The organism is Rhodococcus sp. T2V, from assembly GCF_029269925.1.
Lineage (GTDB): Bacteria > Actinomycetota > Actinomycetes > Mycobacteriales > Mycobacteriaceae > Rhodococcus_F > Rhodococcus_F koreensis.
The window spans coordinates 1-81,129 of the sequence record NZ_JARJBD010000043.1 but is presented as its reverse complement, the minus strand read 5'-3'; the positions used below and the strand labels follow the sequence as shown (position 1 = coordinate 81,129).

At 68.3% G+C, this 81,129-nt stretch carries 82 protein-coding genes and 2 pseudogenes; 36 read left to right on the top strand and 48 right to left on the bottom strand.

The window, feature by feature from the left end; translation table 11 throughout:
* From P3H15_RS30480 to P3H15_RS30455, 6 genes and pseudogenes are all read right to left on the bottom strand, one after another.
* A pseudogene (locus P3H15_RS30480) lies at positions 1 to 187 on the bottom strand (sugar ABC transporter permease); the annotation flags it as partial.
* Positions 187 to 1,053 carry a phosphodiesterase gene (locus P3H15_RS30475; RefSeq protein ID WP_276140631.1) on the bottom strand — a complete coding sequence of 289 codons (867 nt, stop codon included), beginning with the start codon at positions 1,051 to 1,053 and terminating at the stop codon, positions 187 to 189. The gene P3H15_RS30475 and the pseudogene P3H15_RS30480, both read right to left, overlap by 1 nt.
* A 25-nt stretch (positions 1,054 to 1,078) precedes the next feature.
* Positions 1,079 to 1,828 (bottom strand): tyrosine-protein phosphatase, encoded by a 750-nt coding sequence (locus P3H15_RS30470; RefSeq protein ID WP_276140630.1) that lies wholly within the window; start codon positions 1,826 to 1,828, stop codon positions 1,079 to 1,081.
* A gap of 34 nt (positions 1,829 to 1,862) precedes the next feature.
* A complete protein-coding gene (locus P3H15_RS30465) occupies positions 1,863 to 3,224 on the bottom strand; it encodes an extracellular solute-binding protein (RefSeq protein ID WP_276140629.1) in 1,362 nt (453 codons plus the stop codon).
* Positions 3,224 to 4,393: an ABC transporter ATP-binding protein gene (locus P3H15_RS30460; RefSeq protein WP_276140628.1), complete on the bottom strand. Its 1,170-nt coding sequence runs from the start codon at positions 4,391 to 4,393 to the stop codon at positions 3,224 to 3,226. Before P3H15_RS30460 ends, P3H15_RS30465 begins: the two co-directional genes overlap by 1 nt.
* 140 nt (positions 4,394 to 4,533) lie before the next feature.
* Positions 4,534 to 5,403, bottom strand: coding sequence for a MurR/RpiR family transcriptional regulator (locus tag P3H15_RS30455; RefSeq protein WP_276140627.1), 870 nt, complete (start codon positions 5,401 to 5,403; stop codon positions 4,534 to 4,536).
* Positions 5,404 to 5,614: 211 nt separating this feature from the next.
* On the opposite strand from P3H15_RS30455, the gene P3H15_RS30450 reads away from it, so the two are divergent.
* Positions 5,615 to 5,818 (top strand): three-helix bundle dimerization domain-containing protein, encoded by a 204-nt coding sequence (locus tag P3H15_RS30450; RefSeq protein ID WP_276140626.1) that lies wholly within the window; start codon positions 5,615 to 5,617, stop codon positions 5,816 to 5,818.
* 67 nt (positions 5,819 to 5,885) lie between these two features.
* On the opposite strand, the gene P3H15_RS30445 is transcribed toward P3H15_RS30450, so the two are convergent.
* The 5 genes from P3H15_RS30445 to P3H15_RS30425 all read right to left on the bottom strand — a co-directional run bounded on the left by P3H15_RS30445 (position 5,886) and on the right by P3H15_RS30425 (position 10,071).
* Complete coding sequence (locus P3H15_RS30445) at positions 5,886 to 6,701, bottom strand: FAD:protein FMN transferase (protein ID WP_276140625.1); 816 nt, start codon at positions 6,699 to 6,701, stop codon at positions 5,886 to 5,888.
* Complete coding sequence (locus P3H15_RS30440) at positions 6,698 to 7,186, bottom strand: FMN-binding protein (protein ID WP_276140624.1); 489 nt, start codon at positions 7,184 to 7,186, stop codon at positions 6,698 to 6,700. Before P3H15_RS30440 ends, P3H15_RS30445 begins: the two co-directional genes overlap by 4 nt.
* 7 nt (positions 7,187 to 7,193) lie before the next feature.
* The gene (locus tag P3H15_RS30435; protein WP_276140623.1) at positions 7,194 to 8,639 is read right to left on the bottom strand and encodes a ferredoxin reductase family protein; all 1,446 of its coding nucleotides are present in this window, start codon (positions 8,637 to 8,639) and stop codon (positions 7,194 to 7,196) included.
* A 219-nt stretch (positions 8,640 to 8,858) separates the two neighbouring features.
* Positions 8,859 to 9,524: a zf-HC2 domain-containing protein gene (locus P3H15_RS30430; protein ID WP_276140622.1), complete on the bottom strand. Its 666-nt coding sequence runs from the start codon at positions 9,522 to 9,524 to the stop codon at positions 8,859 to 8,861.
* Positions 9,514 to 10,071 (bottom strand): sigma-70 family RNA polymerase sigma factor, encoded by a 558-nt coding sequence (locus tag P3H15_RS30425; protein WP_276140621.1) that lies wholly within the window; start codon positions 10,069 to 10,071, stop codon positions 9,514 to 9,516. The genes P3H15_RS30430 and P3H15_RS30425 overlap by 11 nt, the downstream gene beginning before the upstream one ends.
* Positions 10,072 to 10,281: 210 nt before the next feature.
* Here P3H15_RS30425 and P3H15_RS30420 point away from each other — a divergent pair, with 210 nt between their 5' ends.
* From P3H15_RS30420 to P3H15_RS30400, 5 genes are read left to right on the top strand one after another with little or no spacing between them, the layout of a single operon-like run.
* Positions 10,282 to 10,782, top strand: a complete 501-nt coding sequence (locus tag P3H15_RS30420) for a hypothetical protein (RefSeq protein ID WP_276140620.1) — start codon at positions 10,282 to 10,284, stop codon at positions 10,780 to 10,782.
* Positions 10,766 to 11,887, top strand: coding sequence for a catalase family peroxidase (locus P3H15_RS30415; protein ID WP_276140619.1), 1,122 nt, complete (start codon positions 10,766 to 10,768; stop codon positions 11,885 to 11,887). The genes P3H15_RS30420 and P3H15_RS30415 overlap by 17 nt, the downstream gene beginning before the upstream one ends.
* On the top strand, positions 11,877 to 12,473 hold the full coding sequence (locus P3H15_RS30410; protein WP_276140618.1) for a cytochrome b: 597 nt from the start codon (positions 11,877 to 11,879) through the stop codon (positions 12,471 to 12,473). The genes P3H15_RS30415 and P3H15_RS30410 overlap by 11 nt, the downstream gene beginning before the upstream one ends.
* A gap of 27 nt (positions 12,474 to 12,500) precedes the next feature.
* Positions 12,501 to 12,830: a helix-turn-helix transcriptional regulator gene (locus tag P3H15_RS30405; RefSeq protein ID WP_276140617.1), complete on the top strand. Its 330-nt coding sequence runs from the start codon at positions 12,501 to 12,503 to the stop codon at positions 12,828 to 12,830.
* Complete coding sequence (locus tag P3H15_RS30400; RefSeq protein WP_276140616.1) at positions 12,830 to 13,528, top strand: cation transporter; 699 nt, start codon at positions 12,830 to 12,832, stop codon at positions 13,526 to 13,528. Before P3H15_RS30405 ends, P3H15_RS30400 begins: the two co-directional genes overlap by 1 nt.
* A gap of 18 nt (positions 13,529 to 13,546) precedes the next feature.
* Here the strand turns inward: P3H15_RS30400 and P3H15_RS30395 are convergent, their stop codons facing one another.
* From P3H15_RS30395 to P3H15_RS30385, 3 genes are read right to left on the bottom strand one after another with little or no spacing between them, the layout of a single operon-like run.
* Complete coding sequence (locus tag P3H15_RS30395; RefSeq protein WP_276140615.1) at positions 13,547 to 14,758, bottom strand: CoA transferase; 1,212 nt, start codon at positions 14,756 to 14,758, stop codon at positions 13,547 to 13,549.
* 25 nt (positions 14,759 to 14,783) lie between these two features.
* Positions 14,784 to 15,791 carry a MaoC family dehydratase gene (locus tag P3H15_RS30390; RefSeq protein WP_276140614.1) on the bottom strand — a complete coding sequence of 336 codons (1,008 nt, stop codon included), beginning with the start codon at positions 15,789 to 15,791 and terminating at the stop codon, positions 14,784 to 14,786.
* On the bottom strand, positions 15,788 to 16,636 hold the full coding sequence (locus tag P3H15_RS30385) for a CoA ester lyase (RefSeq protein ID WP_276140613.1): 849 nt from the start codon (positions 16,634 to 16,636) through the stop codon (positions 15,788 to 15,790). The genes P3H15_RS30390 and P3H15_RS30385 overlap by 4 nt, the downstream gene beginning before the upstream one ends.
* A 181-nt stretch (positions 16,637 to 16,817) precedes the next feature.
* On the opposite strand from P3H15_RS30385, the gene P3H15_RS30380 reads away from it, so the two are divergent.
* Positions 16,818 to 17,969, top strand: coding sequence for an acyl-CoA dehydrogenase family protein (locus tag P3H15_RS30380; RefSeq protein WP_276140612.1), 1,152 nt, complete (start codon positions 16,818 to 16,820; stop codon positions 17,967 to 17,969).
* A 30-nt stretch (positions 17,970 to 17,999) separates the two neighbouring features.
* Positions 18,000 to 18,746, top strand: coding sequence for a GntR family transcriptional regulator (locus tag P3H15_RS30375; protein ID WP_276140611.1), 747 nt, complete (start codon positions 18,000 to 18,002; stop codon positions 18,744 to 18,746).
* A 53-nt stretch (positions 18,747 to 18,799) separates the two neighbouring features.
* Here the strand turns inward: P3H15_RS30375 and P3H15_RS30370 are convergent, their stop codons facing one another.
* Positions 18,800 to 19,942, bottom strand: a complete 1,143-nt coding sequence (locus P3H15_RS30370) for a beta-mannosidase (protein WP_276140610.1) — start codon at positions 19,940 to 19,942, stop codon at positions 18,800 to 18,802.
* Between the two features lie 169 nt (positions 19,943 to 20,111).
* On the opposite strand from P3H15_RS30370, the gene P3H15_RS30365 reads away from it, so the two are divergent.
* Positions 20,112 to 24,596, top strand: a complete 4,485-nt coding sequence (locus P3H15_RS30365) for an AAA domain-containing protein (protein ID WP_276140609.1) — start codon at positions 20,112 to 20,114, stop codon at positions 24,594 to 24,596.
* A 21-nt stretch (positions 24,597 to 24,617) separates the two neighbouring features.
* Here the strand turns inward: P3H15_RS30365 and paaI are convergent, their stop codons facing one another.
* The 3 genes from paaI to paaZ are packed head-to-tail and all read right to left on the bottom strand — an operon-like array spanning position 24,618 to position 27,401.
* Positions 24,618 to 25,040, bottom strand: coding sequence for a hydroxyphenylacetyl-CoA thioesterase PaaI (gene paaI / locus P3H15_RS30360; protein ID WP_276140608.1), 423 nt, complete (start codon positions 25,038 to 25,040; stop codon positions 24,618 to 24,620).
* A 7-nt stretch (positions 25,041 to 25,047) separates the two neighbouring features.
* Positions 25,048 to 25,365 carry an EthD family reductase gene (locus P3H15_RS30355; RefSeq protein ID WP_095862069.1) on the bottom strand — a complete coding sequence of 106 codons (318 nt, stop codon included), beginning with the start codon at positions 25,363 to 25,365 and terminating at the stop codon, positions 25,048 to 25,050.
* Positions 25,362 to 27,401 (bottom strand): phenylacetic acid degradation bifunctional protein PaaZ, encoded by a 2,040-nt coding sequence (paaZ, locus tag P3H15_RS30350; RefSeq protein WP_276140607.1) that lies wholly within the window; start codon positions 27,399 to 27,401, stop codon positions 25,362 to 25,364. The genes P3H15_RS30355 and paaZ overlap by 4 nt, the downstream gene beginning before the upstream one ends.
* A 159-nt stretch (positions 27,402 to 27,560) precedes the next feature.
* On the opposite strand from paaZ, the gene P3H15_RS30345 reads away from it, so the two are divergent.
* The 11 genes from P3H15_RS30345 to P3H15_RS30295 all read left to right on the top strand — a co-directional run bounded on the left by P3H15_RS30345 (position 27,561) and on the right by P3H15_RS30295 (position 37,411).
* On the top strand, positions 27,561 to 28,781 hold the full coding sequence (locus tag P3H15_RS30345; protein WP_276140606.1) for an acetyl-CoA C-acyltransferase: 1,221 nt from the start codon (positions 27,561 to 27,563) through the stop codon (positions 28,779 to 28,781).
* On the top strand, positions 28,778 to 29,506 hold the full coding sequence (locus P3H15_RS30340; RefSeq protein WP_276140605.1) for an enoyl-CoA hydratase/isomerase family protein: 729 nt from the start codon (positions 28,778 to 28,780) through the stop codon (positions 29,504 to 29,506). Before P3H15_RS30345 ends, P3H15_RS30340 begins: the two co-directional genes overlap by 4 nt.
* The gene (locus tag P3H15_RS30335; RefSeq protein WP_276140604.1) at positions 29,503 to 30,357 is read left to right on the top strand and encodes a 3-hydroxyacyl-CoA dehydrogenase family protein; all 855 of its coding nucleotides are present in this window, start codon (positions 29,503 to 29,505) and stop codon (positions 30,355 to 30,357) included. Before P3H15_RS30340 ends, P3H15_RS30335 begins: the two co-directional genes overlap by 4 nt.
* Positions 30,358 to 30,394: 37 nt before the next feature.
* Complete coding sequence (locus P3H15_RS30330; RefSeq protein WP_276140603.1) at positions 30,395 to 31,186, top strand: enoyl-CoA hydratase-related protein; 792 nt, start codon at positions 30,395 to 30,397, stop codon at positions 31,184 to 31,186.
* 86 nt (positions 31,187 to 31,272) lie between these two features.
* Positions 31,273 to 32,226 (top strand): 1,2-phenylacetyl-CoA epoxidase subunit PaaA, encoded by a 954-nt coding sequence (gene paaA, locus P3H15_RS30325; protein WP_072936988.1) that lies wholly within the window; start codon positions 31,273 to 31,275, stop codon positions 32,224 to 32,226.
* Positions 32,223 to 32,528, top strand: coding sequence for a 1,2-phenylacetyl-CoA epoxidase subunit PaaB (gene paaB, locus P3H15_RS30320; protein WP_072936989.1), 306 nt, complete (start codon positions 32,223 to 32,225; stop codon positions 32,526 to 32,528). Before paaA ends, paaB begins: the two co-directional genes overlap by 4 nt.
* A 49-nt stretch (positions 32,529 to 32,577) precedes the next feature.
* Positions 32,578 to 33,495, top strand: a complete 918-nt coding sequence (paaC, locus tag P3H15_RS30315) for a 1,2-phenylacetyl-CoA epoxidase subunit PaaC (protein ID WP_276140602.1) — start codon at positions 32,578 to 32,580, stop codon at positions 33,493 to 33,495.
* 1 nt (position 33,496) lies between these two features.
* Positions 33,497 to 34,006 (top strand): 1,2-phenylacetyl-CoA epoxidase subunit PaaD, encoded by a 510-nt coding sequence (gene paaD / locus P3H15_RS30310; protein ID WP_276140601.1) that lies wholly within the window; start codon positions 33,497 to 33,499, stop codon positions 34,004 to 34,006.
* A 2-nt stretch (positions 34,007 to 34,008) separates the two neighbouring features.
* Complete coding sequence (gene paaE, locus P3H15_RS30305) at positions 34,009 to 35,106, top strand: 1,2-phenylacetyl-CoA epoxidase subunit PaaE (protein ID WP_276140600.1); 1,098 nt, start codon at positions 34,009 to 34,011, stop codon at positions 35,104 to 35,106.
* A gap of 32 nt (positions 35,107 to 35,138) precedes the next feature.
* Positions 35,139 to 36,437 carry a phenylacetate--CoA ligase PaaK gene (gene paaK / locus P3H15_RS30300; protein WP_206008985.1) on the top strand — a complete coding sequence of 433 codons (1,299 nt, stop codon included), beginning with the start codon at positions 35,139 to 35,141 and terminating at the stop codon, positions 36,435 to 36,437.
* An 11-nt stretch (positions 36,438 to 36,448) separates the two neighbouring features.
* Positions 36,449 to 37,411, top strand: coding sequence for a helix-turn-helix domain-containing protein (locus tag P3H15_RS30295; RefSeq protein ID WP_276140599.1), 963 nt, complete (start codon positions 36,449 to 36,451; stop codon positions 37,409 to 37,411).
* Positions 37,412 to 37,504: 93 nt separating this feature from the next.
* Here the strand turns inward: P3H15_RS30295 and P3H15_RS30290 are convergent, their stop codons facing one another.
* From P3H15_RS30290 to P3H15_RS30275, 4 genes are read right to left on the bottom strand one after another with little or no spacing between them, the layout of a single operon-like run.
* The gene (locus P3H15_RS30290) at positions 37,505 to 38,776 is read right to left on the bottom strand and encodes an amidase (protein ID WP_276140598.1); all 1,272 of its coding nucleotides are present in this window, start codon (positions 38,774 to 38,776) and stop codon (positions 37,505 to 37,507) included.
* Positions 38,773 to 40,323, bottom strand: coding sequence for a cation acetate symporter (locus P3H15_RS30285; protein WP_276140597.1), 1,551 nt, complete (start codon positions 40,321 to 40,323; stop codon positions 38,773 to 38,775). Before P3H15_RS30285 ends, P3H15_RS30290 begins: the two co-directional genes overlap by 4 nt.
* Positions 40,324 to 40,329: 6 nt before the next feature.
* Entirely contained in the window at positions 40,330 to 40,623 is a 294-nt protein-coding gene (locus P3H15_RS30280; RefSeq protein WP_276140596.1) for a DUF485 domain-containing protein, read from the bottom strand.
* Positions 40,624 to 40,625: 2 nt separating this feature from the next.
* Positions 40,626 to 41,219, bottom strand: coding sequence for a flavin reductase (locus P3H15_RS30275; protein ID WP_276140595.1), 594 nt, complete (start codon positions 41,217 to 41,219; stop codon positions 40,626 to 40,628).
* Between the two features lie 225 nt (positions 41,220 to 41,444).
* Between P3H15_RS30275 and P3H15_RS30270 the strand changes: the two genes are divergently transcribed.
* A complete protein-coding gene (locus tag P3H15_RS30270) occupies positions 41,445 to 42,065 on the top strand; it encodes a response regulator transcription factor (RefSeq protein WP_072936999.1) in 621 nt (206 codons plus the stop codon).
* A 6-nt stretch (positions 42,066 to 42,071) separates the two neighbouring features.
* On the opposite strand, the gene P3H15_RS30265 is transcribed toward P3H15_RS30270, so the two are convergent.
* From P3H15_RS30265 to P3H15_RS30235, 7 genes are read right to left on the bottom strand one after another with little or no spacing between them, the layout of a single operon-like run.
* Positions 42,072 to 43,031, bottom strand: a complete 960-nt coding sequence (locus P3H15_RS30265; RefSeq protein WP_276140594.1) for a PDR/VanB family oxidoreductase — start codon at positions 43,029 to 43,031, stop codon at positions 42,072 to 42,074.
* Positions 43,032 to 43,076: 45 nt separating this feature from the next.
* Complete coding sequence (locus P3H15_RS30260; RefSeq protein ID WP_276140593.1) at positions 43,077 to 43,817, bottom strand: SDR family NAD(P)-dependent oxidoreductase; 741 nt, start codon at positions 43,815 to 43,817, stop codon at positions 43,077 to 43,079.
* Between the two features lie 28 nt (positions 43,818 to 43,845).
* Positions 43,846 to 44,349 carry an aromatic-ring-hydroxylating dioxygenase subunit beta gene (locus P3H15_RS30255; RefSeq protein WP_276140592.1) on the bottom strand — a complete coding sequence of 168 codons (504 nt, stop codon included), beginning with the start codon at positions 44,347 to 44,349 and terminating at the stop codon, positions 43,846 to 43,848.
* Positions 44,339 to 45,634, bottom strand: coding sequence for an aromatic ring-hydroxylating dioxygenase subunit alpha (locus P3H15_RS30250; protein WP_276140591.1), 1,296 nt, complete (start codon positions 45,632 to 45,634; stop codon positions 44,339 to 44,341). The genes P3H15_RS30255 and P3H15_RS30250 overlap by 11 nt, the downstream gene beginning before the upstream one ends.
* Entirely contained in the window at positions 45,634 to 46,134 is a 501-nt protein-coding gene (locus P3H15_RS30245) for a nuclear transport factor 2 family protein (RefSeq protein WP_276140633.1), read from the bottom strand. The genes P3H15_RS30250 and P3H15_RS30245 overlap by 1 nt, the downstream gene beginning before the upstream one ends.
* Before the next feature lie 5 nt (positions 46,135 to 46,139).
* A complete protein-coding gene (locus P3H15_RS30240; protein ID WP_087559840.1) occupies positions 46,140 to 46,505 on the bottom strand; it encodes a hypothetical protein in 366 nt (121 codons plus the stop codon).
* Between the two features lie 43 nt (positions 46,506 to 46,548).
* Positions 46,549 to 47,712 (bottom strand): acyl-CoA dehydrogenase family protein, encoded by a 1,164-nt coding sequence (locus P3H15_RS30235; RefSeq protein WP_276140590.1) that lies wholly within the window; start codon positions 47,710 to 47,712, stop codon positions 46,549 to 46,551.
* Between the two features lie 199 nt (positions 47,713 to 47,911).
* On the opposite strand from P3H15_RS30235, the gene P3H15_RS30230 reads away from it, so the two are divergent.
* Together P3H15_RS30230 and P3H15_RS30225 are read left to right on the top strand one after the other, a co-directional pair.
* Positions 47,912 to 49,417 carry a PAS domain-containing sensor histidine kinase gene (locus tag P3H15_RS30230; RefSeq protein ID WP_276140589.1) on the top strand — a complete coding sequence of 502 codons (1,506 nt, stop codon included), beginning with the start codon at positions 47,912 to 47,914 and terminating at the stop codon, positions 49,415 to 49,417.
* 97 nt (positions 49,418 to 49,514) lie between these two features.
* A complete protein-coding gene (locus P3H15_RS30225) occupies positions 49,515 to 49,784 on the top strand; it encodes a hypothetical protein (protein ID WP_276140588.1) in 270 nt (89 codons plus the stop codon).
* A gap of 73 nt (positions 49,785 to 49,857) precedes the next feature.
* Here P3H15_RS30225 and P3H15_RS30220 read toward each other — a convergent pair whose 3' ends face one another.
* Positions 49,858 to 50,028, bottom strand: a complete 171-nt coding sequence (locus tag P3H15_RS30220) for an amidohydrolase family protein (protein WP_276140587.1) — start codon at positions 50,026 to 50,028, stop codon at positions 49,858 to 49,860.
* 66 nt (positions 50,029 to 50,094) lie between these two features.
* Between P3H15_RS30220 and P3H15_RS30215 the strand changes: the two genes are divergently transcribed.
* A complete protein-coding gene (locus tag P3H15_RS30215) occupies positions 50,095 to 51,237 on the top strand; it encodes an RNA-guided endonuclease TnpB family protein (protein WP_276140586.1) in 1,143 nt (380 codons plus the stop codon).
* An 86-nt stretch (positions 51,238 to 51,323) separates the two neighbouring features.
* Here the strand turns inward: P3H15_RS30215 and P3H15_RS30210 are convergent, their stop codons facing one another.
* From P3H15_RS30210 to styD, 8 genes are all read right to left on the bottom strand, one after another.
* A complete protein-coding gene (locus P3H15_RS30210) occupies positions 51,324 to 51,653 on the bottom strand; it encodes an amidohydrolase family protein (RefSeq protein WP_276140632.1) in 330 nt (109 codons plus the stop codon).
* A 14-nt stretch (positions 51,654 to 51,667) separates the two neighbouring features.
* Entirely contained in the window at positions 51,668 to 52,189 is a 522-nt protein-coding gene (locus P3H15_RS30205) for a DUF5134 domain-containing protein (RefSeq protein ID WP_276140585.1), read from the bottom strand.
* 8 nt (positions 52,190 to 52,197) lie between these two features.
* Positions 52,198 to 53,637 (bottom strand): APC family permease, encoded by a 1,440-nt coding sequence (locus P3H15_RS30200; protein WP_276140584.1) that lies wholly within the window; start codon positions 53,635 to 53,637, stop codon positions 52,198 to 52,200.
* Positions 53,630 to 55,588 carry a primary-amine oxidase gene (locus tag P3H15_RS30195; protein WP_276140583.1) on the bottom strand — a complete coding sequence of 653 codons (1,959 nt, stop codon included), beginning with the start codon at positions 55,586 to 55,588 and terminating at the stop codon, positions 53,630 to 53,632. Before P3H15_RS30195 ends, P3H15_RS30200 begins: the two co-directional genes overlap by 8 nt.
* A 169-nt stretch (positions 55,589 to 55,757) precedes the next feature.
* On the bottom strand, positions 55,758 to 56,327 hold the full coding sequence (locus P3H15_RS30190; protein WP_087559832.1) for a TetR/AcrR family transcriptional regulator: 570 nt from the start codon (positions 56,325 to 56,327) through the stop codon (positions 55,758 to 55,760).
* A gap of 52 nt (positions 56,328 to 56,379) precedes the next feature.
* Positions 56,380 to 56,700, bottom strand: coding sequence for a multidrug efflux SMR transporter (locus tag P3H15_RS30185; RefSeq protein ID WP_276140582.1), 321 nt, complete (start codon positions 56,698 to 56,700; stop codon positions 56,380 to 56,382).
* 65 nt (positions 56,701 to 56,765) lie between these two features.
* Positions 56,766 to 57,881 carry an NDMA-dependent alcohol dehydrogenase gene (locus tag P3H15_RS30180; RefSeq protein ID WP_009475608.1) on the bottom strand — a complete coding sequence of 372 codons (1,116 nt, stop codon included), beginning with the start codon at positions 57,879 to 57,881 and terminating at the stop codon, positions 56,766 to 56,768.
* A 40-nt stretch (positions 57,882 to 57,921) separates the two neighbouring features.
* Entirely contained in the window at positions 57,922 to 59,409 is a 1,488-nt protein-coding gene (styD, locus tag P3H15_RS30175; RefSeq protein ID WP_276140581.1) for a phenylacetaldehyde dehydrogenase StyD, read from the bottom strand.
* Positions 59,410 to 59,580: 171 nt separating this feature from the next.
* Here styD and P3H15_RS30170 point away from each other — a divergent pair, with 171 nt between their 5' ends.
* Both P3H15_RS30170 and P3H15_RS30165 read left to right on the top strand, forming a co-directional pair.
* A complete protein-coding gene (locus tag P3H15_RS30170) occupies positions 59,581 to 60,246 on the top strand; it encodes an XRE family transcriptional regulator (protein ID WP_012689757.1) in 666 nt (221 codons plus the stop codon).
* Between the two features lie 82 nt (positions 60,247 to 60,328).
* Complete coding sequence (locus P3H15_RS30165) at positions 60,329 to 60,916, top strand: transcriptional regulator (RefSeq protein ID WP_276140580.1); 588 nt, start codon at positions 60,329 to 60,331, stop codon at positions 60,914 to 60,916.
* Positions 60,917 to 60,985: 69 nt separating this feature from the next.
* Here P3H15_RS30165 and P3H15_RS30160 read toward each other — a convergent pair whose 3' ends face one another.
* Entirely contained in the window at positions 60,986 to 62,341 is a 1,356-nt protein-coding gene (locus tag P3H15_RS30160; protein ID WP_276140579.1) for an ammonium transporter, read from the bottom strand.
* A gap of 181 nt (positions 62,342 to 62,522) precedes the next feature.
* Between P3H15_RS30160 and P3H15_RS30155 the strand changes: the two genes are divergently transcribed.
* Positions 62,523 to 63,071 carry a HutD family protein gene (locus P3H15_RS30155; RefSeq protein WP_276140578.1) on the top strand — a complete coding sequence of 183 codons (549 nt, stop codon included), beginning with the start codon at positions 62,523 to 62,525 and terminating at the stop codon, positions 63,069 to 63,071.
* 43 nt (positions 63,072 to 63,114) lie between these two features.
* On the opposite strand, the gene P3H15_RS30150 is transcribed toward P3H15_RS30155, so the two are convergent.
* Genes P3H15_RS30150 through P3H15_RS30130 form a run of 5 tightly spaced genes read right to left on the bottom strand, consistent with a single transcriptional unit; the run spans position 63,115 to position 66,567 of the window.
* Positions 63,115 to 63,690 carry a TetR/AcrR family transcriptional regulator gene (locus P3H15_RS30150; protein WP_276140577.1) on the bottom strand — a complete coding sequence of 192 codons (576 nt, stop codon included), beginning with the start codon at positions 63,688 to 63,690 and terminating at the stop codon, positions 63,115 to 63,117.
* Entirely contained in the window at positions 63,687 to 64,676 is a 990-nt protein-coding gene (locus tag P3H15_RS30145; protein ID WP_276140576.1) for a DUF3445 domain-containing protein, read from the bottom strand. Before P3H15_RS30145 ends, P3H15_RS30150 begins: the two co-directional genes overlap by 4 nt.
* Positions 64,673 to 65,650 (bottom strand): PDR/VanB family oxidoreductase, encoded by a 978-nt coding sequence (locus tag P3H15_RS30140; protein WP_276140575.1) that lies wholly within the window; start codon positions 65,648 to 65,650, stop codon positions 64,673 to 64,675. The genes P3H15_RS30145 and P3H15_RS30140 overlap by 4 nt, the downstream gene beginning before the upstream one ends.
* Entirely contained in the window at positions 65,647 to 66,177 is a 531-nt protein-coding gene (locus tag P3H15_RS30135) for a dimethylamine monooxygenase subunit DmmA family protein (RefSeq protein ID WP_276140574.1), read from the bottom strand. Before P3H15_RS30135 ends, P3H15_RS30140 begins: the two co-directional genes overlap by 4 nt.
* A gap of 6 nt (positions 66,178 to 66,183) precedes the next feature.
* Entirely contained in the window at positions 66,184 to 66,567 is a 384-nt protein-coding gene (locus P3H15_RS30130) for an ethanolamine utilization protein (RefSeq protein WP_276140573.1), read from the bottom strand.
* A 319-nt stretch (positions 66,568 to 66,886) separates the two neighbouring features.
* Here P3H15_RS30130 and P3H15_RS30125 point away from each other — a divergent pair, with 319 nt between their 5' ends.
* The 8 genes from P3H15_RS30125 (at position 66,887) to P3H15_RS30090 (ending at position 76,163) form a co-directional block, all read left to right on the top strand.
* A complete protein-coding gene (locus tag P3H15_RS30125) occupies positions 66,887 to 68,080 on the top strand; it encodes an FAD-binding oxidoreductase (protein ID WP_095862091.1) in 1,194 nt (397 codons plus the stop codon).
* Positions 68,081 to 68,125: 45 nt separating this feature from the next.
* On the top strand, positions 68,126 to 69,487 hold the full coding sequence (gene glnT / locus P3H15_RS30120) for a type III glutamate--ammonia ligase (protein ID WP_276140572.1): 1,362 nt from the start codon (positions 68,126 to 68,128) through the stop codon (positions 69,485 to 69,487).
* Between the two features lie 24 nt (positions 69,488 to 69,511).
* The gene (locus tag P3H15_RS30115; RefSeq protein WP_276140571.1) at positions 69,512 to 70,408 is read left to right on the top strand and encodes a glutamine amidotransferase family protein; all 897 of its coding nucleotides are present in this window, start codon (positions 69,512 to 69,514) and stop codon (positions 70,406 to 70,408) included.
* Positions 70,396 to 71,094 (top strand): protein glxC, encoded by a 699-nt coding sequence (locus P3H15_RS30110; protein WP_072937025.1) that lies wholly within the window; start codon positions 70,396 to 70,398, stop codon positions 71,092 to 71,094. Before P3H15_RS30115 ends, P3H15_RS30110 begins: the two co-directional genes overlap by 13 nt.
* Before the next feature lie 10 nt (positions 71,095 to 71,104).
* Complete coding sequence (locus P3H15_RS30105; RefSeq protein WP_005569862.1) at positions 71,105 to 72,421, top strand: FMN-binding glutamate synthase family protein; 1,317 nt, start codon at positions 71,105 to 71,107, stop codon at positions 72,419 to 72,421.
* A 96-nt stretch (positions 72,422 to 72,517) separates the two neighbouring features.
* Positions 72,518 to 73,747, top strand: a complete 1,230-nt coding sequence (locus tag P3H15_RS30100; RefSeq protein ID WP_276140570.1) for an allantoate amidohydrolase — start codon at positions 72,518 to 72,520, stop codon at positions 73,745 to 73,747.
* Positions 73,748 to 73,851: 104 nt separating this feature from the next.
* Positions 73,852 to 75,021, top strand: a complete 1,170-nt coding sequence (locus P3H15_RS30095) for an acyl-CoA dehydrogenase family protein (RefSeq protein ID WP_276140569.1) — start codon at positions 73,852 to 73,854, stop codon at positions 75,019 to 75,021.
* A 2-nt stretch (positions 75,022 to 75,023) separates the two neighbouring features.
* Entirely contained in the window at positions 75,024 to 76,163 is a 1,140-nt protein-coding gene (locus tag P3H15_RS30090) for an acyl-CoA dehydrogenase family protein (RefSeq protein ID WP_276140568.1), read from the top strand.
* A 63-nt stretch (positions 76,164 to 76,226) separates the two neighbouring features.
* Here the strand turns inward: P3H15_RS30090 and P3H15_RS30085 are convergent, their stop codons facing one another.
* Both P3H15_RS30085 and P3H15_RS30080 read right to left on the bottom strand, forming a co-directional pair.
* Positions 76,227 to 77,378, bottom strand: coding sequence for a CaiB/BaiF CoA-transferase family protein (locus tag P3H15_RS30085; protein ID WP_276140567.1), 1,152 nt, complete (start codon positions 77,376 to 77,378; stop codon positions 76,227 to 76,229).
* A 1-nt stretch (position 77,379) separates the two neighbouring features.
* Positions 77,380 to 78,693 (bottom strand): oxygenase MpaB family protein, encoded by a 1,314-nt coding sequence (locus tag P3H15_RS30080; RefSeq protein WP_276140566.1) that lies wholly within the window; start codon positions 78,691 to 78,693, stop codon positions 77,380 to 77,382.
* 217 nt (positions 78,694 to 78,910) lie between these two features.
* Here P3H15_RS30080 and P3H15_RS30075 point away from each other — a divergent pair, with 217 nt between their 5' ends.
* Positions 78,911 to 79,615, top strand: coding sequence for a nitroreductase (locus tag P3H15_RS30075; protein WP_276140565.1), 705 nt, complete (start codon positions 78,911 to 78,913; stop codon positions 79,613 to 79,615).
* Positions 79,616 to 79,620: 5 nt separating this feature from the next.
* On the opposite strand, the gene P3H15_RS30070 is transcribed toward P3H15_RS30075, so the two are convergent.
* Complete coding sequence (locus P3H15_RS30070) at positions 79,621 to 80,952, bottom strand: NlpC/P60 family protein (protein ID WP_276140564.1); 1,332 nt, start codon at positions 80,950 to 80,952, stop codon at positions 79,621 to 79,623.
* Positions 80,942 to 81,129: pseudogene (locus tag P3H15_RS30065) on the bottom strand (ABC transporter ATP-binding protein); the annotation flags it as partial. The pseudogene P3H15_RS30065 and the gene P3H15_RS30070, both read right to left, overlap by 11 nt.

The window sequence follows — 81,129 nt, the reverse complement described above, 5'->3', positions numbered from 1 at the left end:
AGAGCCCGACGGTTTCGGCGAGCGGCTTGTAGATCCAGACGATCAGCAGCACGACGGCGGGCAGCAGGTACAGGTACGGGGTGAGACGGCGGACCACGCGGCCGGTACGGGACGGGCGGACGGTGGCCGCGCCGTCCGTACCGGACGGGGTGACCGGCGTGGCCGGGGCGGGAACTTCGACGAACATCACTGCACCGCGGCGGTGGTGAGCTCCGCGATGGACTCCCGGATCTCGTCGGCACTCATCTCGTACACGGTGGGCGACACTTCCAGCGGAACCACGGTGTGCAGGACCCGGTCCCGGTAGACGTGCACCATGTTGAACCCCTGGGCACCGTCCAGGCCGCGGATACCGCCCTGCTCGACGAGCAGGTCCTGCGTGTAACAGGTCGCGGACGCCACCGAGACGGGGATACCGGCGAACGTGCACGTCGTCGAATAGTGCAGGTGGCCGGCGAGGATCCCGCGGACGTCGGTGCCCGCGAGCACCGTCTCGAGCCGATGCTGATCCTGCAGTTCCACCTGCTCCATGGCAGTCAGCAGGCTCGGAACCGGGGGGTGGTGCAGCGCGAGGAGGGTACCGTGCTGCGCGGGCTCCGCGAGCACCTCGGTGAGCCACGCGAGTTGCTCGTCGCTGATCAGACCGTGGTGGAACCCGGGAACCGTGCTGTCCAGCACGATGATCCGCAGTCCGCCGACGTCGACGACTGCGTCGACCGAGTCCTGCGTGGGTTCGGCGTCGAGCAGGCCGCTCCGGAAGGCGGGCCGGGCGTCGTGATTGCCCATCACCCAGATCACCTTCGCGCCGAGACGCTCCGCGGCGGGCTCGACGATCCGGCGCAACCGCACGTACGCCTCGGGCTCCCCCGCGTCGGCGAGGTCGCCGGTGAACACGATGGCTTCGGGGCGCTGCCCGGTCTTCTCGAGCCGCTCGAACAGCCGGGAGAGGTTGGCGTCGCTGTCGACGCAGTCGTGCAGCAGGTCACCGTCGGTGACGAAGTGGGTGTCGCTCAGATGCAGGATGTAGTGGTCGGGTTCGCTGTACTGGGACATGGCATTTCTCCTCGGGAAGTCGGGGTCAGACGACGAGCGCGGTGCGCAGGTCGTCGAGTTCGGCCGCGGTCATGCCGTGGGCCAGCAGGTACTCGCGGACGCCGCCGTGCGAGTCGGTGATCGACTCCAGCGTCGCGTGCATGAGTGCCGCAGGGCTGGCATTGATCACGTGGTGGTCGATACCGTCGGGCAGACCGCGGGTGCGCATCTTCTCGATCATCATGGCGGTCCAGTCCCCGGCCAACAGGATCTCCGTCGTCGCGTAGTCCGCGACGATGTCCCGTTGGTCGACGCCGACGGCTGCCAGCGTCAATGCGACGACGATCCCGGTGCGGTCCTTGCCCGCGGTGCAGTGCACGATCGTGGGGTCGTCACCCGAGGCAGCGATGGCGCGGACCGCCCTGGTCAGGCGGGCGCCGTACCGCCCGACCATCTCCCGGTACACGACGGCGAGATCGAAGTTCACGTTGTCGAGATCGAGGGTGCCCTCGTAGACGGGCAGGTGCAGAACGCGGTGGCCGACCCCGGTGAGCGCGCTGGGGGCCTCGTCGAGTTCCTGCTGTTCGCGCAGGTCGATGACGAGGGCCAGGTTCCGCTCACGGAGGGCGACGCGTGCCGCGTCGTCGAGCCGGTGCAGGGCATCCGAGCGGAACAGCTTGTTCCATCTGGTGATCGCGCCCTCCGCAGCGGCGAAGCCGCCGAGGTCACGAAAGTTGTAGGTGCCGTTCAGGCTCAGGCGCCGATGATGTCCGGGCGCCGGGAGAGTGCTGGTCATGTGTCGTGTCTCGTTCGATCGGAGGGAAAGGTGACTACCGGATGAGTTCCTGCACGCGCTGCTGCGCGGCCGCCATGGTGGGCGTGGGGTCCTTGCCGTAGAAGACGGAATCCTCGATCGCCTGGCCGAGGATGTCGTCGGCCTGCACGTAGCTGTTGCCGGGGTAGGACTTCCACGGCTCGAGCCGGTCAAGCTGGCTCAGGTTGGGGGCGAGAAGCGGATTGCCGTCGGCCCACGATTTCAAGGCTGTGGGGTCCTGGGTGAGGGACGGGCGCAGCGGCAGGTACCCGATCTTGCTGGAGATCTGGGTGTAGGCGTGGTCGCTCGTCATGAACTTGATGAACTCCCATGCCGCACGCTGCTTCGCAGGGTCCTGGGAGAACGTGAACAGTGCCGACCCGGAGTTGGTGGGCACCGCCTGCCGTCCCTCGAACGCCGGCATCGGGGCTGCGCGCAGCTCCCAGCCGCCCGTCGTCGCCGCTTTCATGAACATGCCTTGCACGGCCGACGTCTGCAACTGGATGGCGACGTCGCCCTTGGCGAAGCTCTCGGCTTGCGTCGCCGAGCTGATGTTGGCGAGCACGCCGTCGTCGTACAGCTGCCGAAGCATCGCCACCGCCGACACGGCCTCGGGTTCACCGAATTCGATGGTCGAGCGGTCCTGCGACAGCACGTCGCCACCCGCCGAACGGAACAGCGCCTGCATGCACCAGTTGCCGCCCTTCACCGAGCACGACACCGACAGTGCGGGCTTGCCCGTCGCCGCGGTGACGGCCTTGGCGGCGGCGGCCACCTTCGGCCAGGTGGACAGGTCGACGTCGGCGGGCAGGCCAGCCTTGCCCAGCGCGGTCGCGTTGTAGAACAGGGTGGGTGTGGAGAACACGTAGGGAATGCCGTAGGTTTCGCCGTTCCAGTCGGCGAGCGTCGCCGCCCGCGGATGGAACGGGTGCGCGCCGGCGAAGTTCGCCTGGACGGCATCCTTGCCTGCCAGCGCGTCGAGGGACTTCGCGCCGAGCTGGTTGACGGCGAAGTCGAGGGTGTCGAAGGTCAGCTGGGCGACGTCGGGCGGCGAGCCGGCCAGCATCTGGGTCTGGACGCTGCTCGCCGTGCCCGCACCCACGGTGCCGCCGCCCTGCGGCGGCTGTCCCTTCACGTGGATGTTCGGGTGCTCGGACTCGAAGTCGGCGATCAGCCCGTTGATGGTGTCGGACCACAGGCCTGCCTGTGCCAGGTTGTAGGACTCGAAGACGATGTCCACCTGCTGGTTCGGGTCGAGTTCGGGCACCGGCTGATCGCTGCCCCCTGGCCCGGCGGCAGCCCCGCCGGTGGCACAACCGACCAGGGTGGCCATGGCCACGGCCGCCACCAGGACGGCCGAGAATTTCGATCTACGCATCACACTGCTCCTGTTACGAAAGATTCGGTGGTGGGCCGGTTCACCGCGGGGCGAACCGGCGAGTGGGGGTTTGTGGTGTCCGGGAGGTCCACCCATTCCAGGCGGCGCCCGGTGGCCCGGTCGAAGAGATGCAGGTGCGCCGGGTCGGCGGTGAGGACGGCGGATCGGTGCGGGCGCAACGCGATCGGCCGCGGTGCCCGCACACAGATGGTGGACCCACCCACCTCGCAGTAGGCGACCTGCTCGCTGCCGAGGTTCTCGACGGAGGTCACGTCCACCGACAGTCGCACCGGCAGGTCGGCGCCGGGGTCTGCCATCCGGAGGTGTTCGGGGCGGATCCCCAGGACGATGTCGCGGCGCTCGGTCTGCCCCGGCCACAGCGACGCGTGGACGCCGTCCGTGTCGGCGACGACGGCGCCGCCGACGGTGCGGACCCGGGCGTCGATCAGGTTCATGGCCGGGCTGCCGAGGAAGCCGGCGACGAACACCGTCGCCGGCCTGTCATAGACGTCCTCCGGCGTGCCGAGTTGTTCGAGGGCGCCGTTGTTCAGCAGGGCGATCCGCGTCGCCATCGTCATCGCCTCCACCTGGTCGTGGGTGACGTACACGAAGGTCGCACCGAGACGCCGGTGGAGTTCGGTCAGTTCGCGGCGGGTCGCGGTCCGCAGTTTGGCGTCCAGGTTCGATAGCGGCTCGTCCATGAGAAATGCCTTGGGATTGCGGACGATGGCGCGGCCGACGGCCACGCGCTGCCGCTGTCCGCCGGACAGTTCCTTCGGCTTGCGGGCCAGGAGGTGAGCGATGTCGAGTTGCTGCGCGACGGTGTCGACGCGTTCGGCGGCGTCCGCCTTGCGGATCTTCTTCACCCGCAGCGGGAACGCGAGGTTCTTCGCGACGCTGAGATGGGGATACAGGGCGTAGTTCTGGAACACCATCGCCACGTCCCGCCTCCGCGCCGGCGCCATCGTGATGTCCTCGTCGTCGAGGAGGATCCGGCCGTTGGTGGGTTCGAGCAGGCCCGCGAGCATCCGCAGCAAGGTGGTCTTCCCGCAGCCGCTGGGCCCGAGTAGGACCAGGAAGTCGCCGTCCCGGATGTCGAGGTCGATGTTGTCGACGGCGGTGACGCCTCCGAATGTGCGACTCAGGTTCTCGATTCGAATCCTGCCCATGGCCTTCTCCCGATGAAATGCTGTTACCCGATCACGTCGAATCGGGAATTTTGGTTTCAGCGGAAGTTAGCCAGGCTAAAGTGAACGCGGGTCGAACGGGCCGCCAAGCATCGGTAATGCTTGGCGCAACGTCCGGCCGATCACGGATTGATCAGCGGCACAATCTGCTTGAACGTCGCGGCCGCCGCCTCCTCCGAACCGCCACGAGCCCGGCAGACCGCGATCTGCAGCCCGATCAGGAACGCCACCTGAACCACCGGCGACATCTCGCCCGGCCCGGTCCACGGCCCGCTGCCGCCCCCGACGACCAGTCCGATGTCGGACAGCTCCACGAGTGTCGACCGGGCGTAGCTGGTCACGCCGATCACCGTGGCCCCTGCCGCCCGTGCAGCCTCCGCCGGCCGCAGCGTGACCTGGTTCAGTCCGCTGCCGCTGATCGCGAGCAGCACGTCGCGCGAGGTGAGGTGCCCCGCTGTCAGCTGCTGGATTACCGCGTCGGCCGGCGCCTCTGCGGGCCGGCCGTTGGCGAGGAACCTGATCGCGACGGCCGCCGCGGACGGGCCCGAACCGCCGTTGCCCACGACGAGCACCCGGTCGGCGGACGCCAGCGCTTGGACCGCCTGCTCGAAGGACTCGTCTTCGAGAGGTGCGAGTGCACCGGTGAGGTCGTGGGCAAATTCGGTGAACACGGCTCGGAGCAGCCCGGCTCCGGCCTGTGCGCCCGGTTCCGCATCCGTCGTCGGCGTGTCCGCGGCACCGAGGTCACGCAACAGCAGCATCCGCAGGTGCTGGAACCCCTTGAATCCGAGGTTCTGGCACGCCCGGACCACGGTGGCGTTCGACGTCCCCGCGTGTTCCGCGACGTCGGCTGCCGACCACCACGCCACGTCCCGGGGACGCTCCACGCACACGTCCGCCACTCGGCGCTCGCTCGGCGCGAGCTTGGGCGCGACGGCGCGGATGGCGGCCAGGGTGGCCCCGACGGGCGGATCGATCAGTGACGTACTCATGCCCCTGAATAGCACACGGTGGTGAACGCCGGAAGCGACCGGACTGCGGTGCCGGCGCCGCCGAAACACGTGGGTGACGCGCACCTCGCGCCGGTGGGCGTCGCCTATCTCACACTCGCGCAAGTTCAACTTTCAACTTTAGGCGTGTGAAGATCAAGTGACACGGAGGTTGCTGGATGGAGTGGCCCGGAATTCCCAGGGGAGAGCGATCATGTCCGCAGACGAAGAACGACGCCAGGTCGAGTTGGTCGTCGACCGGCTCGCCGTGGAGCACGCCGGCGTGCCACGACACACGATCGAGCAGATCGTGCACGAGGTGCATGCGGCCTTCGACGCGGGCGTGGTCCGCGATTTCGTTCCACTGCTGGTCGAACGGTCCGCGAAGCGGAAGATCGCTGCTCTCACCAGTTTCTGACGCGCGATCTCCGCACCGCTACGGGTGCAGCGGCGCCTGCAGTATGGCGGTGTCGTCGCCGGGTGCTCTACCGGTCAACGGCAGTTGCTGCGCGGCTCGTGGCTCCGTCGGCCCATACCACCAGGTAGGAGCGACCGGGCCTGGTGGCGAGCCAGTCGGCGGCATGCTCGCCCATCGCATAGGCGGCGGTGGCGTCGATGTCTGCCCAGGTCAGTGTGTCGGCGATGACGGTGACCGAGGCGACGCAGGCGGGGGGCTCGCCGGTCCGGGCGTCGACGAGATGGTTGCCGCGGTGCGCGGTGCCGGAGGTGGCGACCGCGCCGGTGTGCACGGGCACGACGGCAATGAGAGTTCTTGTGTCGAAGGGGTTCTCGATTCCGATGCGCCACGGTGCCGCGTCGGGGTCGAGGGTGCGGCAGGTCATGTCGCCGCCCGCGGAGAGGCAGAAGTCGGTGGCGTCCAGTGCCAGGAGGTGGTCGGCGGCCCGCTCGACCGCCCAGCCTTTCACGACGCCGTCGGGGTCGAGGACGATCTCGCCGGTGGGTCCGGGTCGGCGGATCGCGAAGGCGCCACCGGATTCGCGTTCGGCGCGGTGGCCGAGGGCAAAGACCTCGGCCACCGCGGCGGGCAGTTGACCGGTTCCCTTCTCTCCTCGGATCATTGTGGAAAGGAAGGAGTCCGGTCGATACGTACTGAAGAGCCGATCCGTCGCACGCAATGAGGCGAGTGCGTCGGCCCAGGCCTGGCGGCCGTGGCGATCGGCGGCGTGACGTCCCCGCATCGCCAGACTGACCGGCATCCCCATCACGTGCTGGACGTAGCGCTGCGTGCGTTCGCGGCGCGCCGGGTCGGGTGTGGACCCGGGCAGGGTGTCGACGCTCACAGCCCCGCCTCGTCGAGAGCGGACTGCAGCGACTGCACATAGCCGGCGCTCGTGACGGTGGCACCGCTCACCATGTCGATGTCCGCACTTTGTTCGGCGAGGGTCTCGTCCACCAGCACGGGCAGGGCGCGGGCGTTGATTTGTTGGTCCTTGCCGTTGCCGTCCGGATACTGCGGAACGGTCACGTCGGTGATCGTGCCGCCCGACACCACGATCTGTACTTGCACGGGACCCCAACGGGTTTGGGCTGTGGAACCGGTGATCGTGGACGAGGACTCCGGTGCAGGGCCGCCGCCCGCGGCACTCGGTTCGGATGGTTCCGGGGGCTCGGAGGACCCTGCGGGTCCGAGATTTCCGGGTAGAGAGGTGGAGGCGACGACGGTGTCGGGGGCCGCGTCCATCGGGCCCTCGGTGGAGGTGTGGTACCCGAACAGCAGCACACCTGCGGTGATCGTGCTCAGCAGCCATGTGACGATGCGTTTCATCGAGAGGTCACCACCTGAAGGTTTCGGAGTGGACACGGCCGTCGGGGACACCGGCCGCGCGGGTCGTGCGGTGAACCGCGTCGGTCCACGGCTGCGGACCGCAGATGTAGACCTCGCGGGAGGCGACGTCGGGTATCCACTGGATCAGCGCGGTGAGATCGTCGATCTCGCCCATTCCGCTGCCGAGCCACGACGCGGGGGACCGCCGTGGGCCGGGCAGCCACACGATCTGCAGACCTCGTCGGTCGGCCAGGTCCTGGAGCTCCCGGACGAACAACGGTTTGGACGTGTAGCGCAGCAGGATGATCGCCTCGCCGGGCCGGTAGTCGAGTTCTTCGGCCAGTGCTCGTAATGGGGCCGCGCCGACTCCGGCCCCGATCAGTGCCACCCGGCGCGTACCGTAAGTGCGGTGTGAGGGTCGCCCGTAGGGGCCTTCGAACAGCACCGGTGTACCCGGCGCCAGGGTGTGGGCGCGCGAGCTGCCCTCGCCGAGTGCCTTGACCGAGATCCGCAGGCTGCGACCGTCCGGTGCGGCCGACAGCGAGTAGGGATTGGCCCGGGTCCACCCGGGGCCGCCCAGGAATCGCCAGTGGAAGAACTGGCCCGCGGCCGCGGGCAAACGGTCGAGGCGGCGTCCGGACAGGTGAACCGAGACGACACCGTCCCCTTCGGGAACGACGGCGGTGACACGCAGTCGGTGCCGCGCATTGCGCCACACGGGAAGACCGACGCGCCAGACGAGTACCGCCGCAACGGCCAGGGCCCACAGGGTCCACCAGTAGACCGTCGCCGCGGGTGAGGTGAGGAACTCCTGACCGGTCCAGAGTTGGTGCGGAACAGCGAGTCCCACGCCCAGATAGGCGTAGAGATGAAGCAGGTGCCAGCTCTCGTAACGCAGCCGGTCCCGCACCCACCGGATGCTGGTGACCACGACCATCAGCAACAGCGCGGTACCGACGACGGCCAACAACATCCCGGGATAGTCGACGGTCAAGTCCCACAGCATCGCCGGACTCCGGGTGAGGTCGCCGCCGGCGTATCCCCAGGTGATGATGCAGACGTGCCCGACCATGACCGCGACGGACGTCGATCCGACGATGCGGTGCAACCCGATGAGCCGGTCCTGACCGAAGGCGCGCTCGAGGATGGGAATACGCGCGACGAGGAAGACCTGCGCGAGGAGAAGGTCGGCGGACACCAGCCCGGCGAGGCGCCCCACGGACATCAGCGCGGTCTCGGGCACCACGAGATCCTCGATACCGCCGTCTGCCGTCCACCAGTAACAGACCACCAGGAGGCTGAGCCAGAGCAAGATGCCGGCACCATAGCGGACGCCGGCATCGAACTGCCGAGCGGTGAACCGGTCCGCGGTGTGACGATCCGGGCGACCCCGATCGCTGTGCCGCATGTACGGCGCTACGGGCGATTCGATGGGGATCGGTTCGGTTCGCATGGGCTGTCCCTCGGGCGTGCGGTCGTCGAGTGCGGGCACGTCGCCCGGATGCCCAGGATCAGCGACCGAACTGGGTATCCGGATCGAGGTGGCTGTGAGTTTCCTGCGAAGTCATCGGGGGACGCCGGTCATGCGCTCGTGACGAGCGGCCCGAACCGCTCACCGCATTGTTCGGCGACTGCCCTGGTTCGCTCGCCGCGGCGCCGAACGAGGGCACGGTCACGGGTGCAGCGGCGCCTGCAGTATGGCGGTGTCGTCGCCGGGTGCGCTGACGCCGAGCATGGTGGCGTCGGACATCGGCAGCGCCACGGCGAGGTTCATCGACATCTTCCGGTCGCCGCCGGCGATGAAACTTCCTGCGTTCATGCGACTTCCGTCGGGTCGTTGCAGCCAGACGTTGTAGGTGCTGCCCTGGGGGAGTCCGGTGACGTCGAGGCTGATTCCGGTTCCCCAGGCGCGGTTCTCCACCCGAGCGGACGCCTCCACACCCGGGGCGGGCGCGGTGAAGGCCACCGGCTGTCCGGGCGGGCTGTTCGGGACGAGGGTGCGGAGGAAGAATCCCCCGGTGAGCAGGCCGAGAGCGGTGACGGCGGCCGCGGCGACGACCGCGATCCGGCGGTGACGTTGCCGGCTGCGTTCGCGGTCGAGCGTCGCGAGGATCGTGCCGGGCAGTGCGGGGGACGGCGCCGGCGGCGGCTCGAGGAGCCGGTCGGGGTCCGCCTGCCCCAGGACCGAGGCCACCGGGGTCAGCTGGATCAACTCGGCCCGGCAATCCGGGCATCCGTCCAGGTGGGCGCGTACCGCCACGGCTTCGTGGTCGTCGAGGCGCCCGAGCGCGTACATGCCCAGCAAGGTGTGCATCTGTCGGCAGCGATCACTGGTCACCGTGCCACCCCATTTCTTCCAGTACGAGTTTGAGCGCCTTCAGCCCGTAGTACACCCGACTGCGCACGGTGCCCACGGGGATGCCGAGTTCCGCTGCGACCTCGCTGGTGGGCCGGTCGCGCAAATGAATCTCGACGAGTACGACGCGGTGCTGTTCGGACAGTCGCCGCAGTGCCTCCTCGACCTGCAGTCCCACCAGCAACTGTTCCAGCGGGCGCTCGGGCACGGGAACGTCGGGCGGCTCGGTGTCGGCGAGCTGGGGCCGGGAGGCCCGCGCCCGGCTCGCGTCGATCACCACGTTGCGGCAGATGGCATACAGCCAGGTCCGGACGGTGGAACGCTGCGGGTCGTACCGGTCCGCGCCGCGCCAGGCTCGGAGGAACGTCTCCTGCACCGCTTCCTCCGCGCGTCCCCGGTCCCCGAGTGAGCGGTAGGCGAGGGCGAACAGTTCGCCGGCGTGATCGTCGTAGACGGTCCGCAACACCGCGTTGTCGGCCAAATTCCCGACCGACTCCTCCGCCCGCTTGCGCGACATGCGTAGCCGCACGACCTCACCTCCTGCACCACCGGAAATGTCGTCGGCCCGTCCGACGTCCGCCAGGGTGTACGGACGTGAGTGCCGCGGCGTTCACCGTCGATTCTCACACCAGCGTCTTCGTGAAAGTTCGCGGCCGTCGTGAACGCGGCCGGCCGGCGGTCCGTACTCCCCGGCGTCGTCCGCGATCGGCGGGCGGTAACAGAGGAGAACGGAGATCTGATGATCGCGAAGCACACGATTGTCGCGGTGGCCTGCGCGGGCGCCGCGGTTGCCCTGATGTCGGGCTGCAGCCAGGCGACCGAGGCCCCGGCCGCCGGGGCGGATGCGCAGACGACCGCTGCCCCGGACGCAGCGCCGGCGACCGACGCATCGGATGCGGCGACGACGCTCGGCACGCGGGAGACCGCGCTCGGCACCGTGCTGACCGACGGTGACGGCTTCACGCTCTACCGCTTCGACGAGGACACCGCCGACCTGGTGCGGTGCGTGGGCCCATGTGCGGAGATCTGGCCGCCGACGCCCGGCACGCCGTTGCCGCACCCGGACGCCGTCCTGCCGGGCACGGTGGGCACCACGACGCGCCCGGACGGCGTCGAGCAGGCCACCTATGACGGTCATCCTCTCTACCGGTTCGCGAAGGATTCCGCCCCGGGGCTGACGAGCGGCGACGGGGTCAAGGGCACGTGGCACGTGGTGACGGTCGATGCCGCGCACGGGTGACGGCCACGAACCCTCCGTCGGTGGTCGTTCGGGCACTACCGTCACCCGGCGCAGCGCCCTGATCGGTCTGGCGGCGGTCGGTGCGATCGCCGCGGTGGACGTCGGGGGGTTCCTGTTCGCCGGCGGCCGGCTGACCCCGCACGCCGTCACCCCGTCGCGGTTCGTCGACCGATTCGAGCAGGTCTTCGGCCGGCACGAGGGGTTCCGGCGCAACCACGCGAAGGGGGTGAGTGCCACGGGGTGGTTCACGGCGACCGGTGCCGGGTCCGCGGTGTCCACGGCGAGCGTCTTCCGGACCGGCGACCGCTACCCGGTCACCGGACGGTTCTCGTTATCGGGTGGGCTGCCTGCCGCTGCCGACGCTGCCGACACCGTGCGCGGTCTGGGGTTGGTGTTCCGGTTGCCCGCGGGAGAGCAGTGGCGGACCGCGATGATCGACAGTCCGGTGTTCCCCGACCGCACGCCGGACGGTTTCCGCGATCGGCTGCTCGCCTCGAAGAAGGTCCCGGACACCGGCAAACCCGATCCGGCCGCGATGGCGTCGTTCCTGGCACGCCATCCCGAGACGGCGGCGGCGATGGACATCATCCGGCGACAGCCTCGCACTTCCGGTTTCGAGGACAGCACATTTCACGGGCTCAATGCGTTCCGGTGCACCGACCGATCCGGGGTCACGGTTCCGGTGCGCTGGAGGCTGGTGCCGGAGCAGCCCGTCCGGCATCCCGGCGCCGAGGAGGGGTCCGGCCGCGACTACCTGTTCGACGCCCTCGTCCGGGACGTCACGCGAGGACCCCTGCGCTGGCGGATGATCCTCACGCTCGGGGAGGCGGGGGACCCGACGGACGATGCCACCAGACCGTGGCCGGCCGACAGGAAGTCCCTCGACGTCGGCACGCTGACCGTCGACGCGATCGACACCGAAGCACCGGGCAACGCGCGGGACGTCAACTTCGATCCGCTGGTGCTGCCGAACGGCATTGCACCGTCGGATGATCCACTGCTCAGTGCGCGGTCCGCGGTCTACGCGGAATCGTTCGATCGGCGGTCCGGTGAGCCGAAATCGCCGAGTCGAGTCGACGTGTCGGAGGTGCCCGATGAGCGATAGTCCGACCGACCGGCCGACCCGGTATGCGTTCACGTCGCGGTTGCTGCACTGGACGATGGCGATCCTGGTGATCGCCCAACTCTTCCTCGGTGTCGCGATGGTGGCGTCGTTGGACGCCTACCACCTGTTGCGGACGGTGCATCAGCCGCTGGGATTCGCGATCCTCGTCCTCGCGGTCGTGCGCATCGGTAACCGGATCGTCCACCGGCCGCCGCCGTCCGCCGGGATGCGGCCCGCCGAGCGGATGGTCGCGATCGGGTCGGAATACCTGCTCTACGGACTCCTGGTGCTGCAACCGGTCACCGGGTGGGCGATGCTGTCGGCGGGCGGGTTCCCGATCGGGCTCACCGCGCAGTTGAGTCTGCCCGCGATCGCGCCCCGCGATCCGGATCTGTACTCGGTGTTGCGGCAGTCCCACACCCTGCTCGGATACCTGCTGTTCGCTGCGTTCACCGCGCACCTGTGCGCCGTCCTGTTCCACACGTTCGTCCTGCGTGACCGGATTCTCGGCCGGATGACGATGGGGCGCCGAGCCCGGCCCACCCCGCCGCAGCAACGACAAGATCAAGAGTTCAGGGTTTCCTGAATACAGGAATCTCTGTATCGTCGGGGCATGGAGATGCTGATCCATCGCGACGCGCTGGCCCGGTTCGGATATGCGCTGTCGGACACGACGCGCACGCAGATCCTGCTGAACCTGCGGTCGGGGCCCAGGTATCCGTCCGAGCTGGCCGAACAGATCGGGGTGTCGCGCCAGATCCTGTCGAATCACCTGGCCTGCCTGCGTGGTTGCGGTCTCGTCGTCGCGGCGCCGGAGGGGCGGCGCACGCGGTACGAACTGGCGGACCCGCGGATCGGGCGCGCGCTGGACGACCTGATCGGCCTGGTGCTGGCCGTCGATCCGTCCTGCTGCCCGGACGCCGAGACGGACGGATGCTGCTGATGGCGTCGGAACTCGGAATGCCCACCACGCGTCCGGCTCTCACGGCGGGGCGGCGGCAGGTGCTGGGGCGGCGGATCCGGTGGTTCGTGGCCGCGACGATCAGCTACAACGTGCTCGAGGCCATCATCGCGCTGAGCGAGGGCGCGCGGGTGTCGTCGACCGCGCTGATCGGGTTCGGTCTCGACTCGGTCATCGAGGTGTCCTCCGCGGCGGCCGTCGCCTGGCAATTCGCCGGCAAGGACCCGGAATCGCGGGAGCGGGTGACACTGCGGATCATCGCGTTTTCGTTCTTCGCGTTGGCCGTCTACGTCACGGTCGACGCGATCCGCTCCCTCTTCGGCATCGGCGAAGCGGAGCACTCGATCGTCGGGATCACGCTGGCAGCAGCCAGTCTCGCGATCATGCCGGTGCTGTCGTGGGCACAGCGGCGCGCGGGACGCGAACTCGGCTCCCTCTCGGCCGTCGCCGATTCCAAGCAGACCCTGCTGTGCACCTACCTGTCCGCCGTCCTGCTGGTCGGCCTGTTGCTCAACTCCCTGCTCGGGTGGTCCTGGGCCGACCCGATCGCCGCCCTGGTCATCGCCGCGATCGCGGTCAAGGAGGGAATCAACGCCTGGCAGGGCGACACCTGTTGCCCGGCGCCGGCCACCACCTCCGGTGCCGGCGCCGGTCCTGCCTGCGACTGCTGCGACGACTGAAAGGGCCCGGCGACCGCGTCACTTCCCCCCGACGATGCCGCTGTCGAGGAGTTTGGCGACATCGGAGTCGGAGCTGCCGAGGAGGTCGCGGAGGACGCTGCCGGTGTCGTCGCCGACGGCGGAGGCGGGTGCCACGGTGGCGTGGTGCCCGTCGAACGATGCCGGGTGGCCGGAGGCGAGGTAGGTGCCGATCCGCGGCTGCTCGAGGGGGGTGAACATCGGATTGTTCTCGAGTTCGCCGGATTTCACGATTTCCTCGAACGTGCGGTAGCGCTCGGCGAGGACGGACGTCTTCGAGAGTGCCTCGGCCACTTCGGCCGCGGTGTGTTCGCGGAACCAGCGGGTGAACAGTGCGGTGAGGACGTCGCGGTGGGTGAAGCGGTCGGCTTCGCGCGCGAAGTCGGCGTCGAGTGCGGTGGCGAGTGCCTCCACGGCGGCGGTGGTTCCGGTGACGGCAACGAGGTCGCGGAAGTGCCGTGGGGTGAGGGCCACGATCATGAACCGGGCGCCGTCGCTGGTGGTGAAATCCGTTCCGTACGTGCCGTAGACGGAGTTGCCGGTCCCTTGCCTGCCGGTGCCGTTGATCTGCACCTCGGTGAGGTATCCGAGGGTGCCGGCGGTGGCGAGCGCGACGTCCTCGAGCGGCAGGGAGATGCGGGTGCCCTCGCCGGTGGCGTCGCGGTGACGGGCCGCGGCGGCGACGGCCAGCGCGGCGTACAACCCGCACGCCACGTCCCAGGCGGGGAGGACGTGGTTGACGACCCCGGCATGATCGGCGGGACCGGTGATGGACGGGAAACCGAGCCCGGCGTTGACCGTGTAGTCGACGCCGGGGGAACCATCACGGCCACCGAGGATTTCGAGGGTGATGACGTCGGAGCGGAGCGCACTCAGTGTGTCGTGGGCGAGCCAGTCACGACCTCCCGCGTTGGTGACGAGAATGCCGCCGCCCGCGCCGGGAGCCGCGACCAGCTGCTGGACGAGCCGCTGCCCCTCGGGGTTGCGCATGTCGACGGCCACGGACCGCTTGCCGCGGTTGAGCCCGGTCCAGTAGATGCTCTCGCCGTCGCCCGTGATCGGCCAGCGGTTGTAGTCGGCGGCGCCGCCGATGGGGTCGATTCGGATGACCTCGGCCCCCAGCTGGGACAGGGTCAGTCCGCACAGGGGTGACGCGATGAAGCTGGAGACCTCGACGATCCGAAGTCCGGCAAGGGGAGTGTGGGCGGTCACGAGAGATGCTCCTTGTTGGTGGAGGTCAGGCCATGAGGGCGGTGAAGCGCCAGTCGAGGACGGGGACGTCGGACGCTGTGGCGTTGTGCGCGAACACCAGTGAACGCAGATGCAGTATTCCGCCGCCGCCGGGCAACTCCTCGGCGCTCTCGATTTCGAGTTCGCTGGTGAGGGTGTCGCCCTCGTGGACGGGACCGGTGTGGTCGCAGGACTTCCAGCCCAGGACCGTGACGAGGTTCGGCAGGGCGCGCGTGGCCTGCCCGAGCGCGATGCCGATGGTGTGCCCGCCGTAGACGAGTCGTCCGTCGGCGCCGACCCGTTCGTCGTGGTGGGTGGCCGCGATGTTGAGGGTGAGACGTGCCAGTTCGGGGGCGCTCGACACCACGTCGCCGCTGCTCCGCAGCACGGATCCGGCGAGGTCGGCCGAGAAGTGCTGTCCCGGAACCTTGTCGCGGTAGCGGGCGAGGTCCCAGCCCTCGGGGGCGGCGAACGATTGCTCCGCCTGCGGTCCGATCGCGGACAGGTCGTCGGACTTGCGGACGCGGTCCTCGTCGGGGTTCGCGCTCAACGGGAGCATCGCGCAGCGGTAGAAATCGAGGACGGTGCGGCCGTCCTGGTCGGTGGACGTCATCCGCAGAGCGGCCAGACCGGTGGGTTTGCGTCCCGGTTTCGCCGAGTTCTCCCGCAGTCCCACCACTTCGGTGCGCGTGTAGAGCGTGTCGCCGAGATGCGGGAAGTGATGGAAGCGGAGACCGCGGTAGAACAGGTTGGCCTTCACGTGGTGAGTGGCCAGCGTGGACTGTCCGATGGCGACGTCGGTGACGAGGCCGGGGTTCGCGACGGCGTCCGTGGACCCGGTGACGGCCCGGGACAGGTGCGCGTCGAGGGGCAGCCGCAGGCGGTCGCCGAGGATGGCTTGATGGGCGGCGGCGAGGCCGCTGGTGAGGGTGACGGCGGGGGCGGTGTCGAATACCTGCCCGACCTCGAGTTCGTCGAAGTACGGGCCACCGACGTACGTCTGCGTGATCGTCACTGTGCACCTACCTGGGCGAGAACGCGGCGTGCCGCGACTGCGACGGCCTCGTCGAGCATCTGCCCGTCGAGTTGGGCAGCCCCGGCGCCCGCGGCCTCGGCGGCGGCGAGCGCGTCGATCACGCGTCGCGCGTCCTCGACCGCGGTGTCGGTGGGGGTGAAGGCCGCGGCGGCGGACTCGACCTGGGCGGGATGGATGACCCATTTTCCGTCGAAACCGAGCGCGCTGGTCCACGCGGCCGAGTGGCGGAAGGCGTCGTCGTCGGCGATGCCGAGGAACGGGCCGTCGATCGCCTGGATGCCGGCGGCGCGGGCGGCGACGAGGATGCCGTCCTGGATCGCGAGCCAGTGCTCGGGGAGGGCGGAGCGGGACCGGCCGAGGGCCGCCCCGAGGTCGGCGTAGCCGATGATGACGGACTCGAGCCGGGCGACGGCGCGGGTGATGTCGGCGATGTTCTGCACGCCGACCGGGGTTTCGACGAGAGCCTGCAACCCGATGTCGGTACCGGCGAGAGCCTGATCGGCGCGGACCAGATCCTGCGCCGTCTCCACCTTGGGAACCACGATGCTCGTGAGCGCGGCGCCGAGGGAGGCACACAGGGCGAGGTCGTCCTCCGCCCACGGCGTGGTCAGCGCGTTGATGCGGACCGCGACGGCCCGGGAGCCGTCCGATTCGAGCACGAGGCGGCGCACGAGGTCGCGGGCCTCGGCCTTCTTGGCGGAGGCGACGGCGTCTTCGAGGTCGAGGACCACCTCGTCGGCGGTCGACCGGAGCGCCTTGAGGGCCTTGCGCTCGTCGGATCCGGGGGCCACCAGAACGGCGCGCCTGCGGGTGAGGTTCTGCACGATGCTTCATTCCTAGGGTCCGGGAGCCCGGGTCGGGCTGGATATGTACGGCCAGCCTGATGCGGCTGCGCTGCTGATGCTGGCAGCGACGCAGCCGTCATGTCAAGACCGATCGTTGACTTTAGGCAGACATTGTCGGATTATGGCCGTACAAATGTTGTGGAAAGTGTGAGGTGGATTCATGGCCAAGCTGAACGAAGAAGAGGCGTACCTGGTCGAGACGGTGCGCGCGTTCATCGATCGCGACGTGAAGCCGACGGTGCAGGCGGTGGAACACGCCAACGAGTACCCCGAGAAGTGGATCGAGCAGATGAAGCAGATCGGGATCTACGGTCTGGCGGTCCCGGAGGAGTACGGCGGATCACCGGTGTCGATGCCCTGCTACGCGCAGGTGACGCAGGAACTGGCCCGCGGATGGATGAGCCTGGCCGGTGCGATGGGCGGGCACACCGTCGTCGCGAAGCTGCTGTCGCTGTACGGCACGGAGGAGCAGAAGCAGCAGTACCTGCCGAAGATGGCGACCGGCGAGATCCGGGCCACGATGGCGTTGACCGAGCCCGGTGGTGGGTCGGATCTGCAGGCCATGTCCACCACCGCCAAGGCGGACGGCGACGACCTGGTGATCTCCGGTTCCAAGACCTGGATCTCCAACGCGCGTCGGTCGGGATTGATCGCCCTGCTGTGCAAGACCGACCCGCAGGCGACGCCCAAGCACCGGGGCATCTCCATCGTCCTGGTCGAGCACGGCCCCGGTCTGACGGTGTCGCGGGATCTGCCGAAGCTCGGCTACAAGGGCGTCGAGACGTGTGAGCTGTCGTTCGACGGGTACCGGGCCCCCGCGTCCGCGATCCTCGGCGGCACCCCGGGCAAGGGGTTCGGCCAGATGATGAAGGGTCTGGAGACGGGGCGCATCCAGGTGGCGTGCCGTGCGCTGGGTGTGGCCACGGCGGCGCTCGAGGATTCCCTCGCCTACGCGCAGCAGCGGGAGAGCTTCGGTCAGCCGATCTGGAAGCACCAGTCGATCGGCAACTACCTCGCCGACATGGCGACCAAGCTGACCGCGGCCCGGCAGCTGACCTGGCATGCGGCGGAGCAGTACGACAGCGGCGACCGGTGCGACATGGAGGCGGGCATGGCGAAGCTGTACGCGTCCGAGGTGGCGATGGACATCGCGCTGAACGCCGTCCGGATCCACGGTGGCTACGGCTATTCCACGGAGTACGACGTGGAGCGCTACTTCCGGGACGCCCCGCTGATGATCGTCGGCGAAGGCACCAACGAGATCCAGCGCAACGTCATCGTCTCGCAGTTGGTGTCGCGAGGCGGCATCTAGTCGGCAACCTGCACGTAGGATCGGTGCGCGATGAACGGTAGAGAACGAGACACGGAGCCGGCGTACCAGCTGGTGTCGAGGCAGCTCCGCGAGCATATTGCTGCGGGCAAGTACAGCGGCGGGATCAAGCTGCCCACCGAATTCGAGCTCGCGGACCAGCACGGCGTCAGCCGGCAGACCGTTCGTCGCGCATTCCAGGACCTGGTGGCCGAGGGCATCGTCTACCGGGTCCCGGGCCGGGGCACGTTCGCCGCCGAGTCCGACGGCCGATACCTGCGGCAGCTGGGGTCGATCGAGGATCTGATGAACCTGTCCACGGACACCACCATGGAGGTGGTCACCCCCCTGCGCCGCCGGGTCGACATCGAGGCGGCGAGCAGGCTCCGCCTCGACACCGACCTCGTCAACACGGTCGTGTTCCGGCGACGCCACGACGACACCCCGTTCGTGCTGACCACCGTCTACCTGCCCGACGAGATCGCCCGGTTCGTCGCCGACGCACCCGAGATGTCCGCGGGCGCCGTCAGCTCGCACACGATCATCGGCCTGCTCGAACCGCACCTGCGGAGCCCCATCACCGAGGCCGCGCAATCGATCACCGTCGCGCCGGCGCCGGCGGACGTGGCCCGCGAACTCGGCTGCTCCGAGGGCCACTCGATGCTGCGGGTCGACCGCCTCTACTCCGACTCGGACGGGCGGACCGTCGAATTGGCGGTCAGCTACTTCCTGCCCGAGCATTACACCTACCGCGTGACCCTCCGCCGCGGCGGACGCTGACCGTCGTCGCCGGGCGCTCGCGTCCGGACCGATTGCCGGGCCTGATGATCGGTCTACGTGTCGGCCGGGGCGGTGCCCGAGCCCCAGCTTCCGAACTGCTCCACCACGCCCCACAGTGGGTCGGTGGGACCGATGTCGTACGTGCACTCGGCGGGCCGGGGGTCCGGGACGAACGCCCACAGCAGCGCCCCGGCCGCTCCCGCGTCCCGCTGGCCCTGGATCTTGGCGCCGATGTGCGTCGCCCGGTCCGTCAGGGTGGCACACGATCCGGCGAGTTCCCCGATCTCGCCCACCAGGAGCGGTTTGCCGAGCGCCGCAGCCTGTTCGAGGCGCCGCGCGAGCCCGTTCCACTGATCGCCGGGCAGCGGAACCCCGTCGGCGCCGTAATCGTGATACTGCACGACGTCGACATACGGTGACGCCGAGACGAATTGGTACTCGTCGCCCTGGGTTCCGCACTGGCCGCCGCCGGTGAATCCCGCCGTGATCAGCGTGCGTGGATCACGGGCCCGCACCTCGGCGCCCGCGGCGTCGAAGAAGTCACGGAGCACCTGAGCCGCACCGGGCTCGCACGACCGCGTCCACCACGAGCAGTCGGCGTCGGTGCACGTGCTCGTCTCCGGCTCCCCGACGAGCTCCCACGCCGCCAGCGACGGCGAACCCTTGAACCTGTCGACGGCCGTCCGCGTCCAGTCGCGGAAGCTCATCAGCGTGCGGGGCGCACCCGGCGTCATCGTCGTCCAGCCGTCCACGTACCACTGCCTGCCCTTGAACACCCCGTCCTCGCATGCCCCGTCCTGGGGTGCGAGAACCGGGATCAGCATCTGGTCGTGCGCCTCGGCCGCCGCGAACACGGCGTCCATCGCCCCGAAATCCAGCTGTCCGGTGAAACGGTTGATCGCCAGCGCCTGGAAGAGGTTGAAACGGGTCAGCGAGTGAGGCGGGAGCGCGGAGAAGTAGGAGTCGAGGTCGACCATTGCGCCGCAACCCCAATTGACCGACCAGTTCGTGGCCAATTGGTAGGCGTTGAACCCGGTCGGCCACCACGGTTGCCCGTCGAGCGCGAACCCCTCGGGCGAGGCGGTGACCCTGGCCCCCGGCGCGGGAGCGGCAGCCGACACGAAGCCCCCTCCCAGCGCCGTCAGAGCGACGGTCGCGATCACCGCGGCCAGCTTCGTGATGCGCGTCACCGTCATGAATGAATAGTAGGGACCAGTCGGTACGAATGGAGGCTTGTTTCGCCCCTCGAGCGACCGTCCAGTCCCCCTGACAGGGGGCGACGCCTCGAACTTCTCCCGCTCGACCCGATAGTGTGCACGGCGGGGGCAAGCGCACGTCATTACCGAGAATTCGCAGAGGTTTACATTGTCGAGTCCCGAAAACGACGCCGAGCTCGCAGGCCGCGTCCAGCGCCTGCTGCAGTTCCTGCGGGAGATCGTCCGGGCTCGCACGAAGCCGGTTCTCCGCGTCGACCAGCACGAACAGGTCGAATGGCTGCATCAGGACGGCCGGACGATCCCACTCGATTCCGACGCCGCGCAGGGCGACATCGTCCTGCGAGTGCCCCTCATCGGCGTCGAGGATCCGCCGGACCTGCCGACCGTCCTGGCCGGCTGGGTGGACGCGTCGGCCCGGGCCGACAGCTCGCGGTCCGACCTCGAGCTGAACGCGTCCGACGCGTACTCCGAGGACTCCGACGAGGAATACGACGTGCGTCGCGCGTACGACGTCCGGAAGGCGTTCGACGCGTACGTGCCGCGCTGGCAGGCGTGGGCGAAGGCGGATCGGGAGCGTCGCCCGCACGCCGATCTGTACCAGTCGCTGCAGCGGATGCTGCAGGAGCTGAACGCCCGCCCCGAGTCGATCGAACTCGTGCTCGCGTCCGGACTGCTGACCCTGGCGGGTGCGGGACCGGACGGCGGTGTCCAGACCCACCTGGTCACCCAGTCGGCGAGCATCCACCGCGATCCGCGGACCGGCGACCTGCTGGTGCGGCTGATCGCGGGCTCCCAGCCCCGGCTCGAAGACTCCCAGATGTTCACCGGACTGGACGTCTACGACAGCGCGCACGCGATGCCGCTGCAGAAGCAACTGCAGGACACCGTCACGTCGCCGCTGAGCGACGGCGTCCGCACACTGCTCGCGGAGTGGGCTCCGAAGTCGCTGACGGCGTACGTCGCCGTTCGGGACGACATCCGGCAGCCCGCCGACCACGCAGACGGCACCGTCACGCTGTCGCCCGCCCTGGTGCTGCGCAAGCGCAGCGCGTTCGCCCTGGTCGAGTACTACGAGCAGATGATCTCCCACCTCGACGGCGACGGCGCGACCGTCCCGCTCGGGCTCGCCCAGCTGGTCGAGGCGATCGAACCGGCGGACCGGCTGTCGTGGCTCGAGCGCACCGGCGCCGCCACCTCCTCCACTCTCGCCGAGGACCCGCTCTTCCCGCTTCCGGCCAACGCCGAGCAGTCGCAGATCATCGAGCGGCTCGGCGGCGACAGCGGAGTGGTGGTCGAGGGCCCGCCCGGGACGGGCAAGACCCACACGATCGCCAACCTGGTGTCAGCGCTGCTCGCCCGCGGCCAGCGGGTGCTCGTCACGAGCGAGAAGGCGCAGGCGCTCCGCGTCCTGAGGGACAAGCTCCCGCCCGAGATGCAGGAACTGTGCGTCTCGATCACCGACCTGTCCCGCGGCGGCTCGGACGAGCTCACCCGCAGTGTGGCGACCATCGCCGAACGGAAGTCGTCGTTCAACCCGCACAGCGAGGGCCAGAAGATCGCCGACCTTCGCGCCCAGCGGGACGAGGCCGTGCAGAAGCGGGCCGTCGTGCTCGAGCAGGTGAAGGCACTGCGCGAGTCCGAGACGTACCAGCACGACGCCGTCGCCGACGGCTACGAGGGCACCGCCGCCACCATCGTCCGCAAGGTCATGGGCCTGCAGGACGCGTTCGAGTGGCTTCCCGGACCGCTGCTCAGCGAGCAGCCGCCCCTCACCGGCACCGAGGTCGAGACCCTGCGCCGGCTGTGCGTGACGGCGTCCCCCGAGCGCGCGCAGCGTGCACGCCAGACACTTCCCGCGCTGGACTCCCTGCTGCCGAACCGGGCCGAACTCGAACGGCTCTGCTCGCGCGCGTCGACCAGCATCCCCATCGACACCCCGCAGTCGGCGCACCTGCTCGAGGTCCTCGGCGGCGTCGATCCGGAGACCGCGTACTCCATTCGCAGGCACTGCAAGGAACTGCAGGCCCGCGCTCACGACGTCCTCGACCTGGACGGCCAGTTCCAGAGCCTCGCCGACACCGTCCTGTCCGGCCGGGCCACCCACCTGTGGGGGCGCCTGGACGCGCTGCCCGCGATCGTCGAGGCGGCCGCCGCCGCCGACCGGTACATCGGTGCGCAGGACGTCCAGTGCGCCGTCATGACTCGACCCGCCCTGCAGGCGGTGGGTGCGCTCGCCGTCGCCCTCGAATCCGGCACCGTCGAATGGAAGGCCCGGTTCCGTCGCAGCGAGGAGCAGAAGGCCGTCGAAGAGCTCGGCCTCGACGCCACCGTCGACGGCGTACCCGCCACGACCGCCGCCACGGTGCGGCTGGTGACCGAGCACCTGCGCGCCCACGACGCCGCGCAGACCGCCGCCACCCTGCTGGCCGATCTGCGGATTCCGGTGGACATGAACGGGTCTCGTGCCGTTCAGGTCGACAGCCTCAACATGATCGTCGGCCGGGTGGCCCGCGTGCGCGCACTCCTCGTCGCCCGCGACGCGCTGGCCCGTGAACTGTTCGCGCTGTCCCCGAACGCGCCGCGGATCCGTAACCTCGCGGACGCCACCGCGGTGGCCGGGGCCGCGGAGGCCATCACCACCCGCGCCGACGTGGACAGTGCGCGTGCGGAACTCGACACCATCGTCTCCGCCGTCTCCACCGAGGTCGACGCGGGACCCTCACCCGAAGGCGCCGCCCTGGTGGCGGCGCTCGACCAGGCCGACAACGCCGCCCTCTCCGAGGCGCTCACCCGGTACGCGATCGCCCGCGTCGAACAGCAGGATCAGCGGCTGTTCGACGAGCTGTCCGACCGGCTGTCACCCGTCGCGCCGGCACTGTACGACCTGGTGCGCAGGACGGCGGCGCTCACCGAGTGGGACGAGATGAGCTGGCAGATGTCGGAGGCCTGGGCGTGGCGCCGCGCCCGCCAATGGGTCACCGAGCAGCACCGGGCCGGTCGTGAGCAGGAACTCGAAGCCGAACTCAACGCCGTCGACGCGGATCTCGCGCACCTCACCGCGCGGCTCGCGGCCGCGACCGCCTGGCGCGACTGCCTCGAACACCTGACGGCCGACCAGGTGCGGGCACTGCAGACGTACCGCGAGCACATCTCGAGTATCGGCGCAGGTGCCGGAAAGTACGCCGAGAAGTACCGCAGCGCAGCACGATCCGCGATGGGGGAGGCGCAGGGCGCGGTGCCCGCGTGGGTGATGCCGCTGCAGCAGGTCCTCGCGTCCATCCCGCCCGTGCCGGGCAGCTTCGACGTCGTCATCGTCGACGAGGCGAGCCAGGCCGACATCACCAACCTGTTCCTCCTGTGGCTGGCGCCGCGGGTCATCGTCGTCGGCGACGACAAGCAGTGCGCCCCCGCCGACATCCCCACCAGCGGCACCCTCGACGACGTGTTCACCCGCCTGGACGCGTACCTGCCCGACCTCCCCGAGTACGTCCAGGCCACGCTCACCCCGCGGTCGAGTCTGTTCTCGATTCTGCGCACCAGCTTCGGGCAGGTGGTCCGGCTCCGTGAGCACTTCCGCTCCATGCCCGAGATCATCAACTGGTCGAGCACCCAGTTCTACGGCGAACTGCCGCTGGTCCCGGTGCGGCAGTTCGGCGCGGATCGGCTTCCGCCGCTGAAACATACGTACGTATCCGACGCCTCTGTGTCGGGCAAGGACTCGACGCTCACCAACCACGTCGAGGCCGCCGCCCTCGTCGATCAGCTCATCGAATGCCTCGTCGACCCCCGCTACGACGGCAAGACATTCGGAATCGTCGTGCTGCAGGGGCAGTCCCAGGTCGACGCCATCCGCACCGAACTCGTCAAGCGCATCGGTATCGAACAGTGGGAGCAGCGGCGGCTGCGTGTCGGGACGCCGCCGGACTTCCAGGGCGACGAACGGAGCGTCGTCTTCCTGTCGATGGTCGTGGGACCGGAACAGAACTTCGCACCGCTGACGGCGAACCAGTACAAGCGGCGGTTCAACGTCGCGGCGACACGGGCCCAGGATCAGCTGTGGCTGTTCCACTCCGTGACCGTCGACGAACTGAAGCGGGCCGACCTGCGCAACTCCCTACTGAGCTACATGATGTCGACGTCGCCGGCGCCGGCCGACCCGATGCCGCAGGACGTCGATCGCGACGTGCGGATCCCCCCGTTCGACAATCTCCTCGAACAGCGGGTGTTCAACGACATCGCCGAACGCGGCTACCACGTCAATTCCCAAGTCGAGGTGAACAATCGGCGCATCGACCTCGTCGTCACCGGCGGCACCAGGAGGCTCGCCGTCGAATGCGACGGCGACGCCTTCTCGACCACCCCGGAACAGCGGATCGCGGACCTCGAACGCGAGCAGGAACTCAAGCGGTGCGGCTGGACGTTCTGGCGCGTCCGCGAATCGGAGTACTACCTCGACCCGAAGGCCGCCCTGTCGAGCCTGTGGGACACGCTGGACAACCTGGGCATTGCCCCGCACGCGGTCGATCACGCGATGGCCATCGAGGCCGCCGCCACCGAACGCGCGGCGCGCGATGCGGCCGCCGCGACCGAGCGCGGGAAGCACGCGGCACCCATAGGCGCTTCGCACCCGTGAGTACTTGTTAACGTCCCGCGGTTAATAAGTACTCACGGGCCGGAGGCAACGACTGTCGCCGCGGAACTCGGCGATGACGTCGTCGCCGCGGCGGACGGTGACGTCGTAGAGGCCGTTGCGCCCGAAGCGGGCCCGCTCCACGGCCTCGGCGACGAGGGTGTCGCCGAGGCGGGTGGCCGTGAGGAACCGGATGTCGGCGCGGGCGGCGACCGCGGCAGTGTCGTACCCGTTGCACGCCATCGCGAATGCGGTGTCGGCGAGGGTGAACACGAAGCCGCCGTGGGTGATGCCGTGACCGTTGACCATGGTCTCACCCACGACCATCGACGCGACCGCGTGACCGGGGCTGAGCTCGAGGATCTGGATGCCGAGCGCGCGGGACGCGTTGTCTGCCTCGAACATCTCCCGCGCGATACGGCATTCCGCGGACGCGTCGACAGTCATGGTTCTCCTACTGGTTGTAGACGGATTCTTCTTCTTGGACGTACATGGTGACGCCGCCGGTGGCGAAGTTGCGGACGTCCTTGCCCGCCTGCTTCATCTCCTCGGACTGCAACCCCGACTTCATGGTCGCGGCGTCGGGGAAGACGAGGCTCGCGACGGCGTAGTACGGCGGTGTCCCGCCGTCGAGGGCGCTGCACTTGCCCCACGTGAAGTCGGACAGGCCGGGGACCTTGCGTGCCAGCGGCATGTGGGTGTCGCGGTAGTAGGCGTCGAACGCGTCGGGGTCATCGGGCTGGCCGTAACAGACGGCGACCTTGAAACTCATGCATCTTCTCCTTTGGCGACGAGGGTGAGAACGTCGTACGTTGCGACGGGGTCGCCGTCCTGGTTGACGACGACTGCATCCCAACGGACTTCACCGTAGTCCGCGCTGCTGCGCGGGGTGATGAGCTTCGCGGTCAGGGTGACGGTGAGGCTGTCGTCGGCCTTGACGGGGGTGAGGAACCGGAGGTTGTCGACGCCGAAGTTGGCGAGGACGGGGCCGGGGTTGGGTTCGACGAACAGGCCGGCGGCGAGGGAGACCACCAGGTACCCGTGGGCGACGATGCCACCGAACAGCGGGTTGGCGGCGGCGGCCTCGGGGTCGGTGTGCGCGTAGAACGTGTCGCCGGTGAACTCGGCGAAGTGGTCGATGTCGGCGAGGGTGACCTGGCGGGGTCCGCCGACGACGGTGTCGCCGATCCGCAACTGCGCGAGGTTCTTCCGGAACGGGTGGACGCCGTCGTCGTTGCGCTGGGAGCCGGTGACCCACTTGTTCCCGACCGCGGTGAGGATGTCGGGGGTGGCCTGGACCGCGGTGCGCTGCATGTGGTGCAGGATGCCGCGGATGCCGCCGAGTTCCTCGCCGCCGCCGGCGCGTCCGGGGCCGCCGTGCACGAGGACGGGCAGCGGTGAGCCGTGGCCGGTGGATTCCTTGGCGTCGTCGCGGTTGAGGACGAGGACGCGGCCGTGGAACGGGGCGAGGCCGAGCACGATGTCGCGGGCGAGTGCGGAGTCGCGGGTGACGAGGGAGGCGACGAGGCTGCCCTTGCCGCGGGCGGCGAGTGCGATGACCTCGTCGGTGCTGTCGTATCCGATGACGGTGCTGACGGGACCGAAGGCCTCGATGTCGTGGGGTTCGGTGGCGTCCTTGTCGTCGGAGCGCAGCAGGATCGGCGGCAGGAACGCGCCGGTCGCCTTGTCGGCGCCGACGACCTCGAAGTTGTCCGGGTCGCCGACGACGATCTGCGCCGACTTGGTGAGGCCGCGGAGCGACTTGAGCACCTCGTCGCGCTGTTCGATGCTGGCGAGCGCACCCATCGTGACGCCTTCGGCGTCGGGGGCGCCGACGACGACGCGGGACAGCCGGGCCTCGGCCGCGGCGATGACGTCGTCCATCAACGCGGACGGCACGAGGGCGCGCCGGATGGCGGTGCACTTCTGGCCGGCCTTCACCGTCATCTCGGTGACGAGCTGCTTGACGTAGAGGTCGAATTCCTCGCTGCCCGGTTCGACGTCGGAACCGAGGATCGAGGCGTTGAGCGAGTCGGCCTCGGCGTTGAAGTGGACGCCCTCACCGACGACGTTCGGGTGCGCCCGCAGGGTGGCCGCGGTGTCGGCGGAGCCGGTGAACGCGACGGAGTCCTGACCGCCGAGGTGGTCGAGCAGCCCGCGGGCGCTCCCCGACAGCAGCTGGACCGAGCCCTCGGGCAGGAGCCCGGACTCGATGATGCGACGGAACACGAGCTCGGTGAGGTAGGCCGACTGGCTCGCCGGCTTCACGATCGACGGGACGCCGGCGATGAACGCGGGGGCGAGCTTCTCGAGGAAGCCCCACACGGGGAAGTTGAACGCGTTGATCTGGACGGCCACGCCGCGGCGGGAGGTGTAGACGTGCTGGCCGAGGAACGTGCCCTTCTTGCCGAGCTGTTCGAACGCGCCGTCGAGGTAGACGGTGTCGTTGGGGAGTTCGCGGCGGGCCTTGCTCGCGTAGCTGAGGAGGGTGCCGAAGCCGCCGTCGATGTCGACGCCGGAGTCGCGCTTGGTGGCGCCGGTCGAGGTGGAGACGGCGTAGAACTCGTCCTTGCCTGCCATGAGCGTGAGGGCGAGCGCCTTGAGGGCGGCGGCGCGCTCGTGGAAGGTCAGCTTCGCCAGGGCCGGTCCGCCGACCTCGCGGGCGTAGGTCACCATCTCGCCGAGGTCGAGGCCGGTTGCGGAGATGCGCGCCACCTCGGAGCCGTCGACCGCGCTCAGCAGCGGGGTTCCCTCGTCCGGCGCGGTGTACCAGCGTCCGGCGGCGTAGCTTTCCAGTAACTTGCTCACGACAACTCCATTTCACCGTACGTTCGGTCGGTTAACAGAATCGTCGCTCTACCCGCTGGTTGTCAAGGGAGGATGTGAAGTTTCCCATCGCGACCTGCCCTTGCGTACCGACCGAAGATTCGGTTATTAATAGACGGCACCCCCGTGAAGGAGAAGACTGTGGCCGAAGTGTTTCTGGTGGACGGAGCCCGTACCCCGCAGGGTCGGTACGGCGGAGCGCTCGCAGGAGTGCGCCCCGACGACCTTGCGGGTCTCGTCGTGGCCGAGGCGGCCCGCCGGGCCGGTATCCCGGGCGAGGCCGTCGACGAGGTGATTCTCGGTGCCGCGAACCAGGCGGGCGAGGACAACCGCGACGTCGCACGGATGGCGGTGCTGCTCGCGGGCCTGCCGGACAGCGTTCCCGGCTACACGGTGAACCGGCTGTGCGCGAGTGGTCTGACCGCCGTCGCGTCGGCCGCGCACACCATCCGCGCCGGCGAGGCCGACATCGTGATCGCCGGCGGCGTCGAATCCATGACCCGGGCGCCGTGGGTGATGGCCAAGCCCGGCACCCCGTGGGCGCGTCCGGGGGAGGTGGCGGACACCTCGCTCGGCTGGCGGTTCACGAACCCGCGGTTCACCGCCGCCGACCGCGACGTGCCGGCCGGTGCCGGACCGGATGTCCGAAAGGTGACGTTGTCGATGGGCGAGACGGCCGAGGAGGTCGCCGCGCTCGAGGGCATCACCCGCGCCGAGAGCGACGCGTTCGCGCTGCGCAGCCAGGAGCGGGCGATCGCCGCCGTCGACGCCGGCCGGTTCGACCGCGAGATCGTCCCGGTGCCGCTGCGCGAGGGGGAACTGACCGCCGACGAAACCCCCAGGCGGGGCACCACCCTGGAGAAGCTGGGCACGCTGAAACCGGTGTTCCGCCCCGGCGGCATCGTCACCGCCGGTTCGTCGTCGTCGCTGTCGGACGGCGCCGCGGCCCTCGTCGTCGCGAGCGAGGCCGCCGTCGAGCGGTACGGCCTGACCGTCCGCGGCCGCATCGTCACCAGCGCCAGCGCGGGCATCGCCCCGAACGTCATGGGTCTGGGTCCGGTCCCGGCCACCCGCAAGGCGCTGGCCCGCGCCAACTGGTCGATTTCCGACCTCGGCGCCGCCGAACTCAACGAGGCCTTCGCCGCGCAGTCGCTCGGCGTGATCCGGCAGCTGAAATTGGACGAGTCGATCGTCAACGCCGACGGTGGCGCCATCGCCCTCGGCCACCCGCTGGGCTGCTCGGGTGCGCGGATCCTGCTGACGCTGCTCGGCCGGATGGAACGCGAAGGCGCCCGCCGCGGGCTGGCCACGCTGTGCGTGGGCGTCGGCCAGGGCGTCGCGATGCTGATCGAGGCGCCGTGAACACGCTGAAGGTCGAGGACCGCGACGACCGGATGGTCGTCACGCTGCACCGCCCGGCGCAGCGCAACGCGATCAACGCGGAGATGATCGCCGAACTGCACCAGGTGTGCGCGGCGGTGGAGGCGACACCGAAGCCGCTGCTGCTGACCGGCGAGGGCGAGCACTTCGCCGGCGGCGCCGACATCGCCGAGCTGCGCGAACGCGGCCGCGACGAGGCATTCGCCGGTATCAACCGCACGCTGTTCGACCGGATCGCGAAGCTGCCGCTGCCCACCGTGGCCGCGGTGAGCGGGTACGCGCTCGGCGGCGGCGCCGAACTGTCCTACGCCTGCGATATCCGCATCGCCACCGAGACCGCGGTCTTCGGGAACCCGGAGCCGGGACTGGGCATCATGGCCGCCGCTGGGGCCAGCTACCGGCTGCCCGAACTGGTCGGCACATCCGTCGCCAAGCAGGTGCTGCTCGGCGGAAGGAACCTCGACGCCGACGCGGCGCTGCGGCACGGACTCGTGATGGACGTCGTCCCCGCCGGCGAGCACATCGCCGCAGCGCACAAGGTCATCGACCGCATCACCCGTTCGGCGCCGCTGGCCCTGAAGCTGACGAAGATGATCGTCGACGCACCGGGCTCGCACCCGTTCGCCGACGACATCGCGCAGGCGGTGCTGTTCGAGAGCCGCGACAAACATGACCGTATGACTGCCTTTCTGGAGAAGAAACGATGACGAGCACAGCACCGAAGAATGTCGGAGTGGTCGGCGGCGGACGGATGGGCGCGGGCATCGCGCAGGTCTTCGCCACCCTCGGCGCCACCGTCACCATCGCCGAGAGCGGCGACCGGCAGGCGGCCCTGGGGCGGGTGTCCGACGGACTCGACCGGGCGCACGAGCGCGGCAAGCTCGGCGACGCCGACCCCGCGACGATCCTCGGACGGGTGTCGACGGTGGAGGCGCCCGACGCGCTCCCGCCCGCCCTGGATCTGGTGGTCGAGGCGGTGCCGGAGCTGGTCGACCTCAAACTGTCCGTGCTGGCGCTGGTCGAGAAGACCGTCTCGCCGGCCACCGTGATCGCGACCAACACCAGCTCGATCTCGATCGCCGAACTCGGCGGCGCGCTGAACGATCCGGCCCGCCTGATCGGCATGCACTTCTTCAACCCCGTCCCGGCGTCGACGCTCGTGGAGATCGTGCGGGCCCCCGCCACCGACACCGGCGTGGTCGAGACGGTGCGCGAGTGGGTGTCCCTGCTGGGCAAGACCGAGGTGCTCGTCAACGACTCCCCGGGATTCGCGACCAGCCGGCTCGGGGTGTGCCTCGGGCTCGAGGCCATCCGCATGCTCGAGGAGGGTGTCGCCGACGCCGAGTCCATCGACCGGGCCATGGAACTGGGATACCGGCATCCGATGGGGCCGCTGCGGTCCACCGACCTGGTCGGCCTCGACGTCCGGCTCGCGATCGCCGAGCACCTCGCGAAGACCCTCGGCGAGCGGTTCGCCCCGCCCGCCCTGCTCCGCGAGAAGGTCGCCCGCGGCGAACTCGGCCGCAAGACCGGCCAAGGCTTCTACACCTGGTCCTGAGAGGCCACCCACCACAACCAGCAGGAGGCGCATTGTCATGAGCAGTAACGACGTGATCGGACTTTCCGTGGACGCGGGACTGGCCACCATCACCCTGCGCCGGGCGGGCGCGTCCAACGCACTCGACCGCGCGGTGAAGGAACAGTTGCTCGCCGCGGTCGAGAAGGTGGCCGGCGACGACAGTGTGCGTGCCCTGCTGCTGGCGGCGGAGGGGAAGAACTTCTGCGTCGGCCAGGACCTGGCCGAGCACGTGGCCGGCCTCGAGGCCGATCCCGCACACGCGATGGACACCGTCGCCGAGCACTACAACCCGCTGCTCCGGGCCCTGGCCGGGGTCCGGGTGCCGGTGGTCGTCGCGATCAACGGGGCGTGCGTCGGGGCGGGTCTCGGCATCGCCCTTGCCGGGGACATCCGGATCGCGGGGGAGGGCGCCAAGTTCGCCACCGCGTTCACCGGGATCGCCCTGGCCGGGGACTCCGGCCTCAGTCACACGCTCGTCGAGGCGCTCGGGGCGAGCCGCGCGACGGGGCTGATGATGCTCGGCGACCGGTTCACCGCCGCGCAGGCGCTGGACTGGGGGCTGGTGCACCGGGTGGTGCCCGACGCCGAACTCGGGGACGCGGCCGCCGCGCTGGCGCGGCAGCTCGCCGACGGTCCCACGGCCGCGTATGCGCAGGTCAAATCCCTGGTCTCCGCGGCGTCCACGGGGCTGTCGGAAGCGCTCGAGCGGGAGCGTGAGGCCGCGGAGGCGCTCGGACGGTCGAAGGACCACCGCAGTGCGGTCGACGCGTTCCTCGCGAAACGCACGCCCACCTTCGAAGGACACTGACGTAATTCGGCTCCCGCCCTTGTGTGGGCGGGGGCAGACATGCATACTTGATACCAACCGATCATTCGGTAATAGAGGTAGGACATATGACCACGTCACACGCTTCCGATGAGCTGCAAACGCTCTTCGACGACACCATCGCCGCCGACCAGAGGGTCGAGCCCCGGGACTGGATGCCCGACGGCTACCGCAAGACGCTGATCCGGCAGATCGCGCAGCACGCGCACTCGGAGATCATCGGCATGCAGCCGGAGGGCAACTGGCTCACCCGCGCGCCGTCGCTGCGTCGCAAGGCGATCCTCATGGCGAAGGTCCAGGACGAGGCGGGGCACGGCCTGTACCTGTACTCGGCCGCCGAGACGCTCGGCGCCGATCGCGCCGACCTCACTCAGAAGCTGATCGAGGGCAAGCAGAAGTACTCCTCGATCTTCAACTACCCGACGCTCACCTACGCCGACGTGGGCGTCATCGGGTGGCTGGTCGACGGCGCCGCGATCTGCAACCAGGTGCCGTTGTGCCGCAGCTCCTTCGGGCCGTACGCCCGCGCGATGATCCGGGTCTGCAAGGAGGAGTCGTTCCACCAGCGGCAGGGATTCGAACTGCTGATGACGATGATGCGCGGCAGCGACGCCCAGCGGGAGATGGTGCAGGAGTCGGTGAACCGGTGGTGGTGGCCGGCGCTGATGATGTTCGGACCGCCGGACGACCAGTCGCCGAACTCCGAGCAGTCCATGAAGTGGCGCATCAAGCGGCACACCAACGACGAACTCCGTCAGCGGTTCGTCGACATGTCCATCCCACAGGCCGAGGTCCTCGGCGTGACGTTCCCGGATCCGGACCTGAAGTGGAACGCCGAACGCGGCGCCCACGACTTCGGGGAACCCGACTGGAGCGAGTTCATGCAGGTGATCAAGGGCAACGGCGCCTCGAGCGTCGAACGCGTCGCCAACCGGCGGGCAGCACACGAGAACGGGGCGTGGGTGCGGGAGGCCGCAACGGCCTTCGCCCGCCGCGAGAGCAACAAGGAGAACGCACGATGAGCACGGACGACACCGCGGTGCGCGCGGACTGGCCCCTGTACGAGGTGTTCCTGCGGGGCAAGCGCGGACTCAACCACGTCCACGTCGGATCCCTGCACGCCGCCGACGACGAGATGGCCGTCCGCCACGCGCGGGACGTGTACACCCGGCGCAACGAGGGTGTGAGCATCTGGGTGGTGCGGTCCAGTTCGATCGTGGCGTCCAGCCCGTCGGAGAAGGACCCGTACTTCGCGCCCAGCGGCGACAAGGTGTACCGGCACCCCACGTTCTACGAGATCCCCGACAACGTTCCCCACATGTGATCCGGCCCAGACCATTTCGCAGGCCGACGAGAATTCCGAGGATGTACCGATGACCGACCACGACAACGCCTACGACGGCCTCGTCGACGAAGACAGCCACGGCCAGTGGGCTTTCGGCACCAGCTTCGACGACCCCCTGGCCGGCGTCGACACCACGGTTCCGGGTGACGTCGACCTCGCCGCCCTGGCCGGCTACTGCCTGATGCTCGGCGACGACGCGCTGATCAGCTCGCAGCGGCTCGCCGAGTGGAGCACGCGCGCACCGGAACTCGAGGAGGAGGTGGCGCTCGCGAACGTCGGTCTCGACCTGCTCGGACAGGCGCGACTGCTGCTCGCCCGGGCGGCCGCCGCGGACGCGTCGGTGGTGCCGTTCATTTCGGACACGAGCCCGATTCCCGCCGAGGACGCGCTTGCGTTCTTCCGCGACGAGAACCGGTTCCGCAACACCCGGCTGGCCGAACTCGACAACGGAGACTTCGCGCAGACCGTCACGCGACTGCTGGTCTTCGCCACGTGGCGGCTGGCCCTGTTCGACCGCCTGCGCACCTCCCGCGACCCCGTTCTCGCGGCGGTCGCCGTGAAGGGCGTCAAGGAACTGACCTACCACCGCGACTACGCCGCCCGGTGGGTGGTGACGCTCGGTTGCGGTACGGCGGAGTCGAAGTCGCGCATGGAGGACGCCCTCGCCCGGGTGTGGCCGTACGTCGAGGAACTCTTCACCCCGACCACCGAGGAACTCGCCCTCGCAGGTGTGGGTGTCGGCGTCGACCCGCGGGATCTCCGCGAGGAATTCGACACCGTCCTCGCCCAGGTGCTGAAGGCCGCGGAACTCACTGCCCCCACGGGTCGCACCGTCGGCACCGTCGGCGGCCGGGCCGGACGTCAAGGCCTGCACACCGAGGCCCTCGGACTGCTGCTCGCCGAGATGCAGAGCGTGGCCCGGGCTCATCCGGAAGGAGTGTGGTGACATGACCGCCGCAGTGCGCAGCGGCGCCCGCCGCCTCGCCGAGTCCGTCCTGGACCCCGAGATGCCGATGCTGACCCTGGCCGATCTGGGTGTGCTCCGCGACGTCGAGGAGCACGCCGACGGATCGGTGGTCGTCACCATCACCCCCACCTACTCCGGCTGCCCCGCCATGGCCACGATGCGCGACGACATCGAGCACACCCTGCAGGACGCCGGCTTCGGCAGCGTCGAGGTCCGGACGGTCCTCACTCCGCCGTGGAGCACCGACTGGATCAGCGACGACGGCCGGCGCAAGCTGCGCGAGAACGGCTACTCGACACCGGGTCCCGCGCCCCTGCGCACGTCCGGGCCCGTCCCGCTGACCCTTACCGTCAAGCCGCGGGCCGTCACGTGCCCGGTCTGCCACTCCGCCAACACCCGTCTCGACTCGGAATTCGGGGCGACGCTGTGCAAGGCGCTGTACAGGTGCCTCGACTGCCTCGAACCCTTCGATCACGTGAAGGAAATCTGATCATGACCACAGCGGTGTCCCCGAAGCCCGGCGCGGCGTTGCGCAACAGGGCGTTCCACACGCTCACCGTCGCCGACGTCGAATCCCTGTGTGACGACGCGGTCGCGGTCACGTTCGACGTCCCCGCCGACCTCGCCGACGAGTTCGCGTTCGGCCCCGGCCAGTCGCTCACCCTGCGGCGCACGATCGACGGCGTCGAGCACCGCCGCTCGTACTCCATCTGCGCGCCTGCCGGTTCCGCGCCGCGGGTCGGTGTGCGCGAGGTGTCCGACGGTCTGTTCTCGACGTGGCTCGTCCGCGACGTCCGGCCCGGCGACCGGATCGAGGTGCAGGGCCCGAGCGGATCGTTCGTCGCCGACCCCGCCGCCGGCGGCAGGCACGTGCTGATCGCCGCCGGATCGGGCATCACCCCGATGCTGTCGATCGCCGCGTCGATGCTCGCCAACCCCGACGCCGAAGTCGTTCTCCTGTACGGCAACCGGCGCACCCGCTCGGTGATGTTCGCCGAGGAGATCGCCGACCTCAAGGACACGTACGGGTCGCGCTTCGACGTCGTCCACGTCCTGTCCCGCGAACCGCGGGAGGTGGAACTGTTCACCGGGCGCCTCGACGCCGACCGGTTGCGTGCCCTGTTCACGTCGATCGTGCCGCTCGCCGACATCGACCACTTCTGGCTCTGCGGCCCGTTCGGGATGGTCACCGACGCCGAGACGGTTCTCGGTGAACTGCAGATCGACAAGAGCCGCGTGCACCACGAATTGTTCTTCGTCGACGACGTCCCGCCGCCGATGGAGACGCACCGCGAACCCGGTGTCACCGGGCCGAGCAGCGAGGTGACCCTCGTCCTGGACGGCCGCTCGACCACCGCGACGTTGCCGCGGGACGAGTCGATCCTCGACGCCGCCGAGAAATACCGCTCGGACCTTCCGTTCGCCTGCAAGGGCGGCGTCTGCGGAACGTGTCGCGCGAAGATCACGTGCGGTGACGTGGACATGCGCCGCAACTACGCGCTCGAGGACTACGAGGTCGACTCCGGCTTCGTGCTGACGTGCCAGACCTTCCCGGTCAGCGACAACGTGACCGTCGATTTCGACGCCTGACCTTACCCAGCCCGCCCACCCCGGAGACTAGAATGACCAGTATCGCCACCCCCTCGCAGGACATCGAGTTCGCCACGCGCGACCGGATCTCGACGCTGCAACTCGAACGTCTGCAGTGGTCACTTCTCCACGCGTACACCAACGTTCCGCATTACCGGAAGGCGTTCGACGACGCCGGTGTGCACCCGAGCGACCTGAAGGACCTGTCCGATCTGGCGAAGTTCCCGTTCACCGCGAAGGCGGACCTGCGGGCGAACTACCCGTTCGGGATGTTCGCGGTGCCGCAGGAGAAGGTCTCCCGCATCCACGCCTCCTCCGGCACCACGGGACGGCCGACGGTGGTCGGGTACACCGCGAACGACATCAGCAACTGGGCCGACCTGATCGCCCGGAGCCTGCGGGCCGGTGGCGTGAAGCCGTCCGACAAGGTGCACGTCGCGTACGGGTACGGCCTGTTCACCGGCGGCCTCGGCGCGCACTACGGCGCCGAACGGCTGGGCTGCACGGTGATCCCGATGTCCGGGGGCATGACCGACCGGCAGATCCAGCTGATCGAGGACTTCGAACCCGACGCGATCATGGTGACCCCGTCGTACATGCTCACCATCGTCGACGCGATGATCAAGAAGGGCATCGACCCGTCGAAGACGTCGCTGCGGACCGGGGTGTTCGGCGCGGAGCCATGGACCGAGGAGATGCGCACCGAACTCGAGAAGCAGCTGAACATGGACGCCGTGGACATCTACGGGCTGTCCGAGGTGATGGGCCCCGGTGTGGCGATGGAATGCGTCGACACCAAGGACGGCCTGCACATCTGGGAGGACCACTTCTACCCGGAGATCATCGACCCGGTCACCGGTGCGGTGCTGCCCGACGGCGAGGAGGGCGAACTCGTCTTCACCTCGCTCACCAAGGAGGCCATGCCGATCATCCGGTACCGCACCCGCGACCTCACCCGACTGCTGCCGGGCACGGCGCGGTCGGTGCGGCGGATGCAGAAGGTCACCGGGCGCACCGACGACATGATCATCCTGCGCGGGGTGAATCTGTTCCCCACCCAGATCGAGGAACTGATCCTCACCGTGTCCGCGCTGGCCCCGCAGTTCCAGTGCATCCTCGATCGCCCCGGTAGGATGGACGAACTGACCGTACGAGTCGAAGCCCGCCCCGACGCGTCCGCCACCGACCATCCCCGTTCCGCCGCCGAACTCCAGAAGCTGGTCAAGAACCGCATCGGAGTGAGCGTGAAGGTGGACGTGGTGGCCTCCGGCGCACTGGAGCGGTCGCTCGGCAAGGCACGGCGACTGATCGACAACCGCTCCGCTCTGTGAGGTGATCGAAGGTGCGTCTCGGTGGTGAACACGCGCGTCACGACGACGGCCAGTTCGAACACTGGCGGCAGGCCGTCTCCACGGCGTTCGTCCCCCTCGCCGTGGTGTCCACCGCCGAGGACGGCGAGGCCAGGTTCACCGGGACTCTGCGCACCACCGCGCTCGGCGGACTGCAGCTCAGCGAGGTCGGGGGACGGGCGGTGGACGTCCGGCGGACCCGCACGTCCATCAAGCGGTCCGACCCCGGCCTGGTGAAGGTGGGCCTGCAACTGTCGGGCCGCGGCGTCATCGTCCAGGACGACCGTGAGGCCGTGCTCGGGCCCGGCGATTTCGCCGTCTACGACACCAGCAAGCCGTACGACCTGCACTTCGCCGGCGACTTCAGCATGTTCGTGCTGATGTTTCCCCGCGAACTGCTGCGCATCGCCTCGCGGGAACTGGGCACGGTGTCGGCGCGCCGCATCCGCGGCAGCACCGGGATGGGCGCGCTCGTCTCGCCGTTCCTGACGAACCTCCACCACTCCGTCGTGACCGGCACGATGCCGACGACCCCCCTCGTCGAGGACGCCGTCGTCGACCTGCTCAGTGCGGCGGTGCAGGCGGAGGCACCGGCCGACGCCACCGCTCCCGGCGCGACCCTGCTGCTCCGGGTGAAGTCGTTCATCGACGCGCACCTGCACGACCCGGCGCTCGACACCGCCACGGTGGCGTCCCAGCACCACGTGTCGACGCGGCACCTGCAGAAGATGTTCGAGGCGGACGGGCACACGGTGGCCGGGTGGATCCGTCACCGCAGGCTCGAGAAGTGCCGCCGCGACCTCAAGGACGTCCGCTTCCGCGGCGAGAGCATCGGAACCATCTGTGCCCGGTACGGTCTCGTCAACTCTTCGCACTTCTCGCGGCTGTTCAAGGACACGTACGGCGTGTCGCCGCGAGCCTTCCGCGAACAGGAACTCCTGTCGATCAGCGTGTGAGGTCGGCGCACCGCTCCACGTGAGTGGGAAAGCGTGCCGGAACACACTTTCCCGCTCACGTGCGGCGGGCGGGTGCCGAGCCGATGGAGGGTGTCAGAGCACGGATTCGAGCCACGCTGCCGTCTCGAACAGGCGTTGCTCGGCGCCGGGGCGACCGATCAGCTGCAATCCGAGGGGCAGGCCCGCGCTGTCGCGCTTGCCGGGGATGGTGACCACGGGCAGGCCCATCGCCTGCCACGGTCGGCTCAATACGGGCGTCCCCGTCGCGTCGTGGCCGCGGGGAGCGGCGCCGAGTGCGGCGGGTCCGAGGACGGCCTCGTCCTCGTCCAATGCCGCGAGCAGCAACCGCCGGGTCTCGGTGATCCCGGCCAGGGCGGCGCGGTACTGCGCCTCGGTGGTCCGGGCTCCCGCGGTGAACAATTCGGCGAGGGGTGCACTGATCTTGTCGGGCTGCGCCGCCTCGACGGCGCGTTCCCGGGTGGCGTCGTATGCCATCACCGTGTGGTGGTGTTCGGTCAGCGCCACGACGGCCGCGGCGGCATCCATCTCACGGCACCGGACACCCGCGGACTGCGCGGCACCCGCGGTGGTCCTGAGCGCCGCCGTCATGTCCGGGGACACCTCGCCGAGTTCGAACCCACTCCACAGGCGGAGCCGGTGCGGCGCGGAAGGCTCGAGAGCGGGCGCCCGGGTGCCGTCGCGCAGCGCCGTCCACGCGAAGTGCAGATCGGACACCGTGCGTGCCAGCAGCCCCACCGTGTCGAGGCGGGGACTCAATCCGGTGATGCCGGCGGTCGGGAGTTCGCCGTGGGCGGTGACGAAACCCGCGACTCCGCAGAACGACGCCGGCCGGGTCAGCGATCCCGCGGTCTGCGTGCCGAACGCCAGCGGCACCATGCCCGCGGCCACCGCTGCCGCCGAACCGCTCGACGACCCGCCGGGGGTGTGGTCCACGGCGCGCGGATTGCGGGTCGGGCCGGGCTTGAAATACCCGAACTCGGTGGTCACGGTCTTGCCGACCGGGAGCGCACCGAGTGCACGCGCACGCGCCACACAGTCGGCGTCCGTCGACGCCGGTTCCGCGCTCCGCAGCTCGCTGCCGCAGCGCGTCGGCATGCCGGCGACGTCGATCAGATCCTTGACGCCGACGGGGACACCCCACAGCAGGCCGCCGGGGTCGCTGGATTGGATCCGGGCGGCCGCAGTCCGCACCGCGTCGGGATCGAGGTGAGCCCAGGCGCGGATCGTCGGATCCAGGTCCGCGATCCGCGCGAGTGCCGCCTCCGCCACGTCGACCGGCGTCGTCGAACCCGCCGACAGCTGCTCGACCAAGTCCCGAAGTGGTGACCGTAGTTCCGTCTTCATCGTGTCGCCGCCATCGTGTCGTCGTTCTCCGTCTCGGTCTGTCCGGTGAGCGCCCGGGTGCGCATCACCGAGAAGAGGCGGTCGGCTCGTGCCTTGGTTTCCCCGGACGGCGCCGACATCAGTGCGACGACGACGGACACCGCCAGCGAGAGGGGCGCCACGGCGAGTGCCGGGTTCGAGAATCCGAGGATGGAGTCCGGCCCCTGGACGACCGGGCTGAGCAGGATGACGGTGATCGACAGCACCAGGCCGACGACGATGCCGGAGATGACGGCACGTGCCGTCATGCGCTTCCAGTACATGGTCAGCAGCAGCGCAGGCAGGTTCGCGCACGCGGCGATGGACATTCCCAGCGACGCGAGGAACGCGACGTTCTGCTTCTGCGCCGCGAACGCGATGGCGACACCGATGACGCAGGTCGCCACGGTCGCCACCCGGGCCGCGCGGTGCTGAGCCTTCGCCGATACCGAACCGTTGCGGATCACCTGCCCGTACAGATCGTGTGCGATCGCACCCGATGTCGCGATCACCAGTCCGGACAGCGCGGCCAGAATGGTCACGAACGCTACGGCCGCGACGAACGCCAGCAGCACCCCGCCGCCGACGGTTTCCGCGAGCTGGGCGACCGCGAGGTTGCCGCCGCGGTTCTCGGACTTGATCACCTCGACCCCGACCAGCTTGGCGGCGCCGTAGCCGAGCACGGGAACCAGGAGGTAGAACGCGAAGAAGATCCAGATCGCCGTGTAGGCGGACGTTCTCGCCTGCCTCGCGTCCGGGACGGTGAGGAATCGGATCATGACGTGCGGCAGGCCGAGCACGCCGAGAACGAGCCCGACGGTCTGCGACAACTGGTCGAACGACGCCGTGCCCGACGTGCGCTGCGGCGCGACGAACGACTGACCGAATTCGGCGAGCGCGGTGCTGAACGGGCCGAAGGGGTTGAAGTCGAAGCGCACGAGCACGAGAACGAACAGCACGACGGCACACACCATGAGCAGACCGGTTTTGATGATCTGGATCCAGCTGGTGGCGAGCATCCCGCCGACGAGCGTGTATGCGGTGGTGAGTGTTCCGATGATCAGCACGGCCACCGCGTAGTCGAGGTCGAACAGCAGCGATACCAGCAGTGCGGCGCCGACCAACTGCGACACGAGATAGACCACGCTGATCACCACCGTGCTGAGCGCCATCATCGAGCGCACGTCCTTGCCGGGGAAGCGGGTGGCGAGGACATCCGCCAACGTGAAGCGGCCGAGGTTGCGCAGCGGTTCGGCGATCAGCAGCATCGCGAGAACGAACGCGACGGGCACGAAGACCGCGAGATAGAACCCGTTGAAACCGGTCAGGGCGATCGCGCCGGTGACGCCGAGAAACGAGGCGGCAGAGATGAAGTCGCCGGCGATTGCGACACCGTTCTGGCGACCGGTGAGGCTGCCGCCCGCCACGTAGTGATCGGCGGCCGACTTGTTCCGCTTGGAAGCCCACGCGGTGATCATCAGGGTGACAGCGACGAGCGCCGCGAAGAGTGACGCAGAGACGAGGTTCACGGCGCGTTATCCTTTCGTCCGCGATGCGGTTCGGGCGTCGAGTTCGGCGGCACGCGCCATGTAATACCGGGCCACGACGATGGCGACGGCGAACTGCGCGACGGCGTAGAGCCATGCCACGGTGACACCGCTGAACACGACACCGTCCAGCAGCGAGGTGAACCCGCCGAGAATCGGCAGGGGCAGGAACAGGGCGAGGACCAGGGCGCTGAGACGAAACGTCAGGGCGGCACGGGTATCTGCGAGCTCCTGCAGGTCGGAATCCTGTGGGACCCCTTCTCGAGGTGGCGAGGTGTCCATGTCTATCTACCTCCGGCTGCGGTGGGAACGAGGGCGGGTGTCACGGTGATCGGATCGGACCATTCGTCGTAGAACAGCCAGTCGGGGGACTCGACCGGGACCGACAATCGGTGGAACTTGCGCTGGAAGTAGACGAGGCTGTCGCCCTGTTCGCGTGTCCGGACGCGGTCGAGTTCGATGAACATCACCGAATGCGATCCCATTGTCTTGACGTCGGCGATCCGGCCCGCGAGCACCACATGGGCGGCGCGCAGGATCGGGACACCGTCCCCGGTGTCCTCCTCCCAGATGTCCCACTGGAAGCGGTCCGCCATCGCTACTTTCGTCGCGCCCGCGAAATGCATGGCCAGCTCTTCGTCGTCGCCGGCGAGCACGTTGATGCCGACCCGGCCATTTTCCCGGAATACGTTGTGCATCGCGCTGTTCTGATTCACGCACACGAGCGCCGTAGGAGGGGAGTCGGTCACCGAGCAGACCGCGGTGACGGTCATTCCGCAGCGCCCGGCGGGGCCGTCGGTCGTCACGACGTTGACCGCGGCGGGCAGATTCGCCATGGCGGTGCGGAAGTTCAGTTGCATGGGAGTGAGTTCGGGCATTTTCAGCCTCCGTGAGTCGGAACGGGAAGTCGTGTCACCACGTGGCGCCGGCGATCCTGCAAAGAAGGATATGACGCGCTCGTGCGCTGGAACATTGGCGGCGACGCTACTTTCTCGCAGGAAGTCGCGTATCCGGGTAAGGGATTTCTTCAGTTGCCTATCGCTTCCGTTACGGTCGGTGTTGACTGGACGGGGAAGCAAGCCATCTGTGCGAGGCAGGATTCGATGGAGCAGCAAGAAACACGGGTTTACATCGTCGACGACGATCAGGAGTTGTGCGCATCGCTTGCGTGGCTGCTCGATTCGGTCAACATCACGTCGGAGTACTACTTCTCCGTGCAGTCGTTCCTCGAGGAGTACCGGCGCGACATCCCGGCCTGCCTCGTCCTGGACGTCAGGATGCCGGAAGTCGGAGGATTCCAGCTCCAGGAGACACTCCTCGCCGACGAATCCCCGATTCCGATCATCTTCGTGTCGGCGCACGGCGACATCAAGATGTCGGTGCGGGCATTGCAGCGGGGTGCGCTGACGTTCATCGAGAAGCCCTACGATCCGCAGCACATGCTCGACGTGATCCAGGATGCGCTCCGGGTCGCGCGGCAACGATTCGGCGAGCGCCGCAACCGAACGGAACTGCAGGGTCGGATAGACGCGCTGACGGTGCGGGAGCGGGAAATTCTCGCACTCGTGCTCGACGGGCTGCCGAGCAAGAACATCGCCAAAGAGCTGGGCATCAGCGTGAAGACGGTCGACGTGCATCGCACGCGCATCAAGGAAAAGACCGGAGCAGAGAGCATTGCGGTTCTCGTGCGCGACATTCTGCAGGCCGGACTTTCCGTGACCTGACAGTGTTCAGGGAAGCTCGACGACGAGTCGCGCGGATTTCGCGCGCGACACACACGCGGCGATTCTGTCTCCCGCTTTTCTCTCACTCTTGGTGAGGCAATTGTCACGGTGGTCGGGCTCGCCCTCGAGCACGTCCAGGACGCACGTGCCGCAGATCCCTTCCCGGCACGAGGTGTCGATCTCGATGTCGTTCTCTTCGAGGACGTCGGCGATGGATTTCCCGGCCGGCACTTCGAACACCTCGCCCGTGTCGAGTTCCACCTCGAACGCCGTATCCGACTCGGTCGCGGCAGGCGTCGCCGCCTCGAAGTGTTCGAAGTGGACCGCGTCCTCGCCGACCGCAGGTTCGGCCAGCAGGCGCACCCGATCCATGAAACCTTCGGGGCCGCACGTGTAGACGTGGGTGGCGGCGGACGCGTCCGCCAGGATCTTCTCGAGCGCCGAGAACTGGTCGTCCCGCGTGAGGCCGAAGTGCTGGTGCACGTCCTGACGGAAATCCGAATTCTCCAGCAGGTCGACGAACGCGGCCTGCGCCCTCGTGCGCGCGAAGTAGTGCAGGTCGAATCGCTGTCCCCGCCGATGCAACGCGAACGCCAGACTCAGCATCGGCGTCAGCCCGATCCCCGCCGCGACGAGGATGTGCCGATCGGCGCCCTCGGCGAGCGTGAGCAGTGTCCGCGGCCCGCTGATCCGCAACTCGCTGCCGGTCGTCACGTGATCGTGCAGCGCGGCCGAGGCGCCGCGCGGACCGGTCTCGCGTTTGACGGCGACGACATACGATTCGGACTCGTGCGGCGGGCTGCACAGCGAGTACTGGGTGAGGACCTCGGTGGGTCCGAGGATGTCGATGTGGGCGCCCGCAGGGTACGGGTCGAACGGTGAACCGTCCGTCCGGACCAGCCGGAACGACTTGATGTCCGGCGTTTCCTCGACGATCTCCGCGACAGTGACAGTGAACATGCTCATGGTGATTCTTCCTCCGGTGCTGCGACCCGTCGCCCTCGAGCGGGGTCAGCGCATGTACAGGCCGCCGTTGACGTCCCAGCAGGCTCCGGTCACCGACGCGGCGGCCGGGGACGCGAGGAGGGCGACCGTCTCGGCGATGAATTCGGGCGACCCCAGGGTGCCCACCGGGATGGTGGTGAGAATGGCCGCGAGTGTGTCGGCGGGCACCGTCTCGCGCACTACGGGCAGGTCCAGCGGTCCGGGCGACACCGCGTTGACGGTGACACCCGACGATGCGAGTTCCCGGGCGAAGACCTTGGTCAACGTTCCGACGCCACCCTTCGCGGCCGCGTAGTGGGCCCCGGTCGCCGTGCCGCCGTTCTGGCCGGCGAGCGAAGCGATGTTGACGATGCGGCCGTAGCCGCGGTCGGCGAAGTGACTTCCGAACACCTGGCAGCCGAGGAACGCGCCATTGAGGTTGATCTCGACGATGTCCGAGAATTCCTCCGGCGCAATGTCCATCAGCAAGCCGGTCTGGGAACGACCGGCATTGTTGACGAGAACGTCCGCCCCACCCCAGAGGTCGACGACGCGGTCGCGCAGGGACTCGAAGTCGGACTTCTTCCGAACGTCGAGGACGGCGGCGACGGCGGTATTCCCGGAGGAATCCAGGTTCACCGCAGTCTCTTTCGCGGCGGCCTCGTCGATGTCCGCGACCAGTACGCGATATCCGCGGTCGTGCAACAGGCGGGCGATGGCGGCGCCGAGTCCGCGTCCGGCGCCGGTGACTACTGCGACGTGATCCATGTCGAACTCCTATTTCTGGAGGGAAGGGTCAGAGGAGGTAGCCGGAGGCGTTGACCGCGGCCTGTGAGTTGACGAGTCGGATGACCTTCAGGTCCAGCCGCGGCCCGCTCTCGGTGTAGCGGATGCGGTGCGTGACGTCGGCGGCGAGGGTCTGCTGGTCGTCGCGCTTGAAACCCACGAGGATCTGCGCGGACTTCAGCGTGATCGAGTCCTCGGTGCGGTCCTCGACGGTGAAGCGGGAGACGGTGCGGACGGTGCGGGCCGCGGCGAGCGCGGACATCGAGTAGCCGGAGGTCAGGCGTTCGATCCGCATGCGCCGCATCCGGGTGTCGTCGTTGACCATGTTCAGCGATCCGTCGAAGTCGTCGGTGTCCGGGTCGATGGGTATGACGTACCGGCCTTCGTCGGTCCAGAGGGCGTCCCAGGTCTGGTAGTCCTTTGCGTCGAGCAGGGCCGCTTCGTGCCAGACGAGTTCGATCGCCTGCAGCACCCGGGTGTCGGACAGTGCGATCGTCAGGAGGTCAGTGCTCATCGGTCATCATCCTCTTCCACATTGCGTAGGCCTCGCGCATTCCGGTTTCGTCGGTGACGTGCGAGGTGCGGTGCCCGTCGCTGTCGAGCGCTTCACGATTCAGGCCGCGGTTCACCATGATCGGCATTCCGGGTGCGCCGCGGGAGCCACGCTGAACCCGGTCCCAGGCCTCGGAGTCGTCGGGGCTGCCGAACCCGAACGGGCCCTGGAAATGTTCGTGGATGCGGAGACGTTCGCGGTTGACGATCTCGGGTCCGCCGTCCATGCCGAGGGCGATGTGCCGGATCTCGGTCTCGTCGACCGCGATCGGGCGCAGTACCCGGAAGAACGACATCGACATCGCAACGTTGGGGAAGATGTTGAGGTTGAACCCGGCGCCGTGCATGGACCGGACAATGCGGCGCACCTGGTCGGCGGGCATCGTCTTCGACAGTTCCTCGACGATGTGGTCGAAGCGGGCCTGAATCTTCTCGGTGCCGTCGTCGTGGTCGAGGTCGACGTGCTCCGGGACCATGATGGCGACGCTGTGACCGTTGCCGAGCGCGTGTGTGACGGCGTTGTCGTCGGTCATGAAGGAGAGCATGTCGGCGGTTTCGGCGTCGACGGACGACATCCAGGACCGGTGCACGATGGGGAAGTGGTAGCCGTCGGTGGTGTTCTCCAACTGGATCTTCCAGTTGCCGCGGAAGCGGAAGCAGTGCTCGCCCTGGGTCTTGATCGGGTAGCCGGCGCCCTGCTTCATGAACAGGTCGATCCACACCTTCGCGTCACCGAGGAAGTCGTCGAGGGGCTCGACGTCGGGGTTGAAGCTGGCGAAGATCATGCCCGCGTACGACTCCACCCGCAGGCTCTGCAGCGGGAGGTCCTTCTTGTCGAGGTCCTCGTCGTAGCCGTCGGGGTAGGGGATTCCGCGCAGCCGCCCGTCGAGGGCGTACGACCAGCTGTGATACGGGCAGGTGAACCCGTTCGCCTTGCCCTTGGGGACCTCGCAGACGCTGGCGCCGCGGTGACGGCACCGGTTGAGCAGGACATTGAAGTTGCCCTTGCGGTCGCGGTTGACGATCACCGGCTGCCTGCCGATGGTCGCCATCTTGTAGCTTCCGGCCTCGGGGATCTCGCTCTCGTGGGCGACCCACACCCAGGTGCGGTAGAAGATTCGCTCGAGTTCGGCCTCGAAGATGTCGGGGTCGGTGTACAGCGATCCATCCACGCGGTCGTCGGTGACGAGATCCGCGAAGTCGGTTTCCGTGAAACCGGTGTCTGTGGGATCCAGCGAAGTGGTCATCACATTCTCTTTCCATTCGATTCGAGCAGTCGCGGTGCCTCGTCGAGGCGGGTGGCGAACAGCTTCTCGGTCGTGAAGTGGCTGATCCGGGCGGTGCCGTCCCGGACTTCGCACTCGGCGGTGATGCGGGCGACGAGCAGTTCGGCCGATTCGTCCTCGTACCGCGACAGCTGTTGCATGACCCACCGCCCCCGCGCCGTGGGTCCGTCCACGTCGATCTGCTCGTTGCCGAGCAGGTGCGCATTTCCCCGGAAATGGGAGTTCGGTGGGAGGTACGCGGTGAGCATTCCGACGATCTCCCGGCGGCCCTGCCGCCTGCCGAATTTGTGCGCGTAGTCGCTGCCGACGCCTTCCCACACCGCGTCGGGTGTGAAGAGGGAGCCGAGTTCCTCGGCCGAGAACTCCACGGACGGAACGTCACACAGTTCCATGTAGCGGCAGATCACCCGGTGAACGGCCTCGCGCCTCTCGATGCGCTCGGTCGCGCTCGCACGGTGCATGTCGCTCACACGCCGAGGTCGACGTCTTCGCGGACGGTGAGCGCGCGGCCGATGCGGGCTTCGATCTTTGCGTAGCGCCACAGCGTGTACTCGCCGACCGTGGTGGTGCGGAAGAGATTGCAGACGTCTTTGACGGTTTCCTGGGTGTCGACGTCGGCGAGGATGTAGCACGTCCACGGCCAGCCGTCCGAGGGTCCGACCATGTGGCTGTCGTCGTCGATGTCCCCGATCACCCGGACGCCGGGCGTCTCGGCCAGCGCGTCCATCATCCCGGAGAACGCCTTCCACACCAGGCCGCCCTGGCCGGTCGGGAGGTCGAAGAAGTTCTGGTTGATGCCGATGCAGAACAGCACTCTCAGTGGTGCGGTCATGGTTGTACTCCTGAAAGGTCGGTGGTCGGGGTGCGGACGATGCTCAGATGAAGCCGGGGAACGGCGGGATGTCCATGAGCACGGCACCGGCGCTGTCGTAGATGCCGTCGCCGAGGAAGGCGTGCTGCGGCGGGACCAGGGCCTCGCGCATGTACCGCTGCATGGCGTTGCCGTCGTAGATGGCGCCGGTGCCCGACAACTGGAAGGCAGTGTGCACGGCGGACGCTCCCGCCTTGGCGACGTGGGTCGAGGACAGGCGGAGAAGTGCCGCAAGCTTTTCCGGGACGGGATCGCCGGCGACCACCGTGGCGTACGCCTCGTCGGTGACCTCGTAGAAGAAGGCGCGGGCGGACCGCAGCGTCGCCTCCGCCTTGGCCAGGTCGATGCGGTAGTAGGCGCGGTCGGCGAGTTTGGGCGCTCCGGTGATCCCGGTGCGTCCCGCGCCGACCTTGATCGCGTAGTCGAGCGCGGCGCGGCCCACTCCGAGATTGACGACGGCCAGCACCTGTGCGGCGTACGCGATGGAGGGATAGCGGTACAGGGGTTCGTCGACGGTGGGGGTTCCGCCCCGGATGAACGTCCAGTCCTCGGGCACGACGACGCCGTCGACCTTCAGTTCGTGGCTGCCGGTTCCCGAGAGACCGACCACGTCCCAGTTCTCGACGATCTCGACGTCCTTCGGCCACAGCAGGGCGGTGCGCGGCTTCCCCGCGGTGGAGTCGCCGCCGCGGATGCCCACACCGAGGATGTCGGCGCCCTTGCATCCGCTGGCGAACTTCCACTGCCCGGTGATCTTCAGGCCTCCCGGCACCTGTTCGACGGGCTGCACCGGAAACAGGCCGCCGGCGAAGACGAGGTCGGGGCTGTCCTTGTACAACTCGGCCTGCGTGGCGAGGGGCAGCGCCGCAAGGTAGACGAGGGCGGAGCCGAAACTCGCGACCCAGCCCGCCGACGCGTCCACCGCGGAGATTCGTTCGATCATCCGCAGAAACTCGCTCGGGGGCAGTGCGTCGCCGCCGAACCGGCGGGGGGTCGCCGCGCGGTAGATGCCGACCTGCTTGAACTCGTCGATCATGTCGCGAGGCACGAACTTCTGTGTGGCGAACTCTTCTCGCCGCAATGCGACGTGCTCGAGGACGTCCTCGAACGACAGCGTCCCGTTCGCGGCGGTGTCCGTCGTGTCGAGGGCCGGTGCGGTGGTGGTCATCAAATACTCCGATCGACGCGAAGTAGAAGGGGTGTGGCGTGTTTCGTGTCGAGTTTCACGCTATTGCGGTAGCGGGCATCACTCAATCGGTGCTTCCTCCCGCACACGTGCAGAGATGTCGCCTCGGAGTAAAGGATTTCCCTATCGTGTCCGCGGTCTGCACGCTCAGTAGACTCGACATGAGCCCAAGGAGGCCGCATTGTCCGAACTCGCGCCGTCCGACTACGAACAACTCGTCGAGTCGCTCCGCTATTGCGTCCTGGTCCACGATGCGGCGACCAAGGACATCCTCTGGGCCAACAAGGCTGCGTCGGAACTGCTCGAGTTCACGGTCGAGGAGCTCAAACCGCTCAAGGCCCCCGACATGAGTTCCCCGGCGAAGCGCTACCGCCGGTCGGTGGGACGGCGGTGGCTGCAGGAGGCCGTCGACAACGGGGCAGCGGTCACCGAATGGGCGTATCGCGCGAAGAGCGGGCGAGAGGTCCTGACGGAGGCGATCGCGATCCGGGTCGAGCTGAGCGCCCGGACCGTGGTGATGGTGCAGTTCCGCGACATCGAGCAGGAGACGTCGATGCGCCGCGACCTCACGCGCACCGAGGCCGATCTCAGCCGCACCGAGGCCCGCCTGGCCGCGTTCCTGCGGAACATGGCCGAAGGCATCCTGGTCCTCGACGACGACAGCCGCATCACGTATGCGAGCGAGGCGGCGTCGGAACTCCTGAAGGTCCCGGTGGCATCGCTTGTCGGCGAACGCTTCACGGAGTTCTGCCGGGCGGGGCAGTCACGGGAGAGCGTGCGCCGGGCCCTGGATCTGACCACCGCCGACGGGGGTTCCCAGAGCCTGCGCTACGAGGTGGAATTGACGTCCGAGGAGCGCCGCTGGCACGCGGGAAGCTGCCAGCACATCGCGATCGAGAATGATCTGAGCGGGCACCTGCTGCTCTTTCACGACGTCACCGCGCACGTCCGCACCGAACAGGAGCACGAACGGGACTCGCAGTACCTCAACTACCTGGCCCGCTACAACGCGATGGGCGACATGGCCATGGCCATCGCGCACGAGTTGGCCCAGCCGCTCGCGGCCGCCACCAACTTCATCGCCGGAACGCAGAGCCGCCTCGGTGACGGGCACAGCAGTCACGACGAGGTGAGCTGGGGCCTCGGAGAGGCGCGCAAGCAGATCGACCGGGCCAATCAGATCGTCCGGAGCCTGCGCGAATACGTGACACAACTCGAGGAGTCCCAGCAGATCGTCGACCTCAACGACATCGTGGACGAATGTGCGTATTTCGTCGACATCCGTGCGCGGCAGAAGGGTGTTCACGTCGAGTACCTCCGCGCGCACGGCACGGTCGCCGTCGTGTGCGAACGTGTGCTCACCGGGCAGGTCATCCTGAACCTGTGTTTCAACGCCATCGACGAGATGGCGGAGTGGCCGGCCGCCGACCGCATCGTGACGGTGCGCACCGAGGTCACCGAGACGGAGGGCGTCGTCAGCGTCGAGGACCACGGCAAGGGTCTCTCGCACGTCCCGGACGGCCGAATCTTCGACGGCGCGTTCACGTCGAAATCCACGGGCCACGGCATCGGACTTGCGCTGAGCCACCGAATCATCACCCGCCAGGGCGGGACGATCACTGCACGCGAGAACGATCCGCACGGGGCGGTGTTCACGTTCACGCTGCCGGTCGACCCGAGCCGCTGAGCGACCAACACTCACAGGGTAAAGGTTTCTTGGATTCCGTTGAGCACGATCCGGTTCTAGCGTTATGGGAAAACCACCGCGGCCCCGGAGGTACCTCGTGGACTATTCGCATCACCATCGCACATTCCTGACCTGTTACGCCGACACCCACCGCTACGGCTGGCATCACGTCGACCTGTTCGTGCACGACGAGCACGGCAACGAAGTGAACTGGGTGCACTGGCAGGTGAGGGAGGACGGGCCGGACGGCGCCGACGCGGCCACCGCGCGCGTCGAGCCGAACCTGCGCCGGACCACCGATTGGCAACGCGGAATCAGCGCCGACGGCAGCGAGTACTGGATCGCCGAGGCGGCCTGGGCGCAGTGACGTGCCCGGATGCCGAACGGCCGGTTCACCACAGCAATGGTGAACCGGCCGTTCGGATGTAGCGGTGTCGGGCCTACGCGACACTCTCCGTGACGCGCTCGAACACGACCTTCCCACCCAGCACGGTCGTGACGACCTGCATCGCGGGGATGTCGTGCGGATCGATGGTCTCGAGGTCGCCGTCGAGGATGCACAGGTCGGCCACCTTACCGGCCGTGAGTGATCCGTGAGTCTTTCGGCGCAAACCCGGTCCTTCAGGGCCGGGATAGCCGATCTGTTTCTGTCGGACTGTGGGGTTATTGTCTGGGTCATGGTGGGGAGGATGGTGAAGCGGGCGTTCAAGTACCGTTTCTATCCGACTGCGGTGCAGGCGGAACAGCTTGCTCGGACGTTCGGGTGCACCCGGTATGTCTACAACCGGGCGTTGGCCGAGCGGACGCGGGCCTGGTCGCAGGAACAGCGGCGAATCACCTACGCGGACACCTCGAAGATGCTCACCGGATGGAAACGGGACACCGAGACCGCGTGGTTGGCGGAGCCGTCGAAGGGGCCGCTGCAGGAATCGCTGCGACAGTTGCAGGGCGCATTCGAGAAGTTCTGGCGCAAGCAGACCCGCTACCCGCAATTCAAGAAGAAGGGCCAATCGAAGGATTCGGCGACCTACTACTCGAACTGCTTCACCTACCGCGGCGGGCAGCTCCGGTTGGCCAAGCAGTCCGAACCGCTGGATATTCGGTGGTCGAGGCCGCTACCGGAGGGGGCAGTACCGTCGCAGGTGACGGTCTCGCGTAACGCCCGCGGGCAGTACCATATTTCGATCCTCGTCGAAGACACGATCACCGAGCCCCCGTCGACCGATCGGGTGGTCGGGCTCGATGCCGGGATCACCAGCCTGTACACACTCTCGACGGGGGAGAAGATCACCAACCCGCGCCATGAGCGCACGGACCGTGCGCGGTTGGCGAAGGCGCAACGGATGCTGGCCAAGAAGGAGAAAGGGTCCCGGAACCGGGCCAAGGCCCGACTGAAGGTCGCGAAGATTCATGGTCGGATCGCCGATCGGCGGCGCGATTATCTGCACACACTCTCCACTCGACTGGTGCGCGAAAACCAAGTGATCGCCATCGAGGATCTGAGTGTGCGGAATATGGTGAAGAATCGGTCGTTGTCTCGGGCGATCTCGGATGCGGGTTGGTCGGAGTTCCGGTCGATGCTCGAGTACAAGGCCGTCTGGTACGGGCGGCGGGTGGTGGCGATCGACCGGTTCTGTCCGTCGTCGAAGACCTGCTCGGTATGTGGGGAGGTCGTCTCGGCGATGCCGCTGGACGTGCGGGAGTGGGCGTGCCGATGCGGCGCGGTCCATGATCGGGATGTGAACGCGGCGAAGAACATTTTGGCCGTCGGACTGGCGGTGGCAGCCTGCGGAGACGGTGTGAGACCACCCCGCACATGACGTGCGGGGCGGCGACTGTCGGTGAAACAGGAACCTCGGGACGTGAGCCCCGAGGGCAATCTCGGTCGTTCACGGCCGAGAGGAAGTCAACCCTTCCAGTCCTCGGCGAAGTCCTGCCACGCCGCGTTGATGGTGTAGGTCCGGACGGCGTCGGCGAGCCCGATGGTCTGGTCGGGTCCGCTCACCGCGCCGCTGGCCTTGCTCTCCCGCAGGATCATCGTCGAGATGCCCTGGCGCCAATCGGGTGATGTGACCGGTGCATCGGAACTGCTCATCAGGTGCACCCCGGATTCGACGGCGCTGCGATACGGCCATTCATAGGCGGCACGTTCGGTCCCGACCACCCCGACCTCCAGGTCGGCGATCGTCCACTTGATCGTCGGGTTCATGTTGACGCCGATGCCGTTCTCGGCCAGCCGCTTCAGGGCGGTCAGACGGCCATCGGGGCCATGCCCAGGATCATCAGTGCGGAACCCGCCGCCGCGGTCTTGACGCCGGAGCGGCGCTCGCGGCGCGGGGTGGAGCGGAAGAGATACAGCGTCAACAGTGCCCAGCACAGGAGCACGGCGAGGGGAAGCCAGCCTGTCGAGATTCCTGCGCCGCCGTGATGGTGGCCGGAGGGTGCCGGCGCCGCTCCCACCGGGGCGGGAGCGGACATCGGCGCCAGAAGCAGCAGCACCCCCATCGCCGTGAGATCGACCGCGCAGGGAACCGCGGTCCGGCGGTGCATGGTCTCGCCGGTGACGAACACGGCGAGCGCGATGAGGACCACGCCCTCCAGGAGGTGAATCCCTGCCGGCACACCGGGGATCATCATCGCGACCATGGACAGCGCCATCGCACCGTGCGCGATCCGGACCCGGCAGTCGGTTCCGTGCGATCGCCACATCGGGACGAGGGCCCCGACCGCTCCGACGAACATCGCCGCGTGCACGGCAGGGATCTCGAGCATCGTCGGACTCAGATCGTGGGAGTGAGTTCGCGGTGCTGCCCGATGTCCGCCCGGCTCTGCCGGGTGACCCGGGCGACGACCAGGCCGGCGACGAAGAACAGCGCGATGACGGCGAGCAAGATGTCCGCGAGCAGTTCCGACCCGCCGATCAGCGTGGTGAAGTTGTCGAGCACCAACCCGGTGACGGCCACCAGGCCCACGCATCCGAGCACCGGGGCGACACGGGTGTGCCAGAGCCGGGTGTCCAGCCGGGTGCGGGCGAAGAACGCGATGATCGCGACGCTGGTGAGCACCATCAGCACCAGAATGCTCACCGTGGCCAGACCCGCCATCCAAGTGAACAGTTGCAGCACCGGGTCTGCGCCTGCGAGTGCGAACACCCCGACGACCACCGTCGCGGAGATCGTCTGGGCGATCGAGCCGACGTGCGGGGAACCGTGCTCGGAATGGGTACGGGCGAGTGCGCGCGGCGCCGCGCCCTTGCGGGCCAGGGCGAACACGTACCGGGAGATGGCGTTGTGGAACGCCAGCAGCGCGGCGAACAGGCTGGTGACGAGCATGATCGCCATGACGTCGGCAGCCGGGCCGCCCAGGAAGTGCGCGGCCGCGGCGAACGTCAGCCCGGCGGGGTCGGCGGCGGCCGCGTCGGACACGTTGTCGCTGCCGAACGCGAGCACCACGGCCCAGCTGGCCAGCGCGTACACCAGTCCGATGACGATGACGGCGGCGTACGTCGCGATCGGGATCGTGCGCCGGGGGTTGCGGGCCTCCTCGCCGTAGATCGCGGTCGCCTCGAAGCCGATGAACGACGCGATCGCGAACATCAGTGCGACACCCGGTGATCCGCTGAAGAACGACGTCGGGGTGAAGGACGCGAAGTCGATGCCCGCGGCCCCGCCCCGCACCAGGACGCCGAACGACAGCGCGAGGATGATGCCGATCTCGAGGACGAGGAGAACGCCGAGCACCTTGGCGCCCAGATCGATGCTGCGGTACCCCAGCACGGCCACCAGCGCGATGAGGACCAGCGCCCACATCCACCAGGGCAGGTCGGGTCCGCCGTACTGGACCACGAGGCCCTGAATGGTCGCGGCGGCCAGGCCGTACACGGCGGCCTGGATGGCGGTGTACGTCAGCAACGCGAGACCGGCCGCCCCGAGTCCGCAGGATTCGCCGAGACCCTTGGCGACGTAGGCGTAGAACGCGCCGGTGTCGACCATGTGGCTGCTCATCGCCGCGTATCCGACGCTGAACACGAGCAGCACCAGCGCGGCGATGAGGTAGGCCGTCGGGGCGCCCGCGCCGTTGCCGATCGCGATCATGACGGGCAGGGCGCCGCCGATCGCCGTGAGGGGAGCGGCGGCGGCGATGACGAGGAAGACGATCCCGACGACGCCGATGGATCCGCGCAGCTTGCCGGGTCCGGAACCCGTGGTGGTGTCAGGCATGAGTGTCTCCGTCCGAGTGGCAGCTGCTGCCTCCGGTCGAGCAGTGCTTCGACGTCGTGCGGGGCACGTCGAGAGAGGGGTTGCGGTCGAAGAAGCCGTTGGGCTTCAACGTGAATCCGGTGTAGTCGACGGGCATGATCGGCCAGTCCTCCGGGCGCGGGAAGTGGGTGAGACCGAACGTGTGCCACACGACGAGGTCCTCGTTCTCCAGATCGCGGTCGCCGGCCACGAAGCTGGGCAGTCCGGCGCCGCCGGCGTGCTGGTTCACGAAATCGCCTGCCGCGTACCGTTCCTTCTCGTCGAACTGGGTGACCCACAGGTGCTTGGTGGCGAACGTCGCCCGCGCCGCGATCGAGGAGTCGTCGTCGGCCAGCAGGATCGGTTGCCCCTCCGGGTGCAGTGCGTACGCCACCGGCTTGCCCAGACGGTTCAGCTTGTTCGGGTTGCTGATGTGCCACACGCGTCCGACGCTGTTGTCCGCGAGGCGCTGCGCCTCGGATTCCTTTGTCAGCGGTGTGCGCTCGAGGGTGAACGCATTGCCGTGCAGGTTCCCGGGGCCCATCTTCACCCGCTTGGTCTGCACCTCCTCGACGGAGTTGCGGTCGCCGTCGATCATCATGTCGAGGCGGGCGCTGAACAGGTGCTGGTGGTACGGGGCGCCGAGGCCGGGCGCGATCTCCGAGGCGTACGGGTAGTCGCCGCCCGGGTGACCCGACGTGAAGACGACGCCGGTGGCCTTGACCTCGAACTCGATGGTGCCGTCGAGGTAGAGGTACCAGAAGAATCCGTAGTCGTAGTTGCCGATCGTGGTGAAGAAGGAGACGACCAGGCGGCGCTGGCGGCGGGTCTCGGCCGAGCCGGCCCACAGGTCGGTGTGCTTCCACAGCACGCCGAAGTCTTCCTCGTGCATGCACACCGCGTTCTTCAGCGTCTTGGGGCTGCCGAACTCGTCGGCGATGACGGCGTCGAAGTACGTGATGTCGCCGACGCAGTCGCAACCGAGTTCGAGGGCGTTCGCGTAGCGGCCCACCATGTACTCGCCGGTGTCGAAGTAGTTCTGCCACGACCGGACCGGCGAGGGGTCGCCGTAGGGCACGACCATCTCGGCGATGGACGCGCGGTGGATGATCGGGCGGATGTCGTCGCCGTCGGCGAATCCGAGCTGATGGAGGACGAGACCCTCGCGGGCGTCGAAGCCGACGCGGAACGACCACTTCTCCCAGTCGACGCGGTTGCCGTCGACGACGAAGCTGGGGCCCTCGGGCTGGGTGATCTCGATGGGCTTCTGGGTGGTGCGCAGCGGGCCGGTGACGGCGAGGTCGTCGAAGTTGCCCGACTCCTCGGGGATCGGGACGGCGCCGAGGTCGAGAACGTCGGTGACGGTCCGGTTCATGACGTCGACGAAGCCGACGAGCCCGTCGATCGGGTGGGCCCAGGCGTGGTCCTTCGGGTGGTCCTGGCGGAACGCGAGCCCGCGGAGGATCCGCTTGCCGGTCTCGCCGGGGTAGTCGAAGACGCCGGCCGAGAGGGGAGCGACCCGGACGTCGGCGACGTCGAGTCCGCGGGCGGCAAGGGCGGCGAGCCAGCGTTCGTCGGCGGACAGCACCTGCTCGACGAGTTCGAATTCCTCGTCCAGGACCGGCATCTGACCGTCCCGGGTGGCGTCGAGGGTGACCGAGCTGATCACCGACCGCTGGGTCACGGACACCACGACGTCCACGGCGTTCGGGGACGAGATGTCGTGCAGCAGAACGCGGAATCGGCGATCGGTCTCGTTGGTCTCGGCCGGGTACAGCGTCGACTTGTCCGGTTCCTCGAGGCCGACGTAGACGAATCTCGTCTGCTCGGTCAGCGCGTCGGCGGCCTCGAGGATCTCGCGGAGCGATGCGATCTCTTCGACGGTCGGCAGCGACAGCGGGTGGTCGATACGCGCAGGGGAAAGGGTGGGCATGTCGCGATCCTTTGGTTCTACGGGTGTCGAATAAAAAGCTTAGTGACGTACGTTACAGCCGAGGTGCCCTCGTGTAAACAGTGAGTTTCCGACCAGGACATACTGGGCGTCCGGTCAAAGGTGCGCGAACGGATTCCGCAGCAACGGAATTGGACGAGCGTACGAAAAGTCAGAGAGTGGTGACGAACCGCTCGAGCATCTCCAGCTGACGCTCCGACGACGTCTCGCCCGGCGTGAGGACACCCAGAATCTGCATGCCCATCATCATGTTGAGCAGTTGCTCGACGACGATGGTGACGTCGATGTCGCCGACGGTGCCCTCCTCGCGGGCCTGCTCGAGGAAGATCGCCATCTGCTCGCGCCAGCGGTCCATCGTCCGCCGGTTGGTCGCGGCCATCTGCTCGTCGTACATGGCCCGCGGCCACAGGGAGGCGGCGATCCGGGCCTCGAGGAGTTTCTCCTCGTTGATCGGCATCACCTCGCGGCACAGGATGCGCAGGGCGTCGAGGCCGGTCGCGTCGCCGAGCGCCTCGGTGATCCGGCGATCGGTGGCCTCGGAGATGTGCTCGTACGACGTCCGGAGGATCTCGTCCTTGCCGGCGAAGTAGTGGCTCAGGGCGCCGTTGGTGTACCCGGCCTCGGTGGCGATGTCGCGCATGTTCGCGGCCTCGATACCGCGGGCGGCGATCAGCCGCCAGGCGGCGGCGGTGATGCTTCGCCGACGCTCGTCGTGATCCACGAGCTTAGGCACGACGTGTACCTGCTCCACCAGCGATCATGCGACCACGGTATCAATGAGCTCCGCCGAGATTGAGCACGACCACTCCGGAGACGACGAGACCGAGTCCGAAGATCTTCGTCGCGGTCAGCGGTTCACCGAGGAATGCGGCCCCGATCGCGACGATCGCCGCCGTCCCGAGCCCCGACCACATGGCGTAGGCGATCCCGACCGGCACCGTCTTGACCGCCTGCGACAGGAACAGGAACGCGAGGACGTACCCGGCCAGGCACCCGACCGTCGGCCACAGCCGGGTGAACCCCTCGGTGGACTTCAGCAGGCTCGTGCCGAACACCTCGGCGGCGATCGCGGCGAGCAGGAACACGTACGGCATGGAGACAGGGAACCATGCCGGGAGCGGTGAGGCGTGCAGCGCCCCACCGCTCCCGGCGGTGCCGTCTACGAGTACATGATGACGCCGCGGACGTTCTCGGCCTTCCGCATCGCCTCGTAGCCGTCGTTGATCTGGTCGAGTGTGTATGTCCTCGTGATCATCTCGTCGAGCTTCAGCTGACCCTCCATGTACAGGCGGAGCAGATGAGGGATGTCGAACCGGATGTTCGCGTTCCCGAACCACGCGCCCTTGAGCGTCTTGCGCATCGCCGTCAGATCGAACAGGTTCAGGTCGACGTCGTTCTGCGTGACGTCGCCGACCGACACGTGGACGCACGTGCCGCCCTTCGCCACCAGGCTCATCGCCGGAGCGATGATGCGGCCACTGGCATTCGCGACGGTGATGAGCACCTTGTCGGCGAGTTGGCCCCACGTCAGGTCCTGGAGGAGGGGGAGCGCCTCGTCGATGCTCGCCGCGGTGTGGGTCGCGCCGAAGATCTTGGCCTGTTCCCGCTTGAACTCCGAGGGGTCGACGACCACGACGTGCCGGGCACCGGCGAGCGCCGCGCCCTGAACCGCCCCGCAGCCGACGCCGCCCATGCCGATCACGACGACGGTCTCACCGGCCTGGACGCCGGCCGCGTACACCGACGACCCCCAGCCGGTCGTGACGCCGCAGCCGACCAGCGCCGCCTTGTCGAGCGGAATGTCCTTCGTGATCTTCACGCAGGAGGCCTCGTTGACCACCGTGTACGGCGAGAACGTCCCGATCAGGCACTGGATGGCAGCGTCCTTGCCGCGCACGTGGTGGCGCGCCGTGCCGTCCGAGATCTGCCATCCTTCGAGCAGGTGAGCACCCAGGTCGCAGATGCTGGACTGTCCGGTCGCGCACTGCCGGCACCGCCCGCACGCGGGGATGAATCCGAGTGCGACGTGATCGCCCTTCTCGACGCTGGTGACCCCCGGTCCGACCTCGAGCACGACACCGGCGCCCTCGTGTCCACCGATGAACGGGTAGTACTCGAGCGGCAGGCTGCCGTCCCGGACGTGTTCGTCCGAATGGCACATCCCCGACGCCGCCAACTGCAGCAGCACCTCCCCGTGCTTCGGCGGGTCGAGTTCCAGTTCTTCGATCTGCCACGGCTGACCGGGCTCCCACAACACAGCGGCCTGGGTCTTCATGTTTCCTGCTCCTGTCCGACGACGTCGATGGTGTACGGGATCAGAGAATGATGGTGACGACCTTCTCCTCGGTGTTGGCTTCGATTCCGGCCCAGCCGAGTTCGCGTCCGGTGCCGCTGGTCTTCATGCCGCCCCAGGGCAGGGCGGGATCGATGGGTGCCCAGCCGTTCACCGCGACCGCTCCGGCCCGGACCTTGCCGGCGAGGGTGTGGGCGTGGGAGACGTCGCGCGTCCAGATCGAGGCGGCGAGCCCGTAATCGGTGGCGTTGGCGATCGCGATCGCCTCGTCGGTGGTGTCGAACGCGATGACGGTGCCGACGGGTCCGAAGATCTCCTCCCGCGCGATCTTCATGTCGTTGTTCGCGTCCGCGAAGATGGTCGGCTGGACGAAGAACCCGTCCCCGTCCGGGCGGCCACCGCCGGCGGCGACCCGGGCGCCCTCGCTGCGTCCGGCCGCGATGTAGTCGAGGACGGTGTCGCGCTGCTTCGCGTTGACCAGGGCTCCCATGGTGGTGGCCGGGTCGAACGGGTCGCCGAGGACCTGGGCGGACGCGGCGGCGGCGAGACCGTCGACGACCTGCGAGTACAGCGACCGGTGCACCAGGATGCGGGTGCCCGCGGCGCAGACCTCGCCCTGGTTGAAGAACAGTCCCATGGCGGTGCCGTTGATGGCGGCCTCGAGGTCGGCGTCCGGGAGGATGATCTGCGGGGACTTGCCGCCGAGTTCGAGGGTGGTGCGCTTGAACGTGTCGGCGGCGCGCTTGGCGATGATCCGGCCGACGCGGGGGCTGCCGGTGAAGCTGATCTTGTCGACGCCGGGGTGGGCGGCGAGTGCGTCGCCGGCGATCTCGCCGAGGCCGGGCACGACGTTGACGGTGCCCGCGGGCAGTCCGGCCTCCTCGAGCAGCGTCGCGAGGTGCAGGATCGACAGCGGTGCGTCCTCCGGCGGCTTCACCACCAGGGTGTTCCCGGCGGCCAGTGCCGGGGCGATCTTCCACGCCGAGATCATCAGCGGGGTGTTCCACGGGACGATCGCGCCGATCACGCCGACCGGTTCGCGGACGGTGTACGAGTGGGTGGGCTGACCGAAGTAGCCGGCGGTCGGGATGGACTGGCCGGTGATCTTGTCGGCCCAGCCGGCGAAGTGCCGGAACGTGCCCGCGGCCATCGGGATGTCGAGCATGGTGGGCTGGCCGACGGGCTTGCCGACGTCGAGGGCCTCGAGCCGGGCGAGGATCTCGCCGTCGCGCTCGATGAGATCGGCGACCTTGTTCAGGATCCGTCCGCGGGCGGCGCCGGGCAGTGATCCCCATTCACCGTTCAGCTGCGACCGCGCCGCGGCGACGGCGTCGTCGATGTCCTGCCCGGTTCCGGCGGACACGTCGACGAGCGGGCGTCCGGTGGCCGGGTTCAGGTCCGTGAACGTTCCGCCGTCCGAGGCCGGACGCCACTGCCCGCCGATGAACAGCTGCGTGGCGGTTCCATCAGGAAGCCCTGTGGCACTGACGTTCTCGTGTACTGCGGTCATGGCGTCAACTCTCCCGGTGGTGTTGTGATGGTTGTCACAAGCATGCGGGCGAGGGGGTGGCGTCGTCTTGCACGCACGCGCATGGTTGTTGCTCGTATGCGCACCGATTCGCCGACCGGGGCCGCTGAGTCGTGGTTTCCTGACAGTAAACAGCGCTGTTACGATGCGGACGTGACGACTCGACCCGAGACCGAGGTTCACCGCGACACGGGAGACCCCGCGCCCGTCGAGCGGGAGGTGCCGTCCGACACGCCGACCGGGCCCGATCTCGAGAAGGTGATCGCCAGGCAGGTCCGGGCGCTCCGCAAGGCCAGCGGGCTGTCCGTCGGGGACATGGCGGCCAAGGTCGGGATCTCCAAGGCGATGCTGTCGAAGATCGAGAACTCGCAGACCTCGTGCAGCCTGTCGACGCTGGCGCGGCTCGCCGCCGGACTCGACGTGCCGGTGACCTCCCTGTTCCGGGGTGCCGACACCGCCCGCGACGCTGTATACGTCGAGGCGGGCCACGGTGCGGTCATCGTCGGACGCGGCACCCGGGTGGGGCACCACTACGAACTCCTCGGCGCCCTGCGCGGGCAGCACAAGCGACTCGAACCGGTGCTGGTCACGCTCACCGACGCCAGCGAGACGTTTCCGCTGTTCCAGCACGCGGGCACCGAACTGCTCTACATGCTCGAGGGCGTCATGGTCTACGGGCACGGCGAGGCCGAGTACACGCTGCGACCGGGCGACTCGCTGCTCCTCGACGGCGAGGGCCTGCACGGTCCCAACGACCTCGTGCGGTTGCCCATCCGGTTCCTCGCCGTCACCGCGTACCCGGACCATCACGAGGAGTGACTCCGCCGACCGCGATTTCGTCCTTCCTCCACGCCGTGTGCCGGGCGTAGAGTGGCGGGTGGTTCGAAAGGTCGTGGTAGCAATGTTGGCGACAGTTCAGATAGCGTCCGGCGGAAAAGCGGCGCTGCCCTTCGATCCCGCCGAGCCGGTCAGCCTGGCCACCGCGGGCGCGATCGGGCTCTACTATTTCGATTACGGCACCGATGCGCGGATGAACGCCGATGATCACGGCGACTTCTACGTCGTTCAGATCCCGCTGTCGGGAACGGCCCGAATTACCTGTGGTGCAGAAGAATTCGACTCGACCATGACGGTCGCGTCGATTCTGTCGCCGGGACGCCCCGCAAGCATGGAGTGGCACGAAGGGCAGTCTCAGCTGATCATCCGACTGGCGCGCGGCACCCTCGAGGAACACCTGCAGGAAATTCTCGGGAGTCCACTCGATCAACCCCTACGATTCGAGCCGCAGATGGAACTCGGCAGCCCCGCTGTGTGCGGGTGGCGTGAGGCGGTCGAACTGCTCGAACACGAAGTCGCGAATCATGCAGCAATAACCGGTGATTCGGCCGCGATGGAGGAATTCGATCGAATCGTGCTGACCCAGTTCCTGTCCGCCCAGCCGAACAACTACAGCGATCGGCTTCGGAGTCTGGCTCAGAGCCTGACGTAGTCGGCGACGAAGGCAGGGCCCTGCCCGCGGAATGCTGCGGACAGGGCCCGGTCTGTGTGCGGCGCTGGATCAGGCCTTCGCGGGGTCTCCCACCGCTTCCGCGGTGATGGCTTCCGCACCGAGCACCGCGTCCGCGCCGTGCTTGGATGCACCGGTGAGGCCGACGGCGTCGAGCACGTAGGCGGTCTCACCGTGGACGGATACGTCGAGGCCGTCGTATTCGCTGTCCTGGTCGGCCCGGATGCCCATGAACTTCTTCAGTGCCACGGCGATCACCAGGGTGACGACGAAGCAGTAGGCGAGAACGGCCGCCACGGCGACACATTGGCGCCACAGCACGTCGAAGCCGCCGCCGTACAGGAGTCCCGCTGCGCCGTTGGGTGCGGCCGGATCCGCGAGGAACCCGATCAGGACGGTGCCGAGGATGCCGCCGACCAGGTGCACGCCGACGACGTCGAGCGCGTCGTCGTAGCCGAGCCGGTACTTCCAGGAGACCGCGAAGCAGCAGACCGCGCCGGCCGCGGCTCCGACGACCAGTGCGCCGAGGGGCGAGACGGCGCCGCAGGCGGGCGTGATGGCGACCAGGGCGGCGATCAGTCCGGATGCCGCGCCGAGCGACGTGGCCCGGCCTTCTCGCAGCTTCTCGACGGCCAGCCACGCGCAGATGCCTGCGCATGCCGCGGCGACGGTGTTGAGGATGACGACGGACGCGCTGTTGCCGGCGGACAGTGCCGAACCGCCGTTGAACCCGAACCAGCCGAACAGCAGGATGCCGGCGCCGAGCATGGTCAGGGGAAGGCTGTGCGGGCGCGGCGAGACGGGGAACGTCTTGCGGGCCCCGAGAACCAGGACGACGGCGAGGGCGGCAACGCCGGCATTGATGTGCACTGCCGTGCCTCCGGCGAAGTCGATGGCGCCGAGGGTGTTGGCGATCCATCCACCGATCACCGATCCGTCCTCCGAGTCGAACGCGAAGACCCAGTGGGCGACGGGGAAGTAGACGAATGTTGCCCACAGTCCGGCGAACAGCATCCACGCGCCGAACTTCATCCGGTCGGCCAGTGCGCCCGAGATGAGGGCCACGGTGATGCCGGCGAACAACAGCTGGAATCCGGAGACCAGCGCGGGTGGCAGTCCGGGTTCGGCGGGGGCGTCCAGCAGTGCACTGGAGCCGAAGAACTCGAGCGGGTCGCCCAGGAGGCCGAGGCCGCCGAGGGAATTGCCGAGCACGGCCGAGTAGCCGAACACGATCCACAGCACGCCGACGACGGCGAACGCGCCGAACGTCATCATGGCCATGTTGAGCGTGTTGCGCACGCTGACCATCCCGCCGTAGAACATGGCCAGGCCCGGCACCATCAGGCTCACCGCCGTGAAGGCCGCCAGAATCCAGGCGGTGTCGGCCGCAGCGACTGCTTCGTTCATAGTCGTCCACCTTGATCGAGGATGGCGGGACACTCGCAGTGTCCGCCGATGGGAATCAATGTCTATCGTCAGTGAACCAAAGCGCAGATTGCGAGAATAGTGCGTTGCGTGACGAATGCGTTAAGTATGGATCCAAGAAACAAAGTATCGTATTAGTAGACTTCATGAGTGAGGAGGACTGGTGACAACAGCTCGCGAGGCACGCCTCATCCGTCGCGCGGATCGTCGCGTCACCCGGTGGGCCAACGGCGCGGGGACGACCGCGGAAATCGCCACCGGTGCCGCGTCCCGGTGGCGGTTCAGCGTCGCGACGCTCGACGGGTGTTCGACGTTCTCGCCGTTCCCCGAGGTGGACCGCATCTTCACGGTGATCGGCGACCATCCGGTGTCGCTCGACTTCGGCGGTGGCCCGGCCATGATTGCCCGTCTCAGCCCGACCCCGTTCGCGGGTGAGGACGGCCCCGCCTGCGAGGCGGCCGGGGCGACCGAGGCGTTCAACGTGATGGTCCACCGGTCCACGACTGCCGCCTCGGTGGACATCGTCGAGATCGGAACGGCGCACGAGACAGCCGCGGACGGGCGGGTGGCCGTCCTCCTGCTGGTCCTGAGCGGAGGCGTCACGACGGACCTCGGGCCTCTCGAACCCGGCGACTGCCTGCTCGTCGAACAGGGGTCCGTCCACCTGTCCGGACCGGCGTCGGTCGTTCTCGCCCAGATCCTCCCCAGGTGAGCGGCAAAGCGTGCCGGGGCACACTTTGTCACTCACCTGGGGGTCACCGCGCGGTCGAGAGAATCCGGCGCAGGCGCTCGATCGCGCGTTCGGTCGCGGGACGATCCTTCGCGACGAGCTGGTGCATGATGAAGCCCTCGATCGCCGAGTACACCAGCAGGGTCAGGTCTTCGTCGGCGGTGATGCCCAGGCGGGTCAGTGCCTGGGACGTCGCCTCGATGTACGTGGCGTACAGCAGCTTCACATGTGGGTCGAGGCGGGGTGTCCGCCGCGATTCGAGCATCAGCTCGTACTGGAAGACCTGCAGGTCGGGGTCGCGGGCGACGAGGTCCGTGAGGTGCTCGACGAAATGGTCGAGTGACGACCCGTCGGCGATGTCGGCGAAGACGCTCGCGCTCTTGTCCAGCGCATACCGGAGTGCGGCGTCGACGAGGGCATCCGTCGACGCGAAACTCTGCCGGACCTCCGCGTCCGTGATGCCCGCCTCCGCGGCGACGGCCCGGACCGTCAGACCGCGCAGACCGTCGCGGGCGATCACGGAGACTGTCGCGAGGACGAGGTCGAGAGCCACCTGATCGCTGCAGGGGACTGCCCGCCGTCGCCCGTCAGCCAGCGTCACAGTTCCACATCCCCGTGGGCGGCAAGCCATCTCATTCCGGGCTCGCGGGTGCGGCTGATGCCCTTGTATTCGGCCATGTCCACCGGAAGGTCCTCGAGGACCTTGTACAGCCGTGCACCCCACTCGGGGACGGACGCGACGTCGCGGAGCGGGAGCAGGTAGGTGCGGATGAGGAACATGACGGCGCCGGAGTGGGCGAGCCGGATCAGGTGCTGCACTTCGGTTCTCAGGAACAGTCGGTCGCCGACCTCGTCGAGCGGTCCGTCGGCGAGGGTGCGACGGTCCTTCCCCCACTCCGGATAGGTCTCGGTGGACGTGTCGAGTGTGCCGTCGACGGTCAGCGTCCAGTTGGTGCGCCGGTAGCTCTGGCCGGGTTCGAGCCGCATCAGGAAGTTGTGGGCGCGGGTGATGATCTTCTCGGTGTGGATACGGGGGACGGGGCCGTGGATCTCGAGGAAGCTCATACCGACGTCGAATCCGAAGGACCAGTCCGCGGCGAACGTCACCAGTCCGGCGTCGCCCCACAATGCGCCCTCGCGCTGATCGAGGAGCACGACGTCTTCCTGGATCTGGCCGCAGATGTACACCAGCGGCGGCGCCGGCAGCGTGGTGAGGTCGCCGAACACGAAGCTGTGCGCGATACCGAGGAGGTCGTTCCGCCAGAACCAGGTGTCCCCGCGACGTTCGAGGGTCATGGTGTCGGGGTATTCGCCGGCGAGGGTGCGCATCAGGGTGAGCATGGCGTCCCACGCGGCGGGGACCATGTGCGGCAGGCACTGGTGCCGCGACGGGTCCGCGGTGAGGATGCGTTCGCGCTCGGCGAGTTCGCGGTGGTAGTGGTCGTCGATGGCGATGCGGGTGTCACCCCAGCTGCCGGCGACGGTGTCGGTGGGGTTCCCGGCGGGCTCGACGTTGGTGCTGTAGCGGTACTGGTCGCGGGGAAAGGGGAAGGGGAAACGCGCGGTACGCGAGTCGGTCGAGGTCACAGTTCCAGCTCCAATCGGTCTCCTACGGCCCGTGACACGCACGGCATGATCGAATCTCCGGACGCCTTCTCCTCGTCGGTGAGGTACAGGTCGCGGTGCTCGACCTCGCCGCCGCGGACCGACAGCCGGCATTCGCCGCACACTCCCTGGCGGCACAGGTTCGGGACGGTGATTCCCTTGTCCAGCAGGGCTTCGAGAAGGCTGGTGCCCGAGGGAACGGGGACGATCATCCCGGTGCGTCCGAGCTTGGCGGCGAACGGGTTTCCTTCGGGCAGCGGGCCCGCGCCGAATGCCTCCGAGTGCACCCGGCCGGGCGGCCAGCCGCAGTCGCGGGCCCACTCGGCGACCGCGGCGATCATCGGCGCGGGTCCGCAGGTGTAGACGTGGGTGCCGAGTGGTTGATCGGCCAGTGTCGGGACGAGGCGGTCCGCGAGTTCCCCGGGGGTGGACACCGTGACGAGCCGGTCGCCGCACAGCGCCGCCAGTTCGTCGGCGTGCGCCCCCTGACTGTCGCGGAAGGAGTAGATCACCTCGAACGACCGACCCCATTCGAGGGCGGCCCGCACGTGCGACAGGATCGGCGTGACGCCGATCCCGCCCGCGACCAGGATGTGGTGCCGGGCGTTGAGGATCGGCGCGAACGCGCTGCGCGGGCGGCTCACCCGGACGGTCTGCCCCGGCTGGAGCTCGTGGATCCAGCGCGAACCGCCGTGGCCGTTCTCGTCGAGCCGGACCGAGATCGCGTAGTGGTCCGGCTCGATCGACGGCCCCGTCAGCGAGTACGAGTTGTGCCTGCCCTCGGACCAGTTCACCGCGATATGACTGCCCGGGGTGAACGTCGGCAGGGCGCGGCCGCCCGGGTCCGCGAGCACGACGTGCCGGACACCCGGGCACAGTAGTCGGACCTCGCGCACCGTCAGGGCGAGCGCGCCGGTAACACCGTCGCCCGCAACCGTTTCGAGCACCATGGTCATGGCAGTTCCTCCGCGTCTGCTCGGTAACCCAGGTACGCGCTGTGGCGCCGGGAGAAGTGGTAGTAGACGGTCAGCTCTTCGGAACACCCCGTGCACGGCGTCTGCCCGCCCACGGCCACCGGGACGTTCGGCGACGTCGTGTGGCAGTGCGCGCAGTACACGTCGCGCACCCCGGTGTCCCCGTCGCTGATCACGGCGGCGATCTCCGCGGGCAGCGCGCCCGCGGAGATCAGGTGGGAGCGCACCGCCCCCACCGTCCGCTCGGAACCCGCCACCACGAATCGCCATCCGATGCGCGCTTCGGACAGCAGGTCGTCGAACCCGGATCCGTCGACGTTCTCGACGGCCAGCGTGCGAGTCGGTACAGGGGCGACCCGCTCGGACAGTTCGCGCAGCACCCGAGCGCCGACCGAACCGTCCGAGACGAGCACGTAGCAGGTGACGAGAGCGCCTGCCGCCAGGTCGTCGACGGCCGAGTAGTCGGACCGCCACCGTGGGACGCTCGTCGACCTCATCGAGACGGCCATCGCAGATCAGGGTGCGAAGGAACGGTGGCCGACGAAGTAGGCCAGCGCGCGGTCGGGGGTGGTGAAGCGGATGCGCGACCCCTTGGGGAAGAAGATCGCATCCTTCGCCTTCGCGACCTCGACCTGGCCGGTGTCGAGGTTCTCCAGGGTGAACTCGCCTTCGAGGACGACCTTCATCTCGTCGTACGCGTAGTAGTAGTCGAGCGGGGCGTCGGTGCGCCGGAGTTCGAAGTAGCCGGCCGACATCTCGGAGCCGTCCGGGTTGGCGAAGACGTCGTCGATGTACCCCTTGGTGCCCGGGTACTCCGCGACCGGCATCTGCGGCAGGTTCTCGTGGAATCCGGCGGTGACGCGGAACGGGACGGCGGTGGGCTTGTCGGTCGTGGTCATGGAGTCTCCTGTGAGAGGCGATGGAGGGTGCTGAAGAGCGAATCCCCTTCGTGAAACTCGGGGTAGCAACAGGAAACCACATCGCATATTTCCACGGCGTAAATCTCGTCGGTGATCCGGAAAGTGTGCAGTTCAGGACCGCATTATCCTGCCGAAGCCTCGGTTGGGAGGGAGATTTTGGTGATTCGGCCACAACATTGCCGTAACGCGATGGACATAGTAGAACTGTTTCATAGTGAACAACAGCGATTCATGACATGAAACAAACCGCTACTCAAGCCACCAGAGCCCGACCGTCCGGCCGAATGAAGGAAGCAACGTGACAGAGACAGCAAAGTTCGTGATCGTCGGTGGAGGACTCGAGGGTCTCGCCATCGCGTGGTCGCTCGCGGACCGAGGCGAGACCGACGTCCTGGTCCTCGAGCGCGACACCTTGTGCTCGGGCATGACCGGCAAGTCGTCCGGTGTGGTCCGGTGCCACTACGGGACGCCGTCGCTGGCGGCGATGTCCTGGTACGGCGTCGACATCTTCACCCGGGCCACCGAGATCTTCGGCGACGACATGGCGTTCCGTCAGTGCGGGTACGTCGTCGGCGTCGGCGAGAACAACATCGACCCACTGAAGGCGAACGTCGCGATGATGCAGGGCCTCGGCATCGACGTCGACTACATCGGCCACGACAAGATGGCCGAGCTGTGGCCGGGGCTGCACCTCGACGACTTCGCCGCCTTCGCCTACGAGCCCCTCGGTGGCCGCGGCGAGGCGTACATGGCCGGCATGGCGTTCGGCGCGTCCGCCCGTAAGCTGGGCGTCACGATCCGCCAGAGCACGCCGGTGGCGTCGCTGCTGCAGAACGCCGACGGCCGCGTCTACGGCGTGACCCTGGGTAACGGCGACGAGGTGCACGCCGAGCACGTGATCCTCGCGACCGGCCCGTGGGCGCCCGAACTCGGTGCCGGAGTCGGCGTCGACATCCCGGTGAAAGCCCAACGCGCGCAACTCGTCCTGATCGACCAGGGAGTTCCGACGCCGGAGGTGCCGGTGCTGTCGGACCTCGCCGGACTGCAGTACATCTGCCGCGAACCCAACGGCGAACTGCTCGTCGGAAACAGCGACCATGCCGCACCCGAATACATCGACCCCGACAAGTACAGCAACCGCGCGGACGACAGCACCATCGAGAAGAACATCATGAAGCTGGGCAACCGGCTGCCGGACATGCCGGACCCGCGCATCACGTCCTCGTACGTCGGGGCGTACGACGTCACCCCCGACTACAACCCGATCATCGGGCCCGCACCCGTCGACGGGCTGTTCCTGGCCACCGGGTTCTCCGGTCACGGTTTCAAGATCTCACCCGCGGTCGGGCGCCTCGTCGCCGACATGCTGCTCGACGACGGCAAGACCACCCTCCCGAACGTCGAGCCGTCCGACTTCCGCTACTCGCGCTTCGAGGAGGGCGACCTCCTCTTCAGCCTGCACCCCTACGAGGGCGCCGGCGAGATGCGCTGACCCACAGACCACCTCACCCGTAGACCACCAGTTCAGGAGCTCCCCATGGCTGTCGACACTGCTGACGCGTTCACCGCGCAGAACATCGTGACATCCCCACCGCAGACCTTGTCCGAGGTGGCCCGGGCCACCGGAACCACCTTCATCCTCGCCCTGTTCGTCACCCTGTCCGGAAAGCCGTGCGCCAAACTCGTCCCGATCGAGGCCGTCGAGCAACTTCAGGACGACGGCGTGGGCTTCGCCGGCTACGCGGCCGGCCACATGGGGCAGGAACCCAAAGACTCCGATCTCGTTGCCGTACCCGATGTCTCGTCGTTCACGCCGATCCCGTTCGTGAAGCCCGGACTCGCGATCGTGCACTGCGACCCCCACGTGGAGGGCACGCCGTGGCCGTATGCGCCGCGGGTGATCCTGAAGGAGACGCTGAAGAAGGCGGCCGACCTCGGCCTGTCCGTCAACGTCGGGGCGGAGATCGAGTACTTCCTCGTCAACCGCACCGGCGACGGTCCCCTCACCACCGCGGACACCGACGACGTCAGCCGTCAGCCGTGTTACGACGCCCGCGACGTCACCCGGATGTACGACCACCTCGCCGAGGTGTCGCAGGCCATGAACACGCTCGGGTGGGGCAACTACGCCAACGACCACGAGGACGGCAACGGGCAGTTCGAGCAGAATTTCGACTACGCCGACGCGATGACCACCTCGGACCGGGTGATCACCGCCCGGTACCTGTTGTCGGTGATCGCCGAGAAGCGGGGCATGAAGGCCACGTTCATGCCCAAGCCGTTCTCCGACCGCACCGGATCGGGCATGCACCTGCACCTGTCGCTGTGGAACGACGGCGGTTCGGTGTTCCCGGACGGTGACGACCCCAAGGGGCTCGGACTGTCCAAGACTGCGTACGCGTTCATCGCCGGCATTCTGGAGCATGCGTGCGCTCTGCAGGGCGTGATCGCCCCGACCGTCAACTCCTACAAGCGAACCGGTGCCACCTCGACCAGCAGCGGCGCCACCTGGTCGCCGCGGTACGCCACGTACGGCGGCAACGACCGCACCCACTATCTGCGGGTGCCGGACAAGAACCGGGTGGAACTGCGCGGCGGCGACGGCTCCGCCAACCCGTACCTCGCGGCCGCCACCGCGATCGCCGCCGGACTGGACGGCATCGCCCGCGACCTCGACCCCGGCACACCCGGATCCGGCGACAGCCCCAGCGACATGCTGCCGATGACGCTGCTTCACGCCATGGACGCACTGGAATCGGATCCGATCGTGACGGGCGCCCTCGACGTCGCGGGCCCCGGCGTCGCCGAGTACTTCGCGAAACTCAAGCGCGAGGAATTCTTCGCCTGGCACAACACCGTTTCCCCCTGGGAACTCGACCACTACCTGACAGCGTTCTGAACGACCTCCCGAAAGGAGACATCCATGTGTGGAATCGTCGGACTTCACCTGCGTGAGCCGTCCCTCTACCCACAACTCGGCGCCCTGCTCACCGACATGCTCGCGCAGATGTGCGACCGCGGCCCCGATTCCGCCGGCATGGCCATCTACGGCGACCGGACCTGGTCGCCGGAGGGGGAGTCGACGGTCTCACTGCTCGACTGCCCCATCGCCGCAGCGGATCTCGCCGCGACGCTGTCGTCCACCCTCGACACGACCATCACCGGACTCGACCTGGACCCGACCACGATCCTGCACGGCGTCGTCGGCGCGGAGGATCTCGCGGCGGCCGTGCGCAGCCTCGTCCCCACGGCACGGGTCATCGGCTTCGGAAACGATCTCACCGTCCTCAAGGGCGTCGGGAACCCCGTCGACCTGGCGAACCGGTTCGGGCTGCCCGCCGCCACCGGATGGCAGGGCGTCGCCCACACTCGGATGGCCACCGAATCCGCCGTCACCGCCGAGGGTTCGCACCCGTTCTCCGTCGGCCCCGACGAGTGCCTGGTGCACAACGGGTCCTTCTCGAACCACATGAGCATCAAGCACCAGCTCGAACGCGACGGCGTCGTGTTCGACAGCGCCAACGACACCGAGGTCGGGGCGCGGTTCGTCGCCAAGCAACTCGCCGAGGGCGTCGACCTGGAGAAGGCGCTGCTCATGCTCAACGAGACGTTCGACGGCTTCTACACCCTCCTCGTCTCGACCGCCGACTCGTTCGCCGTGGTCCGCGACGCCATCTCCTGCAAGCCCGCCGTCATCGCCGAGACCGACCAGTGGGTCGCGATGGCCTCCGAATACCGCGCCCTGGCGAACCTGCCCGGCGTCGAGAACGCCCGAATCTTCGAGCCCGAACCAGAAGAGGTGTACGTATGGCACCGGTAGCCACCACCGAAGCAACTGTCCTGGACCTCGCGTCGTCGAGCACCCGGGCCGTCAACGAGCGGCTCACCTCGCCGGAGGCGCCGCGGACGGTCACCGTCACCGGCCCCCAGGGTGCGCACGCCCTCGCCTGCGGCCTCGACTCGGACATCGACGTCACGATCGAGGGGCACGTCGGCTACTACTGCGCCGGCATGAACCAGCAGGCCACCGTGACCGTGACCGGCAACGCCGGCGTCGGGGTCGCCGAGAACATGATGTCGGGGACGGTGCACGTCAAGGGCGACGCGTCGCAGTCCGCCGGCGCGACCGCCCACGGCGGGTTGCTCGTGATCGACGGCAATGCCGCCGCGCGCTGCGGCATCTCGATGAAGGGCGTCGACATCGTCGTCGGCGGCAACATCGGCCACATGTCCGCGTTCATGGGCCAGGCCGGCCGGCTCGTCGTCCTCGGCGACGCCGGCGAGGCCCTCGGCGACTCGCTGTACGAGGCCCGCATCTACGTCCGCGGCACCGTCGCCTCCCTCGGCGCCGACTGCATCAAGAAGGAGATGCGCGAAGAGCACCTGACGGAACTGCGGGATCTGCTGGATCAGGCCGGTTTCGACGCCGACCCGTCCGAGTTCACCCGCTACGGCTCCGCCCGCAAGCTCTACAACTTCCACGTCGACAACGCCAGCGCCTACTAGGAGAACCGCCATGAACACCCCGAACCCGGCCCTGCGCGAATCGGCGACCTTCGACCGCGGCGTCATCTCCGAGATCCAGCGGGCCGCCGAGACCGGCATCTACGACATCCGCGGCTGGGGCGCCAAGCGAAAGCTGCCCCACTTCGACGACCTGCTGTTCCTCGGGGCGTCGATGTCGCGGTACCCGCTCGAGGGGTACCGCGAAAAGTGCGACACGGACGTCGTGCTCGGCGACCGCAATGCGAAGTTCCCACTGCACCTCGACATCCCGATCACCATCGCCGGCATGAGCTTCGGTGCGCTGTCCGGGCAGGCGAAGGAAGCCCTCGGCCGCGGCGCCAGCGAGGTCGGCACGTCCACCACCACCGGTGACGGCGGCATGACCCCGGAGGAGCGGGGACAGTCGAAGAATCTCGTCTACCAGTACCTGCCGTCGCGGTACGGGATGAACCCGGACGACCTGCGCAAGGCCGACGCCATCGAGATCGTCCTCGGGCAGGGCGCCAAGCCGGGTGGCGGCGGAATGCTGCTGGGGCAGAAGATCACCGAACGCGTCGCCGGGATGCGCACCCTCCCCATGGGGGTCGACCAGCGGTCGGCATGCAGGCACCCCGACTGGACCGGTCCCGATGACCTCGCGATCAAGATCATCGAACTGCGCGAGATCACCAACTGGGAGAAGCCGATCTACATCAAGGTCGGTGCCACCCGTACCTACTACGACGTGAAACTCGCCGTGAAGGCCGGGGCCGACGTCGTCGTCGTCGACGGCATGCAGGGCGGCACCGCCGCCACCCAGGACGTGTTCATCGAGCACGTCGGCATCCCCACTCTCGCTGCGATCCCGCAGGCGGTCCAGGCGCTGCAGGAGCTCGGCGTCCACAGGAAGGTGCAGCTCATCGTGTCCGGTGGGATCCGGAGTGGCGCCGACGTCGCGAAGGCGATGGCGCTCGGGGCGGACGCCGTCGCGATCGGCACCGCCGCCCTGATCGCGTTGGGCGACAACAGTCCCCGTTACGCGAAGCAGTACGAGGAACTCGGCTCCGCGGCCGGGTTCTACGACGACTTCCAGGCCGGCAAGGACCCCGCGGGGATCACCACCCAGGACCCGGAACTGTCGAAGAACCTCGACCCCGTCGAGGGCGGACGCCGGCTCGCCAACTACCTGCGGGTGCTCACCATGGAGGCGCAGACCCTGGCCCGCGCCTGCGGCAAGTCGCACCTGCGCAACCTCGAACCCGAGGACCTCGTCGCCCTCACTGTCGAGGCATCCGCCATGGCCCGCGTGCCCCTCGCTGGAACCACCTGGATTCCGGGCGCCCTGTAGGCGGCTTCGCCGCCCGTGCGTGCTTAAGGAGTCCAGAGACTCGTTAACCACGCACGGGCGCGAAGCGCCTATTTCTACGAGTAGAGGACCCAAAACATGACTTCGTTCGATTCGCTGTGGGCGACCATTCTCGATGTCGGTCAGCACAAGTCGACGCGCGGGTACCGCCGCTTCGCGTGGAACGACGCCGACATGACGCTGCGCGAATGGTTCGGCGACTGCGCCCGGCAGCGGGGGATGAGCGTCGAGGAAGACCGCAACGGCAACCTGTGGGCCTGGTGGATGCCCGACGGATGGTCGGGTGATCCCCGCGACAGTTTCGTCACCGGATCGCACCTCGACTCCGTGCCCGACGGCGGCGCCTACGACGGACCCCTTGGGGTCGTGTCGGCGTTCGCGGCGATCGACCTCGTGCGGGAACGGGGGATCGTGCCGACGCGTCCGGTGGCGGTCACGGCGTTCTCGGACGAGGAGGGTGCCCGGTTCGGTGTCGCCTGCGTCGGCTCGCAACTGTCCACCGGGGCGGTGACACCCGCCCGTGCCCTGGCCCTGCGGGACAGCGACGGCATCAGCCTCGGCGAGGCACTGATCTCCGCCGGCCGCGACCCGCACCATCTCGGCGAGGACCCCGACCTCGTCGACCGCGTCGGCGTGTACGTGGAACTGCACGTCGAGCAGGGGCGCGCCCTCGACCTGATCGACAGCCCCATCGCCGTGGCCTCGTCGATCTGGCCGCACGGCCGGTGGCAGTTCGTGTTCTCCGGTGAGGCCAACCACGCAGGCGCCACCCGGCTCGTCGACCGCCGCGACCCGATGCTCGCGTTCGCGTCCTCGGTCCACACCGCACGGTCCGCCGCGGCGCTGCACGAGGCGGTCGCCACGTTCGGCAAGGTTCGGGTACTTCCCAACGGTGCCAATGCCATTCCGTCGGAGGTGCGGGCGTGGCTCGACGCCCGGGCCGCCGACGAGGAGACGCTGACGAAACTGGTGCAGCAGATCACCGCCGAGGCGCAGGCCTACGCGGCCGCCGACGGCATCGGTCTCGAGGTCGACGCCGAATCGGTCACACCGATCGTCGAGTTCCCGCACGACACCCGGGAGCGACTGCGCCGGTCCCTCGCTCACCTCGGCGACATCCCCGTCCTCCCGACCGCTGCCGGTCACGACGCGGGGATCCTGTCGGCGAAGGTGCCCACCGCGATGATGTTCGTCCGCAACCCGACCGGGGTGTCGCACTCTCCCGACGAGTTCGCCGAAGCCGACGACTGCAATCGGGGCGCGGAAGCGCTGGCGGACGTGATGGCCGACTGGGTGACCGGCACCTGACCCCTAGGTGAGTGGCAAAGCGTGGCGGGGCACTCTTTGCCACTCACGTCGGGGCATACATTGAGGCTATACACAGTGTATGGATCGCTTGTACGATGCTGGTCATGAGCAATGACAAGACCACGCGCACCCGCCGCGCCCTGTATGACGACGAACACGAAGCCTTCCGCGACAGCTTCCGGTCCTTCCTGGAATCGCGAGTGGTGCCGCAATACGCGCAGTGGGAGCGCGACGGCATCGTGCCTCGCAAGGTGTTCCGCGAAGCCGGCGACCTCGGATTTCTCGGCATGGAGATTCCCGCGGAGTACGGCGGCGGCGGGGTGTCCGACTTCCGCTTCAACGCGGTGATCGCGGAGGAAATCGCCCGCACCGGCACCGTCTCGGTGGGCATCAATCTCCACAACGACATCTGTGTGCCCTACTTCCTCGCCTACGCGAATGACGAACAGCGCGCGCGCTGGCTGCCCGGGCTGGCGTCGGGTGAGCTGATCGCGGCGATCGCGATGACCGAGCCCGGCACCGGTTCGGATCTTGCAGGTATCGGCACCACAGCCGCCCTCGACGGCGACCACTATGTCCTGAACGGCAGTAAGACGTTCATCTCCAACGGCCACAACGCCGACCTGGTCATCGTCGCGGCCCGCACCGAGCGGGACACGGACCGGCACGGTGGCCTGTCGCTGATCGTCGTCGAGCGGGACACTCCCGGCTTTGAGCGGGGCCGCAACCTCGAGAAGATCGGCATGCACGCGCAGGACACCGCGGAGTTGTTCTTCGACAACGCGCGTGTTCCCGCGGCGAACCTGCTCGGCACGCCCGGTAGCGGCTTCCGGTCGCTGGTCTCCAATCTGGCGCAGGAACGGATGACGATCGCCGTGGCGAGCGTGGCGTCCGCAGCGCAGGCCCTGGAGTGGGCGATCGAATACGTGCAGGAACGACGCGTGTTCGGGCGCGCCGTGGGCAGCTACCAGAACACCCGGTTCGTGCTCGCGAGCATCAAGACCGAGGTCGAGGTGATGCAGGCGTTCGTCGACAGCTGCGTCGCCGAACTCGTCGCCGGCACCTTGACGCCCGAACGCGCGGCGATGGCCAAGCTCGCGGCATCCGAACTGCAGGGCACTGCCACGGACCGCTGCCTGCAACTGTTCGGCGGCTACGGCTACATGACCGAGTACCCCATCGCCCGCGCGTACGTCGATGCCCGGATCGGACGCATCTACGGCGGCACGAGCGAGGTCATGCGGGAAATCATCGGCCGATCGATGGGCCTGTGACCGTGAAGCGCACCATTTTCGAGCCCGAACACGAGCAGTTCCGTCAGTCCGTCCGCGCCTTCCTGATCAAGGAGGCGGTGCCCCACTCGGACGAGTGGGAAGAGGCGGGCATGGTCGACCGCGACTTCTGGCGCCGGGCGGCGGCGCAGGGTCTGGTGGGATTCGCCGCACCCGAGGAATTCGGGGGCGGCGGCCTGCGCGACTTCCGGTTCAACGCGGTACTGAACGAGGAGGTCGTCCGGACCGGCACGGTGGGTGACGGGTTCTCGCTCACCAACGACATCGTCCTCCCGTACTTCCTCGACCTCGCCGACGAGGGGCAGCAGAAACGCTGGCTGCCCGACATCGTGAGCGGTGAGCGCACGATCGCCGTCTCGATGTCCGAGCCGGGCACCGGATCGGATCTGCGCGCGATCAAGACGACCGCGCGCCGGGACGGATCCGGTTGGCGGATCACGGGATCGAAGACGTTCGTGACCAGCGGCATGCAGGCCGACCTCGTGATCGTCGCCGCCCGGATCCCCGACGAGGACGGCGGCGGCTTCGGCCTGTTCGTCGTCGAGACCGGACAGGAGGGTTTCGAACGCGGACGCAAGCTGTCGAAGATCGGACGCAAGGCGCAGGACACGGCCGAACTGTTCTTCCAGAACGTGGAGGTGCAGCCGGAGAACGTGCTCGGCGAGCCGGGCAAGGGTCTGCGCTATCTGATGGCGAACCTCGCGCAGGAGCGGCTGTCGATGGCCGTCGTCGCCGTGGCGAGCGCCGAGCACGCCCTCGACCTCGCGCTGTCGTACGCGAAGGAGCGGCGGGCCTTCGGCAGTCCGATCGGGAGTTTCCAGGCGAACCGGTTCACGTTGGCCGAGCTGTCGACGAAGGTCCAGATCGCCCGCGTCTTCCTCGACCGCTGCCTCGAGGCGCACGGGAACGGTGAGCTCACCGCGGCGGATGCGGCGGGCGCCAAGTTCTGGACCACGGAACTCGAATTCGAGGCCCTGGACACGTGCCTGCAATTGCACGGCGGATACGGCTACATGGAGGAGTACGAGGTGGCCCGGCGGTGGCGGGATTCCCGGGTCCAGCAGATCTACGGCGGCACCAACCAGATCATGCGCGAGATCGTGGGTCGCTCACTGGGCTTGTGACGGGCAACGGAAGGGCGGGCCGGGAAACACTGTTCCCGGCCCGCCCCTTCGTGATTGTGAAAATTATTCTGCGGCAGCACCACTGCTGACAAGCTCGTCGATCTCGGCGGGGTCGTACCCGGCGTCGGCGAGGATCTGACGCGTGTCGGCACCGGGCTTGCGCGGCGGTCCCGGCTTGGTGGCGGGCGCACCGTCGAAGCGGGGAGCCGGAGCGGCCTGCACGACGCCGTCGACCTCGACGAACGTCCCGCGCGCGACGTGATGCGGATGTGCCGCTGCCTCGGCGAGGGTCAGGACGGGGGCGTAGCAGGTGTTGCGTCCGAGCAGCAGGTCGTCGAGTTCGGACCTGTCGAACGTGGCGATCCGCCGCCCGAGTACGACGCGGAACTCGTCCCACCGTCCGGTGTCGAACTGGTTGTGGCGCAAATCGTCCGGAAGATCCAGTGCGTCGCACAGATCCTGCCAGAACTGGTTCTCGATGGCCCCGATGCTCACCCACTGATCGTCCCGGGTGCGGTACACGTCGTAGAAGAACGCACCGGTATCGAGGAGGTGGGTTCCGCGGTTCTCGCTGAACGTCCCCTCGCCGCGGAGTCCGTGGAACATCGCCATCAGCGCCGACGCGCCGTCGATCATCGCCGCGTCGACGACGCGCCCCACGCCCGTGGACCGCGCCGACATGATCCCGGCGAGCATGCCCACGGTGAGAAGCATTCCGCCGCCGCCGAAATCGCCCACCAGGTTGAGCGGCGGGACCGGTGCCTCGTCGCGGCGGCCGATCGCGTGCAGTGCCCCGGTGAGCGCGATGTAGTTGATGTCGTGCCCGGGCATCGACGCCAGCGGGCCGTCCTGCCCCCAGCCGGTCATCCGGCCGTATACCAACGCGGGGTTGACCGCCATGCAGTCGGAGGGGCCGACACCGAGGCGTTCGGCCACACCGGGACGAAACGTCTCGATGACTCCGTCCGCGCTCGCGCAGAGCCTGCGCACGATCTCGGCCCCACCGGACGACTTGAGGTCCACCGCGATCGACCGGCGGCTGCGAAACATCACCCCGTGACCGCTTGCGGACCAGGGGTTTCCGCCCGGACGGTCGACGCAGATCACCTCCGCGCCCAGGTCGGCGAGCATCATTCCGGCGAACGGTCCCGGGCCGATTCCGGCGAGTTCGACGATGCGGACACCGGCGAGGGGAGCGGTGGTCGTATCCGTCACGTCAGCCCGCCTTCGCGACGACGGGCATGCCGCCCTTGTTGGCGGCGGCGTCGGCTCCCACCTCGTCGGGGTTCGCGACCGCCTTCGCCTTCTCCGACTCGGGGACTGCGATGGCGGCGTTGAACTGCTTCAGGATCCGGAAGGTGGCGGCCTCGTCGTCGTGCGGCAGAATTCGCCCGACCCGGTTGGACAGTGTCAGAAGCGGTTTCACGGCAGGGAGCACGAAACGCCAGGGCGTGGGCTCGACGTGGAGATCTTTGATGACACTGGCGGGCAGCCAGGTCGACAACATGCCGTAGGCGAGCTTGAGGCGACGGTCGGTGGTCATGAACTTCGCGACGGGAGCGGGCAGCACCTCCACGTCGCCCGGAGGATTCTCGACGCTGAACTTGATGACGGAGTGCACGACGTCGCGGCACAGGTCGTCGGCGGGCTGTTCGACGAGGGTGTGGAAGTCCGTTTTCCTGCGCGCGTCGTCGTAGCCGGTGTGCAGGATGTCCTCGGGCACGCCGATCACCCAGCCGACGTAGCGGCTGAGGGCGAAGATGTCTTCGATCTCCCTGTCGGTGAAACGGATTCCGGAACTGTGCACCGCATCGATGAACTTGACCCCGAATTGACCGGCCTGGGTGACCATCCCGTCGAGATTGTTGATGGGGATGCCCCAGTTGGCCCAGTCCCAGGCGTCCGACCGGCTCAGACCGTGACGGACCGCCGCGTGGATCATCCGGACCTTGGCGGTGAGCCGGAACCCCTCCTCGAAGCGGCCCATGCCGCCGGGAGTGTAGGCGGCGACGACGTAGCGGAAGCTCTCCACGAGACGGGTGCCGACGTGGTCGGCCTTGCGCATCCGGCCGCTGAAGAGGACCGGGCGGGTGGCGCTGTACATCGAGAAGCCGCCGGCGATGGTGGCCCAGGCGAGGATGGGCGGGACGATCGGCCCGGCACGCCAGAACGCGACGGCACCGCGGTAGAGCTGGTCGAAGTCGACCCAGTCGGGGATGTGGTCGAGCTGACGGAACAGCTCCACTATGCCGGCAGGCGGGTTGTCCAGCGCATCGATTCCGTGCTCGAGCGCGATGTCGAACGTGCGCCAGTTGGCGCCCGTGGACTTGTCGCGGAAGTCGAGCATGGCCCGGTACGCGGCGTCGTCGGCGAGAAGTGCGTGATCGGTCAGTTTCTCCGCGAACTCCCGGCCGTACATGGCGATTGCCGTGTCCCGGTTGTTGATCCGGCCGAGATCGATGCCGCGGGGCAGCCCCTCGGGAACGTCGAGGGAACCCTCGCGTCGTGGTGTCTCGGTGGTGGCAGTCATCCCTACTCCTCACGTCTGAGCCGTGTATTCGGCCGAACAGGTGGTCGGGCAGTTCTGCCCCGGCCCATTCCTGTGACCTCCGTTACAAGCAGCGTAGGGCAAACTGAACACCTTGTCTACACGCACTGTATGGTGTTCTTATCCAGTTGCCCTGTGAACTCGGAGCCGAACTCGTTCGCAGGTGGTCATGACAACCCGAGAAACGAGGCGCACAGTAATGACACGACACCTGGTCGAGCCCGCCACCACCAGTCAGGAAGTCCTGGACACACTCATGGCGAGTCGGTGGAGTTGCCGTGGCTACCTGCCGGACCCCGTGCCGAGGCAGGTGATCACAGCGATCCTCGAGACCGCCCGGCAAGCACCCTCGTGGTGCAACACCCAGCCGTGGCACCTCCACATCGCAGACGCCGACGCGACCAACCGCTTCCGCGCTGCGCTCACCGAACACGTCGGGCAGGCGCCCGCCGAGAACCCGGACATCCCGTTCCCGGAGGCATACGAGGGGGTCTACCAAGAGCGCAGGCGTGCCAGTGGGTGGCAGCTGTACGAAAGTGTGGGCATCGCCAAGGGGGATCGGGTCGCCTCCGCCCGGCAGATGATGCGCAACTTCGAGCTGTTCGACGCGCCTCACGTCGCCGTCGTCACCACCGAGGCCAAGCTCGGGACGTACGGCGCCGTCGACTGCGGGGTCTTCGTGAACAGCTTCCTGCTGGCGGCGCACAGCCACGGTGTCGGCACGATCCCGCAGGCCGCGCTCGCCAGCCAGGCGCCCTTCATCCGCGAGTTCTTCGGCATCCCCGACGATCGGCTGGTGCTGCTCGGGATCTCGTTCGGATACCCCGACGTCGACCATCCGATCAACTCCTACCGGACGGAGCGGCAGTCGAGCGACGACGTCGTGACCTGGCTGGAGAGCTGAGCGGGTCAGAGAATGCGCCGCGCCTTCATCTCGGGAAAGACGTCCGCGATACGCACGACGTCACCCGTGGTGGGGGCGTGGATCATCTGGCCGTTGCCGATGTAGATGGCGACGTGCCCGGGACCCCCGGACTGCCAGTTGCCGAACAGCAGGTCGCCCGGCCGGGCCTGGTCCATCGGAATCTCCTGCCCGATGTTCCACTGGGTCTCGGACGTGCGGGGCAGGGTGATGCCGGTGGCGGCGTGGACCGCGAACGACGTCAGTCCCGAGCAGTCGAAGCCGCCACCCGACGGACCGTCGACGTTGCCGCCGCCCCACACGTAGGGCAGGCCGAGGTAGCGGATCGCCGATTCGACCACCCGCCCGCCGACGCCGTCGGCCAGGGGCAGTCCGATGAGCGGCGCGAGCAGTTCGGCGAAGGACGGCTCGCTGCCCCGGATCTTCGCCACATACGGTTTGGTCTGGTTCTCGTAGTCCGGGCTGCCGGAAGGCATTCCACCGGATCGCAGGACGGCACTGGACCCGGCGTTGTATGCCGCGATGGTGAGGTCGAGCGAGTCTCCGGACACCCGGCCCTGCTGTTTCCAGGCGTCGATCTGTTCGTACATGTCGCACAGCATATTTCCGGACGCCATCACGGGATCGGCGATTCCGAGCACGTCCGCCGCGCCGTCCTCGTCGGCGTCCTTGCCGTAGATCGCCCAGGTACCGGGCATGAACTGTCCGGGACCGAGCGCGCCGGACGGGGACACCGGCGCGGTGGGCCCGTACCGGAACCCGTTCTCCGCCGCATACAGCGCGGCCAATGTCGAGGGCTTGATTCCGTCGCAGATCGCCCCGGCCTTGCGCAGCCACGGCGCGAACAGTGCGATCGCGCCGACCGGGGCCAGCGACGCGCGGGGAAAGGCCGCCGGAACCGGTTGCAGCACAGTGCTGGTGCCTGCCGAGGACTCACCGTCGTGGACGGGCGGACTGGACAGGAACACCGGTGCCGGTGGCTCCGGTTCCGGCGCCGACTGCGGCGCGACCGGCTCGGCGGGCGTCTGCGGCCCGGGTTCGGGCGCCGACGGTGCCAGGGCGCCTGCCGGCAGGTGCGGTTCCAGCGCCGCAGCCGCGGCGGCGGTGACGTCGTCCACCGCCTGCTGCGCGGGTGCGCGCACCGGTTCGGGCAGTGCCGCGATCACGTCGGACACCTGCTGGTCGACGGCCGGCGCCGGGTACGACTCGAGAATCTGCGTTGCCTGATCCTCGACCTCCGGTGGCGCGTCCATGCCCTGGACGAACGCACCGGCCGCCGCGACCACGGCGACGATCAGCGTCGACGGATCAACGGACATCGGCGGCACCTTCCAGCGGCGCGGTGGATTCTTCGTAGAACCAGCCGCCGGACGTCTGGTCGAGGCTTTCCTGAATGGCGATCTGTGCGCTCTCGGGCAACGTGTGCATGATGTGCCGGACCCGTTCCTGCCGGCGGGCCACGGCCTGCCGGAACGGCATCCCCGGCGTCGCCTTCA

Excerpts from the sequence above, each read along its gene's own strand:
- P3H15_RS30440 (WP_276140624.1), bottom strand. The coding sequence starts at position 7,186 with ATGAAACGCATCGTCACATGGCTGCTGAGCACGATCACCGCAGGTGTG.
- P3H15_RS30265 (WP_276140594.1), bottom strand. The coding sequence starts at position 43,031 with ATGAGCATGTTCACTGTCACTGTCGCGGAGATCGTCGAGGAAACGCCG.
- P3H15_RS30140 (WP_276140575.1), bottom strand. The coding sequence starts at position 65,650 with ATGACCATGGTGCTCGAAACGGTTGCGGGCGACGGTGTTACCGGCGCG.
- P3H15_RS30475 (WP_276140631.1), bottom strand. The coding sequence starts at position 1,053 with ATGTCCCAGTACAGCGAACCCGACCACTACATCCTGCATCTGAGCGAC.
- P3H15_RS30435 (WP_276140623.1), bottom strand. The coding sequence starts at position 8,639 with ATGCGAACCGAACCGATCCCCATCGAATCGCCCGTAGCGCCGTACATG.
- P3H15_RS30470 (WP_276140630.1), bottom strand. The coding sequence starts at position 1,828 with ATGACCAGCACTCTCCCGGCGCCCGGACATCATCGGCGCCTGAGCCTG.
- P3H15_RS30290 (WP_276140598.1), bottom strand. The coding sequence starts at position 38,776 with ATGAAGACGGAACTACGGTCACCACTTCGGGACTTGGTCGAGCAGCTG.
- P3H15_RS30420 (WP_276140620.1), top strand. The coding sequence starts at position 10,282 with ATGATCGCGAAGCACACGATTGTCGCGGTGGCCTGCGCGGGCGCCGCG.
- P3H15_RS30240 (WP_087559840.1), bottom strand. The coding sequence starts at position 46,505 with ATGACCGCACCACTGAGAGTGCTGTTCTGCATCGGCATCAACCAGAAC.
- P3H15_RS30070 (WP_276140564.1), bottom strand. The coding sequence starts at position 80,952 with ATGTCCGTTGATCCGTCGACGCTGATCGTCGCCGTGGTCGCGGCGGCC.
- P3H15_RS30185 (WP_276140582.1), bottom strand. The coding sequence starts at position 56,700 with ATGCCGTACGTGTTCCTGCTCGCCGCGATCGCCGCCGAGGTGTTCGGC.
- P3H15_RS30215 (WP_276140586.1), top strand. The coding sequence starts at position 50,095 with ATGGTGGGGAGGATGGTGAAGCGGGCGTTCAAGTACCGTTTCTATCCG.
- P3H15_RS30115 (WP_276140571.1), top strand. The coding sequence starts at position 69,512 with ATGTGTGGAATCGTCGGACTTCACCTGCGTGAGCCGTCCCTCTACCCA.
- paaA (WP_072936988.1), top strand. The coding sequence starts at position 31,273 with ATGACCACGTCACACGCTTCCGATGAGCTGCAAACGCTCTTCGACGAC.
- P3H15_RS30180 (WP_009475608.1), bottom strand. The coding sequence starts at position 57,881 with ATGAAGACCCAGGCCGCTGTGTTGTGGGAGCCCGGTCAGCCGTGGCAG.
- P3H15_RS30400 (WP_276140616.1), top strand. The coding sequence starts at position 12,830 with ATGGCGTCGGAACTCGGAATGCCCACCACGCGTCCGGCTCTCACGGCG.
- P3H15_RS30160 (WP_276140579.1), bottom strand. The coding sequence starts at position 62,341 with ATGAACGAAGCAGTCGCTGCGGCCGACACCGCCTGGATTCTGGCGGCC.
- P3H15_RS30165 (WP_276140580.1), top strand. The coding sequence starts at position 60,329 with ATGTTGGCGACAGTTCAGATAGCGTCCGGCGGAAAAGCGGCGCTGCCC.
- P3H15_RS30415 (WP_276140619.1), top strand. The coding sequence starts at position 10,766 with ATGCCGCGCACGGGTGACGGCCACGAACCCTCCGTCGGTGGTCGTTCG.
- P3H15_RS30460 (WP_276140628.1), bottom strand. The coding sequence starts at position 4,393 with ATGGGCAGGATTCGAATCGAGAACCTGAGTCGCACATTCGGAGGCGTC.
- P3H15_RS30330 (WP_276140603.1), top strand. The coding sequence starts at position 30,395 with ATGAGCAGTAACGACGTGATCGGACTTTCCGTGGACGCGGGACTGGCC.
- P3H15_RS30375 (WP_276140611.1), top strand. The coding sequence starts at position 18,000 with ATGAACGGTAGAGAACGAGACACGGAGCCGGCGTACCAGCTGGTGTCG.
- P3H15_RS30355 (WP_095862069.1), bottom strand. The coding sequence starts at position 25,365 with ATGAGTTTCAAGGTCGCCGTCTGTTACGGCCAGCCCGATGACCCCGAC.
- paaE (WP_276140600.1), top strand. The coding sequence starts at position 34,009 with ATGACCACAGCGGTGTCCCCGAAGCCCGGCGCGGCGTTGCGCAACAGG.
- P3H15_RS30075 (WP_276140565.1), top strand. The coding sequence starts at position 78,911 with ATGACACGACACCTGGTCGAGCCCGCCACCACCAGTCAGGAAGTCCTG.
- P3H15_RS30410 (WP_276140618.1), top strand. The coding sequence starts at position 11,877 with ATGAGCGATAGTCCGACCGACCGGCCGACCCGGTATGCGTTCACGTCG.
- P3H15_RS30280 (WP_276140596.1), bottom strand. The coding sequence starts at position 40,623 with ATGGACACCTCGCCACCTCGAGAAGGGGTCCCACAGGATTCCGACCTG.
- P3H15_RS30370 (WP_276140610.1), bottom strand. The coding sequence starts at position 19,942 with ATGACGGTGACGCGCATCACGAAGCTGGCCGCGGTGATCGCGACCGTC.
- paaD (WP_276140601.1), top strand. The coding sequence starts at position 33,497 with ATGACCGCCGCAGTGCGCAGCGGCGCCCGCCGCCTCGCCGAGTCCGTC.
- paaI (WP_276140608.1), bottom strand. The coding sequence starts at position 25,040 with ATGACTGTCGACGCGTCCGCGGAATGCCGTATCGCGCGGGAGATGTTC.
- P3H15_RS30235 (WP_276140590.1), bottom strand. The coding sequence starts at position 47,712 with ATGACCACCACCGCACCGGCCCTCGACACGACGGACACCGCCGCGAAC.
- P3H15_RS30135 (WP_276140574.1), bottom strand. The coding sequence starts at position 66,177 with ATGGCCGTCTCGATGAGGTCGACGAGCGTCCCACGGTGGCGGTCCGAC.
- P3H15_RS30270 (WP_072936999.1), top strand. The coding sequence starts at position 41,445 with ATGGAGCAGCAAGAAACACGGGTTTACATCGTCGACGACGATCAGGAG.
- P3H15_RS30250 (WP_276140591.1), bottom strand. The coding sequence starts at position 45,634 with ATGACCACTTCGCTGGATCCCACAGACACCGGTTTCACGGAAACCGAC.
- glnT (WP_276140572.1), top strand. The coding sequence starts at position 68,126 with ATGGCTGTCGACACTGCTGACGCGTTCACCGCGCAGAACATCGTGACA.
- P3H15_RS30380 (WP_276140612.1), top strand. The coding sequence starts at position 16,818 with ATGGCCAAGCTGAACGAAGAAGAGGCGTACCTGGTCGAGACGGTGCGC.
- P3H15_RS30105 (WP_005569862.1), top strand. The coding sequence starts at position 71,105 with ATGAACACCCCGAACCCGGCCCTGCGCGAATCGGCGACCTTCGACCGC.
- paaC (WP_276140602.1), top strand. The coding sequence starts at position 32,578 with ATGACCGACCACGACAACGCCTACGACGGCCTCGTCGACGAAGACAGC.
- styD (WP_276140581.1), bottom strand. The coding sequence starts at position 59,409 with ATGACCGCAGTACACGAGAACGTCAGTGCCACAGGGCTTCCTGATGGA.
- paaK (WP_206008985.1), top strand. The coding sequence starts at position 35,139 with ATGACCAGTATCGCCACCCCCTCGCAGGACATCGAGTTCGCCACGCGC.
- P3H15_RS30095 (WP_276140569.1), top strand. The coding sequence starts at position 73,852 with ATGAGCAATGACAAGACCACGCGCACCCGCCGCGCCCTGTATGACGAC.
- P3H15_RS30100 (WP_276140570.1), top strand. The coding sequence starts at position 72,518 with ATGACTTCGTTCGATTCGCTGTGGGCGACCATTCTCGATGTCGGTCAG.
- P3H15_RS30275 (WP_276140595.1), bottom strand. The coding sequence starts at position 41,219 with ATGCCCGAACTCACTCCCATGCAACTGAACTTCCGCACCGCCATGGCG.
- P3H15_RS30465 (WP_276140629.1), bottom strand. The coding sequence starts at position 3,224 with ATGCGTAGATCGAAATTCTCGGCCGTCCTGGTGGCGGCCGTGGCCATG.
- P3H15_RS30455 (WP_276140627.1), bottom strand. The coding sequence starts at position 5,403 with ATGAGTACGTCACTGATCGATCCGCCCGTCGGGGCCACCCTGGCCGCC.
- P3H15_RS30335 (WP_276140604.1), top strand. The coding sequence starts at position 29,503 with ATGACGAGCACAGCACCGAAGAATGTCGGAGTGGTCGGCGGCGGACGG.
- P3H15_RS30405 (WP_276140617.1), top strand. The coding sequence starts at position 12,501 with ATGGAGATGCTGATCCATCGCGACGCGCTGGCCCGGTTCGGATATGCG.
- P3H15_RS30245 (WP_276140633.1), bottom strand. The coding sequence starts at position 46,134 with ATGCACCGTGCGAGCGCGACCGAGCGCATCGAGAGGCGCGAGGCCGTT.
- P3H15_RS30080 (WP_276140566.1), bottom strand. The coding sequence starts at position 78,693 with ATGACTGCCACCACCGAGACACCACGACGCGAGGGTTCCCTCGACGTT.
- P3H15_RS30205 (WP_276140585.1), bottom strand. The coding sequence starts at position 52,189 with ATGCTCGAGATCCCTGCCGTGCACGCGGCGATGTTCGTCGGAGCGGTC.
- paaB (WP_072936989.1), top strand. The coding sequence starts at position 32,223 with ATGAGCACGGACGACACCGCGGTGCGCGCGGACTGGCCCCTGTACGAG.
- P3H15_RS30200 (WP_276140584.1), bottom strand. The coding sequence starts at position 53,637 with ATGCCTGACACCACCACGGGTTCCGGACCCGGCAAGCTGCGCGGATCC.
- P3H15_RS30255 (WP_276140592.1), bottom strand. The coding sequence starts at position 44,349 with ATGAGCACTGACCTCCTGACGATCGCACTGTCCGACACCCGGGTGCTG.
- P3H15_RS30195 (WP_276140583.1), bottom strand. The coding sequence starts at position 55,588 with ATGCCCACCCTTTCCCCTGCGCGTATCGACCACCCGCTGTCGCTGCCG.
- P3H15_RS30260 (WP_276140593.1), bottom strand. The coding sequence starts at position 43,817 with ATGGATCACGTCGCAGTAGTCACCGGCGCCGGACGCGGACTCGGCGCC.
- P3H15_RS30130 (WP_276140573.1), bottom strand. The coding sequence starts at position 66,567 with ATGACCACGACCGACAAGCCCACCGCCGTCCCGTTCCGCGTCACCGCC.
- P3H15_RS30450 (WP_276140626.1), top strand. The coding sequence starts at position 5,615 with ATGTCCGCAGACGAAGAACGACGCCAGGTCGAGTTGGTCGTCGACCGG.
- P3H15_RS30110 (WP_072937025.1), top strand. The coding sequence starts at position 70,396 with ATGGCACCGGTAGCCACCACCGAAGCAACTGTCCTGGACCTCGCGTCG.